Here is a 107,262-nt window from a genome sequence, read left to right on the forward strand (position 1 = left end):
AGGCACCGCACCTTCCGAACACCCGCCTGAGTCAGGTCAGATCCAGGCGGGTCAGTTCGTTGCGTGAGGCGACCCGCAGTTTCGGATACGCCTTGTAAAGGTGGTAGCCGACCGTCCGGGGGCTGAGGAACAGGCGCGCGCCGATCTCCCGGTTGCTCAGGCCGCCGGCCGCGAGCCGGACGACCTGGAGTTCCTGCGGGGTGAGGCTGCCGACCGCGTCGTCCCGTCGGGTGCCGCCTCCCGCCGGGCTCTCACCGGCGGCGCGCAGTTCGCCGCGGGCACGGTCGGCCCAGGGCGCGGCGCCGAGGCGCTCGAACCCGTCGAGGGCCGCGTGCAGCAGCGTCCGCGCGTCGTTGCGGCGGCGGACCCGGCGGAGCCATTCGCCGTACAGCAGCTCGGTGCGGGCCCGCTCGAACGGCGGCCCGCCCTCGCGGTGCAGGTCGAGGGCGCGGGTGAAGGTCTTGTCGGCGTCCTCGTCCGGCCCGAGGAGCGCGGCGCAGCGCAGCGCGACCGCCTCCACCCACGGTTCCCGCACCTGCGAGGACCACTCCCGGTACCAGTCGGCGGCGTCCCGGCCGCGCTCCGGACGCCCCAGCCGGACGGCCGCCTCGACGAGGTCGGGCAGGCTCGCGATGGCGCCGTGCCGGTGCGGCCCGGACACCGCGTCCGACAGCCGTTCGAGCGCCGCCTCGTGCCGCCCGAGCCCGAGGTCGAGCAGGCCGCGCGCCGCCGCCCCGTGCACGCTGCTCGGCGGGACGCCCCGCTCGATGCCCTCCGCCGTCAGCTCCAGGCAGCGCCGCTCGTCGCCCTCGATCGCGGCGAGCAGCCCGAGGACGGTCGAGAGGTACACGCGGACGCGGTGCTGCCCGGTGTCCTCGGCGATCCGCAGCCCCTCGGTCGCGTCGGTGAGCGCGTCGCGGTGCCGTCCGAGGAGGAGCCGCGTCCGGGAGCGGAGCATGAGAGCGGAGGCGAGCAGGCCGATCGCGCCCCCCTCGCGGAACCGCGCCTCCAACTCGTCCGCCGCCGCGTCGGCGCCGGCCAGGTCCCCGAGCATGAGGTGCCACATCGCGACGCGGATCCGCTCGCGCGGGCCGTAGCACAGCCGCATCGCCTCCAGCAGCTCGCGCAGCGCCGCCACCCCGTCGGCGGCGCGGTGCCGCAGGGCGCGCGGGTCCTGCCCGGCGAACAGCCTGGCCAGGGCCCGCAGGTGGGGCGCGTTGGGCAGGCCGAGGTCCTCGACGCGCGCGGCCATCTGGTCCACGGCGGCGAAGTCGCCCGCGTTGACGGCCGCGGACGCCGCCTGGAAGAACAGGTAGCCGGCCGTCCGCGCGTCCTGGTCGGCCACCGACGCCGCGGTCTCGGCGAACATCCGGTACGCCTCGCCGGTACGGTCCTGCTCGTCGGCGAGCGAGGCCCGGATCAGCGTCAGCTCAGCGCGCGCCAGCGGGTCGTCCAGGTCGGACTGCGCGCGCATGGCCAGATCGACCGCGCGCTCGGGCAGCCCGGCGTCGGCCGAGATCCGCGCGGCGACCGCCAGCCGCCGTCCGCGGTGCGCGCGGTCGGGGCTCAACGCGGCGGCGGCCTCGTACAGGGCGGCCACCGCCTCGCTCCCACCGAAGCCGCGCCCGTTGACGGCGCGCGCGTCGGGGACGCCGACGGCGCCGACGACGCCGCCGCCGTGCCCCGCCTCCGCCGTCTCCTCCAGGACGGCCGCGACGCCCTCGTCCGGCCCCGTCACCGACCGGGCGAGATGCCAGGCGCGGTGGCAGATGTCGCCGCGCTCCAGGTAGACGTCGGCGAGCGCCCGGTGCGCGTCCAGCCGCAGACCCAGCGGCGCGGACTCGTACGCGGCGGACCGGATCAGCGGATGCCGCACCGCCAGCCGCCCCTCCCCGGTGGTCCGCAGCAGCCCCTGCCGCTCGGCGGGCTCCAGGTCCCGCACGGACGCGCCGAACCGCCCCGCCGCGTCCATCACCACGCCCACGTCGCCGAGGTCATCGGACGCGACCATCAGCACCAGCAGCCGCGAGGGCTCGGGCAGCGCGGCGATCCTCCCGGCGTAGGACCGCTGGATCCGCTCGTAGGCCGTCGACCGCTCCCCCTTCGCGCCCGCCTGCATCCCGGGCAGCTCCAGCAGCGCCAGCGGGTTCCCCATCGCCTCGGTGAGGATCTCGCGCCGGAGATGGCCGGGCGGGGCGTCGGCCCGCGCGTCCAGCACCCGCGCCGCCGCGTCCGCGTCCAGCCCGCGCAACCGCAGCTCGGGCAGCCCCGGTGCGGCCACCATGGGACGTCCCGGGGCGTCCGGCGCGTCGGGGTCGCGGGCGGCCAGCAGCAGCGCGATCGGCTCGGCCTCCAAGCGGCGGGCCGCGAACAGCAGCGCCTGCGCGGACGGCTCGTCCAGCCAGTGGGCGTCGTCCACCAGGCAGAGCAGCGGGCGCTCCTCCGCCAGGTCGGACAGCAGCGTCAGCACCGCGAGCCCCACGAGGAACCGGTCGCCCTTCCCCGGCTCGGAGCCGGAGCCGGAGCCGGAGACGCCGAGGTTGAAGGCGTCGCGCAGGGCATCCGCCTGCGCGTCCGGAAGGTCGCCGATCCGGTCGAGGTACCGGCCGAGGAGCAGGTGGAGGCCCGCGTAGGGCATGCCGCTCTCGTACTCGACGCCGGTGCCGCACACCACCCGCATGTCCCCGGCGGACGCCGCCGCGCGGTCCAGCAGCGCGGACTTGCCGATCCCGGCCTCGCCCCGCAGGACGAGCACGCCGCTGCGTCCGGAGCGGGCCCGGTCGAGCAACCGGTCGATCTCGGCCGCCTCTGCGTCCCGCCCGTACAGCATGCTCGCCAGCCTACTCAGCGCCCCTCCCCTTCCTCGCCGCCGAATCCGGCCGCCGATCACCCTCCGATGGTTGAAGCGCGCCAGTCGGGTACCGCCACTCACCGAACGCAGTCGAGCCGAGAGAGAGTGTGAACCGTGGCCGAGAACTCCGAGAACGTCGTCGACCTGCTGCTCGCCCAGCACGACGAGATCCGCCGCCTGGCCTCGATCGTGGACGGCAACAGCGGCCAGGTCCGCAAGGACGCCTTCGACCGGCTGCGGCGCCTGCTCGCGGTGCACGAGACCGCCGAGGAGGAGATCGTCCACCCGTTCGCCCGGCGGGCCCTCGACGACGGCGGCGCGGTGATCGACGCGCGGCTGGAGGAGGAGAACGAGGCCAAGGGCGTGCTGTCGGAACTGGAGAGGCTCGACCCCGACTCGGACGAGTTCACCGCGAAGTTCAGCGCGTTCCACAAGGACCTGGAAGCGCACGCCGCCCGCGAGGAGCGCGAGGAGTTCCCGCGCATGGCACGGGACGCCTCCCCCGAGCAGCTGCGCGGCATGGCCGCCACGGTCCGGGCCGCCGAGGCGATCGCGCCGACGCACCCGCACCAGGGGGTCGAGTCGCCCGCGGCGAACCTCGTGGTCGGTCCGTTCGCCGCCGTGGCCGACCGCGCCCGCGACGCCATCGCCAAGGCCCGCCACTGAACCCGGAGCACGCCGGAAGGGGGAGGACATGCCCGACGAACGCAAAAACGACGAGGACAAACCGCTCGCCGACCGCCGCGCCGAAGCCGGTGCCGCGCCCGAGGACCCGAACGCCGAAGGGGACTTCGCCGAGGAGCACACTCCCGGCCCGACCGACCCGGCGAACGCCGAGGCCGACGCCCCGGGCGGCGAGGACGACGGCTACTCCCCGCAGACCGAGGTCCCTTAGCCCACCGCGCGCGGCGGCTACTCGCCGTCGTCGTCGCGATCGGCGCCGACCGTCACCCCGGCGATGTCGGGAAGCTCGCCCAGCACCGCCGTGAGCTCCGGCACCGATCCCGCGCCTTCCAGGACGAGCGTCACCACCGCGTTTCCGGGCCGCCGCGCGGACGGCTCGCGCCGATCCCGCCGCTCGTCGCGGCCGCGGTCCGAATCGTCCGGGAGGTACTCGCGTTCGACGTTGAGCGCGGACACCACGAACCCCCGCCGGGTGCATTCCATGAGCGCCCGCCGCAGCGCGCCGCGCCCGTCCCGGTAGACGAGGCGGAGCCGCGCCGTCTCGGCGGGACGGAACCGGTCGAGCGGCAGCATCCTGCTCAGCCGGCTCAACCCGTACACGACCAGGAAGTGCCCGGCGGTGACCGCGACCGCGAGCACGGGCAGCCCGCCGCCCGCCGCCATCCCGACCGCCGCCGTCACCCACACCACGGCCGCCGTCGTCAGCCCCCGCACCGCGTCCCGCCGGACGAAGATCAACCCACCGCCGATGAACCCGATCCCGGACACGATCTGCGCCGCCACCCGGGACGGGTCGAACGACACGTGCTCGCCCGGCACGTCATCGAAGCCGTACTTGCTGACCAGCATGAACAGCGCGGCGCCGACCCCGACGAGCGTATGCGTCCGCAGGCCCGCGCTCTTGTTGCGCAGCCCGCGCTCCAACCCGATCGCGGCCGACAGCACGAGGGCCAGCAGCAACTCCCCGATCTGCGCGAACCCCTGCCCCGGCGCCAACTCCAACACCCGGCCCCCTTCCTCCCCACCTGCCCGAGCGCAGGCCGCCGCCGGTGCCCGGAACGGCCACGACCCCTCACCGCCGACCACACCACGTCCAGCGGACGGCTCTCCGACCGCCGCACACCGCTCCGTCCCGGTTCGCACCGTTCCGACCGGCCTACCCGATCACCACCGCCCCATTCGCCCACCGCGCCACACTCCACTGCCCTCTCCGCCACCACACGCGGGCGTTACATCGCCCGGCGTCGGGGAAGGCGTCGCCCATGGACCACTCGGAAGCCCCCGTTCTGGACGCGATCGCCGCCTACCACCGGGAAGGGCAGGTGCCGTTCACCCCGCCCGGCCACAAGCAGGCCCGGGGCGCGGACCCGCGCGTCCGGGAGGTGCTGGGCGACGGGGTGTTCCTGTCCGACGTCCTCGCCATCTCCGGTCTGGACGACCGGATGTCCACCCACAAGGTCCTGGAGCGGGCCCAGGAACTGATGGCCGACGCGGTCCACGCCGACCACACCTTCTTCTCCACGTGCGGGAGCTCGCTCTCGGTGAAGAGCGCCATGCTGTCGGTCGCGGGTCCGGGCGAGAAACTGCTGGTCGGACGGGACGCGCACAAGTCCGTGGTGTCCGGCCTGATCCTGTCCGGCGTCCGCCCGGTGTGGGTGGAGCCGCTGTGGGACGCCGACCGCCACCTCGCGCACCCGCCGTCCGCCGCCGCCTTCGCGGCCGCCCTCGACGAGCATCCCGACGCGCGCGGCGCCCTGGTCACCAGCCCGACCCCCTACGGGACGTGCGCCGATCTCGTCGCCATCGCCGAGGAGTGCCACCGGCGCGGCAGACCGCTGATCGTGGACGAGGCGTGGGGCGCCCACCTGCCCTTCCACCCCGGCCTCCCGTCCTGGGCCATGGACGCGGGCGCCGACGTGTGCGTGACGAGCGTCCACAAGATGGGCGCCGGGCTGGAACAGGGCTCGGTGTTCCACCAGCAGGGCTCGCTCGTCGACCCGGCGGTCCTGAAGTCGCGCGAGGACCTGCTCGGGACGACCAGCCCGTCCGTCCTGATCTACGCGGGCCTGGACGGATGGCGCCGCCAGATGGTCGAGCACGGCCGCGACCTGCTCCAGAACACGCTGGACCTCGCCGCGTCCGTCCGCGCCGCGCTGGGCGCGATCCCCGGTTTCGACGTCCAGGGCCCCGCCGAGTTCACCGGGCTCGGCCTCGCCCACGACCTCGACCCGCTCCCCGTCGTGATCGACATCGCCTCGCTCGGCACCACCGGCTACCGCGCCGCCGACTGGCTCCGCGAGCACCACCGCGTCAACCTGCACCTCGCCGACCACCGCCGGATCAGCGCCCAGCTCACGTTCGCCGACGACGAGAGCACCACGGAACCGCTGCTCGCCGCCCTGCGCGACCTCCACGACAAGATCGACGCACTCCAGGACGTCCCGCAGGTCGAGGTGCCCTCGCCCGACGAACTGCGCCTGGACCTGGACGTCCTCCCCCGCGACGCGTTCTTCGGCGAGGCCGAGCAGGTCCCCGCCGAGGAGGCCGTGGGCCGCGTCGCCGCCGAGATGATCACGCCGTATCCGCCGGGGATCCCCGCCGTGCTGCCCGGGGAGCGGATCACCAAGCCCGTCCTCCGGTACCTGCGCAGCGGGGTCGCCGCCGGAATGATGCTGCCGGACGCCGTGGACCCCGAACTCGACAGCGTCCGCGTGCTCATCGAAAGCTGATGTAGTCCTCAAGCCGCGCGACCGCGAAGCCCTGCCGCCGGATCCGCTTCAGCATCTCGGCGAACATCTTCGTCATCGACTCGCCCCTGAGCTGCTTCGGCCCCCGGAAATGCGCAAGTAGCACATCACCGTTATGCAGTTTCTTGTTCGGGTCGTCGTACTGCATGTCATGGATCTGCATGGACGCCGTCCAGAGCACGATCCCCTGGATCCCGCACTCGCGCGCGGCCTCCTGCGTCGCCGAACCCCACATGCCGAATGGCGGACGGAACAGCTTCGGCGCCGTCCCGTACTCCCTGGTCAGGGACTTCTGGGCGCCGCAGATCTCCCGCCGCTGCCCCTCCGGCCCGAGGTGGGGCATCACCGGATGGGTCAGCGTGTGGTTCTGGACATGGTTCCCGAGCGCCTGGAGCGGCTTGAAGTACCCGTAGTCGTCCCGCACGTTGCCGTCGGTGAGGAACATCGAGACGGGCACCCGCAGATCCCTCAGCATCTCGACGAACCTCGGATCCTTCTCCTGCCCGTCATCGATCGTGACGAACACGACCCGGTCCTTCGTCGGCACAGTGGAGAAGACCTTCACGGGCCCTTTTCCGCCGAGCTTGAGCGGCTTGTCCTCCGGCGGGACGGGCGCCGGACGCAACGCGTCGAGCCCCCATTTCCCCCAGTCGGGCCGCGCGGCCTCACCCCCACCGCCCGCCCTGCCCCCCGAAGGCTCCTCAGCGACCGGCTTCCTACACCCGCCCAGCAACAGAACAAGCGCGACCACGCCCGCCACCACCCGGACCCACACCCCGATGGCCTCCCCACAGACCCGCCCGAATGCCCCAGAACCTACCCGGCACCCAGCAGCCCCCGACCCCCGCCCCACCCAACCCGCCGATTCTCGACAAAGGGCACGGTCGCTAGTAGATGGGCGGCCTTCGCTGATTGATCCGGTCCCTGAGCAGCCGGTCGATCTGCATGCCCGCCTGGGCCGCGTTTCCGCAGGGGAACAGGTAGCCGTGCCTGCCCCGTTGCGCCTCGTAGTAGCCCCACGTCCCGCCGGGCGTCGCGAGGACGGTGACGACGAGCCCGATGTCCTCGGCGCCCGAGATCCACAGCAGCGGCATGGGCATCGGATGCACGTCCGAGCGGTAGAACTTCACGAACCGCCACTCGCCCGGCAGCAGAGCGGCGACGAGCAGATCCAAGTGCTGCGTCGTCGTCTCCTTGCCGAGCCTCGTCCGCCATTTCAGGACGTACCGCTCCGCTCGGTCGCCGAGACCGCGCATTTCACCCACGTGATCTTCCCTCTCTCCAGCAATGGTCGAATTCCCCAGGCGATCGCGAGTCGCGACACCAGCAGCAGGCCCCGCCCGTTCGTGTCGTCGCAGTCGGCGTGCCGGACGAAGGGGCGCCCTTCTCCTCCGTCCCACACCTCGATCACGACCGCGCCGGCCTGCTCGTCCTGGATCACCCGCACGACGATCGGCCCGTCCCCATGCATCCAGGCGTTCGCCACCAGTTCGGTCACCACCAGCCGCGCCGTGTAGTCGTCCGAAATTCCCCACTCACGAAGCCGCGCCGACACGAACGCCCGCGCGAACCCGGGCGCACGATCGGTCGATTCCAGTACAAGCGTCGGAATCTCCGGCATAAGCACCACTGGACCCATGAGGCACACCTCCCGGACCTGTTCGGGTGTTGCACCTCCATATAAGCGACGATCTAGTTACCCTGTGTAGCAAGCAGGGTCTCTCATGAGGATCTGAGAACGCTGGACGAGATCACGCTTCCGGGCCGCTTTCGAGCACTTGAGAGGATCGGTTCAATGCCCCCCATGCAGAAGCGCGCAGCCATATCCCCGACGCTCGTCGCATTCGGCAGGCGATTTCGCAGATACCGCGAGGCCGCCGGGCTGTCCCAGGAGCGCGCTGGTCGCCGCGCCAACGAGGGTCAGGGAGTCACCGGTCAGTACGTCTGCCAGGTCGAGCAGGGCAAGACCCGCTGCACACGCGAGTTCGCCGAGACCATGGACCGCGAACTCGGCGCGAACGGCGACCTTGTGGAACTGTGGGACGACCTCGTCATGGACGCCGCCTTCCCCACCTGGTTCGACTGGCCTCCCGTCGAGTCGGCCGCCAACGAACTCGTCTCCTTCCACGCGACGGTCGTCGATGGCTTGTTGCAGACACCGGCGTACGCATCGGCACTGCTTTATGGAGACAAGGAGGCAGTCGATGCGCGCATGCGGAGGCAGAACATCTTGACAAGGGACGATCCCTCTCCCCCGCTCCTCTCCTTCCTCATGGACGAAGCCGTGCTATACCGGGACGTAGGCGGCCCACAGGTCATGCAAGATCAGTTTGAGTATCTGGTCAGCAGAATTTCGGATCGCCTGCATGTCCAGGTGGTCCCAGCAACCGCTCATCTCGGGGCGAGCGGGGCATTCACCATCGCTACACTGGAAGACCGAACTGAGGTGGCATATGTTGAATCAGCCGCCCGTGGGCTGACAATGAGCGATCCCGATGATCTTGCGGCCATGTCAAGGACCCTCCTGGAGCTTCGATCGCTGGCACTCCCCCAGAACCAGTCGATCGATTTGATACGCAGAACGGTGGAGAAGAGATGGACCTGACCAGCCTCAAGTGGCGCAAGGCAAGTAGCAGCACTGGCAACGGCGGGGCCTGCGTTGAAGTGGCCCGGCCTCCCGGCCACATCGCCGTCCGAGACAGCAAAGACCCCAGTGGGCCTTACCTCCTACTGACCCGCGACGACTTCCACCACCTCACCAGAACAATCAAGAACCTCTAGTCGCCTCCACCAAGGAGGAGCACAGATGAACCCCAGAACCGCCACCTGGCGCAAGTCCACTCACAGCACGGGCAACGGTGGCGACTGCGTTGAGGTGGCGAGGGCGCCCGGCGGTGTCGCCGTTCGGGACAGTAAGGATCCTGGCGGGCCTCGGCTTCTTCTGAGTCGTGACGGGTTTCGGCGGTTGGCCGAGGTCGTCAGAGGGGCGTCAGGCGTCTAGGACGGCGCGGATGTGCGCCAGGATCGGGGCGCACAGGCCGGGGAGGGCGGCGTGTTCGCCCATGGCCACCTTTCCGGTGACCAGGGACGCCACGCCGCCTACCAGCATTCGTCCGGCCAGGTGCGGGTCGGGGTGGGTGCGGAAGCGCTCGTCCTCCAGGAGCAGGCCCGCGATGGTCTCGGCGAAACGGTGCTGGGCGCCGTAGCGTAGCGCCGCGACGCTCGGGCCCGCCGCGTAGACCTCCAGGAGGAAGGTGCGGGCGGTCGCGGCGTCCAGGGAGAGTTCTCCGAGGTAGGCGACCAGGGCGCGCTCGAAGCGCTGCATCAGCGGCGCGTCGCCGGTGACCAGGGCCTCGTGGACGAGGACGCCGATGCGGTCGGCGGCCATCTGGTAGGCCGAGATGAAGCACGCGTGCTTGTCGGCGAAGTGCTCGTAGAACGTCTCGCGGGACACGTGCGCGCGTTTCAGGACGTCGGCGACGGATGTCCGCGCGTAGCCCTTCTCGCCGACGGCGTCGGTCATGCCGTGGAGCAGGCGCGTCCGCTGGGACGCGCAGACCTGTTCGCGGGTGAGGTGGTGACGCCCGCGCGGCAGGGAGCCGCGGCCCTGGGAGTCCATGTGCCAAAGCTACCAACCGGGACGTCCCACGAGAACAATTCCAACATCACGAACATTTTTGTTCGCAGGTGTTACGGTTCTGTCTGCATGATCGGGGGCGGACGCCTCCTGCCCGGAAACGGGGAGGGGCGGCCGAGCGATCATGGCCCGGCGCAGCCGGCTCGTGGTGACCGTTCCGACCAGGCAGTGCGCCACGGGGGCCGATCTGTTCTGGATGGCGCGCCCGCCGCGCGAGTGCTGACCCCGTCGCCGGGCCGATTACCGGAGCACCCGCCGTCCGCCGCAACCTCGCGGCGGCGGTCGGGGTTGTTCCCCGCATGACCGCTCCCCCCACGCCGCCCGTCCGCCGGGCGGGGATGCTGGCCGTGCTGCTGACCGGGCAGTTCATGGTCAACGTCGATGTGTCCATCGTGAACGTCGCCGCGCCCTCGATCCAGGAGGGGCTGCGGCCGTCCGCCGGGGCGCTCGAACTGGTGATCTCCGGCTACACGCTCGCCTACGCCATGCTGCTGATCACCGGGGCGCGGCTCGGTGAGGCGCGGGGGCATCGGCGGATGTTCCTGCTCGGGCTCGCGGCGTTCGTCGTCGCGTCGCTCGCCTGCGGGCTCGCCCCGGTCACCGGTGCGCTGGTGGCCGCGCGGCTCGCGCAGGGGGTGGCGGGCGCGTTGATGATCCCGCAGGTGCTGTCGGGGATCCAGCTCCACTTCACCGGACGCGCCAGGGCTCGGGCGCAGGGGCTGCTGGCCGTCGCGCTGTCGGGCGGAGCGGTCGCGGGGCAGGTGCTCGGCGGCGTGCTGGTGTCCGCCGACCTGTTCGGGCTCGGCTGGCGGCCGATCTTCCTGGTGAACGTGCCGGTGGGGATCGTCCTGCTGGCGGCGGGTGTGCGGCTGCTGCCCCGGGATCCGGGTGGCGGACGCACCCGGCTCGACCTCGGCGGGGTCGCGCTGCTGTCGGGGGCGGTGCTGTTCGCGGTCGTTCCCCTGCTGTTCGGACGCGAGGCCGGGTGGCCGCCGTGGACGTGGGTCTCGCTCGCCGCGTCCGGGCCGGTGCTGGTGGCGTTCGTCCGGCGGCAGCGGCGGGTCGCGGCGCGGGGCGGGGCCCCGCTGCTCAACCTGTCCGTGCTGGCCAGGCCCGTCGTCGCGTGGACGCTCGGGGCGCTCGGCGCGGCGACCGGCACCTACTACGCGATGCTGTTCGTGCTCGCCCTCTACGTCCAGGACGGGCTGGGCCGCAGCGCCCTGTTCTCGGGGCTCGTGCTGGTGTCGTGGGTCGCGGCGTTCGGGGTCGCGGGGCCGTTGCTGCCGCGCATGCCCGTCCGGGTCGTCGCGCTGGGGCCGATCGCCGGGTATCTGATCCTCGCCGCCGCGTACCTCACCATCGGGCTCACGCACGCGGACGGTGCCGCGCTGGTCGTGCTGCTCGGGTTCGGCGGGTTCGGGCTCGGCCTCGGTTTCGCGCCGCAGCTCGGACGGCTGACCTCCGGCGTCCCGGCCCGGCTCGCGCCCGATCTCAGCGGCCTGATCAACACGAACTTCCAGCTCGCGGGGTCGGCGGGGCTCGCGGTCTTCGGGACGCTCTACCTCGGTGTGTCCGGTCCCCGGCACGCGTTCACCGTGGTGATGACCGCCTTCGGTATCACCGCGCTCGCCGCGTGCGGGGCCGCGTTCCTCGGCGGACGCGCCGCCCGCGCGGACGATCAGGGCAGCAGCCCGGCCCGCCGCGCCGCCGTCACCGCCTCCAGCCTGGAGTGACTGTCGAGCTTGCGCATCGCCGAGCGCAGGTAGCTCTTCACGGTCTCGGGGAGCAGGCCGAGGCGTTCGGCGGCCTCGGCGTTGGTGCAGCCGACCGCCACATAGGACAGGACGTCCAGTTCGCGGGGGGAGAGCGTCGCCCGCACCGCGGTGTCCTGGCCGTCCAGCCCGGCGGCGGCCAGGCGCAGCGTCGCCGCGCGCAGCCGGTCGCGGGTCGGCCCGTCCTGTACCTGTTCGGCGAGGGCGCGCAGCTCGGCGTGGACGGCCCTCACCTCCTCCCAGCGGGCGGTCCCCCGGTCGATGCCGGGTGCGCGGCGGGCGCGGGCCAGCGTCTCGCCCGCCCGGTCCCGGACGGCGAGGTCCTGCTCCAGGTCGCGGGCCACCTCCATCGCCGCGCCCACGACACGGTCGGCGAGCGACAGCGGTTCGCGCAGCGCCCCGTACAGCACGCCCCGGACCCTGCGGCGCACCACCACCGGGACCGCGACGATCGACAGCAGCCCCTCGCGTCCGACCGGCGCGTCGTAGTCGTGGCTGATGGACGCGGCGCACGGGTAGTTGCTCACCCACGCGGGGCGGCCCAGCGCCATCGCCTTGCCGCCGAGCCCGCTGCCCTCCCGCACCACCAGCCCGTCGAGGGAGTCGGTCGTGTTGCCGACGAGCTCGGAGATGCGCAGGCTGCCGCGTCCGCTGAGCGCGCCGCCGAACACGACGGGCAGCCCGGTGGTCCGGTGCAGGGTCAGCACCGCCGACCTGACCGCACCGGCGTCGTCGCTCTTCGCGGCGCCCCTCGGCATCGGCGTGTCCATGCACCGAAGCATGCCCCGGACGAGGCCGGTCACGGAAGGTCATCCGCGGAGAAAACCTCGGGGCGACCTTTGTGCCCGGCCGGGACCCCGGGACGCCGGGCCGCCCTGGTCAGGCGGCCCGGCGCACGCCCGCCGTTTACCGGAAGGCGCTCCAGCCGATGTGCTTGCCGTCGCCGCCGTACTGGATGAGCTGGTACGGAGCCGCACCCGCGACCCAGGTCTGGTTCGAGCGGACGCCGCGGCAGCCCTTGTGCTGCCACAGCCCGACACCGCCCATCTTGGAGCCGACGACCATCGACTTGGCCTTGTCGTTGACGCTTCCGGGCAGGTTGGTGCACTTGGCGCCGCTCTTGGGGGCCACGGTCGCCTTGGTCCCCTGGTGGCCGTACTTGGTCCAGAAGCACACGGCCTTGGCCTTGCAGGACGGCTTGCGGGCCTCGGCGCTGCCCGCGGCCGACACCGTCACCGCGACCCCGTCGACCACGCGGGTCCCGGCCGGACCGAACCCGGAGTCCGGGGAGTCCGCGAGGGCGGGGGCGGTCGCCGTGAGAGGGGCGGCCAGGGCCAGGGAGCCGATCGCGACCGCGATCCTACGCTTGTTCAACTTTCTCCTCCGATGTCGATGGCCCCGGTGCCGAGGCCGCGGATCGGACCCGAGCACCCCGAAGGATGATCTTGGTCCTCGGACAATGGGACGACCGAAAGACCAATAACGTGACATCGAATGGGAGAAGGCGCGGTATTAACCGCCTACCTGCGCGAATGCTGCTTAATTTGAAATATAAACCTTGCTCGATGGGAACGGGGAGCGTCGGCGGTGCGGCTCAGGTGCCGTCCAGGCCGAGGATGTCGACGGCCTCCGCGCGCATCTGCACCTTGCGGATCTTGCCGGTGACCGTCATCGGGAACGCGTCCACGACGTGGACGTAGCGGGGGATCTTGAAGTGCGCCAGCCAGCCGCGGCAGAACTCGCGCAGCGCGTCGGCGGTCAGCTCGGGCGCGCCCTCGCGCAGCCGCACCCAGGCCATCAGCTCCTCCCCGTACTTCTCGTCCGGGACGCCGATGACCTGCGCGTCCAGGATGTCGGGGTGGGTGTAGAGGAACTCCTCGACCTCGCGCGGGTACACGTTCTCGCCGCCGCGGATCACCATGTCCTTGATCCGGCCGGTGATGCCCAGGTAGCCGTCCTCGTCCATCACCGCGAGGTCGCCGGTGCGCATCCAGCGGGCCGCGTCGATGACCTCGGCGGTGCGGTCCGGTTCGTCCCAGTAGCCGAGCATCACCGAGTAGCCGCGCGTGCAGAACTCGCCGGGCGTGCCGCGCGGCACGGTCACTCCGGTCACCGGGTCGACGACCTTGACCTCCAGGTGCGGGTGGACGGTCCCGACCGTGGAGACGCGGCGGTCGAGCGAGTCGCCCGCGCGGGTCTGGGTGGACACCGGCGAGGTCTCGGTCATCCCGTAGCAGATCGTGACCTCGGCCATCCCGAGCCGGTCGATGACCTGCTTCATCACCTCGACCGGGCACGGCGACCCGGCCATGATCCCGGTGCGCAGGCAGGACAGGTCCAGCGTGCCCGCGGACGGCTCGTCCAGCATCGCGATGAACATCGTCGGCACGCCGTACAGCGACGTGCAGCGCTCCGCCGCGGCCGCCTCCAGCGTCGCCTTCGCCTCGAACGCGGGCGCGGGGATGACCACGCACGCGCCGTGGCTGGTCGCCGCGAGGTTGCACATCACCATGCCGAAGCAGTGGTAGAAGGGGACCGGGACGCAGATCCGGTCCTCCTCGTCGTAGCCGCACAGCTCGCCGACGAAGAAGCCGTTGTTCAGGATGTTGTGGTGCGAGAGCGTCGCACCCTTGGGGAAGCCCGTCGTCCCGGACGTGTACTGGATGTTGATCGGGTCGTCGGGGCTCAGCTCCGCGCCGATCGCCGTGAGGACGGTCCGGTCGGCCGCGCGGCCCGTCTCCAGCAGCGCCTCCCACGCGTCCGAGCCGAGCAGCAGCACGTCGGTGAGCGCCGCGCAGCGCGGCCCGACCTCCTCGATCATCGCCGCGTAGTCGGAGGTCTTGAACGCGGGCGCCGCGACGAGCGTCCGGACGCCCGACTGGTTGAGGACGAACTCCAGCTCGTGGACGCGGTAGGCCGGGTTGATGTTCACCAGGATCGCGCCGAGCCGCGCCGTCGCGTACTGCACGAGCATCCACTCGGCGCAGTTCGGCGCCCAGATCCCGACCCGGTCGCCCTTGCCGACGCCGAGGCCGCGCAGGCCGAGCGCGACCGCGTCCACGTCGGCGGAGAACTGGTCGTAGGTCCAGCGCCGGCCCGTCGCGCGCTCGACGACGGCGTCGCGGTCGGCGTGGGAGGCGACCGTCCGGGCCAGGTTCTCGCCGATGGTGTCGCCGAGCAGCGGCACGGCGGAGGTGCCCGAGGCGTAGGAGGGGCGCGGGGGGTGCGGGGGTGTCATCGCAGGTCCTCCTCCCGGAACTCGCCCTCCGGACGGTCGTCCGCGCCCGGATGCTTGGCGATCTCGCTCGTCCGCAGCTCGACCCGGCGGATCTTCCCGGAGATCGTCTTCGGCAGGTCGCCGAACTCCAGCAGCCGCACCCGCTTGTACGGCGAGAGCTGCGCCCGGCTGTGCTCGAAGATCGACCTCGCGGTCTCGGCGGTCGGCTCCCAGCCCGCCGCGAGCGTCACGTACGCCTTCGGGACGGCGGCGCGCACCGGGTCGGGCGAGGGGACCACCGCCGCCTCCGCGACGGCGTCGTGCTCGATCAGCACGCTCTCCAGCTCGAACGGCGAGATCTTGTAGTCGGACGCCTTGAACACGTCGTCGGACCGCCCGACATAGGTGATGTATCCGTCCTCGTCCCGGGAGCCGATGTCGCCGGTGTGGTAGTAGCCGTCCGCCATCGCCTCGTCGGTGCGCGCCTCGTCACCGTGGTAGCCGACCATCAGCCCGAGCGGACGGTCCTCCAGGTCGAGGCAGATCTCGCCCTCGTCGCCCGCCACGCCGGTGACCGGGTCGACCAGCGCGATCCGGTACCCCGGGACGGGCCGTCCCATCGAGCCCGGCCGCACCGGCTGCCCCGGCGTGTTCGCGATCTGGACGGTCGTCTCGGTCTGCCCGTACCCGTCCCGGATCGTCCGGCCCCAGGCGTCCCGGACCCGCTCGATGACCTCCGGGTTGAGCGGCTCGCCCGCCGCGACGACCTCGCGGGGCGGGGCGGAGAGGCGGCCGAGATCCGCCTGGATCAGCATGCGCCACACGGTCGGCGGCGCGCAGAAACTGCTCACCCCGCAGCGGCTCATCGTGTCCAGCAGGCGGTCGGCGTCGAACCGCGTGTAGTTGAAGATGAACACGCACGCCTCGGCGTTCCACGGCGCGAACACATTGCTCCACGCGTGCTTCGCCCACCCCGGCGAGGAGATGTTCAGATGGACGTCACCGGGCCGCAGCCCGATCCAGTACATCGTCGACAGATGCCCGCCCGGATATGTGGCGTGGGTGTGCTCCACCAGTTTCGGCTTCGCCGTCGTCCCGGACGTGAAATAGAGCAGGAACGTGTCCCGCGACATCGTCAGCCCGTACGGCGAGAACTTCTCCGGCCCGTCGTAGGCGTCCGCGTACCGCAGCCAGCCCTCCACCGGATCCCCGACGGCGATCCGCGTGAAGTCGCCCTCCAGCCCGTCGAACTTCCCGGCGTCGGACGAACCCGCCACCACATGCCGGGCACGCCCCCGTGTCAGCCTGTCCTGGAGGTCGGCCGGGCCGAGCAGCGGCGTGCACGGGATCAGCACCGCGCCCAGCTTCATCGCCGCCAGGACCGTCTCCCACAGCTCCACCTGGTTGCCGAGCATGAGGATGATCCGGTCGCCCCGCCGCACGCCCGCCGCCCGCAGCCGGTTCGCCACCTGGTTCGACCGCCGCGCCATGTCCGCGAACGAGAACCGCGCCTCCGAACCGTCCTCCTCGACGATCCACAGCGCCGGGGCGTCATTGTCCTCCGCGATCGCGTCGAACCAGTCCAGCGCCCAGTTGAAACCGGTCAGCACCGGCCAGCGGAACTTCTCGTACGCCGTCGCGTAGTCATCGCGATGCGCGAGCAGGAAGTCGCGCGCCGCCCGGAACTCGACTGCAGGCATGGGTGTTTCCTTTCTTTGCCCTTGGCGTCAGGCGCGGAGCGCCTTCCTTCGACGGGCAAAGCGGCGATCGCTGGCATCGCTCCGAACTCGCCTGGCGGCTCGCTCCGCGATCAGGTTCTCGCAAGCTCGAACCTGCCTTCGGACGCGATCGCAGCGCTTCAGGTTGTTGATCGGCTGGGCATCGGCTGGGGTTGGTGCGTTCGGTGGCTTGTGTTCGCGTGCTCGTTACCTCCCCGATCGTGGTCCGGTGACGTGACCTACGCCACCCCCGAACGGGGGTGGCGGGGTAGGTCTTGGTCAAAATCTCAGCCCCTGTCCAGGACCGTGGGCAGCAGGCCCAGGGGCGGGGCCCCCAGGGCCAGCAGTGCCGTGTGGAAGCGGCGCAGGGTGAAGGCCGCCCCCCAGCGGTGTTCCGCCTGGTCGCGGAGCTGGCGGATGGCCAGTTTGCCGCCGGTGTAGCAGTAACCGGAGACCGGGTCGATGAGCGTGCGGTGCGCGGCGGTGCGGGCGGCCGGGCCGTCCAGGAAGGCGTCCTCGGTGAAGCGGTGCTCGGCCTCGGCGACGGTCATCGTGCCGGTGTGCAGGCCGATCGTCGTCGCCAGGCGGGTGACGCGCCAGAGCGCGTCGCGGTAGGCGCCCACGGCGTGGCGGGCGTCGTGGTCGCGGAACCCTTCCTCGACGGCGAGTTCCTCGCAGTAGTGCGCCCAGCCTTCGGTGAACGCCTGCGAGTGCAGCGTGCGGCGGACGTCGGTGGAGGCGTGCCGGAGGGCCCGCGCATGCGAGAAGTGCCCTGGCGCGACCTCGTGGACGGCGATGTTCGGCAGCGTCGTGTAGCTGAAGATCGACAGCCATGCGTCCTGTTCGCCTTCGGGCGCGTCGGGGGCCGGGAGGTTCACGCGGAACCAGCTCGGGCCGTCGGGCTCGTAGGGGGCGGCGGACGTCATCGTGGCCACCTCCCAGGGTTGGGACGGCGGCACCTCGCCCACCAGGCATTCGCCGTCGGTGTAGGGGACCAGCCCGCTCGCCGAGGTCCAGGCCACCGCCTCCTCCGTGACCGCGCGGGCCTCGTCGACGAGGGCGCTCGCGGGCGGGTGGTCGGAGAGGAGGTGCCGCATCGTCTCCGGCAGCGGGGCGTGGGGGTCTATCCGGTGGCAGGCGTCCCTCAGCAGGGCCCGCACGCGGGCGCGTTCCGCCTCGGCTTGGGACGCCAGGTCGTCCAGGTCGATCTCGCATGCTTCGGCCGAGGAGATCATGCGGGTCAGGGCGGTGCCGCCCAGGGCCGCCGACGGGTCGCCGTGTTCGGCCGCGCCTTCCAGGTGGGCGACGAACCGCGCGTGGGCTTTCCGGGCGGCGTCCGGTGCCTCGTGCAGGTAGTGGGCCAGGCCGCGTGCGGCGGGGAGGGTGGCCGCCGCTATGGGGGCGGGTACCCGGTCCAGGGCCCGCAGCGCCGCGTCCACCGCGTCCGGCCAGGCGGCCAGGTGGGTCAGGCGGGCTTCGCGGCGTTCCTCCTCGGGTGCGTAGGCGCGGTCGTAGCAGGCCAGGTCGAGGTTCTTGATGTGCCAGATCGGGTTCGCGCGGTGTTGTGCCAGTTCCCCGAATGTGACGCACAGTGCGTTCTCCGCCGCCGCTGCCTGGGCCTCGTCGTGCGGGTCTGTGTACACGGCCCCGCCGAGCCTCTTCAGGCCGTCCTCCACGCCCTCGGGTGACAGGTCCTGGACGGTGCCGTCGTATTCGTGCCGTCCGGCCTCCTCCCGGACGGTCGCCACGCTCAGGTCGCAGATCGCCCGTAGCCGTTCATCGCCGGTCTTCCGCATTTCGGCCCCCTTTTCGTCCGGTGCTTCCGGCGCTAGCGTTGCAGTCCACATCGCAGGCCACCCGAGCCATTGGGACGGGAATTGGACCGTTATCGCAGCGCCGACGAGCTGATCGAGATCCTCGGCGACTGGGCCACCGCCGCCGGGCCGCTCTACCGGCGCCTCGTCACCGCCGTGGCGGGCGCCATCACGTCCGGCGCGCTGGGCGCGGGCGAGCGGCTGCCGTCCGAACGCGACCTGGCCCGGACGCTCGTCATCAGCCGCGCCACCGTCACCGCCGCCTACGACGAGCTGCGCGCCCGGGGCCTGGTCACGAGCCTGCGCGGGTCGGGGACGCGGGTCGCCGCGGGGCCGCCCGGTCCGCCGCCCGGCACCGACGGGCGCGTCCCCGGCGGCCGCGCGACGTCGATCTTCCAGCGCTTCGTGGACGGCCCCGGCGAGGTCATCTCGCTGGCCCACGCCATCGAGGGGCCGGTGCCCGACCTGCGCCAGGCGCTGCTCGACCTCGTCCGCGACGATCTGCCGCACCTGACCGCCGACGCCGGGTACCACCCGCGCGGCCTCCCGGCGCTGCGCGAGGCGATCGCCGCGCACCTCACCGGGCTCGGCCTGCCCACGGCGCCCGACCAGGTGCTGGTGACGGCCGGGGCGTCCCAGGCCATCGGTCTCGTGACGCGCATGCACCTCCGGGAACGGTCCGACGTGGTCGTGGAGTCGCCGGGCTGGCCGGGGTGTTTCGATGTGTTCCGCGCGGCCGGTGCCCGGTTGCACGGCGTCCGGCTGGACGAGGAGGGCGCCCGCGCGGACGAGATCGAGCGCGCCTTCACCGAGCGGCGGCCGTCGCTGCTGTTCGTCATGCCGACCTACCACAACCCGACCGGCGTGCTGATGTCGGCGGCGCGCCGGTCGCGGATCGCCCGGCTCGCCGAGCGGCACGGCGTCCCCGTCCTGGAGGACAACGCCTACACCGGGCTCACCGGCGAGGTCCCGCCGCCGATCGCCGCCTACGGGCGGCCCGGCGCGGAGATCCTCACCGCCGGTTCGCTCGCCAAGGCGGTGTGGGGCGGGCTGCGCATCGGGTGGATCCGCGCGTCCGCCGAGACGACCGAGCGCCTGGCCCGGCACAAGGCCCTCGCCGACCTCGGCAGCCCCGTCCTGGACCAGGCCCTCGCCGCCCGGTTCCTGCCGCGCCTGCCCGAACTGGAGGCACGCCGCTCGGCGACCGCGCGCCGGCGCCTGGACCACCTGACCGGCCTGCTCAGGGAACGCTTCCCCACCTGGCGCTGGACGCCGCCCCAGGGCGGTGCCGCGCTGTGGATCGAACTCCCCGGGATCGACGCCCGCTCCTTCGCCCACGTCGCCCTGCGCCACGGCGTGGAGATCGTCCCCGGCGCCGCCATGGACCCCGGCGGGCACCACGACGACCACATCCGCCTGCCGTTCACCTTCCCCACCGAGACCCTGACCGAGCTGGTCACCCGCCTGAGCGGCGCCTGGACGGAACTCCAGCGCTCCGCCGCCCGCCCTTCTCTGATCCTCTGACCGATGAGTTCCGGCGGTGCCGGCGGTCTGTTCTGGTAACCACCCCGACGACGGAGGTCGAGATGAGCACCACGCTGGACAAGCGGTTCACCGCGAGCCTGCGCAAGAGCCCGAACAAGGGCGGCTGGACCTATGTGGTCTGGCCCGAGTCCGCCGAGTTCTTCGGGACGCGCGGGCTGGTCAAGGTCCGGGGGACGATCGACGGGCAGCCGTTCGAGGGGGCCTTCATGGCGCTCGGGGACGGCAACCACAAGCTCGCCGTGAAGGCGTCGCTGCGCGCGGCGATCGGCAAGGAGGCGGGCGACGACATCACCGTCCACCTGCGGGAGCGCGTCGGCTAGCGCTCAGAGCGCGGGGCCGGTCTCCAGGGTCGCCAGGGCCGCGTCCAGGGACTCGGGCAGGTTCAGCGCCGGGTCCTCGGCCCAGCGGATCATCAGGTCGAGCATGATGCCGAAGGCCGCGCCGGTGAGGGTGCGGACGGCGGCGTCGTCCGGCGGGCGCCCGGCGCGCTCGGCGAGGATCACGGCCACGTTGCGCATGGTGTCGGCGAAGTTGCCGAAGGCGGCGCCGCGCAGCGCGGGGACCGAGAGGATCAGGATCGCCCGCTCGCGCCCGGCGGCGAGGTCCTCGGGCGAGAACGCGCCGAGGACCTCGCGCATGGCCGCGCGCAGCGCCTCGACGGCGGTCATCCCGGCGGGCCGCGTGCGGAGCGACTCGTAGAACACCGGATCGGTGTCGTCGGTGATGACCAGGTCCTCTTTTGACGGGAAGTAGCGGAAGACGGTGGTGTGCGCGACCTCCGCCGCCTGCGCGACCTGCTCCACGGTCGTGGCCTCGTAGCCGCGCTCGCGGAACAGCCGCAGCGCGTGCCTCTGGATCGCGGCGCGCGTCCTGGCCTTCTTCAACTCCCGCAGGCCGGTGGACCTCTCCCCCATCACCCCGCCTTTCCTAGCCCGCCTCGGAGCCTACTGTCAGGCGCTCGCCCTCCACGTCCACGCTGGGCAGGACGCGGGCCAGGCGCGGCGGGAGCCACCAGCCCGCCCGTCCGAGCAGCGCCATCACGGCGGGCACGAGCGTCAGCCGCACGACGAACGCGTCGAAGAACACGGCGGCGGCGAGCGCGAAGCCGAACGACTGGACCATCGGGGTGTCCGACAGCAGGAACCCGGAGAACACGCTGATCATGATGATCGCGGCGGCGGTGACGACGCGCGCGCCGTGCGCGACGCCGGTGACGGCGGCCCGCGTGGGCTCGGCGCCGCCGACGTGCTCCTCGCGCATCCGGGTGACGAGGAAGACCTGGTAGTCCATCGCGAGCCCGAACACCATCCCGATCATCATGACCGGCAGCAGGTTGACGATGAGCCCGGACGCCTGCAAACCGAGCGGGGCGTCCAGCCAGCCCCACTGGAACACCGCGACGACCGCGCCGAACGTCGCCGCGACGCTGAGCAGGAACCCGGCGGTCGCGGTGAGCGGCACGAGCAGCGAGCGGAACACGACGAGCAGGAGCAGGAACGCGAGGCCGACGACGACCGCCAGGTAGGGCGGGAGCGCCCCGGCGAGCTTCGCGGAGGTGTCGATGTCGAGGGCGGTCTGGCCGGTGACCGCGATCGCGGTCCCGTCGCGGTCGCGGATCCGCTCGGCGCGGTCGCGGATCGCGGTGATGAGGTCGACGGTCGCCTCGTCCGCCGGGCCGGTCTTCGGCACGACGGCGACCAGGGCCGTGTCGCCGCCCTTGTCCACCCCGGCCGGTTCGGCCATGGCGACGCCGTCCAGCCGCGCGAACTCGGTCGCGACGCCCTTCGCCGCCGCCGCCGTGTCGCGCGGGGACTGCACCACCAGGGTCAGGGGGCCGTTGAAGCCGGGGCCGAAGCCGTCCGCGAGCAGGTCGTAGGCGGCGCGTTGCGTCGTCCCGGACGGGGCGGTGCCGTCGTCGGGGAACCCGAGCCGCAGGTCCAGCGCGGGGATCGCGGCGAGGAGGAGCCCCAGGACGCCGGTGAGCAGGATCGGCAGCGGGTGCGCGGTGACGAAGCGCCCCCAGCGCAGGCCCGCCGCCGCCTCCTTCGGGGTCCTGGCGCGGGTCGTCAGGGCCCGGCGGCCCGCGATGGCGAGCAGGGCGGGCAGCAGCGTGAGCGCCACGGCGACGGCCACGGCGACGGTGAAGGCGGCGGCGAGCCCGATCTGGGTGAGCACCGGGATGTCCACGACCGCGAGCCCGGCCAGCGCGATGATCACGGTGAGGCCCGCGAACACGACGGCGGACCCGGCGGTGCCGACGGCGTGCGCCGCCGCGTCCCGCGGGGAGCGCCCGCCGCCGGACGGCGCGGCCTCGTGCCGGTAGCGGGAGATGATGAACAGCGCGTAGTCGATCGCGACCGCGAGGCCGAGCATCAGCGCGAGCGCCTGGGTGTCGGAGGTCATCTCGACGAAGGCGGTCGCGGTGCCGATCGACGACAGCCCGATGCCGATCCCGGCGACGGCCGTGAGCAGCGGCAGCCCGGCGGCCACCAGCGACCCGAGCGTGACGATCAGCACCAGCGCGGCGACGGCGACGCCGATCAGCTCCCCGGCGCCCTGCCCGGGACGCGCGACCGCGTCGCCGCCCATCTCCACGCGCAGCCCCGCGGCTTCGGCGGGCGCGGCGGCGGCGCGCAGGGCTTCGCGGTCGGCGGCCTTCATCTCGGCGGACGGGACGCGGTAGCCGACCTCCGCCAGCGCGATCCGGCCGTCCTTGGACACGGTCCGGCCGGAGTAGGGGTCGGTGGCGGAGGCGACCTGCGGGGCGGCCCTGAGCTTCGCGACGGCCTGCTCGACGGCGGCTCGCGCGCGGGGCTCGGTGACCGTGCGGCCGCCCGGCGCGGCGAACACGACGCGCGCGGTCGCGCCGCCGGTCGCGGCCTCCGGGAAGCGGCCCTTGATCAGGTCGTTCGCGCGCTGCGCCTCGGTGCCCGGGACGGTGAAGGTGTCGGGCGCGGGCTCCGACAGCGTCGCCGCGCCGAGCCCCGCCGCCACGAGGAGGGCCAGCCAGACCGTCAGCACCGTCCAGCGCCGCCGGAAGCAGAACCGGCCGAGCCGGGAGAGGGCCACCGCCATGACGGATGCTCCTTTTCGCTAGTGAGATAGCAAATAGTATTCCACTAGCGTTTTATGTCAACGGCGGCTCCCTCTGCGGTAGCGGGTGCGGACTACCCGGGGCGGGCGATGCGCGTCCGGCCGCCCGGCGGTGACCATCGGGGGATGAGGAAGATCTTGAGGAGGATCGGCGTGCCGGCGGCCGTGTGCGCGGTCGTCGCGGGCGGCGTCGCGGCCGTGCCGGGGGCCGCCGACGCGGGCGTCCGCGACGACTGCGTCGCGGTGCCGGGCGCCGAGTGCGGAACGCTGCGGGTGCCGCTGGTGCGGTCGCGTCCCGAGCTGGGACGGACGACCGTCGCCTACGCGGTGATCCGGCATCGCGACACGTCCCGTCCGGCGAAGGGGACCTTCACCGTCAACCCGGGCGGGCCCGGCGACTCCGCCCTCGCCTACGCCCCGATGTACGCCCAGGCGTTCGCGGGCCTGCTGCGCGACCACGACCTGCTGCTGGTCGAGCCGCGCGGGGTCGGCCGCTCCGACTCGCTCGACTGCGGCTTCGGCGGGATGCCCGCGACCCGCGACGGGTTCGTCCGCGCGATCGGCGCCTGCGGGACGGCCCTCGGAGCGCGCGCCGACGGCTACACCTCCGCCGAGACCGCCGACGACATCGACGCCGTCCGGGCGAGGCTGGGCGTCGACCGGCTGGACCTGCTCGGCGAGTCCTACGGCACCTACCTGATGACGGTCTACGCCCAGCGGCACTCGAAGCGGGTGCGGTCGATCGTGCTGTCCAGCGCGTATCCGATCGGCTTCGACATGTGGGCGCGTCCCAACGCCCGCGCCGCGCGCCGCACGATCGGCCTGCTGTGCGAGCGGAGCGGCGGCGCCTGCGACGGGCGCGCCGTCCTGCGCGACATCGACCGGCTCTCGGACCGGCTGGCCGAGCGGCCCGTCCCCTACACGACGCCGGACGGCGCACGGCGCGTCGTCGATGACACCGCGCTGGCCGCGATCGTCTACAGCGGCGGGACGGAGGGCTCCGCCGAGACGATCGGGAACCTCCCGTACGCGGTCGGAGCGGCGCTGCGCGGCGACAACGCCCCGCTGGTCGAGGCCGCCCGCGAGGCCGAGCCGATGAGCGGATCGTCCGCGCGCCGCGCCCCGGGCGCGGAGGAGGAGAGGTTCAACACGGCGCACGCCGCGGCCGTGATGTGCAACGACTACCCGACGCTGTGGGACCGCGCCGCGCCGGTCGGGACCCGCCTGCGGCAGTACGCGGCCGGACGCGCCGCCCTGCCGGACGAGGAGTTCTGGCCGTTCGGCAAGACGGCCTGGACGAGCGCGATCGAGGACCGGGGGAACACCTGCGTCCGCTGGCCCGGCCGGACGCCCGCCACCCGGCCCGTGCGCGGCCGGCTGCCCGACGTCCCGGTCCTGGTCGTGTCGGGCGACCTGGACCCCAACACCCCGACCGAGGAGGGACGGCTCGCCGCGCGCCAGTTCCGCCGCGCGTCCGTCCTGGAGGTGCCGAACACCGGTCACGTCGCCGAGGGGGAGCCGACCGGCTGTGTCGCCGGTATCGAATCCGCCTTCCTGCGCGACCTGGAGGTCGGCGACACGGCGTGCCTGGCGAAGATCCCGCCCGTCGAGGTGCGGACCGCCGCCTGACCCCGGTGCCGGGCCGGCGGGACCTGTTCCCGCCGGCCCGGCGGCGTCAGCTCTTGAGGAACTCCAGCAGGTCGGAGTTGAACCGCTCCTTGTCGCCGGGCACCATCCCGATGCCGTGCGAGCCGCCCTCGTACACCTTCAGGGTCGCGTCGGAGATCAGCTCCGCCGCCTTGCGGCCGGTGGCCTCCAGCGGGACGATCCGATCGTCGTCGCCGTGCACCACCAGCGTCGGGACGTCGAACCTGCGCAGATCGTCATGGAAGTCGGTCCGCGCGAAGGCGTCCACGCACTTCAGGCCCGCCTGGAGGTTCTCGTGCATGGCCATGAACCAGAAGGCGTCACGGTTGCCCTGCGTCGCCTTGCCGCCGGGATCGGCGCTGAAGAACGCCTCCGAGGCGTCTCGCCAGTATTGCGAGCGCTCGCTGAGGAGACCCTTCTTGATCTCCTCGAACGCCTGCGCGGGGACGCCCTCGGGGTTGTCGGGCCCCTGGAGCATCAGCGGCGTGATCGCCGACAGCAGCACCGCCTGGCGGACGCGGCCGGTGCCGTGCCGCCCGACGTACCGGGCGAGTTCGCCACCGCCCATCGAGTGCCCGACGAGCGTGACGTCGCGCAGGTCGAGGGTTTCGAGCAGGGCGGAGAGGTCGTTGGCGAACGTGTCGAAGTCGTAGCCGTCGAACGGCTGACTCGACCGGCCGTGCCCCCTCCGGTCGTGGGCGACGCCGCGGAACCCGTTCTCGGCCACGTGCCGCATCTGGTCGTCCCAGGCGTCGGAGTTCAGCGGCCACCCGTGGATGAACACCACGGGGCGCCCCGTCCCCCAGTCCTTGTAGTAGATCTGTTCGTCATCGTGCGTTCTCACATAGCCCATGGCGGTGCGGTACCCACGCTGAACAGCGAAAACATAGGAGGGCCCCGGCGCGGGCCGCGCCGGGGCCGGGCGGTCAGGTGGTGTACCGGACGGTCTCGGCGTCGCCGTCCACGTCGCCGTCCACGTCGCCTTCCACACGGCGCAGTCCCGCGTTCTCCAGCACGCGGACCGACGCCGGGTTGGACGTCTCGGCCGACGCCGTGACCCTGTCCACGCCGGGCGCGGTCAGGGCGAACGCGACGAGGGCGCGGGCCGCCTCGGTGGCGTAGCCGCGGCCCCGCCGGGACGGGACGACGCCGTAGCCGAACTCGACGGCGCCTCCGGCGGGCGGCCAGAAGAGCCCGGCGGAGCCGACGACGAGGCCGGTCGCGCGTTCGACGATCTGGCGCTGGCCGTACTCGCCGAACGCGGACGGCGTCTCGGCGACGAGGCCCGCTATGACGCGGTCGCCGTCGGCGGGGAAGTCGCCGGCCCAGTGGGCGAGCCGGGCGCCGCCGGTGACGGCGGACACCTCTTCGGACGTCCACGCGCGCAGCGCGAGCCGGGCGGTGCACAGTTCGATGGTGGTCAGGCCCGGAAAGGGCTGGTCTGGAAAGGGCTGGTCTGGAACGGACAAGCGAAGCTCCTGGTCGTATCGGACGACCGGGCCGCGCTCAGTCCCGCGCGGCCCGGGTGAGGGCATGCCGACGAAGCCCGGCGCGGGCCATATTCATCAACCCCCTCGTCCCAGGAGCGGACAGCGACCAGGAGACTGTGTCACGGCTTGGGGATGTACGGCGGAGCCACGCCCCAGTCCCAGTGCGGCATCGGGGCCTGGAGCGGCGGCCTGGCGTCGGGTTGGGAGTTCTCGACGGCGATCCGCGTGCCCCACTCGATGTAGCCGGTGAACGCGGCGCGGAACTCGGGGTCGGAGGGCAGGCCGACCTCGTCCGCGGCGTCCATGAGCAGGCTCACCCAGCGGCGCCGCTGCGGCTCGGTGATGGCCCGGCCGAGGTGCTGCCGCACCATGTGGGCGTAGCCGCCGCGCTCACCGCTGTAGCGCTCGGGACCGCGGAAGACCTCGGCCAGCCACAGCGCGACGTAGTGCGGATGCCCGGCGTCCATGTGGGCGAACAGCGGGCCGATCACGTCGTCCTCGACGACCCGCGCGTAGAAGACCTCGGTGAGCCGCTCGAACGCCTCGGCGCCGCCCGCCCACTCGTACAGGGTCGGGACGGACGAGCCGGTGCCGCGCACACCCGTCCGCTCGTAGTGCCGCATCTCCTCGATCCGCTTCACGTAGGGCTTGATCGCGGAGAAGAACGCGGGGAAGTGCTCGCCGCCGCGGAAGCCCTCCATGTGGTCCTCGGCGGACGTCCAGCGGATGCGCAGGACGTAGGACGCGGGCTCGTCGACGCACCGCGACAGCTCGTAGTCCACGCACTGCGGCGCGGCCGACAGCTCGACGGCGGCCTCGGCGTAGGCGGCCTCGAACGCCTCCGCCTCCCCGGGGTCGATCCGGTAGCGGACATATTCGACGATCATCGCGGCTCCCCCTGGCGTCCGGTCGGGTGACCAACGTAGCGTAATGGACGTAACGGTGTAATCACCCGACCGGAGGCCCGGGTAGGTCACCCCCGGGCGCGCCTGGCCCAGACGACGCCGCCGCCCGCGAGCGCGACCAGCAGCGCGCCGAGCCCGATCCACAGCCAGCCGAACGAGCCGCCCGAGCCGTCCTCGGGCTCCGGCGTCGCCACCCCGGCGGCCGAGACGCCGCCGCCCGCGCCCTGCACCGTGAACCTGAACGTGCCCGTGACGGGGTGGCCGTCCGACGCGACGACGCGCCACCCGACCGTGTACCGCCCGCCCGGCAGGCTCTCGGTGACCGGCACGGTGACCGTGTTGTCGACCGCCTCCGCCTTGCCCGCCGCGTGCCGCGTGCCCGCGCCGTCGGTCAGCACGATCTGCGGCACCATCACCGGGTCGGCGTAGGTCAGGACGATCTTGGACGGCGCGGCCCCGGTCGAGTTCGGCGCCGGGGTCGCCGACCTCAGCGTCGTGTGCGCCGACGCCGGGGCGGCGCCGAGCGCCGTCACCAGCCCGGCGGCGGCCGCCGCCGCCGCGACCCGCGCGATCATGCCCGGCTCCGCGCGCGGGACAGGCCGTACCCGCCGACGCCGAGCCCGATCACGCCGACCGCGACGCCGATGCCGCCGAGCACCCGCGCGGTGCCGTCGCTCGCGTCCTCCTCGGCGGGCGCCGCGGCGGCGGGCTTCACCTGGGCGGTCGGCCCGGTCGCGGCGGCCTGCGCGGCGCCCTTCGGCGTCAGCTTCAACTCCGGCGCCGGGTGCTCGGGCTCGTTCTGCCCGTCGCCCGGGTCCTGGTCCCACTTGACGACCTCGCCGCCCGTGTAGGTCTGCTCGGCCTTGAAGAGCATCCGGGTGGCGTTCGAGGGCAGCGGGCCCATCGACACGTCGAACTCCTGGAACTGCCCGGCGTCGATCTTGCCGCCGCTCCAGGTGATCCGCGAGACGGCCTCGGTGAGCTTGGACCCCTCCATCTCCACGGGGGTCTTGAGCTTGGACTTCTCCACCTTCACCGTCCAGCCGGGGACGGGTCGGACCGACACGAACGCGACCGGCGTGTCGGTCGGCAGGTCCACCTGGACCTTGGTGGTCGAGGCGTCGTCGCGCTCGTTCGGCACCCGGAAGGAGACCTTGGTGAACCCGCCCTGCTCGGCGGTCCCGGGGTTCACGGTGACATGGGCGGACGCGGCGGTGGCGAGCCCGAAGACCGACAGCGCGGCCAGGGCGCCGACCGTCGACAGGCGGCGGGCTGAGACGGTGGGCAGAGCGAAGACAGCAGGCATGGTCGTTTTCCGTTCGAGACGCAGGTGAAAGAGCCGGACGCGCGCCGCGTCCGGTGGCGTGTGGCGCTCAGCCCCAGGCGAGCGCCCTCGAACGGTCCGGCGGCCCGCGCCGGAAGACCTGGTGCCGCAGCACCTCGCCGATCGACGCGACGGCGTCCGCCGCCACGACCCTGATACGGACGACCGGCGCGACCGGTTCGACCACGAGCAGCCTCGGCAGCGGGACCGGCCGCTCGGCCAGCCGCCGCGCCAGCGACCACGCCGCCCGCTCGCCCCGCCGCAGCCACAGCGCCGCGAGGACGGCGGCGGCGACGTGCGCGAGCGTCATCGACACACCCGACCCGCGCGCCGCCGGATGCGCATCCGAGGCGTGGTGGATCATGGGCTGGGTCGCGGCGCCGAACAGCGTGTGCAGCGCGAACTGCCCGCCGAGGAGCCCGCCCAGGAGCGTCGCGAGCGACCGCTCATGCCCGGCGAGGGTCAGCGATACACCCAATACAGCGGCGAACCCGGTCAGCACCGCCCACGCGGGCACCACGTCCCGGGACGAGAGGGAGTGCCCCACCGCCGCCAGCGTCACGCAGACGGTGGCGAACACCGTCGAGCGCGCCGTGCGGAGCAGTGGTTGCGGGAGCACCGACCCATCGTCCCACCCGCGGCGCCGGATGTGGAGGCGCCCTTTGGAAGAAGCCGGGACACGCCCAACATCTGGGGCCCACCAAAGTCCGCTCGCCTACATGTAGGGTTTGAGGCCCGTGCTGGACCGCCCCCGCCGCATTCGGCGGGGGCGATGTGTTCAGAACTTTCCAGGCAGGGCATCCGTTGAACGGACAAGGCCAGGCCGAGGAGGCTGAACGTGGCATCTGCCATCGACCGCATCAGACGATTCATCAACAGCCCCCAGGGACGCAAGGCGCGCGCACGAGCCGAACGCGCCGCGAGGGACCCGCGCACGCAGGCGAAGGTGCGCGGCCTCCTCGCACGGGTGCGCGGCGGCCGCCGCCACTGACCACTCCGGAGCCCGGCCCCGACGGGGCCGGGCTCCGCCGCGTCCGGGGGTGCGAGTTAGACGTACCTGCAAGTCATTTGCAATAGTGGCGGTATGGCTGACTACACGCTTCCCGACCTTCCCTACGACTACGCGGCCCTGGAACCGGCGATCACCGGCGAGATCCTGGAGCTGCACCACTCCAAGCACCACGCCGCCTACGTCAAGGGCGCCAACGACACGCTGGAGAAGCTCGCCGAGGCACGCGACAAGGAGCAGTACGGCGGCCTGGTCGGCCTGGAGAAGACGTTCGCGTTCAACCTGTCCGGGCACGTCCTGCACTCGATCTTCTGGGACAACCTCTCCCCGGACGGCGGCGACCGCCCCGACGGCGAGCTGGCCGCCGCGATCGACGAGCACTTCGGCTCGTTCGAGGCGTTCCAGAAGCAGCTGTCGAGCGCCACGTCCCTGGTGCAGGGCTCGGGCTGGGGCATCCTCGCCTGGGAGCCCCTCAGCCGCCGCCTGGTCGTCGAGCAGGTCTACGACCACCACGGCAACGTCGGCCTGAACACCACCCCGCTGCTGGTCTTCGACGCCTGGGAGCACGCCTACTACCTCCAGTACCGCAACGTGCGCCCCGACTACGTCCAGAAGCTCTGGTCCCTCGTCAACTGGACCGACGTCAAGACCCGATTCGACAACGCCCGCGCCTGACCCCCGAAGACCACGGCGCCCTCTAGGCCGGGATCGTGCTCAGAACCTTTCCCTCGCGTCCTAGAGGGCGCCGTGCCCTTTTCTCCACGCCCACTGTCGGCGTTGTGCCTTTCCCCGCGCCCCTTGTAGGCGTCGCGCCTTTCCCCCGGTCGCCGGGTCACATGCGGGGGTTGACGACCCTGCTGATCGCCCTCGCCGCCTCCCGCGCGTCGCCGCCGCCCGCGATGTCCTCGCCCCAGGACCAGACGCCCCGGACCCCTCCGCCGCCGTCGAGGCGGCGGGTGCGGACGGTCTCGGCGAACCGGCCGCCGCTCTCGCCCACGACGTGGAGGAAGGGCGCCCCGGTTCCGAACGGCTGCCTGATCGAGGTCTTGAACCCGCCGGCCGCGTCGAGCACCTCGACCACGGCCCGGAGCCAGCTCACCTCGACGTCGTACGGCTGCGCCTCGGCCGACTGCGGAGTTTGTTGGGACGTGGGGGAATAGTTGTGATTGGTGATTCGTGGGGGGATTTCTCCGCTTTTGGACTGGTCTAACGTCATCGGAAACTCCGGGTCCGGGGGGATTCTGGTGGGGATCTTCGTTGGTGTGCTTCACTGCTTAAACGTTCGTTGTCTCGCTCAGAGTGCTGGACCCCGGACGGACTGGTCAACCAACCATGTCGGAAGCGGCATGAGCTTCAATCAGTTCGGCCACTGAGTGATTGTTCGGCGCAACTGATCGGGGAAGTTGCCGAAGAGTGGAGGAAGCACGCGCATGGCGGGTCTGAGTGCCAACGACATCGCGGCAGTCCTGCGAGATCGGATTCTCAGAGAGAACTCGCCGTACCCCCGGGGCTCGGATTTCCCCAGCCAGCGCGCGCTCGCGGCCGAGTTCGGCGTGAGCGACAGTACGATCAACCGCGCGCTTCAAGGACTGCGCAGGCAGGGCTTGCTCAGCTTGGGCCAAGGACGAAAGACGAAGGTGACCCACATGCCCCAGATCACCAGGGACGCACGCGATCGATACAACGAGGCGAAACGCGTCGAGGATCGCGGCGGGTTCGCCGCCGAGGTGCGCCGTCAGGGAATGACGCCGCGCTCGGAGACCAGCGTGCGCCGGGAGGTGCCGCCGGCCAGGATCGCCGAGTTCCTCGGCATCGACCAGGACGCCCAGGTCCTGGTCCGCGACCGCGACATGTACGCCGACGACACCCTCGTGCAGAAGGCGCCGTCCTACATTCCCGGCGAGATCGCGTTCGGCACGCGGCTGGAGGACCTCACCCAGCCGACCGGCGGCATGCTCACCACGATGAAGGACCTCGGGCACGAGGAGGTCTACGCCGACGAGTACCTGACGCTGTCCCGGCCTCCGACGGGCGGTGAGCAGGAATTCTTCGACATCCAGGACGACCAGCCGGTCTTCGAGCTCTACCACGTCGCCATCGACGTGAACGGTCGCGCGGTCGAGGTCTCCTGGCATCGCGGGCCGGTGCATCTGTGGGGCGAGTTCGTCTACCGCGTCCAGATCAAGAGGTCGTAGCCGGTCGCCGCGGCCCCAGCGGGAAACGTATCCCTGGGGCCGCCGCCACCGATGCGCCGTGCTCGGTCCGAAGCCGTTCCCGACCGCTTCGAATCATGCGGTCATTTGCGTCGGTGTTCGATTCCTTCGATGCCGACTTCCTCCGTCAACGGGACGCGTCCTCGGCGTTCAGGTGCGACCTGAAGCGGCTGTAGGCGAAGTAGACGAGGCAGCCGAGGGCGAACCACACCGCGAAGCGCACCCAGGTTTCCCACTGGAGGAAGGTGATCAGCCAGATCGAGAAGACGACGCCGATGACGGGCACGACCGGCATGCCGGGGGTGCGGAACTCGCGGGGCAGGTCGGGGCGCTTGTAACGCAGGACGATCACGGCGATGCAGACGACGATGAAGGCCAGCAGAATGCCGATGTTGGTGAGCTCGGCCGCTTCCGCGATGGGCAGGAATCCGGCGATGACCGCCGATCCGGCGCCGAGGATCCAGGTGATGCGGGTCGGGACGTGGCGGGTCGCGTGGGTCTTGGCGAACCAGGCGGGGAGCAGGCCGTCGCGGCTCATCGAGAACCAGACGCGGGTGGCGCCCATCATGAACGTGAACAGGACCGTCAGCACGCCGAGGATCGCGCCGACCGCGATGACGGCGCCGAGCGCGTCCATGCCGACGGAGTCGAAGGCGGAGGAGAACGCCGCGTTCGGGTCGATGTCGCGGTAGTCGACCATGCCGGTGAGGACCAGGCAGGCCAGGACGTACAGGACCATCGAGATCGCGAGCGAGTAGATGATCGCCTTCGGCATGTGCTTGCGGGCCTCCTGCGACTCCTCGGCGGCGGTCGACATCGCGTCGTAGCCGAAGACGGCGAAGAAGACGGTCGCGGCCCCGGTGAAGGCCCCCGACCAGCCGAAGGGCAGGAACGGCGAGTAGTTCCCGCTGTGGATCTTGAAGACGCCGACGACGATGACCAGCAGGACGATGCCGACCTTGAGGTAGACCAGCGCGGTCTCGAACCGGGCGGCGTTCTTCATGCCGAGGTTGAGGATCCAGGCGATCAGCAGGCAGAGCAGGGCGGCGAACAGGTTGACCTTGTAGCTGCCGTCCGCGACGCCCTTGGGTTCGGTGCCGGGCGCGCCGACCATCCACAGCGGCAGGTCGATGTCCAGGAAGCCGAGCAGGTCGTTGAAGTAGCCGGAGATGCCGATCGCGACCACCGCCACGATCGCGGTGTACTCCAGCAGCAGGTCCCAGCCGATCGCCCAGCCGGTGAACTCGCCGAGCACCGCGTACCCGTAGGTGTAGGCGGACCCGGCGCGCGGGATGAGCCCGGCGAACTCCGCGTAGGAGAACGCCGCCGCCGCACTCGCGATGCCGGCGACGAGGAACGAGATCAGGACGCCGGGTCCGGCCTTCTCGTTCGCGACCGCGCCGGCCAGCGAGAAGATCCCGGCGCCGATGATCCCGCCGACGCCGATCGCGGTGAGCTGCCACAGCCCCAGCGTCCGGGTGAGGCCGGAGGGGGCGTGTTCGTCGTCGATCTGCTCGATGGGTTTGCGGCGGAGCATCCCGTCCAACACCGAGGCCATCCGTCTACCTCCCGACGTCTCCCGCGCCAGTGCGGGCCACCGTGACTCTGCCGAGGAATCCCTGACCGGACAAGGCCATCTAGATCACGATTCAGGCAAGTCGGCCCGTCCGCCCCCATCCTGTGTGTATCGACACCCAGGAGGAACCCGTGCCGCACATCGCCCTCGGAAACGACGCCCCGGGCATCCTGTCGCTGTTCGCCTACCGTCCCGAGACCGCGCGACCGATGAACGAGCTGGCCGAGATCCTGCTGCGGGGGCCGAGCACGCTGACGCGCGGCGCGCGCGAGCTGATCGCGGCCTATGTGTCCTCCCTCAACGACTGCGACTTCTGCGCGTCGTCGCATTCGGCGTTCGCGGCGGCGCAGCTTCCCGAGGGCATGGAGCTGGTCGACCGTGTCCGCGCCGATCTGGAGGGCGCGCCGATCCCCGAGAAGCTGCGGGCGCTGCTGCGGGTGGCCGGAGCGGTCCAGGCGAGCGGGCAGGACGTCCGTCCGGAGGACATCGCGGCGGCGCGGGCCGCCGGGGCGACCGATCTGGAACTGCACGACACCGTCCTGATAGCGGCGGCGTTCTGCATGTTCAACCGGTATGTGGACGGGCTCGCGACCACCGTCCCCGACAATCCGGCCGACTACGAGGCCGTCGCCAAGGTGATCGTCGAAGGGGGCTACCAGGCCCTGTGAGCCGGGACGCTCAGGAGAGCACCCTGTGCGTCAGCAGCTGCTCGAAGTCGGCCTCGAAGCGCTCGTAGAGGGAGCGCAGGTCGGGGCCCGGCCACTCACGGGGAAGCAGTTCCGGCGGCAGGATCGGGTCCCGCAGGAGGTGGCGGAGCGCGGCGGCCGCGAGCGTGAACTTCTCGGGCGTCGTGGCGGCGCGGTGGAGGGCGTCGAGCAGGGCGCGGGCGGAGGCCGCCCAGCCGCCCAGGTCCCACAGCGACGCGGCGAGCGCGACGGGGTCGGCCTCGGGGCGCGCGGTGAGGAACGTGCACTGCCGCACCACGGTCCCCGGACGCGGGCGGATCAGGTTCGCCGGACGCAGCCAGGTGCCCTCGCGGAGTTCGGCGAACCGCAGCCCGGACATCGCCTGGCGGAGCGCGGCGCGCTCGGTGGCGGGACGGCGCTCGGCGGTGATGACGGCGATCTCCCAGGTGCCGTCCCAGTCGCGGGTGTGCGGCAGGCGGCTCTCGTCCTGGCGGGCCTGCCGGGCGAGGAGGCGCTCGGTCAGCGCGTACATGCCCTCGTCCTGGACGAGGTCGCCCGAGGCGACCATCCGCGACAGCGCCACCCGGATCGTGCCCTCCGCGATGCCGAACAGGTCACCGGCGCGCACGAGGTAGCGGGCGGGGAGCCGGGGCGGGTGGACGCCCAGCAGCGTGCTCAGCACCACCGATCGGGCGGTGAGCGGCCGGATCTCCAGGGGGTGAGAGGTCATGTCTGACCAAAACCCTACCCGCCGGTCGTGCGCCGCGAAGGGGCCTCCGCTCTCTTCCGCACGCCGTCTTCCCCTGTGGCACGTGCCGACCGACCTCGGAGAACCGCCTTACCCGGCGGCGACGCGCGGAACGCGAGGTATGGCCATCCGCGCCGCACCCTGGAAAATGCGGTGAGGGCGCGCAGCGGTTCGCCCGGGGGTACGGCACGGTGGGTGCGCCGGGCCGGGAAGCGGCTCCCAGGTCCCGTTGCGTGCGGGCAACGACGGAGGAGCCGACCACATGATCTTGACCGTGGACGAGGCGGGCCGCGCGCTCGCGGACCCCGCCTGCTACGCCGACGAACGGCGGCTGCACGACGCGCTCGCGCTGCTGCGCCGCGAGTCGCCGGTGCACCGCGTCGAGGCGCCCGGGTACAACCCGTTCTGGGCCGTCACGCGGCACGCCGACATCATGGAGGTCGAGCGCGAGCACGAGGTGTTCCTCAACGCGCCGCGTCCGCTGCTCGCCACCGCCGAGTTCGACGAGATCAACCGGCAGCGGCAGGAGCAGGGCATCGCGCTGCGCACGCTCATCCACATGGACGACCCCGACCACCGGGTCATCCGAGCGATCGGCGCCGACTGGTTCCGGCCGCGCGCGATGCGGGCGCTGGAGCCGCGCGTCCGGGAGCTGGCCCGCCGCTACGTCGACCGCATGGTGGAGTTCGGCGGCGAGTGCGACTTCGCGCGGCAGGTCGCGGTGCATTTCCCGCTCTATGTGATCCTGTCGCTGCTCGGTCTACCTGAGAGCGACTTCGACCGGATGCTGAAGCTCACCCAGGAGCTGTTCGGCGGTGACGACGACGAGTTGCAGCGCGGCACCACCAGCGAGGAGAAGGTGGAGGTGCTGCTGGACTTCTTCGCCTACTTCCAGGGGCTCACCGAGGCGCGGCGCGCGCGGCCGACCGACGACCTGGCCTCGGCCATCGCCAACGCCCGGGTCGACGGCGAGCCGCTGAACGACTTCGACACCGCGTCCTACTACGTCATCGTCGCGACCGCCGGGCACGACACGACGAGCGCGGTGATCGCGGGCGGGCTGCACGCGCTCGTCGAGCATCCGGACCAGCTCGAACGGCTCCGCGCCGAACCCGGGCTGATGCCCCTCGCCGTGGACGAGATGATCCGCTGGGTCACGCCCGTGAAGGAGTTCATGCGGACGGCCGCGCGCGACTACGAGCTGCACGGCGTCACGATCCCCGAGGGCGATTCGCTGCTGCTGTCCTACCCTTCGGCGAACCGGGACGAGGACGTCTTCAAGGACCCGTTCGCCTTCGACGTCGGCCGCGACCCGAACAAGCACCTGGCGTTCGGGTTCGGCGTGCACTACTGCCTGGGCGCGGCGCTCGCGCGGATCGAGGTCCGCGCGTTCTTCGAGGAGCTGGTGCCGAGGCTCGGGTCGATCGAGCTCGCCGGGACGCCGGAGAGCATCGCGACGACGTTCGTCGGCGGACTGAAGCGGCTGCCCGTCCGCTACTCGCTGGTCTGAGGAGCGCGGTGTGCTGATCGACGCCGCGGTGCTGCGCGCGGCCGACGCGCCGTACGCGATCGAGCCGGTCGAGCTGGCCGACCCGGGGCCCGGGGAGGTGCTCGTCGCGATCGCGGGCACCGGCATGTGCCACACCGACCGGCTCGGACGCGTCCCCGGCGATCTCGTCGCCAAGCCGGTGATCCTGGGGCACGAGGGCGCGGGCGTCGTGGCGGCGGTCGGGCCGGGGGTGGCCGGGGTGGCGGCGGGCGACCCGGTCGTGCTGTCGATCGACTCGTGCGGGACGTGCGCGAACTGCCGTTCCGCCCGTCCGGGCAACTGCCGCGACATGGCCGCGCTCAACCTGACGGGCGTTCCGGTGGACGGGACGCCGCGCGCCACCGGCCCCGACGGCGCGGCCGTCCACAACCGCTGGTTCGGGCAGTCGTCGTTCGCGACGCACGCGCTGGCCTCGGCGCGGTGCGTCGTGCCCGTGCCCGTGCCCGGCGACCTTCCGCTGGAGATCCTCGGGCCGCTCGGCTGCGGTGTGCAGACCGGCGCCGCGTCGGTGCTGGTGTCGCTCGGCGTCCGGGCGGGCGACAGCATCGCGATCTTCGGGGCGGGCGCGGTCGGGCTCGCGGCGGTGCTGGCCGCGCGGGTCGCGGGCGCCACCGTGATCGTCGCCGTCGACCGGCACGCCGGGCGCCGCGAGCTGGCCCGCGAGCTCGGCGCCACCCACGCCCTGGACGGCGCGGACGGCGACCTCGCCGCGCGGGTGCGGGCGATCGCCGGGGGCGAGGGCGTCCAGTTCTCGCTGGACACGACCGCCGTCCCCGAGGTCGTCTCGGCCGCGGTCGCGTCGCTGCGCACGACCGGCGTCTGCGGGCTCGCCGGCCTCGGCGCGCCCGAGTACCGCCTGGACGCGACGCTGCTGCTGATGGGACGCACGGTCAAGGGGATCATCGAGGGCGACGCCGTCCCGCAGACGTTCGTCCCGAGGATGATCGAGCTGTGGCGGCAGGGGCGCTTCCCGTTCGACCGCCTGGTCAGGACCTATCCGCTCGCCGAGATCAACCGCGCCGAGGCCGACGCGCTCTCCGGGGAGGTGGTCAAACCGGTTCTGCTGCCGTCCTAGACGAGCCCGTTCCTAGACGAGCCCGTTCCTAGACGAGCCCGTTCCTAGACGAGGTGGAGAAGCTGCTCGCCGCTCGCCAGGCGGCGGCAGTTCTCGGCGGCGACCGCGAAGTAGCGGGCCCAGGTCTCGCGGGTCAGCCACGCCACGTGCGGCATCACGACGACGTTGTCGAGCGTGAGCAGCGGGTTGGCCGGGTCGACCGGCTCCTGCTCGAACACGTCGAGCCCGGCGCCGCCGAGATGCCCGGACGTCAGCGCGTCCACCAGCGCGGACTCCTCGACCACCGCGCCGCGCGCCGTGTTGACCACGATCGCGCCCGGCGGCAGCAGCGCCAGCCGCCGGGCGTCGAGCAGGTGGCGGGTCTCCTCGGTCAGCGGGATGTGCACGGAGACGACGTCGCTGATCCGGAGCAGGTCGTCCAGCTCCATCCAGGACGGGTCGTCGGGGCGCGGGCGGCGGGAGGTGAACACCACGCGCGCGCCGACCGCCTCCAGCATCCCGCGCAGCAGCCCGGCGATCTCGCCGCCGCCGAGCAGCCCGACCGTCCGCCCGCGCAGTTCGCCGCCGACCAGCGCGCGGCTCGCGGGCCAGCCCTCGCCGCGCCGCGTCCGGGCGTCGAAGGCGACGACGCGGCGCAGCACCGACAGCGCCAGCAGCAGGCTCGTCTCCGCGACGGCCTGGGCGTTGCGCCCCGGCATGTTCGCGACCAGGACGCCGCGCTCGCGGGCCGCGTCGAGGTCGATCGTGTTGACGCCGGTGCCGAGCTTCTGGATCAGGCGCAGCTTCGGCGCCCGGTCCATGTCGGCCGCCCTCAGAGGGCGCAGCACATGCCAGATGACCTCGGTGTCGGGGAGCAGCCGGGCGAGGCGGGCGTCGTCCTGCTCCGAGCAGCTCACGATGTCCAGTCCGGATTCGGAATGGTCCATGTCGTAGTGCAGCAACACCCGCATCCTGCGCCCCTTCGTTCGGCTCCGGTCAGCTATCTTGCCCTCGTGCCCGACTTCGTGAGGTTGGAGAGGCCGATCGTCCAGGCGCCCATGGCCGGGGGGACCTCCACGCCCGCCCTGGCCGCCGCCGTCTCCGACGCGGGCGGCGCCGGTTTCCTCGCCGCCGGTTACAAGACCACCGCCGCGATGCGCGAGGAGATCGCGGCGACGCGGCGGCTGACGTCACGCCCGTTCGGGATGAACCTTTTCATGCCGTCGTCGGACGATATCGATCCCGGCGCGGTGGACGCCTATCGTCAGCGGTTGGAGCCCGAGGCGGAGCGGTTGGGAGTCGGGCTCGGCGTGCCGTCCAAGCGGGATGACGACTACGACGCCAAGGTCGTCGCGCTGCTCGCCGATCCCGTCGCCTATGCGAGCTTCACTTTCGGGTGTCCGACGCCGGATGTCATTCGCGCCTTCCAGGATCGCGGGATGACCGTCATCGTCACGGTGACCAGCGCTGATGAGGCACGCGCGGCGTCCGCGGCCGACGCGCTGTGCGTCCAGGGATCGGAGGCGGGGGCGCATCGCGGGTCGTTCACCAATACGTTGGACGATCTGCTCGGCGTTCGGGAACTGCTCCGGCTCGTGCGCGCTGCCGTGCCGCTGCCGTTGATCGCCGCTGGAGGATTGGCCACCTCCGAGGACGTCGCCGAGGTCCTGTCGCTCGGCGCGATCGCGGCGCAGGTGGGGACGGGCTTTCTGCGGTGCCCGGAGAGCGGTGCCGGTGAGGTGCACAAGGCGGCACTCACCGATCCGCGTTTCACGTCCACCGCGATGACGCGGGCTTTCAGCGGACGCCCCGCCCGCGGTCTGGTGAACCGGTTTCTTGCGGAGCATTCGGAGTTCGCACCCGCCGCTTATCCGGACGTGCATTACCTCACCTCGCCTCTGCGCAAGGCGGCGGCCGCACAAGGCGATCCGGACACCGTCAACCTGTGGGCGGGCGAGGGGTTCCGGCAGGCCACGGACGCGCCCGCCGCCGAGATCGTCGCCGCCCTGACGCCCTGACATGCGGTTCGGGATCCTCGGCGACACCCGGGCGTGGCGCGGCGGCGGAGACGGTGGCGAGGACGGCGGCGAGGACGAGGTCCCGCTGGGCGGGCCCGCGCGCCGTGCCGTGCTCGCGCTGCTGCTCACCCGGCCCGGGGAGGTCGTCTCGGCGGGGCGGCTGGCCGAGGGCGCCGCGAGTCCGGGCGGCCACGCGTTGCAGGCGCAGGTGTCGCGGCTCCGCGCGGCGCTGGGCGCGGACGCGCCGATCGAGCGGGTCGGGGACGGCTACCGGATCATCGTCTCCCCCGACGCCGTGGACGCGTGCCGGTTCGAGCGCCTCGCCGCCGACGGGCGCGCCGCCCTGCGCGACGGCGCCACCGGACGCGCCGCCGACCTGCTCCGCGACGCGCTCGCGCTGTGGCGGGGCCCGGCGCTCGCCGACCTGCCGACCGCCGTGACCGCCGACGCCGTCCGGCTGGAGGAGCGGCGGGTGGCCGCGATCGAGGACCGGTTCGAAGCTGACCTGCGGCTCGGGCGGCACCGCGCCGCCGTCCCCGAGCTGCGGGAGCTGACCGTCGCGCACCCGCTCCGGGAGCGGCTCGCGGCGCTGCTCGTGCGGGCCCTGCGGGACGGCGGCGACCGCGCCGAGGCGCTCGCGGTGTTCGAGCGGACCCGGCGGCGGCTCGCGGACGAGCTGGGCGCCGACCCCTCGCCCGAGCTCACCGCGCTGCACGCCGCGCTGCTGCGCGCCGACCCGGTCCCCGCCGCGCCGCCCGCGCAGCTCACCTCGTTCGTCGGACGCGGCGCCGAGATGACCGGCGTCGGCCGGCTCCTCTCCGCGAACCGGCTGGTCACCCTGCACGGGCCGGGCGGGGTCGGCAAGACCCGGCTCGCCGTCGAGGTCGCCGCCCAGACCTCCTCGGCGGTGGGCGAGGTGTGCTTCGTGGAGCTGGCCCCGCTGCGCGACCCGGCCGGGCTGCCGCGGGCCCTGCTCGGCGCGCTCGGACTCCGCGAGGGCGGCCTCCGCCGGGACGGCCCTCGCGAAGGCGGTGGAGACGCGGCCGAGCGGCTGGCGGCGGCGCTGTCCGGCCGGGCGCTGCTGCTCGTCCTCGACAACTGCGAGCACCTGGTCGCGGGCGTCGCCGCGCTCGCCGCACGGCTGCTCGCCGCCTCCCCCGACCTGCGCGTCCTCGCGACGAGCCGGGAGCCGCTCGGGATCACCGGCGAGCACCTGTGGCCGGTCCGGCCGCTGGACGGCGACGCGGCGGTGCGGCTGTTCACCGAGCGCGCCGAGGCCGTCCGGCCCGGGGTCGCGGGCGACCCCGGCACGATCCGGCGGATCTGCGCGGCGCTCGACGACCTGCCGCTCGCCATCGAGCTGGCCGCCGCCCGGACGCGCACGCTGGACCTGGCCGACCTCGCGTCCCGGCTGGACGACCGGCTGGCCGGTCGGCTGGGCGTCCCCACCCGCGGCGCCCGCACCGCCGACGAGCGGCACCGCACGCTCCGCTCCGTCGTGGCGTGGAGCTGGGACCTGCTCACGGCGGACGAGCGGCGCGCCGCGTCCCGGTTCACGGTGTTCGCGGGCGGCGCGTCCGCCGCGTCCGCGCGGCGCCTGTGCGGGGACGCGGCGCTGGAGTCGCTCACCGACAGGTCGCTGCTGGAGTTCGCCGGCGGCCGCTACCGCATGCTGGAGACGATCCGCGCCTACGGGGCGGAGCGGCTCGACCCCGCCGACGGCATCGGGCGCGAGCACGCGTGCCACTACCTCGCGCTGGCCGAGGACGCCGACCCGCATCTGCGGCGGGCCGAGCAACTGGAGTGGCTGCCCGTCCTCGCCGCCGACCACGACAACCTCCTCGCCGCGCTGCACTGGGCGGCCGGGACAGGCGAAACACGGCTCGCGCTGCGGCTGTGCGCGGCGCTGTCGCACTACCTGTGGATCCGGGGGCTGTCGGCGTCGGCGGCGTCCGACGCCGCCACCGTTCTCGCCGAGCTCGGCCCCCACCCCCCGGACGGGCTCGACGAGGAGTACGTGACCTGCGTACTCCTCGCCGCGTACGGCGATGGGGCGTGGGTCCGGCACCGCCCGGCGGCCGAGGCGGCGCTGGCCCGGACGACGCCGCGCACCAGGTATCCGTCCGTCCCCTTCCTGTGGCTGATGCGCAACGCCGACGGCCCGGCCGCGACCGCCGCCTACGCGATCGCCACCGGGGCCCGCGACGAAGGCGACCCGTGGGCCCTCGCCGCCGCCCGGTTCGTCGCGGGCTTCCCCCGGCTCGCCTCCGGTGACACCGGCGGCGCCGGACGGGAGTTCACGGCGTCCGCCGACGGGTTCCGCGCGCTCGGCGACCGCTGGGGCACCGCGCTCGCCCTGGACGCGCTGGCCGGGCTGGCGGCGCTGCGCGGCGACCGCGCGCGGGCGATCGCGCTGACCGACGAGGCGCTCGCCCTCACCGAGCGGGTCGGCGCCCTGGACGAGAGCGCCGACCTGCTGGTCAACCGGGGCGACCACCGCGTCCACGGCGACGTGGCCGGGGCCCGCGCCGACTACCGGCGCGCCGCCGCCCTCGCCCGCCGCGCGGGCAGCCCCACCACGCTCGCGGCGGCGCTGCGCGGGCTCGGCGACCTCGCGCTCCGCGACGGCGACCTCGCCGAGGCGCGCCGCCTCTACGAGGACGCCCTCGGACGGTTCGCGCCGAACTGGGTCAAGAGCGTCGGCCACCGCGTCGGCGCGCTCGTCGGCCTCGGCCGGGTCGCCGCCGCGCACGGCGACCACGACACCGCCCGCGCCCGCTTCCGCGAGGCGGTCGCGTCGGCGGAGCGGTTCGGCGCGTCCGGCGACGGCGCCCGGGGTGTCGAGGCCCTCGCCGCGCTCGCCGCCGCCGAGGGCGACCCCGAGTCGCACGCGCGGCTGCTCGGCGCCGCCGCCGCGCTGCGCGGCGTCCCCGGCCCGGACGCGCCCGGGATCGACCCCGCCTACGCCGCCGCCCACGCCGGGGCCGCCCGGCTGGGCCGCGCGGACGCCCTCCGCCTCGCCGGGCTGCCCGAACCCCTCATCGCGGAGCTGACCGCACGGCAGGCGAACCCCCGGTGAGGCGACGGTGAGAGGACGGTGAGCGCCGCCCGGCAGGCGCGGATCCTGTACGAGGCCACCGAGCACGGCACCGAGTACGTCTTCGGCGACTCCATCACCTCGATCACCGAGGACCCCGGCGGCGTCGAGGTCACCTTCGAGCATGCCGCGCCGCGCCGGTTCGACCTGGTCGTCGGCGCGGACGGGCTGCACTCCAACGTGCGGCGGCTCGTGTTCGGGCCGGAGGAGCGGTTCGTCCGGCACCTCGGCCTGTACCTCGCGGTCTTCACCATGCCCAACCACCTCGGCCTCGACCACGCCGCGCTCGGCTACCGCACCGCCGACAAGCTCGTCACGGTGTACAGCGCGCGGCACAACACCGAGGCCAAGTCGGTCTTCTACTTCGGCTCCCCGCCGCTGGAGGTCGACCGCCACGACACCGGCGCGCAGCGGCGGATCCTCACCGAGCGCTTCGCCGGGAGCGGCTGGGAGACCGACCGGCTCCTCGACCGGATGCGCGACGCCCCCGACCTCTACTTCGACTCCGTCGGCCAGGTGCGCATGGACGCCTGGACGCGCGGCCGCGTCGCCCTCCTCGGCGACGCCGCCTGGAGCCCGTCCGCGCTGACGGGAATGGGGACGGGCCTCGCGATCGTCGGCGCCTACGTGCTCGCCGGAGAACTCGCCGCCGCCCGCGGCGACCACCAGGCCGCGTTCGCCTGCTACGACACGATCATGCGCGAGTACGTGGCGCGCTGCCAGAAGATCGGCGACGGCGTGGCGAAGATGTTGGTGCCCGGCAACCGCGTGGCGGTGGCACTGCTGAACCGTTACTACGCGCTCATCCCGTACCTGCCCGGGAAGAAACTGATGGCGAAGATGGCCCGCAGGACCGCCGAATCCGTCAATCTTCACAACTATCCCCGGGGCATTTCGGATTCTGGGGTCTTCCCGGCCTAGACCCGGCACGGTTACCCTGCTGGTGGCGTCCACGCCGGCCGTATGCGCCTTTCGCCTGGGAGGGTCCCGTCCGCGGGAACTGTTTGGCTCTACGCCGGCTCCTCTGTGTCCCCGCCAGTTGAGGAGTCGACCCGTGAACCACAAGTACAGGCGCTGGTCGGGCGCCGCGGCGGCGCTGGCCGCCGCGACGGCCGCCCTGGTGCTCTCGCTGGGCGCCGTGTTCGTGCTGTCCACCCCCTCGTCCGCCCGAGCAGTGATCACCTGCGACTTCGCGATGTGGGCGGAGGGAACCCAGTACACGGCGGGGACCAAGGTCCACTACCAGAACAACGGCTACGAGGCCCGCGTCACGCACACGGCCTACAACGGCGCCAACTGGACCCCCGCGTCCACCCCGACGCTGTGGCGCGACCTCGGTGCCTGCGAGAACAAGCCGCCGACCGACCCCACGACGCCGCCGACCGACCCGCCGACCGACCCCACCACCCCGCCGACCGACCCGCCCGGTGGCGGCGGTGACACCTGCGCGGTGAAGTCCCGCCCGGCCGGCAAGGTCATCCAGGGCTACTGGGAGAACTGGGACGGCGCGAGCAACGGCGTCCACCCGCCGTTCGGCTGGGTGCCGATCAACGACGCGCGGCTGAAGCAGCACGGCTACAACGTGATCAACGCCGCGTTCCCCGTCATCCTCTCCGACGGCACCGTGCTGTGGGAGGACGGGATGGACTCGACCGTGAAGGTCTCCACCCCCGCCGAGATGTGCGCGGCCAAGGAGGCCGGGGCCACCATCCTCATGTCGATCGGCGGCGCCGCCGCGGGCATCGACCTGAGCTCCAGCTCCGTCGCCGACAGGTTCGTCCAGACGATCGTCCCGATCCTGAAGAAGTACAACTTCGACGGCATCGACATCGACATCGAGACCGGCCTGTCCAGCAGCGGGAACATCAACCAGCTCTCGGCCTCGCAGTCGAACCTGATCCGCATCATCGACGGCGTGCTCGCCCAGATGCCGTCCAACTTCGGCCTGACGATGGCGCCCGAGACCGCCTACGTCACCGGCGGCAGCGTCACCTACGGCTCCATCTGGGGCGCCTACCTGCCGATCGTCAAGAAGTACGCCGACAACGGCCGCCTGTGGTGGCTGAACATGCAGTACTACAACGGCAGCATGTACGGGTGCTCCGGTGACTCCTACAGCGCCGGGACGGTCCAGGGCTTCACGGTCCAGACCGAGTGCCTGAACAAGGGCCTCGTCATCCAGGGCACCACGATCAAGGTGCCCTACGACAAGCAGGTCCCCGGCCTGCCCGCCCAGCCGGGCGCCGGCGGCGGCTACATGTCGCCCGGCCTCGTCAGCCAGGCGTGGAGGGCCTTCAACGGGCAGCTGAAGGGCCTCATGACCTGGTCCTTCAACTGGGACGGCTCGAAGGGCTTCTCCTTCGCCGACAACGTCCGCTCCCTCCAGGGCCGCTGACGCGGTGACCGGGTGCGGGCGCGTCCCGCCCGCACCCGGTCCCTGAGAGCGCCCCGGTCCGCCTCGTGCGGGCCGGGGCATTCTCGCGTCCCGCGCGGGGTTGACATTGACGTCGGTGTCAGGGGTTAGCGTCGTCACGGTCACCGAGAGCCGGGAGGGCCGATGCGGATCGGGGAACTGGCCGCACGGGCCGGGGTCAGCACGCGGACGCTGCGCTACTACGAGCAGCAGGGGCTGCTCTCGGCGCGGCGCGCCACCAACGGGTACCGCCAGTACGAGGAGTCCGACCTGCGGCTCGTCGCCGAGATCCGGACGCTGCTCGCGTCGGGTTTCACGCTGGAGGACGCGCGGCCGTTCGTGGACTGCCTGCGCGCCGGCCACGCGGAGGGCGCGTCCTGCCCGGAGTCGGTCGCGGTCTACCGGCGCAAGCTCGCGGAGATCGACGCCGACATCCGCTCGCTGATCCGGCTGCGGGCCGAGGTGACCGACCAACTGACGCGGGCCTGTCCGGGCTGCATGTTCTCTCAGGAGGCGACGGATGATCACACTGACGACGGAGAACTTCGACGAGCGGGTGCTCCGCTCCGACAGGCCCGTACTGGTCGAATTCTGGGCGGACTGGTGTCCCCCCTGCAAGATGATCGCGCCGATCCTTGACGAGATCGAGGCGGAGTACGGCGACCGGCTCGCGGTCGCCAAGCTCAACGGCGACGACCATCCCGAGGTCGCGGCCCGGTACAACGTGCTGGGCTTCCCGACGCTGAACCTCTACCGGGACGGCGAGGTCGTCCGGCAGATCGTGGGCGCCCGGCCGAAGCGCCGCCTGCTCGCCGACCTGGAAGGCCATTTCTGATTCTTCGGTCGCGCGCCGTCACATGGGCGCGGCGGGCTCCGTCAGTTCGATGCCACCACCGGTGCACGAGGACCGGTGCGACGACATCGATCTCATGGAGCGAGCATGCAAGCGCGAATGAAGAACCCGGCCTTCGTCCTTCCCGACGTGACGAAGGGGGTCGGCACGCTGAGCAAGGCCATCGCCGCCGGCGGCGTGCCCGAGGGGCTGATGGAGATCATCGCCCTGCGGGCCAGCCAGATCAACGGGTGCAGCGTGTGCGTCCACGGCCACGTGCTGAACGCCAGGAAGGCGGGAGAGTCCGAGGAGCGGATCGCCGCGGTGGGGGCCTGGCGGGAGGCGCCGTTCTTCACCGACGCCGAGCGCGCGGCGCTGTCGCTGGCCGAGCACGCCACCCGGCTGGCCGACCGGTCCGACGACGCCGTCCCGGACGCGCTGTGGAACGAGCTCACCGCCCATTTCGAGGAGAAGGAGCTGGCGGCGATCATCCTCCTGCTCGGCATGATCAACATGTTCAACCGGCTGAACGCCATCGTGCGGGAGCCCGCCGGCACGACCTGGTGACACGCCACTGAAAAGGCCCGGCGAACTCCGGCCCGCCGTCGCGGAGCGGAGTTCGCCGGGCGCGGGCACCGTTCGATGCCGCTTTCCGTTCGGCTTTCCAGCGTTGCCGTTTCTCAGGACCAGCCGCCGTACGGAACGGTGAGAACTTCCATGGCATGACCACCGGGGTCGGTGAAGTAGACCCCGCGCCCGCCGTCACGCGTGTTGATTTCACCCTCTCCGCTGCCGTCGGGATTGGCGTAGTAACGGGCACCCGTTTCCTTGATGCGCGAGAATATCCCGTCGAACTCCTCGTCCGGCACCAGGAACGCGCAGTGGTGCCAGCGGAAGTCGTCGGAATCCATGAAGTCGAGCGTCACCCCGTTCCCCGTCCGGACGGGAAGGAACGGGCCGACCTGCGCACCCACGTCCAGCCCCAGAATCCGGGCGAGGAACTCGGCGGACTCCCGCTTGTCCCTGGCCGGGACGATGATGTGATCAAGTTGGATGGGCATGCGGCCCCCTACCGCCAGGGCCCGGCCGCTCCGGGCCTCCACTTCGACCTTGCCTCCTCAACCGTACTTGAGGTCAACCACCTACTCCGAAAGATCACAAGCGGTGAAGGCGAGTTGACAACAGTCGGTCACCCCTGTTGCTGCGCCTAGTTCGACTGGTCACACTGAGCGCATGACGGGGTCGGAGACACGGTTGTTGGGCGAGTTGAGCATGATCGCCAGAGAGGGCGCGGGAACGGACGAGCTCGCGTGCGCACTGTCAAAGGCGATCGACGCCGTCGTGCCCCATGACGCGGCAAGGCTCGTCGGAACCAGCCCGGCCGCCCGCTCCATTCCGTCCGCCTTCAGCTTTTGGCATGGCTACGAGGCCGACTTCGGCCGGGCATTGCTGCGCGACTACTACGCCGGACACGATCCCGGCCCGCCGGACGAGCTGGCGCTGCGTCCCCTTCCCGTCGCGCTGCTGGGGATCGGGGACGAGCGGCGGCACCTCCGGTTCCGCTCGCTGATGTCCCGCTTCGGCGCGGGCAGCGTGCTCCGGGTGCTGCTGAAGGACGTCCGCGGCATCTGGGGGATGATGGACCTCCTGCGCGGCCAGGACGCCATGCCCTTCTGCGAGCGCGACGCCGAACGGGCGGCGCGGCTGGTCCCCGAGCTCATCGAGTTCCTGCGCTCCTACGTGACGGGCGGCAGGCTGGCGAGGGTCGCCCCGCCGCCGCCCCCGCCCCCGGGCGTGATCATCGTCGGCGCCGACGACGTGATCCGGTCGGCCACCCCGCAGGCGCACCTCTGGCGGGAGCGGCTGGAGTTCTGCTCCCGCTCCCCGCGCTGGACGGGCGAGGTGTTCATGATCGGGCTGGCGATGCAGACGCGCGTGCACGCCCTCGCCCCGCACACCGCCGAACCGCTGATCATCGGCCCCGCCGCCGCCTACGGCCGCTGGCTCGCCTGCCACGGCCAGCCGCTGGGCGACTCCGGGGACGTCGCGATCGTCATCCAGGCGGCGACGTCCAGCCAGATGCTGCCCTCGTTCTGCGACTGGTACGGCATCACGGCCCGCGAACGCCAGATCATCGGCCACCTGCGCGACGCGATGCCGCCCAAGCAGATCGCCCGGACGCTGGAGCTGTCCGTCCACACCGTCAACGACCACCTCAAGGCCGTCTTCCGCAAGACCGGCGCCTGCGGCCGCGACGAACTCCTCGCCGCCCTCGCCGGTTAGGAACGCCGAAGCCGCCGAACAGGGCGGTGACCAGCTTGACAACAATGATGACGCAGGTCAGAAAGCCGCGATAAATGCATTGTTGCGAGCCGGACCACTAGGTAGATTCCAGCCATGTAAATTTCCACCGCACCAGCGAGGAGAGGTGTCATGGTTCAACGCAGTGTGCTCGTCTCGGGCGCGAGCGTCGCCGGGCCGGCCCTGGCTTCGTGGCTGGCGAGATCGGGCTGGGACGTGACCGTGGTGGAACATTTCGATCACCTTCCCGACCAGGGGCAGAACGTCGACGTCCGGGGCGTCGGACGCCAGGTCCTCCGCCGGATGCGGATCGAGGAGGCCGTCCGCGCGGCGCACACCAGCGAGGTCGGCGTGCGGTTCGTCGACGAGCGCGGCCGCCCGGTGGCCTCGTTCCCGGCCGGCACCGACGACAGCGGCGGCGGCACCGCCGAGATCGAGATCCTGCGCGGCCGACTCGCCGAACTGCTCTACGAGCAGTCCGCCGACGAGGTGGAATACCGATTCGGCGACAGGATCAGCGCCCTGCACGACGACGAGGCGGGCGTGGACGTGGAATTCCGCCACGGCCCCGACCGCCGTTTCGACACGGTGGTCATCGCCGAGGGCCTCCGCTCCCGCACCCGCTCAATGATCATGCCGGACGCGCGCCCGCGCGAACTCGGCCTCTACATCGCCCACCTCGCCATTCCCCGCACCGACTCCGACTCCCGCTGGTGGCGGACGATGCTCTGCGGCCGCGGCCGAGCCATCTTCCTGCGCCCCGACAACGTCGGCACCACGCGCGCGGGCATGTTCTTCACCTCCAACGTGCGCGGCCTCGACCGCCTCGGCCGCGACGACATCGTCGCGATCCTCCGTGAGACCTTCGCCGACGTCGGCTGGGAGGCACCGCGCGTCCTGGAGGCCCTCGACAACGGCTCCCTCTACCTTGAGGACATCGCCCAGACCAGGCTGCCCACCTGGAGCCGGGGCCGGACGGCACTGGTCGGCGACGCGGCGTACTGCGCGACCCCGATCAGCGGCATGGGCACGACCCTCGCCCTCACCGGGGCGTACGTCCTGGCCGGAGAACTCACCGCCCGCGACGATCCCCGCGCCGCCTTCGCCCGGTACGAGCAGTTGCTGCGCCCCCTCGTCACCCAGGCCCAGCATCTGCTCCCCGGCGTCCCGAACGCCGTCGTGCCGCAATCCCGGGCGCAGCGCACCCTGATCCACACCGCCCTGCGCCTGGCCGGCACACCGCTCGCCCGCCGACTCCAGGCCACGGCGGGCAGGTTCACCACCCCGCGAGCCGAAGCGATCACCCTCCCCGACTACCCGATGCCCCCACCCCGCCCCATGGCCGCCTGACCCCGGGCGACGGAACGGCGGTCAGTCCCGGACGAGGATCAGCTGCTTTTCCCTGGTCGATGTGGCGCTGTCCGGGGTCAGCGCCATCAGGGTGGCGAGGGCGGCGCGCAGGGGGTGCGCCAGCTCTCGTGGCGCTCCTTCGCCGCTGACCAGTGCCGCGAGTACACAGGTGACCGCCGGCACCATGTCACTCTGCCGGACGGGTCGGCTCCGGTCCCACAACGGGGCGGCCAGGCGCAGCGCGTTCTCGATCAGGAAACCCAGAACCGGCACGTTGTGCGTCCCCACGAAGTGCAGTGCGCGTTCGAGTGCCACCGCCGGATCGTCCGCCGGTGGCCACGAGTTGACCGCTCCCAGTTCCTGGTGGAGGAGGTCGGACATCGACGGCCTCAACTCCTGTCCTCTTCCTCTGCGCGGCGTGGTGCTCGTCAGGAGGTGGCGCATCAGCTGGTCGCATGCCCGGCCCAGTCCCATCAAGGAGCTGACGCCCAGGGAAGCGAGGTCGCTTCTGGCCAGCGCGCGGGCGAAGGCCAGGTCGAAGTCGAGAGAGAAGTCATGGGTTCCGGCGGAATCAAGGCAGCGGATGAGGTTGAGGGTGTCGTCGACGTCGGCGGTGAGGTCGGGGTCGCGGGCGCGCTCGGAGCTGAGCCCGAAGGTGAAAGCGGACTCCAGGTCGAGCCTGAAGCCGCTGCTGTCCCTCGCGTGATAAGGCGATTCGGTGTTGAGGAAGGAGAGGCTGCGGCTGAGCGTGCGGGCGAGGATGTAGACGCGGTTGGGGTCTGTGTCGTCGATGGTGAGCGTCGGGTGGAGCTCGTGCGTCTGAGCGCGGGCGAAGTCGAGGACCTGGGCGCGGACACGGTCGAGGTCGCGCTCGAATGTGGCGACCCGGGCGCCACCGATATCGCCTCCGAGGAGGTAGCCCAGATCGTGGGCGAGGTCGAGGGCACGGCCGAGGGTGATCGCGCGCCCGCGTCCGAGACCGCGGTCGGCGACGGGGCTCCAGGCGTGCCGGGCGGCGCGGGCGTGGTCGAACAGACTGAGGCGGTCGAGGGTGTGCAGGAGATCGAGCGCGTGCAGGAGTTGGTGGTCGGGATTGGTCAGATCCCGGGCTTGGGCATAGGTGAGAAGCTGCGGGAATTCGAGGGCCGACTGCGGATAAAGCAGGCGGAAGAGAAGGTAGGTGTGATCGAGGATCCGGTCGGGGTAGTCGCGAATCTGCTCCGGAGTGGGACGGTGCGGATGAAGGTGCGGAGCGGCGGGAACGAGTTCGACCGAGCTGGCCCAGCCATAGGCCCCTCTCAACGGGCCGACCTCGGCGTAGAGGGTCGCCCCCGCGCAGAGGTCGCTGTTCAGGGCGAGGCGGGCCTCCGCCGAGGTCGGCAGGCGGTAGCTGATGCCGTCGCCGAACAGGCCGTTGAGCCAGATCAGAAAGTCTTTGAGGTCGGCGGTCCACAGGTCGGCGGGGCCGGACGGCCAGGCGCCGGTGCCGGTGTGGTTGAGGTAGCGGTTCCACAGGTCGGCGGAGATGGGGCGGGAGCAGATGCGGGTTCCCTCGTCGTCCAGGGCTTGGGTGTCCTGCAACTCGCGGGCGGCGGCCACGCCGTCCAGGAGCCGCACCTCTTCTGGATTCGCGGGGTCGGTGGTGAGCAGCGCGTCCAGCCGGGCTCGCAGGGCCGGGTCCAGTTCGCCGGCTTCGGCCACGCAGGCGTAGGCGAGGTTGAGGGCGGTCACGGTGCGGACCCTCAGGCATGCCTCGACGACGGGGCCGGGGTCGGCACGGGCCGCCCACAGGAGGGTGGTCTCGCGCCACCAGGGGTCGCCGACGTGGTCGATCAGCAGTTGGCGGCGGGAGGGGTGCCCGGGGATGAGGGCGGCGGCCAGGTATTCCTGGAGGGTGAGGTGTGCGAATCCGTAGCGTCCGTACTGGCGTTCCATGAGCAGGCCGCTGCGCCGGGCCTGGGCCAGGAACGCCTCGGGGGTGAGGTCGGGGGCCGTGCGCTCCAGGATGGGGCGGATCGCGCGCTGGGCGTCCTGCACGGGGATGTCGCGCAGATGGTGCCGCATCATGAAGAGGGCCAGCTCTTGGACGATGCGCTCCTTCTTGTCGCCGTTCAGGCCGTCGGCGAGGTTCTTGGCCTCCTGGCGGCGGTGGAGGAGGACCTGGCAGACCTCCTCGTAGAGCGCGGCGCGGCTGCCGGGGAGGCTGCCCCGGTACCGGTGCACATTGGCGATCATGGTGAGCAGCAGCGGGTTCGCGGCGAGGTCGTAGAGGGCGGGTCGGCCGCTGATCCGCTGGAACAGGTCGTCGGCGGCCTGGGCGGCGAGCCGGTCGATCTCCTGCGGGTCGTCCTGGCGGGCGCGGCGCTCGATGGCGCGGTACCAGGCGTGCAGGAACGTGTGGATCTGGCGGTTGGTGAACCGCTGCACCTGGAGGACGTCGGCGCGGGTCAGCCGGTTGGCGTCGTATCCCTGGGGCCGCGAGGTGATCACGAAGGAGTTGCCGGGGTAGCGGCTGATCTGGGCCTCGACCCAGCGCACGACGCGGGTGCGGTGCCGGGCGTCGGCGACCTCGTCGAGGCCGTCCAGCAGGATCACGCACTGGCCGCGTTCCAGGCGCCGCTCCAGCCAGTCGGCGGAGATCACACCGTTCAGCCACCGGGCGGTGACGGCGACCTGCGGCAACCCCTCGGGCTGGTCGGCCTGGAGCGCTTCGGCGTGGTCGCGCAGGTACAACAGGACCGGCAGGCGGCGGCGAGGCCCGGAGGGCCAGCGGCGCTCGGCCATCTCCAGCGCGGTGTGGCGGGCGAGGGTGGTCTTGCCCGATCCGGCGGCGCCGAGGACGGCCAGGACGCATCCGCTGGTCAGGAAGTCCGCGAGCGGTGCGCGCCGGCCGACCGCCGGGGGTGCGGCCTGCGGGGTTGGGCCGATGCCGCTGTCGGTCTCGGCGGCGGACACGGTCTTGGGCTGGAGCGTCACGTCCACGTAGACCTGCTGGGTGCGCAGGACGAACTCCGCCTGGGTGACGAGGCCGATCGTCTCCATCTGCCCGACGGACGAGCGCACCCGCCGCAGGTAGTCGCGCTGCGATCCTCGTCGTCGGCTGGCGCCTTCCGGCGGTTCCGGCGCGGGCGGGGACGCTTGGGCGAGGGCGCCCAGGACGGTGAACACGAGCGCCAGGTAGCCCCAGCTCCAGCTCAGTTTCCCGCCGTCGAGGATCTGGTTGACCGCCACCCCGGCCACGACCATCAGCGACGCCGCGATGAGGGCGCGTCCCATGAATTTCAGCCGTCGCACAGCACCCGACTCCGGGCAGAGAGGTCAGTTCCCACGAACCCCACCCAATCGCGCGGAAGGCCCGCGTGTCCGGAGCGTCGCCGATCCGATACCGGCCACCGAGAACGGCACCGGGAAAGGGTGCGCGCCGAAACGGCACGCACCCTGGCCCGAAACGCGATTCGGCTAGATGAAGGTGCTGAGGAGGGCGGCCATGGCGAAGCCGACGACGGAGAGGATCGTTTCGAGAACGGTCCATGTTCTGAGGGTGTCGCGGACGGACATGTTGAAGTAGCGGGAGATGATCCAGAAACCGCCGTCGTTGACGTGCGAGGCGATGATGGAGCCCGCGGAGATCGCGATGGCGATGAGCGCGACGTGCTGCTGGGAGTAGTCCTTGTCCTGGACGAGCGGCGCGACGATCCCGCCCGTGGTGACGATCGCGACGGTCGCCGAGCCCTGGGCGACGCGGAGGCCGCAGGCGATCAGGTAGGCGAGGACGATCACCGGGAGCCCCGCGTCCGAGAGCGTGTCGGCGAGGGCCTTGCCGACGCCGGTCGCCGACACGACCGCGCCGAAGAACGCGCCGCCGCCGATGACCAGCAGGATCATGCCGACGGGACGCAGCGAGCGGGCGGCGAGGTCGGACAGTTCGGCGGAGGTGATGCCGCGCCGGATGCCGAGCAGGTACATCGCGAGCAGCACGGCGATCGTGAGCGCGACGACGGGGTTGCCGAGGAAGGTCAGCGTCGGCAGCGCGGGGCTGTCCTCCCACCAGACGGTGCCGAAGGTGGCGAGCAGGATCAGCACCAGCGGCACGGCGATGATCAGCCCGACCAGGGTGAGCGAGGGCTCGGGCTCCGGCTCCTTCGCGGGGACGTCGTCCTTGGAGGGCTCGCCCTTGGTGAGCCCGACCTTCTCCTCCTCGCCCACGACGTACTCCTCGGGCACGTCGACGATGACGCGCTTGCCGATCCACGCGCCCCAGGCGACACCGGAGACGAGGAACGCCGGGATGCCGCAGATCAGGCCGAACACGATGAGCCAGCCGAGCGGGACGCCGAGGAGTCCGGCGGCGGCGACCGGGCCGGGGTGGGGCGGCAGGAACGCGTGCGTCATCGACAGGCCGGACAGCAGCGGGAGCGCGTAGAGGACGAGCGAGCGTCCGCCCTGCTTGGCGGTGATGTAGACGAGCGGCGCGAGGACGAAGATGCCGACGTCGAAGAAGACCGGGATACCGAAGATCAGTCCGGCGAGGCCCATGGCGAGCGGCGCGCCGCGTTCGCCCGCGACGCCGAGCAGGCGCCGGGTGAGGACGTCCGCGCCCCCCGAGCGTTCCAGGATCGCGCCGAGGATCGTGCCGAGGCCGACGATCGGCGCGATGTGCCCGAGAAGCCCGCCGAAGCCCGTCTCCAGCAGGGACTTCTTGGAGCTCAGCGCCGTTCCGACGATCTCGTCGACGCTGAGCCCGGCGACGAGCGCGAGCGCGAGGCTGGAGACGATCAGCGCGATGAACGGTTCCAGTTTGACCTTGATGATGAGGAACAGGAGCACCGCGATCGACACGGCGCACAGCAGCAGCAGGCCGCCCGTCTCGTGTTGCAGCCAATGGACCATGAACGTGACCTCTCGGGGGTGGAAGGGTGGATCAGCGGGTCGCCCCGTCGGGGCTCCGGCGGAGGGAGCGGCCCGGCAGGGCGCCGGTGCGGCGCCCCGCGTCGATGACGGCCGTCCCGGCGACGAACACGTGCGGCATGCCGTCGGCGGGCCGGCGCGGGTCGTCGAAGGTGGCCGTGTCACGGACGGTCGAGGGGTCGAACAGGACGAGGTCGGCGTGGTATCCGGGCCGGATCAGCCCGCGGTCGGCGAGCCGCAGCCGCCGGGCGGCGCGTCCGGTGAGGTGGGCGACGCACTCTTCGAGGGACAGCACGCCGAGGTCGCGGACGTAGTGCCCGAGGTAGCGGGGGAAGGTCCCCCACGCGCGCGGGTGCGGTTTCGCGGCGGCGAGCAGGCCGTCGCTCCCGCCGGTGTGGCAGGGGTGACGCATGATCGCCTGGACGTTCTCCTCGTGCCCGACGTGCTGGAGGATCGTGGTGGACAGGTCGTCGGCCGCCAGCAGCTCGCGGAAGACCTCGAACTCCGGGCGGCCGGACGCGGCGGCGAGGTCGGCGACCGTCCGGCCGATGACGGCGGGGTCGCGGGACCCGGAGATCTCGATGGTCTCCCACTCGGCGGGGACGCCGTGGCAGCCGTCCGACCCCTCGACCTCCATCGCGTGCCGGATCCGCGCGCGTTCGGCGGGGTCGGCGAGGCGGGCCGCGAGCGCCCGCGGGCCGCCCGCCGCCGCCCAGCTCGGCAACAGCGCGGCGAGCGTCGTGGAGCCCGGCAGGTAGGGGTAGGTGTCGAGGGTGATGTCGCAGCCGTCGCCGATCGCCTCGTCCAGCAGGGCGAGCAGTTCGGGCGCGCGGCCCCGGTTGACGCCGAAGTTCATCGTGGCGTGCGCGAGGTGGAGCGGGCAGCCGGAGCGGCGCGACAGCTCGACCATCTCGGCGTAGGCCCCCAGCGCGCCCGCGCCGTACGAGCGGTGGTGCGGCGCGTAGAAGCCGCCGAGGGAGGCGACGACGCGGCACAGCTCGGTCAGCTCGTCGTCGCCCGCGTACATGCCGGGCACGTAGGTGAGCCCGCTGGACATGCCGACCGCGCCCTCGCGCATGCCCGCCGCGACGAGCTCGCGCTGCCGGTCGAGTTCCGCCGGGGTGGGCGGACGGTCGTCCCAGCCCATCGCGAGCATCCGCACCGCGCCCTGCGGGACGAGGTAGCAGGCGTTGACCGGGATGCCCTGGTCGAGCCGGTCGAGGTACTCGCCGACGGTCCGCCAGTTCCAGTCGAAGCCGGGCGGGTCGCCGTTCCAGCCCGCGATGGTGCGGCGGATCTCGGGCAGCGTGCCGCCGTCGACGGGGGCGTAGGACAGCCCGTCCTGCCCGATGACCTCGGTGGTCACGCCCTGGCCGACCTTCGCGAGATGCTCGGGGTCGGTGAGCAGCGCGAGGTCGGAGTGGGCGTGCATGTCGATGAACCCGGGCGCGAGGACGAGCCCGCCGCCGTCGACGGTCGCCGCGCCGGAGAGCCGGGGGCCGATCCCGGTGATCCGCCCGGACTCGAACGCGACGTCGGCGACCCGGCCGGGCGCGCCGGTGCCGTCGACCACGGTCGCGCCGCGGATGACGGTCGAGGGCATCAGAACCACGTCCTGATGTAGTCGACGACCACGGGGTGTTCGGCGCGCACGTCGTCCACGACGGGGATGAGCAGCCATTTGTCCAGCGCCGTGCACGGGTGCGACAGCCCGAGCCGGACGACGTCGCCGACCTCGGCGGTCGCGTCCACGACGAACGTGTGCTGGTCGTTGAGCGCGGTGACGCGCGCGTGCTCGACCGGCCCGGTGCCCCGGCCCCGGACGAGCTGCGGCTCGGGCAGCCCCTCGTCGTAGGACAGGTCGCGCTTGCCCGCGTCGACCAGCGCGAGCGCGGGTTCGGGGCGGGACACGACCCGTGCCCAGCCGTGCATCGCCGAGCGCAGCCGCGTCCCGGCCGTGCCGCCGGTGCCGCGCGAGAACGGGGAGCGCTCGCGGTAGAAGCCGTCGTCGTGCACGATGTAGGCGCCCGACCTCACGACGACCGTCCCGCCCCGCTCACCGGCCAGACCGCCGAGCACGTCCGCGACGACGTCGAAGAACGCGCTGCCGCCCGCCGTCACGATCGGCTCGTCGGTCTCGTACTCCAGGTCGCCGAACAGGGACGCCATGCGGCGCAGGTAGGTCTCGACGGTCGCGAGCCCCTCGGTGTCGGCGTCGTGCGCGAGCGCGCCCTCGTAGCCCGCGACACCGGCGAGCCGGAGCGTCGGCGCCTTGCGCACCGCGTCGGCGATCGCCCGCGCGTCGGCCTCGTCGCGCACGCCGGTGCGGCCGTGCGGGCCGCCGAGCTCCACGCACACCTCGATCGGGCGCTCCGCCCCGGCGGCGCGGAGCGCGTCGTCCATCAGCTCGACCGAGCGCGCGGAGTCGACCCACGACACGAACGCGAACTCCGGGTCCTCGGCCATCCGCGCGGCGAGCCAGCCGAGCCCGACCGGGTCGAGCAGCGTGTTGGCGAGCTGGATCCGGCGGACGCCGAACGCCCGCGCGACGCGGATCTGCGGCAGGTTCGCGAGCGTGATGCCCCAGGCCCCGGCGTCGAGCTGGCGGCGCCAGAGCTGCGGCGCCATCGTGGTCTTGCCGTGCGGCGCGAGCGCCAGGCCGGCCGCGTCCGCCCAGCCCGCCATCGCGTGCAGGTTGTGGTCGAGCGCGCCCGCGTCGAGCGTCAGCAGCGGCGTGCCGAAGTCGGCGAGGGGCAGCCGCGCGTCGCGGGCCTGCGCGACCGCCAGCCCGTGCGCGGACGCCGGAATCGCCTTGTGGCGCCAGTCGAGCCGCTCCTCGCCGAGCGCCTCCACCGCGCTGACGTCGATGTTCGCGACCATGATGACCTCCCAGATTGCACTATACGCAACCTCAATTGCGCTATGTGCTGTTGTGGTTGTAGCATCGCCCTCGGGTACGGGTCAACGGTCGGCCGACGATCGTGACCCACTCGGGAGGGCAGGAAGATGGAACGCTTGCCGGCCGCCGTCTGCGTGGGCGAATCGATGGCCGTGCTCCTTCCCGACCAACCCGGTCCCCTTGAGGACGTTTCCTCATTTCACCCTGCTTCCGGGGGCGCCGAGGCGAACGTCGCGCGCGGCCTCGTCGCGCTCGGCGTCCCCACGGCCTGGGTCGGACGTGTCGGCGACGACGGGTTCGGACGCCGTGTGACACGCGACCTCGCGGCGGGCGGAGTCGACATCCGCGGTGTGTCCGTCGACTCGCGCCGCCCGACCGGCCTCTATGTGAAGGAGGTCGGGCTCGGCGGCAGTGTCCTGCATTACTACCGGGACGGGTCCGCCGGGTCCGCGATCGGCCCGTCCGTGCTGGACGACCCGTCCGCCGGGCCGCTGCTGGGCGGCGCGCGGCTCGTGCACCTGTCGGGCATCACCGCCGCGCTGTCGGACTCCGCGCTCGAACTCACCCGCGAGCTGCTGCTGCGCCCGCGCGACGGGCAGCTCGTGAGCTTCGACCTGAACTGGCGTCCCGCGCTGTGGCGGCGGCGCGGGCCCGGCCGCCCGGAGGCGGTGCTGGCGCCGCTGCTGAACGCGGCCGACATCGTGCTGCTCGGCGCGGACGAGGCCACCGCCGTGCTCGGCACCGGCGACCCCGCCGAGCTGCGCGCGCTGCTGCCCGGCCCGGCGACGCTCGTCGTCAAGGACGACGCCCACCACGCGACCGCGCTCACCCGCCGCTCCACCGGTGCCGGCGACGCGGTCTCCGGAGACTCCTCCGTCACCGAGCCCGCGCTGAACGTGGAGGTCGTCGAGCCGGTAGGGGCGGGGGACGCGTTCGCCGCCGGATACCTCACCGGTACGCTGCGCGGGTACGGTCCACGGCGCTGCCTGCGGCTCGGTCACCTCGCGGCGGCCGCGACGCTGGTCGTACCCGGCGACCACGGGCCGCCGCCCCCGCCCGACCTGGTGGACGGACTGCTCCGCGCGTCCGCCGCCGAGTGGGCGGCGACGACGGTCCGGGCCTCGGGCATCGGCCGCCCGCTGGTGACAGGCCACGCGGTGCCGATGGCGCGGGCCGAGGAAACGGATCGTTCCGGAGCGGCGGACCGCTCGGTGGAGGAGGGGAGCCGGTGAGCCAGAGCCTCGCCCGCGCGCTCGCCATCCTCGGCGACCTGGGCGAGGGCCCGCGCACCCTCGACGAGCTGGCGGCGAAGGTCGGCGTGCACAAGACGACCGTGCTGCGGCTGCTGCGCACGATGGAGGAGGAGCGGTTCGTCCACCGCGACGCCGACCACCGCTTCCACCTCGGCGCCGGGCTGTTCGCGCTGGCGGGCGCGGCGCTGGAGCAGCGCGGCATCCGCGACATCGCGGCGCCGCATCTGGCGCGGCTGAACGACGCGACGGGCCAGACCGTCCACCTCGGCGTGTACGAGGGCGGCGACGTCGTCTACCTCGACAAGTACGACTCGCGGCACGCGATCCGCATGTACTCGCGGGTGGGGCTGCGGATGCCGCTGCACGCGACCGCGATCGCCAAGGTGCTGCTCGCCGACCTGCCCGAGCCGCGCCGCCGCCGCGCCGCCGCCGAGATCGACTACGTCCCGTTCACCGAGCACACGATCACCGGTCCGGACGCGCTGCTGGAGGAGCTGGCGCGCGTCGCGGGCCAGGGCTACGCGATGGACGACGCCGAGCACGAGACGTTCATCCGCTGCGTCGCGGCACCCGTCCGGGACGCCTCCGGACGCGTCGTCGCCGCCGTCTCCATCTCGGTGCCCGAGGTCGTGCTGAGCCGTGACGACGTCGTCGCGCTGCTGCCCGACCTCCTCGCGACCACCCGCGCCATCTCCGCCGACTGCGGCCACACCGAAAGGGATTCCCCATGACCGACAAGACGACCGTGCGCACCGACGGCGCCCCCACCCCCGCCTACGCGTTCTCGCAGGGCGTGCGGAAGGGCCCGCTCCTCCAGGTGTCCGGGCAGGGCCCGCAGGACCCGGCGACCGGCGAGTTCCTCTACCCCGGCGACGTGAAGGCGCAGACGCGGCGCGTCCTGCAGAACATCAAGGCGGTGCTGGAGGCGGGCGGCGCGAGCGTCGAGGACGTGCTGATGCTCCGTGTCTACCTGAAGACGCGCGACGACTTCCCCGCGATGAACGAGGAGTACGAGGCGTTCATCAAGGAGAACTGCCCGAGCGGCGTCCTGCCGTCCCGCACGACGGTCGCGGTCGAGCTTCCGCACCCGGCGATGCTGGTCGAGATCGACGCGCTCGCCGTCGTCGGCTAACGCCCGCCGTCAGGCGCGCGTCCGGGACAGCCGGCCGGTCGCGACCAGCTCCAGCGTGATGAGCACCGCGATCGCCTCGATGGCCAGCAGGCCGATGAGGACGAGGAGCTGCGTCGCGCCGGCCTCGACCGGGTCGGCGCCGCCGAGCAGCACGCCGACGAACGCTCCCGGCAGCGTGACGAGCCCGACCGTCCGCGTCTGGTCGAGGACGGGGAACAGCGCGAGCGCCGCCGCCGGGCGGCACACCTCCAGCGCCGCGTCCCGCGCGAGGAGGCCGAGTGCGAGGCCGCCCTCGTACTCGCCGCGGCGCGTGCTCAGCTCGTCCAGGGCACGGCGCCCGGTGAGGCCGGTCGCCGACATCGCGCCGCCGATGAAGATCCCGGCGATCGGCAGCACCGCCACCGGCCGCGCCGGGACGAGCGTCGAGGCCGTCAGCAGCGCGAGCACGGGGGCGACGCCCGCGACGATCGGCAGCGCCGCCCACCAGGCCGCCGTGAGGAAGGCGCGGCCGCGGGCCGAGCCGGTGACGCGGTGGCCCGCCGTCGCGGCGGCGACCACGACCATGCCCGCGATGAACGCCGACGTCCAGCCCGCACTGCCCAGCACCGCCGCGATGACCAGCGACACCGCCGCGAGCTGCGCGGCGGCGCGCACCGCCGCGACGAGCATGTCGCGGCCGAGGCCGAGGCCGCCGAAGCGCGCGAGGACCGCGGCGGCCGACGCGAGCGCGACGAGGACGAGCGCGAGCACCGGCCCGACCTCCGGCGCCGCGTCCACCGCCCCCGCCATGCCGGTCATTATTCCAATTGGGTTGCTTGTGATCTCATAGCGCCCTCCTACCCGCTTAAAACCCCGATAGCGTGGGACTTGTGGAGGATGAGGACGCGGGCGGGACGTCCCGCCGCAAAGCGCTCTGGTTGATGGGCGCGGCCGCCGCCGGGCTCGCGGCGCTCGGAGCCGACGAGGCCCATCCGTCCCAGGGGTCGCGGGCGACGGCGCAGGCGGTGCCGACACCGCGCGCGCGGCCGGTCATCCATCCGACCCCGACGCCGACCCCCACCCCGACGCCGCGTCCCGCCGTGTGGACCCCGGCGAAGCTCACCGCGACGGAGACGCCGGTGCGTGAGCTGACGCAGCTCGTCCCGGCGCCGCCGCCGAACACGATCGCGCTGACCATCGACGACGGGCCGAGCCCGCTGTGGACGCCGCGCGTGCTGGACCTGCTCGCCGAGCAGCGGATCCACGCGACGTTCTTCATCATCGGCGAGCAGGTGCAGGAGTTCCCCAAGCTCACCCGCCGCATCGCCGACGCCGGTCACCAGATCTGCAACCACACGATGACGCACCCCATCACGATCGGGGGCCTGTCGCGCAAGCGCGTCAACAAGGAGGTCGTGGACGCGCACAAGCGGATCGCCGACGTCACCGGCGTCGTGCCGCAGTTCTTCCGCTCGCCGGGCGGCGCGTGGTCCAAGACCGTCCTTGAGGTGGTCGCCGAGCACTCGATGCTGCCGATCGACTGGGCCGTCGACCCGCGCGACTGGTCGCGGCCGGGCGTCGGGCACATCCGCAGGACGCTGCTGCACGCGAAGGCGGGCAGCATCATGCTCTGCCACGACGGCGGCGGCGACCGCTCGCAGACGCTCGCGGCGCTGAAGACCGTCATCCCGAAGATGAAGAAGCGCGGCCTGACGTTCGTCGCGCTCTAGTCCGCGATCCCGGCCAGCCCGGCGAACAGGTCGGTCTCGGGGGTGGGCGACGCGACGTGCGAGCGGGCCAGGTGGTAGTCCTCGGTCGGCCAGACGTCGCGTTCGACGTCGCGCGGATGCGTCATGAAGCCCGCGCCCGGGTCGATCTGCGTCGCGTGGGCGAGCAGGGCCCGGTCGCGGACGGCGAAGTACTCCGCGCAGCGCACGCGCGTGGTGATGCCGAGTTCCGGGGCGTCGGACGGCCAGCCCTCAAGGATCGGGCCGATCTCCGACGCGAGACCCCGCCCGGTCATGCCGTCGTGCAGCGCCTGGAACCACCGCCGGGAGAAGGCGCCCTGGTAGTAGAGCTTGAGCGGACGCCACGGACGTCCCGTCCCGGGATAGCGGGCGGGGTCGCCGGACGCGTCGAACGCCTCCACCGTCACCTCGTGGGTCCTGACGTGGTCGGGGTGCGGGTAGCCGCCCGTCTCGTCATAGGTCACGACCACGTGCGGACGGAACCCGCGCATCAGCTCCACCAGCGGGCGCGCCGCGTCGGCGAGCGGCGTCACCGCGAAGCAGCCGTCCGGGAGCGGCTCGCCCTCGCCCGGCAGCCCGGAGTCGGTGAACCCGAGGAAGCGGTGCCGGACACCGAGGATCGCGCGCGCCGCCTCCATCTCCGCGCGGCGGATCGCGGGGAGGTCGGCGCGGACGTCCGGCCGGTCCATCGCCGGGTTGAGGACGTCGCCGCGCTCCCCTCCGGTGCAGGTCGCGACCATGACGTCCACGCCCTCGGCCGCGTACCTGGCCAGCGTCGCCGCGCCCTTGCTCGACTCGTCGTCGGGATGGGCGTGCACGCTCAGCAGGCGGAACGTCATCGGGAGACCTTTCGGGCCGGGTAGAAGAAGGCGGGGACGAGCGTCACGGCGGAGAGCCCGACCGCCCACCAGAACGTCGCGCCGTAGGCGGCGGCGCCGGTGTGGTGGTCCAGCGAGTGCTGGAGGACGACCGCGAGCACGGCCGTGCCCAGCGACCCGCCGACCCGGTTGACGGTGTTGACGGCTCCGGCGGCGCGGGCCGCCTCGTCCGGCCGGACCGAGGCGTAGATCGTCGCCATGCCGGGCGCCATCACGACGCCGAGCCCCGCGCCGCGCAGCACCAGCGAGGCGACCAGCAGCCACCCGGGCGGGCCCGCGCCGAGCCGCGTGAACGCGAGCGTCCCGGCGAGCGTCAGCACGATCCCGGTGAGGATGAGCGGACGCGGCGCCACGCGGTCGGTGAGCCGCGAGGCGAAGTACGTCGCGACGGCGGTGCCGAGCGCCTGCGGCGCGAGGAGCAGCCCGGCCCCCAGCGCGGACGCGTGCTCGACCTGCTGGTAGTAGAGCGGCAGCAGCAGCATGGAGCTGTAGAGCGCCGCGCCTTGCAGGAACGAGTTGGCCGTCGCGACCGCGAAGCCGCGCCGCGCGAACAGCCGCAGGTCGATGAGCGCGTTCCCGCGGCGGCGCAGCGCGTGCGCCACGTAGGCGGTGAGCAGGCACGTCCCGGCGGCGAGGGGGACGGCGACGCGCGCCGGGGCCGCGCCGCCCGCGTCCCCCAGCTCGGAGAACCCGTAGACGATCGCGGCGAGGCCGGGCGAGAGCAGCGCCAGCCCGAGCGCGTCGAGCCGTCCGCCCTTCCCGCGCTCCCCCGCCGGGTCGGCCGGGACGTGCCGCTTCGCCAGCAGCAGCGTCAGCAGCCCGACGGGGACGTTCACCAGGAACATCCACCGCCAGTCGAGCCGTCCGACGACCAGCCCGCCGATCACCGGCCCGAGGACGGGCGCGAACGTCAGCGGCAGGACCGTGATGCCGAAGACCCGCCCGAGCCGCGCCGGACCGGCCGCGCGGACCACGATCGACTGCCCGATCGGCTGGATCAGCCCGCCGCCGACGCCCTGGAGCACCCGGAACGCGATCAGGCTCCCGGCCGACCAGGCGAGCCCGCACAGCGCGGACCCGGCGGTGAACAGCGCGACCGACGTCATCCACATCGTCTTCGCGCCGAACCGGTCGCTCGCCCAGCCCGCGAGCGGCATCACCATCGAGATCGCGAGCAGGTACCCGGCCGACACCCACTGGAGCGTGCCGACGGGGCTGCGGAACTCGCGGGCGACCGAGTCGAGGCCGACGGTGACGATCGTCGTGTCGAGCATCGCGAGGATCGGGCCGAGGACGAGGACGAACGACGTCTTCAGCAGCGCCGCGTCGAGCCGGTCCTGCGGCGCGGCCGCCTCGGGGGCGCGGCCGGCTGCGGTCTTCACGCGGGACCTCCAAGTAGTTGTGATGAACCTAAAAGTAGGCTCATCACAACTACTTGGTCAAGCAGATATTTATGCTCGTCCTAGATTTCTTGGACGACCGGCGCCGGGCGGCGCTCCCACGGCGCCTCCTCCTGGACGGCCTCGCCGTGCGAGACGCGGGGCAGCCACTCCAGCCAGCGCGGCAGGTACCAGTTCGCGCGCCCCAGCAGGGACATGAGGGCGGGCAGCAGCACCACCCGCACCACGGTCGCGTCGATCAGCACCGCGACCGCGAGGCCCACGCCGAGCTGCTTGAAGTCCTGCATCGACAGCGTCCCGAAGATCGCGAATGTGGCGATCATGATGACGGCGGCGCTGGTCACCACGCCCGCCGTCGACCGGACGCCGTCCGCGACCGCCTGCGTGGTGGGCAGCCCCCGGTCGTATGCCTCCCGGATCCGCGAGACGACGAACACGTGGTAATCCATCGACAGCCCGAACAGCACGACGAACACGAACAGCGGGATCCACGACTCCAGCGCCCCCGCGCCCTCCGTCCCGACCAGCGCGTCGCCCCAGCCGTGCTGGAACACCGCGACCATCACCCCGTACGCGGCGCCGACCGACAGCAGGTTCAGCGCGATCGCGCTGACCGCGATCACCACCGAGCGGAAGAACACCAGCATCAGCAGGAACGTGATCCCCATGACGAACAGGAACACGGGCACGATCGCCGACTTGAGCTGGGCGTTGTAGTCGGTCGAGGAGGCGAGCTGCCCGGAGACCGCCGCCTGCGCGACCCCTCCGACCGTCTCCGGGACGATCTTCGTCCGCAACGTCTCCAGCGCGTGCTTGGACGCGGCGTCCGCGCCGGATCCCGCAAGCGGCACGTCGATCCGCGCGATGTTCTCCCGCTCGTGGACGGTGACGTCGATCGGCTCGTTCATCTCCCCGGACGCGACCGCCCGCCGCTTCAGCTCCTCGATCGCCGCCCGCACCTCCGGCGCGTCGATGTCGCGCGCCTTCACCACGACGGCGGCGGGCTCCGGGTTGCCGGGGAAGGCCGCGTTCAACTTGGTGTAGGTGGCCACGATGGGCTCGCCGGAGGGGATCTGCTGGTCGATCGAGAGCCGCTCGGTCCGCATGCCGAGCGCGGGCGCGGCCAGCACCAGCAGCACCCCCGCCGAGACCACCGCCGCGATCCCCGGACGCGCCAGGACGGGCCGCAGCAGAGCCCCCACCACACCGCCGCCCCCGCGGTGACGGTGTGACAGGTGGCCCGGCAGGTGGCCCGACGAGCCGTGCATCCGGTGCCGCCGGTGCAGCCGGTGCATCCGGCCCAGCCGGACGCGGCCGAAGTCGACCTTGTCGCCGAGCAGCGACAGCAGCGCGGGCAGGACGGTCACCGAGCCGAGCATGGCGATCAGCACGACGAGGATCGTCGCGACCGCGAAGCCCTTGAACAGCAGCAGTCCGGACAGGAACATCCCCGACATCGCCACCATCACGGTCAGCCCGGACACCAGCACCGACCGTCCCGAGGTGGCCGCCGCGATCGCCAGCGCGGCCTCCCGGTCGCGCCCGCGCGCCCGCTCCTCCCGTTCGCGCTGGAGGTAGAACAGGCAGTAGTCGACGCCGACCGCGAGCCCCATCAGCAGCATCACCGAGTTCGTCGTCTGGTCGACGTGCAGGGCGTGGCTGGTCACCGCGAGCAGCCCGCCCGCCGCGAGGAACGCCGTGAACGCCAGCACCACCGGCAGCACGGCCGCGAGCAGCGCCCCGAACGCCACCAGCAGGATGCCGATCGCGAGCGGCACCGCGGTCAACTCCGCGCGCTCGAAGTCGCTGCCGAGCGCGTGCTCGAACCAGGCGTCGGCGGTCGCGCCGCCGAACTCCCCCATCTCCACCGAGGGGTTGGCGCGCTGGGCCTTCGCGACCGCGGCCTGGACGGCGGGCAGCGGGTCGGGCGCCCCGTCCGGCGCCTCCTTCAGCGTGAACTGGACGATGACGTGCCGGCGGTCCTTGGACACCACGTCCGGGCGGAAGCCGGTGACCACCCCGCTGGCCCGCACGTTCGCGCGGACGGCGGCGGCCGCGCGGGTCATCTCCGGCGACCCGGCGGCGTGGGCGCCACCGGAGATCAGCACGGTCTCCTGGTCGGGGTCCTCGATGCCCGCCTCGTCAAGGATCTTGGCGGCCCGCGCCGACTGGCCGGTGCCCTGCTCATGGTCGGCCATCGTGACCTGCCCGGTCATCCCGCCGAGCACCGCGGCGAGGACGACGAACAGCAGCCAGCCGGAGATGGCGAGGAGGCGGTGGCGCGCGCTCCAGCCGCCGAGCGCGGCGGCGAGGTTCCGTTTCATGGGTGTCCCCCCGAGGGTCAATGGGATGTGCTCGCAAAGGGGGATGCGGCACGCCTTGAACGCTAGGAAGCGGCCCGGGGGAGGCGACATGGCCCTAGATGCCGGACGGGGGTGCACCTGAGTACACCCCACGTCCGGGTTGCGGGCACACTGTGCAGGCAGGACGCCCGCCGGAGACTGGAACCCGGAACGAAAAGGGCGGACGACGGAGGATCTGGTGAACGGTCAACTGGCGCGGCAGAGCAGATATCGGCGGCATCTCCTGGCCCCGGCGCGGGGACTGCGGCTGTGGCTGCTCGCGATCCCCACGATCCTGGTCGCCAGCTGGTTCATCACGGTGGTCTCGATGATCACCGGGTTCCTGGGCGTGCTGCTGTTCCCGTCCGCGACGCTGCTGATGCGCAGGCAGGTCGACCGCTACCGCGACCTGATCAACCGCTGGACCGACGAGCACATCGAGCGGCCCTACCTGCCCGAGCCGCCCCGCGAGCACGGCGTCCAGGGCATCATCAAGCGGTTCGTCGCGCTGCTCACCGACCCGGCGACCTGGCGCGACTACCTGTGGGTGGCCGCCGACCCGGTCGTCGTCCTGTTCACCGCCGCGCTGCCTGGCCTGCTGATCCTGTACGGGGTCTGGGGGTTCCTGCTCGCCGCGTTCGCCGGCGGGATGATCGGCCACTACGGCGGCAGCGACTGGTACGCCTGGGTGCACGTCGACCCCGGCTACGACCGGGACGCCGAGCGCCTCGTCTCCACCCTCGTGATCGCCACCGCCTGCGTCGTCGCCGGCTTCCTCGCCGGCCCGCGGATGATGGCCGTGTACGGGCGCTGGGGCCGGCTGGTGCTCGGCCCGACCGAGAAGTCCCGGCTCGCGCTGCGCGTCCGGCACCTGTCGGAGACCCGCTCGGAGGCCGTGGACGCCTCCGCCGCCGAGCTGCGCCGCATCGAGCGCGACCTGCACGACGGCGCGCAGGCCCGGCTCGTCGCGATGGGCATGACGCTCGGCGCCATTGAGCACCTCCTCGACAAGGACCCCGCCAAGGCGCGGCTGCTGCTGGCCCAGACCCGCGAGTCCTCCGCGACGGCGCTGCACGAGCTGCGCGACCTCGTCCGGGGCATCCACCCGCCGGTCCTCGCCGACCGCGGCGTCGGCGACGCCGTCAAGGCCCTCGCGCTCGACCACCCGCTGAACGTCGAGGTCAACGTCGAGGTCCCCGGACGGCCCGAGCCGCCCGTCGAGTCCGCCGCCTACTTCGCGGTGTCGGAGATCCTCACCAACGCCGCCAAGCACTCGGGCGCGCGGCGGGTCTGGATCGACATGCGGCACGAGGCGGGCATGCTCCGCGTCACGGTCACCGACGACGGGCGCGGCGGCGCCAGCCTCGACGCGGGCACCGGGCTGCGCGGGATCGAGCGCCGGATCGGTACATTCGACGGCGTCCTCGCCCTCAACTCGCCCGTGGGCGGCCCGACCATCGTGACGCTGGAGCTGCCGTGCGCGTTGTCCTCGCCGAAGACCTCGCCCTCCTGAGGGAGGGGCTCGTCAGCCTCCTCGAAACGCACGACTTCGAGATCGCCGCGGCCGTCGACAACGGCCCCTCGCTCCTGAAGGCCCTGCTCGACCACCGCCCGGACGTGGCGGTGGTCGACGTGCGGCTGCCCCCGTCCTTCACCGACGAGGGGCTCCAGGCGGCGCTGGAGGCGCGCCGCCGGGTGCCCGGCCTGCCCGTCCTCGTGCTGTCGCAGTACGTCGAGCAGCTCTACGCCCGCGAGCTGCTCGCCGACGGCAGCGGCGGCATCGGCTACCTGCTGAAGGACCGCGTGTTCGACGCCGCCCAGTTCGTGGACGCGGTCCGCCGGGTCGCCGGGGGCGGCACCGCGATGGACCCCGAGGTGATCTCCCGGCTGCTCGCGAGCAGCACCCGCGACTCCCCGCTCGGCCGCCTCACCCCCCGCGAGGGCGAGGTGCTGGAGCTGATGGCGCAGGGCCGCTCCAATGCCGCGATCGCCGAGAAGCTCGTGGTCACCGAGCGCGCCGTCACCAAGCACACCGCCAACATCTTCGCCAAGCTCGACCTCCCGGTGACCGGCGACGACAACCGCCGTGTCCTGGCGGTGCTCGCCTACCTCAACCGGTGAGGCGTTCCGGGGGCCGGAGGGGCATGATGTAGCTCCGCGAGATGGCCCCTTTGGAGGGTGCGATGACCGTGGTCATGATCCTGCTCTGCCTGGCGATCGCCGGACGGGAGCTGTATCTGGCGTTCGAGCGCAGGCGCGGCGCGGGCGCACCCGAGATCGCCGACATCCGCACCCAGCTCGCCGCGCTGAAGGGCACCCGGGACGAGTTCGGCCGGTTCCGCTCGAAGGCCACTGGGTCCCTGGAGGAGACCGACGCCCGGATCCGCTCGCTGATCGCCCAGATCAACGACCGGATGGTGCCCGACGTCAACGAGCGCCTCGGCCGCCAGCGCGAGGCGGTGGAGCGGCTCGGCGGCGACGTCGCCGCCCTCCGCGCGCATCTCGTCAGGCGGCTCGACCAGGCGGTCGCCGCGTCCCTGGGCGCCGACCCGGTCGACTTCGTCGCGGGGGCGCTGGCGGCGGAGCCGTCCGTACGTCCCGCGCTCGCCGAGCCGTACGAGCGCTTCGCCGCCCATTACGGGCTGCGCGTCGAGCTGGCCGACCATGACCGCTACTACCTGTCGGGCCGCAGCCCCCGCGCGCTGGAGAGCGACTTCCTCGACCTGCTGACCGCCCTGCGCACCCGGTGCGAGCGAACAGGGGGCGAGCGAACAGGGGGCGAGCGGACGGCGAGCCCGCGGGCGGAGGGCACGGGCTCTCAAGGCACGGGCTCGATCGGCACGGGCTCGGATGGCTGGGCCGAGCCGCTGGTGTCGGCGCTGCGCGGCCTCGACCGCGGCGGCGCCGGGATCGGGCCGCTGCTGCTCGCCCGGACGCCCGGATCGCTGGTCTGCGGCGTCCTGCCGCTCGCCGAACTGCTCCGCCCCGAGACCGCCCGGCTGCTGGACGACCCGGACGGCGCCGTCCTCCGCCTGCGCGACCTCCCCGACACCCGCGCCTGCGACCTCTCCTCCTGGCCCGCCCTCCACTGACCTCCCAGACCGGGAATTCGCGGGCTGACCTGCGGATTCTAGATAGTGGGCGAACCCCCGAGGGAACGGAGTCCGTGGTGCCGGAGAGCACGCGCGTCCTCTGGACGATCGACCTGGACGACCCCCTGTCCACCGCGCCCGACCGGGCCGGAGCCGAGGCGGCGGGTCTGGCCCGCGCCGCACAGCACAGGCTGCCGGTCCTGCCCGGGTTCGTGATCCCCGCCCAGTGCGTCGCGCTCGACGGCCGGGCCCCCTGCGAGGACGCGGCGCCCCGCACCCGCCCGTACGTGAACACCCACGATCTTCGCGAGGCGTGGGCGCGGCTGAGCCATGACGGCGCCCGCCCGCTGGTCCTCCGGCCGTCGCCCGCACGGGAGGACGGCGCGGACCCCTCCTCCGCCATGGAGGCGCGGGACTGGTCCGCGTTCATCAAGGCGGCGATGGCGGTCGCGGCCTCGGCGGAGCCCGGGACGGCGGTGCTCGTCCAGCCGCGGCTCGACGCGGAGGTGGCCGGGCTCGTGCTCGGCGCCGACCCGGTGAGCGGACGCACCGACCGTACGGTCGTGTCGGCCGTCCCCGGTGACTCCCGGTACACCCTCACCCGGCGGGGCCATGTGATCAACGTCGACCGCGGCGGCGACACACCCGCCGCCGGCGCACCGCTGACGCCGTCGCGGCTGCGGACGCTGGCCCGGATGGCGGCGCGGGCCGCGTCGGTCCTGGGCGGGCCCCAGGAGATCGAGTTCGCGTTCGATCGCGACGGCCGCCCCTGGCTGCTCCACAGCCGCCGACTCCCCGCCGACCTCGGGGAATGCGCGACGGGCCCCGAGTGCTGTACATTGCAGGCAACGTCCTCGGCTTTCCGCCGTATGCGGCGAGGACGTCTTCACCTTCCCCGCCCGGGCCATCTGAGCGCCCGGTGATCACCGACCTGAGGCGCGCGTCCTTTCTCGCGCCAGGGTCGCGGCAGTAGGGAGCCGACGTCAGCTCTGAGAGCCGAGCTGCATTTCTTCCATTCCCCTCGCGTACGCGCCGCGGGTTCCGCCGCCGTACGCGGGGATCGACACCGGGCCACGCGGACCGTTCCGCGCGGGCCTGAGAAGGGACCCCCATGTCCACTTCCACCATCACCGAACCTTCCACCGCCACCGAGCACAAGCCGCGCCGCGCCGCCCCGCAGGGCTCCCGGCAGCAGGGCAGGCGCTCGGCGGCGGCACGGCAGGCCGCCGAGGAGCAGCCCGCCGTCCCGTTCCACGGCCTGCTCGCCGTCCAGGACAAGCACGCGTTCGTCCGCACCTCCGGCTACCTGCCGGGCCCCGAGGACGTGCACGTGTCGCTCACCCAGGTGAAGATGTACGGGCTGCGCCCCGGGGACGCCGTCTCCGGCACCGCCAGGGCGAGCAAGAGCGGCCGCGACAAGTTCTCCGCGCTCGCGTCCGTCGAGCTGGTCAACGGCCTCCCGCCCGGCGAGGCGGCGAACCGTCCCGAGTTCGCCAAGCTCACCCCGCTGTTCCCGGACGAGCGGCTCCGCCTGGACACCGGCCCGCTCGCGACCCGCGTCATCGACATCATCGCGCCGATCGGCAAGGGCCAGCGCGGGCTGATCGTGTCCCCGCCCAAGGTCGGCAAGACGATGATCCTCCAGGCCGTCGCGAACGCGATCGGCCAGAACAACCCCGACGTGCACCTCATGGTCGTGCTCATCGACGAGCGCCCCGAGGAGGTCACCGACCTCCAGCGGACCGTGCGCGGAGAGGTGATCCACTCGACGTTCGACCGCCCCGCGCAGGACCACACGATGCTCGCCGAACTCGCGGTGGAGCGCGCCAAACGCCTGGTCGAGCAGGGCCGCGACGTCGTCATGCTGCTCGACTCGATCACCCGGCTCGGCCGGGCCTACAACCTGGCGGCCCCCTCCAGCAGCCGGATCCTCGCCGGCGGCGTCGCGACCACCGCCATCTACCCGCCCAAGAAGTTCTTCGGCGCCGCCCGCAACATCGAGAACGGCGGCTCGCTGACCATCCTCGCCACCGCGCTCGTCGAGACCGGCTCCCGCATGGACGACGTGTTCTTCGAGGAGTACAAGGGCACCGGCAACATGGAACTGAAGCTCGACCGCGGCCTGGCCGACCGGCGTGTCTTCCCCGCCGTCGACATCGAGGCCTCCAGCACGCGCCGCGAGGAGCTGCTGATGAGCCCCGAGGAACTCGCCCTCAACCAGCGCCTGCGCCGTGCCCTTTCCGGCATGGAGCGCCAACAGGCGCTCGAACAGCTCCTGGAGAAGATGAAGGGCACCTCGTCGAACGCGGAATTCCTCCTCCGCGTCCAGCAGACGACCTGATCAGCCCCTCCGCTCCGGCCTGAACGACTTCAGGACGCGGTCGTAGAGGCGCTGTCCGGGCGTCCACTGCGAATCGGGCGAGAAGAAGCAGAACTCATATCCCGCGGCGCGGCCGCACAGCACATGCCTTTCCGCCGCCGAGCCCTTCTCCTCGTCGTCTTCATCGGAAACGCCGTCTCCCGCGGCGTCCCGTTCCGCGGTGGCGTCACGCCAGGTGAACTCCCATTCCGCCGCGCCCTCGGCGAGTTCGGGCACCGCCGCCAGCCGCAGCCGGCGGTAGCCGGGGTAGCGGTCGTCCGCCACCGCCGCGCGCTCGGCCGCGCGCAACCCCGTGAGGGGGTCGCCGGGAGCCGGGGCGATGCGCAGCACCTGCCCGGAGCCGGCGTCCCACCACTGCGTGATCGGCCCGTTCCGCACCGACCGCCAGCCCGCCGGGACCCGCACCGAGTAGCCGCCCGCCTCCCGGTACTTCGCCGTCTTCGCGGGGACCCCCACGGCCGGACGCAGCGCGACGGCGTCACTCTTGCCGATCGACGTCCAGCGCGCCGCCCACGTCCCCATCCCGGCCGCGATCGCCGCGAGCACGGCCACGCTGAGGACGGCCCCCGGCCGCCACCGCGCGCCGTACCGGCGCTCCCGCCCCCTGAACAGGGCGGGCAGGGACGGCACCGCCGGCAGCGCCGGGACCCGCGCTCCCGGCCGCGACGGGACGCGCACCCGGGACGGGACGCGGCGCGGCGCCGCCACCAGCGTGGCGCCCGGCGTCTCGGAGGGTCCGGCCGCCTCCCGCAGCAGCGCCGCCGTGGCCTCGCCGGACAGCCGGTCCTCCGGGCGCTGCCGCAGCAGGCCCTCGATGACCGGCGCCAGCGGGCCCGCCCGCGCGGGCAGCGGGTACTCGCCGAGCAGCACCGCGACCATCGAGGCGAGCGCGTGGCAGCGCAGGAACGGGGAGAAGCCCTCGACCGCCGTGTAGAGGGTCGCGCCGAGCGACCACAGGTCCGACGCGGGGACGCTCGGGTGCCCGTTGACGCGTTCGGGCGGCAGGTAGGCGGGCGACCCCTCGATGCCCGCGACCAGCGTCTCGGCGGTCTCGCGGCCCGGATCGGCGTGCACGGCGAGCCCGAAGTCGGTCAGCAGGACGCGGCCGTCCTGGCAGATCAGCACGTTGCTCGGCTTCACGTCGCGGTGCAGGATCCCGGCGGCGTGCGCGGCGCGCAGCACCGCCAGCACGTCCGCGCCGATCCGCGCGGCGCGCCGCACGCCGAGCGGGCCGCCGTCGGCGATGATCCGGTGCAGCGACCGCGACTCCACGAACTCCATGACGATCCAGGGGCGTCCGTCCTCGACGATCAGGTCGTGGACGGCGACCACGCCGGGGTGCTTCAGCGCGGCGGTGGCCCGCGCCTCGCCGAGCAGGCGCCGGCACAGCACCTTGCGCTCCGCCTCGGTGATGCGTTCGGGAAGGTGGACCTCCTTCACCGCGACGTCGCGGTCGAGCATCTCGTCGTAGGCCCGCCAGACGGTGCCCATTCCGCCCCTGCCGACCACGGACAGCAGGCGATACCGTCGCGCGAGCGGTATCAACCGATCCCCGCTCATGAGGCGGTTATGCGCCCGGAAGCGCTCAAGCCACGCCCCGTCGGCGACAATCATTTCTTGACCGCGCCGCGCTTGCGCCGGGCCCGCCCGGATGCATCCCCTTACCGCGGCGGGGACGGGACGGTAAAGGCGCGTTATGCCATCGCGTCCGCGAACACCTTCTTGGCCCATTTGTAATCGGACTTGCCGACGGCCGTGCGCGACACCTCGTCCACGATCTGGATCTGGCGCGGCAGCTTGTATCCGGCGAGCCGCCCCCGGCAGTGCCCGGTGAGGCCCTCCAGCGTGACGGTCGCGCCCGGCCGCGGCGCCACGACGGCCGCGACCCGCTGCCCGAACCGCTCGTCGGGCAGGCCGACCACGACGACGTCCGCGACGTCGGGGTGGCCCTTCAGGGCGACCTCGACCTCCTCCGGGTACACCTTCTCGCCGCCGGTGTTGATCACCAGGGAGCCGCGGCCGAGCAGCACGACCGTGCCGTCCTCCGCCGGGGTGGCGTAGTCGCCGGGGATCGACCAGCGGGTGCCCGCGGCGTCGGTGAAGAACGTCGCGGCGGTCTTGGCCGGGTCGTTGTAGTAGCCGACCGGGATGTGCCCGGACCGCGCGAGCCTGCCGATCTCCCCGGGCCGGACGGGCTTCAGGTCGTCGTCCAGGACGGCGATCCCCGGCTTCATCCTGAACCGGGCGGTCCCCTCCGTGCCGCCGTCCGCGGCGGGGGTCGCGCCGTCCACCGAGGGCCCGCACGCGCCGGTCTCGGACGCTCCGTAGTTGTCGCGGAACAGCAGGTCGGGCAGGTGGGCGCGCAGCTCGCGGCGTGCGCCCTCGGTCAGCGGCGCGCCGCCGGAGGCGACCGCGAGCAGCGAGGAGGTGTCGTGCCGGCCCTCCGCCATCGCCCGGGCCAGCGGGCGCGCCATGGCGTCCCCGATCACCATCAGCGCGTTCACGCCCTCCGCCTCGACCAGCCGGAGCACCTCGTCCGCGTCGAAGGCGTGCGGGGTGTAGAGGACGACCCGGCTGCCGCCGAACAGCGCCATCAGCACGACCCACTGCCCGGCGCCGTGCATGACGGGCGGGCAGATCAGGGTGGTCAAGCCGGGCTTGGCGGTGTTGGCGGCGAGGTCCTGCGGCGCGCCGACCGGCTCGCCGAGGGGGTTGCCGCCGCCGAGCGCGCCGTAGAAGGCGTCTTCGCAGCGCCACTCGACGCCCTTGGGGTAGCCGGTGGTGCCGCCGGTGTAGACGATGTAGCGGTCGTCGTCGGACCGCTCGGGGAAGGCGTGGCCCGGGTCGGCCGCGGCGAGGGCCTTCTCGTACTCGACCGCCCCCGGGACGTCGTCGTCGGCGCCGTCCTCCAGGACGACGACGTGCCGCAGGGCGGGCAGCTCGGCGCGCACCTCCTGCGCCGTCGCCAGCAGCGAGCGCTCACCGATCAGCGCCACCGAGCCGGAGTCGGCCAGGACGTGCCGCAGCTCGGCGGCGACGTACCGGTAGTTCACCGGGATCGGGACGGCGCGGATCTTGAAGGCGCCGAACATCGCCTCGATCCACTCGACCCGGTTGTAGGCGAGGATCGCGACGTGCTCGCCGGGCCGCACCCCCGCCTCCGCGAGGTGGTGGCCGACCCGGCTCGCCCGCTCGTCGAGCTCCCCGTAGGTGCGCCGCCGGCCCCCGCCCGCGAGCGCGGGACGTTCCGGCCCCGCAGCCGCCATGATCTCCAGCAGGTCGGCCAGATTGTAGGTTCGCGGCATGCCACGTCCTCGCGTCTCGGGGTCCGGTACGACTCCTGCGCATCATCTCCGATCGTACATAAGCGCTCAATTACCTCGGGGTTGTTTCGTGTCGACAGAACGGGTCACCCCGCGCTGGCGTTCCGGTGACCTCGACGAACAGCCGCGATCGGCCGCGATCGGCCGCTATTCAGCGCGGCAGCGGCACGTAGGTGATCGAGGTGCGGATCCCGCTGTCGATGAGGCGGCCGTCGGGGCCGAAGGTCCCGAGCCCGAAGTCGTTGTCGTTGATCACCGCGAGCGTGCGGCGGTCGGCGAGCGCGAGGCCCTCGATCTTGCCGGGGATGCCGGGCACGGCGGCGAGGTCGACGGTCTGCCGCTTGGGCAGCGCGGCGACGCCCTCGGGCACCCCGGCGGACTTCTCCAGCGACGGCGCGGTCGCCGCGTCGTCCCAGCGCGAGCCGAGGATGTCGGTGGCCCCGCGCAGGTCGACGGTGTAGACGCGGGCGACCTTGTCGGTGCGCTCGTCCACCAGGATCCGGTGGTCGTCGAGCGCGGTCAGCCCGGAGATCTTCATCTCGTTCTGGTCGCCGCAGGCGGACGGGTCGAAGGAGCACACGTCCTCGAACCGGTAGACGTACTCGCCCGAGACCTTGCCCTCGCGCAGGTCGAAGCGCAGGATCCGGCCGTTCCGCGACGCCTTGTACGTCTTCTTGTCCGGGTTGGACAGCGGGCTCTGCACCGCCACGTACAGGGACTTACCGTCCGGTGAGATTGTTAGCCCCTCGAAGCCACGGTTGTAGGTCCGCTTGTTAAGGATCGCGGGCAGCGTCGCCTTGACCGGATAGTTCGGCCTGCCCGTCCAGCCCTCGGGGACGTACCGCTCGACCACCCGTCCGCGCCGGTCGAGGTGCAGCAGCGACGGCCCGTACTCCTCGGCGACCCAGAACTCACCGTCCCTGGTGCGGACGAGCCCCTCGGAGTCGATGCCGTCGGCGTTGAACGGGAGCCGCGTCCTGCCGTCGAACCCCCAGGGCGCCTCCTCGCGCCCCTCCACGTTCGGCAGGCCCGTCACCGGGCGCCCCGCGCGGTTCGTGATCGGCAGCGCCCGCGTGACCTTGATCGCGCCCTTGCGGACCCGGAGCTTGACGATCACCGGGTCGAACCCCGGGACGGGGAACGTCACGTGCTCCTCGCCGCCCACGTCCACGCTGCCGTTCGGGCCCCGGTCGGTGATCGCCCAGAACTCGTCCGGCCGGTCGCCGTCCGTGTGGAAGAGGTCGCTGCCGACGCCGCCGAGGGCCACGCCCCGGTCGTCGGCGATCGTTCCGGGCAGCAGCCTGTTCTGGAACTGCGCGAGCGGGATCCGGGGCAGGACGGCGGTCCTGCTCTCCGGGCGGGACTCGGGACGGGCTTGCGGGCGCGCGGCCGCCTGGGCCACACCGGGGACGAGGCTGAGCGCGATCCCCGCGGCGATGGCGGGGCGGAGCAATGAGCGATGTGTCACACGCGGACGTTACGGGCATCGGATGTCCGTCGGGTGAGACGCAGGTGAAGGCCGGGTTCGCGGCCCTGGCCAGGGCCGGACGGCCGGCGCACGCGGCGCGATCGCCGTCGCGCCGGATCCGGCCACGCCGGTCGTTCTTACACGGCTCTTATCCGGGTACCGGCATGCTTGGCCGTAACGATTTCGTATCAGACCGGGGGTAGTGGTGAGCGCAGGCGCGATGGCGTGGACTCCTCCGACTTGGGAGGAGATCGTCAGCGAGCACTCCACGCGGGTGTTCCGGCTGGCGTACCGCCTTACCGGCAACCGGCACGACGCCGAGGACCTGACCCAGGACGTCTTCATCCGGGTCTTCCGGTCGCTGTCCTCCTACAGCCCCGGCACCTTCGAAGGCTGGCTGCACCGGATCACGACCAACCTCTTCCTGGACCGGGCCAGGCGCAAGCAGCGCATCCGCTTCGACGCGCTCGCCGACGACGCCGCCGAGCGGCTCCAGGGCCGCGAACCCAGCCCAGCCCAGGCCTACGACGAGCGGCACCTGGACGCCGACATCCAGCGGGCACTGGACGGCCTGGCGCCGGAGTACCGCGCCGCCGTCGTCCTGTGCGACATCGAGGGCCTCACCTACGAGGAGATCGCCGCGTCGCTGGGCGTCAAGCTCGGCACCGTCCGGTCCCGCATCCACCGGGGCCGCGCGCAGCTCCGCGCCGCGCTGGAGCACCGCCGGCCGATGGAGCCTGTGACGAGCGCCACCGGCGACCTCTGAGCCCCGCCGCCAGGGGCCTGCGGCTCCTGCGGGCCACCGACCGCGCGACGGATCCGCTCCCGTGGGAACACGCCGGGATTGACATGTGTTTGAACCCTCAACTAACCTCCGAGCAGGTTGTTGAAGTTTCAAGCACTACCGCTCACCACCCACCGTCGAGCACCACGGAGATTCCCATGAGCATCGCCACCGTCGCCCCGGGCCTGACCGCCGGCACCTGGAACATCGACCCCGCGCACTCCGAGGTCACCTTCACGATCCGGCACCTGATGTCCAAGGTGCGCGGCAGCTTCACCGAGTTCTCCGGCGCCGTCCAGATCGCCGAGGAGCCCGCGGACTCCACCGCCACCGCCGAGATCACCGTGGCCTCGCTGGACACCCGCAACGCCGACCGCGACGCGCACGTCCGCACCGCCGACGTGCTGGACGTCGAGAACCACCCCACGATGACGTTCGCGACCAAGCTGGTCCGCACCGAGGGCGGCGAGCACCGCCTGGACGGCGACCTGACCATCAAGGGCGTGACCCGTCCGGTCAGCCTGGAGGTCGAGTTCAACGGCGTCGGCGAGGACCCCTGGGGCGGCACCCGCGCCGGGTTCTCCGCGTCCACCACGATCAACCGCAAGGACTGGGGCATCGAGTTCAACGTCCCGCTGAAGGGCGACAAGGCCCTGCTCGGCGACAAGGTCGACATCCAGCTTGAGATCCAGGCCGTCCGCGCCTGACACCCGCCGCACCTCGCCCCGCCTCCCCGGAATGGGCCGTCCGCATGGACGGCCCATTCCGTTTCTCATGTGTGCAGGGGCAGCCGCAGGGCAAAACGGGTGCCGTGGTCGCGGTCCTCGATGCGCAGCGTGCCGCCGTGCGCGTGGGCGATCTCACGGGCGATGGCGAGGCCGAGTCCGGTGCCGCCGGCGCCCCGGCTGCGGGCGGTGTCGAGCCTGGTGAAGCGCTCGAAGACGCGCTCGCGGTCGGCCACCGGGATGCCCGCCCCGTCGTCGGTGACGGCCAGCAGCGCGTGCCCGTCGCGGCTCGTCACCTCGACCGAGACGATCCCGTCGGCGTACCGCTCGGCGTTGTCGAGCAGGTTCCCGAGCAGCCGGACGAGCTGCATCCGCACCCCGCGCACGACGACGTCCCCGGCGAGGTCCGTGCGGATCTTCAGCGCGAACGTCCGGCGCGCGATCTCGGCGGCGGCCATCTCGGCGAGGTCGATGGACTCCTCGGCGGAGGCGCCCGTCCCGATCCGGGCGAGCAGCAGCAGGTCGGTGACGATCGACTCCAGCCGGTCGGTGTCGCGCAGCGCCGAGTCGACGACGGCCCGCAGGTCGTTGTCCTCGGGGTGCATCGAGGCGTCCTCCAGGTTGGCGCGCAGCCCGGCGATCGGCGTGCGCAGCTCGTGGGAGGCGTCGGAGGCGAACTGCCGCTGCCGCCCGACCGCGCGCTCCAGCCGGTCGAGGGTGGCGTTGGCGGTACGGGCCAGCAGCGCGATCTCGTCCTGCCCGGACGGCTGCGGGACGCGGCGGCTCAGGTCGCTGGCGCTGATCTCGGCGAGCTGGGCGCGGATGGCCGCGACGGGGCCGAGCGTCCGCCCGACGACATGCCAGGTGATCCAGGCGGCGAGCGCCGCGAACAACAGCACGCCGGTGCCGAGCAGCACCTCAAGCAGCCCGCTCACCAGGTAGGACGGCAGCGGCTCCCACGCGTACACGACGACGGAGTCGGGCGCGGTCGTCGCCCGGATCGCCTCGATGACCACGCACTCGCGGCGCGGCCACTCCCCCCGGCACTCGACGTAGTCGCGGACGCGCACGGTCGAGGAGGGCCACAGCCGGCTCACGGGCGGCCTGCCGGTCGCGGCGGGCGTCGCGTCCAGGACGTGCCCGCCCGGCCCGACGACCTGCACGAGGATGCGCCCGCCGGTGTCGTCGGGGATCGGGGTGACGAGGCTGCCGTCGCGCACGCCGCCGCTGGAGCGGCGCGCCGCGACCTGGATCTCCTGGAGCAGGTCGGCCTTCACGGTGGCCCGGACGGCGAGGTCGACGCCCACGGCCGTGATCCCCAGCACCAGGACGGCGAGCACCGCGGCGATCAGCGTGTCCCGCGTCCTGATGGACCGTGGGAGTATCCGCATCGACCCTCCCGTTCCGCCGCGCCGGTACGTCCTGCGGCGCCGCCCGGGGGTGGGCCGCCAGGGGGAACGCCCGGCGGCGGCGGTGGGCCTCGCCGTCCATCACAGAGTGTCACGTTTCGCAGTACGCGCACCCAGAAGTCCACCAACGCTACCCAGCGGTCACAAAACGGGGGCCCAAAAAGAGGCGCCGTGTTTTTACCTGCCCGTACCGGGACATCCCGTTTCATGACGGTTCCTTCACAGCACCATCTCCCAAGCACCACCTCCGTAGGCACCATCTCCTAAGCACAGGGACGGACACATGGGCAGGGACGTGGCCTCGGCCACCATCAGCGGCGAGGACAGGCGGCGGTACCGGAACAAGGTCCGCGCCTGCCTCGACGTGCTGGCCCGCATGCTGGGCGAGTCTCAGTTCGACTTCGAGCGACCCCACATCGGGCTGGAGATCGAGCTCAACCTGATCGACGCCCTCGGCGACCCGCTGATGCGCAACGAGGACGTGCTCAAGGCCATCGCCGACCCCGCCTGGGCGACCGAGCTGGGCCAGTTCAACCTTGAGATCAACATCCCGCCCCGCGAGCTGGGCGGGGAGGGGACGGGCGAGCTGGAGGCCGAGGTCCGCGACCAGCTCGAACACGCCGAGGCGCGGGCCCGCGAGGTCGGCGGCCGGCTGGTCATGATCGGCATCCTGCCGACGCTGCGCCGCTCCGACATCGGCGAGGAGATCCTCTCCGCCAACGCCCGCTACAAGATGCTGAACGACCAGATCTTCGCGGCGCGCGGCGAGGAGCTGCACATCGCGATCGACGGTCCGGAACCGCTGCGCATGCACGCCGACAACATCACCCCCGAGGCCGCATGCACGAGCGTCCAGTTCCACCTCCAGGTCAGTCCCGAGCAGTTCGGCGCGTACTGGAACGCCGCCCAGGCCCTGGCGGGCGCGCAGGTCGCGATGGGCTGCAACTCCCCCTACCTGTTCGGCCACCAGCTCTGGCACGAGACCCGCATCACGCTGTTCGAGCAGGCCACCGACACGCGGCCGGACGAGCTGAAGACGCAGGGCGTCCGCCCCCGGGTCTGGTTCGGGGAGCGCTGGGTCACCTCCGTCTTCGACCTGTTCGAGGAGAACACCCGCTACTTCCCCGCGCTGCTGCCGCTGTGCGACGAGGAGGACCCGAACGCCGTCCTGGAGGAGGGCGGGATCCCCGAACTCGGTGAGCTGACCCTCCACAACGGCACCGTCTACCGCTGGAACCGTCCCATCTACGCGGTCGTCAAGGGCCGTCCCCACCTGCGCGTCGAGAACCGCGTGCTGCCCGCGGGCCCCACCGCCGCCGACGTCATCGCCAACGGCGCGTTCTACTACGGCGTCACGCGGATGCTGGCCGAGGAGGAGCGCCCCGTCTGGACGCGCATGTCCTTCAGCAGCGCCGAGGTGAACCTGCACCGCGCCGCCCGCGACGGCCTCGAATCCAGCCTCTACTGGCCCGGCATGGGCGAGGTGCCCGCCGCCGAGCTGATCCTGCGCAAGCTCCTGCCCCTCGCCCACGAGGGCCTGGACCGCTGGGGCGTGGACCCGGCCCGGCGCGACCGGCTCCTCGGCATCGTCGAACGCCGCTGCCTCACCGGCCAGACCGGGTCCGCATGGCAGATCGACACCGTCCACGCGCTGGAGAACTCCTACGGAGCCTCCCGCCACGACGCCCTGCGCACCATGACGCGCGCGTATGCGGAGCACATCCGCGACAACGACCCCGTCCACACGTGGGAGGTCGGCCCCTAGGGGCGGCCTTCACGATTCCTCCACAACTCGCACGCTGAGCACACATCTCGGGCTTCTAGAGTCTGGGCTTGTGACAGCGAGAGCGCCCCGCGTCCTCCTCGTCGAGGACGAGCCGACGATCGCGCGGGCCGTGGTGGACCGGCTCGCGGCCGAGGGCTTCGCGGTGGACGTCGCCGCCGACGGCCCGGCCGCGGTCGACATGGCCCGCGCATGCGAACCCGACCTCATCGTCCTGGACGTGATGCTCCCCGGGTTCGACGGCCTGGAGGTCTGCCGGCGCGTGCAGGCCGAGCGCCCGGTGCCGGTGCTGATGCTGACCGCGCGCGACGACGAGACCGACCTGCTCGTCGGCCTCGCCGTCGGCGCCGACGACTACGTGACCAAGCCGTTCAGCATGCGCGAGCTGGTCGCCCGGATCCGCGCGCTGCTGCGCCGCGTCCAGCGGCCCGCGCCGGACGCGGCGGCCGCGCCGCCGGTGCGGATCGGACCCCTGGAGCTGGACGCGCGGGCCCGCCGCGTCCGGCGGGACGGCCGCGAGGTGCACCTGACGCCGACCGAGTTCGACCTGCTCGCCTGCCTCGTCCGCAACCGCGGGGCGGTGCTGACCCGCGCCGTCCTGCTCGAACAGGTGTGGGACTGGGCGGACGCCTCCGGGACGCGCGTGGTCGACAGCCACGTCAAGGCGCTGCGCCGCAAGCTCGGCCCCGACCTCATCCGCACCGTGCACGGCGTCGGCTACAGCCTGGACTCCGCATGAGCGTCATCCACAGGCTGTGGGCGAGCCTGCCGCGCCCCCTGGACCCGCTGCGCTCGATCAAGGTCAAGTTCGGCGTCGTGGTCGTGGTCACGGCGTGCGTGGCGGTGCTGATCGTCCTGTGGGGCTACCCGCTGGGGTTCCGCGCGCGGCAGACGATGCCGGTCGGCGTGCTGATCTCGCTCGTCGTGATCCAGCTGCTCGCGCACGGCATGACGGCCCCGCTGCGCGAGATGACCGCCGCCGCGCGGGCGATGGCGCGCGGCGACTACAGCCGCCGCGTCCGCGCCACCTCCCGCGACGAGGTCGGCGAGCTGGCCCACGCCTTCAACCGGATGGCCGCCGACCTCGCCGAGGTCGACCGGCAGCGCCGCGAGTTCGTCGCGAACGTCTCGCACGAGCTGCGCACCCCGATCAGCGCGCTGCGGGCCGTCCTGGAGAACGTCGCCGACGGCGTCACCCCGGCGACGCCCGAGGTCCTCGACTCGGCGCTCGACCAGACCGAGCGGCTCGGCCGCCTGGTGACGCAGCTCCTCGACCTGTCCCGGGCCGACGCGGGCGCCGCGCCGCTCGACCTGTCCCGCCTGGACGTCGCCGCGTTCGTCGCCGACGTGACCGCCGAGGCCGCCGCGAGCCATCCCGGCGCCCGCTTCGTCTCCGACGTCGCACCCGGCCTGCACGCCGCCGCCGACCGCGACCGCCTCCACCAGGTCATCGCCAACCTCCTCGACAACGCCGCCCGGCACGGCCCGCCCGGCACCCCGGTCACCGTCACCGCCCGCCCCGGCGCCGCCCCGGGCGGCCTCGTCCTGGAGGTCGCCGACGAGGGCCCCGGCATCCCGCCCGCCGAACGCGCCCGCGTCTTCGAACGCTTCTCCCGAGGCGCCCCCGGCACCCGCGCCGCGGCCGCCGGAACGTCCCAGGGCACCCCCGGCGGCGGCACCGGCCTGGGCCTCGCCATCGCACGCTGGGCCACCGACCTGCACGGCGGCGACATCACCGTCCTGGACACCCCCAAGGGGTGCCGCATCCGCGTCCGGCTGCCCGCCGCACCGCTCCCCTGAACCCGGGCGGGTCAGGGGTTCTCGTGGAGGATCAGCAGGGCGTAGGCGGCGACGGAGGAGTCGTCGGTGATACGGCCGTCGCGGATCATGGCCCTGACCTCGGCGCGGCTGAACCAGCGCTGCCGCATGTCCTGCTCCTCCGGCTCGCGGTCGGTCTCGCCCGCCCGCAGGTCGGCGGCGACGAAGACGTTGAAGCCCTGGCCGCTCGTCCCGTGTGAGCAGTTCAGGTAGCCGAGGTGGGTCAGCGACGCGGCGCGCAGGCCCGTCTCCTGGCGGAGTTCGAGGCGGGCGAGCTCCTCCGGGTCGCCCTCCCGGCGGCCTGGGAACGTGCCCTGGGGAAAGTTCCAGGTGCGGCGCCGGATGGGGTAGCGGTACTCCTCGACGAGGTGGAAACCGCCGTTCTCCATCGGGATCACCAGGACGAAGTCGGGCTTGTCGACGACGCCGTAGATGCCGCGCGAGCCGTCCGGCCTTTCGACCTCGTCCTCGCGGACGACCATCCACGGGTTCTCGTACACCACCCGCGTGGCGACCCGCCGGACCGCGTGCTCATCCCCGCCGTTTTCAGCGCCGTCGTGCATTCAGGCTCCCGACCCGTATCGGTAGACGAGTTCGTGCCGGTCGCCCACCACCACGCGGTGGGTGACCTCGACCACCCGGTCGTCCTGGTCGCGGGCGCGGCGCCACACGGTCAGGACGGGCTGCTCGGCGCCGATCGCCAGCGTCCGCTGCTCGTCCACCAGCGGCATCCGGCAGGTGACCGCCTCCTCGAAGGTGATGCGGTGGCCGGCCTCCTCCAGCCGCGAGTAGATACCGCCCGGCCCCGTGTCGATCTCGCGCAGCACCGGGATCCGCGCGACGATCTCCATGATCACCCAGGTGGTCGCGGTCTGGACGGGCGGCTCCCCCTCGACGCCCTGGACGCGCGCCCGCTCCAGCACCCGCGTCCCGGCGGGCACCGCGAGCCGGCGGGCGACCTGCGCGTCGGCGCCGGTCTCGCGGACCTCGGTGCGGGTGAAGGGGCGCCGCCCGTCCGCCCGCACCGACACATGGAAGCCGCGCCACCCGCCGACCTGCCGGGTGACGTCGGACGCGGCGCGCCGCACCGGCCGCTCCGGCCGCACCTGCACGCCCGCGCCGCGCCTGGCCTGCACGAGTCCCTGTTCGGCGAGCATCCGCAGCGCCCGCCGGACGGTCGAGCGGTCGGCCCCGAACTCGCGCGCCAGCTCCCGCTCGGAGGGCAGCCAGGCGCCCGCCGCCATCTCGCCCTCGACGATCCGGGCGGCGAGCGCGCTCGTGATCGCCTGGGCCTTGGCGGGGGGACGCGGCATACCTGATCTGCTCCGAACTGCGTGCTTTGGTCGTCCAACCTACAGCGTGCCCCGGCGGCGCCGGGCCCCCGACCAGGGGTTGGACCGCCGGGGCGGGCCGGGGTCGGCCGTGGAGCACGGCCGCGCGGCGCCCGGCGATGACCGGTACCGGCCGCGCCGCGCGGGACGTCGCGGATGGGGTCTTCGTCCATAGCCCCCACCGCGTCGGGGCCGCCGACCTAGGGTAGACCTACCATGACACGACCAAGGAGTCCGCGGTGTCGTTAATGAGGTGCATGCCGGGTTGGCACGCCGAGCGTTCGGCGAGGGGGCTCCGGGCGACCCGGGTGACCTCGCTGACGAACTACCAGATCAGGAACGGCTGCCTGAGGGAGCTCGTCGCGGGCGACGAGGGCGAGCTGTGGCTGCTGTGCGACGCGCAGACCCGGCTCGCCGAACGCGTCGCCACCGCCGAGAGGCTGCGCGTCAACCGGAGCGACTCCTGACGCTCGCGTGGCCCGCGGGGGACGAAGCGCGGGCTGACGGCCCTCAGGACGCGAAGTCCAGGTCGAGAAACGCCTAATTCGGCACGAAACTGTGAATAAGTACTACAAGCGGGACACTCTGGTTCATCTCACTACTCGGTGCGACAGTGAAGACACAACCGACCGAAGGCGTGAGATGCCATGTCCGGCGACCGCGAACGTCCGAGCGCCTTAGGAGCGACCGGACGCGCGCTGGACGACCGCTTCGGCGGCGCCGCGTTCCTGCGCAAGGCGATCCGCAAGGCGTTCCCCGACCACTGGAGCTTCCTGCTCGGTGAGATCGCGATGTACTCGTTCGCGATCATCCTGCTGACCGGGGTCTTCCTGACCCTCTTCTTCAGGCCGAGCATGCACGAGGTCGTCTACAACGGCTCCTACCGGCCGCTGCGCGGCGTCCGGATGAGCGAGGCGTACGCCTCCACGCTGAACATCAGCTTCGAGGTGCGCGGCGGGCTGCTCGTGCGGCAACTGCACCACTGGGCGACGATCATCTTCATGGCGGCGATCGTCGTCCACCTCCTGCGGAACTTCTTCACCGGCGCGTTCCGCAGGCCGCGCGAGCTGAACTGGCTGATCGGCGTGACGCTGTTCCTGCTGGTGATGCTCAACGGCCTGTTCGGCTACTCGCTGCCCGACGACCTGCTCTCGGGCACCGGCATCCGCATCCTGGAAGGCGTCATCGCCTCGATCCCGCTCGTCGGCTCCTACCTGCTGATGTTCCTGTTCGACGGCGAGTTCCCCGGCGAGATGATCGTCCCGCGCCTGTACGTCGTGCACATCCTGCTGATCCCGGGCATCCTGCTCGCGCTCATCCCGCTGCACGCCGTCGTGCTGACCTGGCGGCAGACGCACACCCAGTTCCCGGGCAAGGGCGGCTCCAACCGGACCGTGCGGGGTTACCCGTTCTTCCCCGTGTTCGCCGCGAAGACGACCGCGTTCTTCCTCTGGGTGTTCGGCGTGACGGCCCTGCTCGCGACGTTCTTCCAGATCAACCCGATCTGGCTGTTCGGCCCCTACGACCCGGGCGCGATCAGCTCCGGCTCCCAGCCCGACTGGTACATGGGCTGGCTGGAGGGCGCCCTGCGCATGATGCCCGCCTGGGAGATCACCGCGTGGGGCCGTACGCTCCCGATGAGCGTGCTCGTCCCCGCGCTGGGCGTGCCCGGCCTCCTGTTCACCGGCCTCGCCGCCTACCCGTTCCTCGAACGCTGGGTGACCGGCGACCAGGGCGTGCACCACCTCCTCGACCGGCCCCGGGACGTCCCCGCCCGGACCGGCGTCGGCGCCGGCGGCGTCGTCTTCTACGGCGTCCTGTGGGCGGCGGGCGGCAACGACGTGATCGCGGACCGCTTCTCCATCCCGCTGTTCTGGACGACCTGGTTCTTCCGCGGCGCGGTCGTCCTCGGCCCCGTCCTGGCCTACGTGATCGCCTACCGCGTCTGCCTGGGCCTCCAGCGCCGCGCCCTCGCCCTCGCCGCGCACGGTTTGGAGACCGGCGTCATCCGCCGCTCACCGTCCGGCGGGTACTCCGAGGTCGAACGCCCGCTGGACGGGGAGCGCCTGGCCCCCATCGCGGACGACCGTCCGCCCGCCGCCCTGGCGATCGCCGAGGACGTCCGCCCAGGCCGCCTCCGCCGCACCCTGAACCGCCACTTCAGACGAGACCTGCGCGTCCCGCCATCGCGCGACTCCCTGCACTGACCGCCTTTCCAGGCATCGGTAACCACGGAAATCAATGTCCGATTCACCGGGACACGCCGCACACCAGGGATCTCCCCCGAATCCCCGGCACAAATACTTCGACCGCGATGCAATCAAGGCGGCACCGGTTGAAAAAGGCGTCTTGACCGACTTCTCTGACACGGCTTACCTTCGCGGTGAACTCGCCGGTGCGATATCGCCGCTCGAAAACACACTTCTCGGCCGTCCGGAAACGGGTGGCGGGTGCACCGACCCGTCAATTCGCCACGGAGATCCCGGCCATGAAGAAGACCAGAAAGGCGGCGCTCGCCGCGATCGGCGCCGCCGCCCTGCCCGCCCTGACCGCGCTCCCCGCGTCCGCCGACCCGGCGCCGCCCGCCACCATCCAGGTGGTGTCCACCCCGGCGTCCTGCCCGGTTGGCACGATGGTCGTCTCGTCCTCTCCAGGGGAGGGCAGGATCAGCCTCCACCCGTCGAACTTCAAGGTGTCCGCCGGGAAGGACGTGCCCGCCGAGGAGGCGCAGAAGTCCTGCGAACTCTCGCTGCGGCTCATCATGCCGGTGAGTTCCACCTGGGCGCTGGAGAGCATCGACTCACGCGGCACCGCGAATCTGGGCCCCGGCGTGGTCGGCGAGGTGTCGCAGTCCTACCACCTCCAGGGAAGCACGCGGCACCACAAGATCGTGCACACGCTCAAGGCCCCGAACGACACGTTGCGGTTCGAGGACGAGACCCCGCTGGAATTCGCCCCCTGCGGACAGCAGCGCGACCTCAACCTTGAGACACGGCTCCGGGTGAAGTCACCCGACGAGGCCGGTGCGGGCTCGGTCGCCATGGAGTTCCCCGGCGGCGGGACGACCTACAACTTCGTCTACAAGACCTGCGAACCCCCGGAACAGGCACGGTCATGAAAAAGACCAAGAAGGCAGCGCTCGTCGCTCTCAGCACCACCCTCCCACTGCTTACGGCCCTCCCCGCGTCCGCAGACCCGCCACCGCGGTTCACTTTCAGTGTGGCGCCCGGGTGGGGCTGCCCGAACCATGGGGTAAGCCTCGTCATCTCCCCTCCCTCTCAGGGGGAAATCAAGATGATTCTCAGTATTGCACCCTTCAAAGCATCCGTGGGGAAGGACGTGCCCGCGGAGGAGGCCCGGAAGAAATGCGCCATATACCTAATCATCAACCATGCCTCCGATTACACCTGGGGTCTCAAGAGCATCAGCACCCGCGGCGAAGCGGACCTGGAACCCGGGACGACCGGCGAGGTGACGCTCAGACACTGGTACCCAGGAGGCCCAGCGGGCGCCGAGATCTCACGCACGATCAACGCTCCGACGCGATCCTGGTGGCTTGAACACGACGGGCCGCCGGAATTCCTCCCCTGCGGGCAACATCGCGGCCTCAACCTTGAGACGCGGCTCCAGGTGACGACGACCGACCCCGCCAAGGCCGGCTGGATCTCCCTGGGGGACGAATTCGATTCAAAAACGGCCTACACCCTTGCCTACAAAACCTGTAAGCCGTAAAAGCCCGCTATCCGGCGGGTGCTCTGGCCCCGCCGCCTCTCCAAGGAGGCCATCGCCATGAAGAAGAGCAGGAAAGCGGCACTCGCCGCGATCGGCGCCACCGCCCTCCCCCTACTGGCGGCACCGCCCGCCTCCGCCACCTCAAAACCGGGGATAAGCTTCGAAATAGTGATCACTCCAATGGCCTGCACATCGATGGAATTCTCCATCACCTCCACTTCGGAGGAAGCAAGGCTGCACCTTTCCATAGGCGGTCTCACCGCGTCCGTCGGACCGGATGTGCCCGCCAAGGAAGCCAGGAAGTCCTGCAAAATCATGCTGAAACCCCACTTCTCGGTGCCGTCCGCCTGGGCGCTGAAGAGCATCGACTCTCGCGGCACCGCCGACCTGGAGCCCGAGGTCACCGGCGAGGTGACGAACGGCTACCAGGTTCAGGGCGGACCGGCCCACGAGATCTCACACAAGATCAACGCTCCGACACGGTCCTGGCACTTCGAAGACGAAACACCGCTGGAATTCGTCCCTTGCGGGCAGGCGCGCAATCTCAATCTTGAAACGCGACTCCAGGTGACGACGACCGACCCGGCCAAGTCAGGCTCCATATCGCTGGACTCCCCTGGCGGCGGAACAACGTACAGACTCGTCTACAAGGAGTGTCGTTCAGCATGAAGAACACCAAGAACGCAGCGCTCGTCGCAATCGGCGCCGCCGCCCTGCCCCTGCTGACAGCACCGCCGGTCTCCGCGATCTCGAAACCAGGGATAAGCATCACGATAGGGACCATTTCGTGCGCGGCCGGCTCGATGAATCTCCTGCCTGACTCCGACCCAGGGCGATTCAGACTTCGCTTCTCTACGTGGGACTTCGCGGCGTCCGTCGGGAAGGACGTCCCCGCAGAGAAAGCCCGAAAGTCTTGCACGTTCAATTTGATATTCCACTTCTCGGTACCGTCCACCTGGGCGCTTGAGAGCATCAGCTCTCGCGGTACCGCCGACCTGGAGCCCGAGGTCACCGGCAAGGTGACGAACGAATACCAAGTCTCGGGCACACCGGCCCACGAGATTTCACACGCGATCAACGCCCCGACCCGGACCTGGCAATTCGAAGACGTAACGCCGCTGGTATTCCTCCCTTGTGGGGCAGAACGCAGTCTCATCCTGAAGACGCAACTACAGGTGGAGACGACCGACCCGGCCAAGGCGGGCTCCATATCGCTGGATTCCCCGGACGAGGGAGCAACATACAGCATCGCCTACAAGAAATGTCCTGCACCATGAAGAAGACCAAGAACGCGGCGCTTGTCGCGGTCGGTGCAGCCGCCTTGCCCCTGCTGACGGCGTTCCCCGCGTCCGCCGTGCCGGAACCGTCCGCCAAGGCCCAGGTCGTCCGGTCCGCATGTCCGGGCGAAGTCTCCGTCTCGGAAGACGGGGGCAGGGTCAACGTCAAAATCAAGAACTTCAAGGCGTCCGTCGGGGGTGACGTGAACCCCAAAGAGGCTCAGAAATCGTGCAGTTTCAGCATAAGCATCCGCATACCGCAGGGTTTCACCGGGGCAGTCGCGAGTACCGACACCCGCCTCGCGGCGGACCTGGACCCGGGAGTCGTCGGCGAACTCACGCAGAGCTATCGGTGGCGGGGAAGCCCGGGAAGCGACGTCAGCATGCACGCGGTCGCCGGTCACAAGGGCAACCTTCAGTTCACCGATATGGTGCCTACAGCACAACTGAAATATGCTCGCTGCGACGCGCCGGAATTCCTTGATCTTGAGACGCGCATCCGGGTGAAGTCATCCGACCCGTCCGAGGAGGGCTGGCTCTCACTGGACTCCCCCGGGGGCGGGATGACGTACTCCTTCGCCTACAAGGTGTGTAACCGGTAGGAGTGGGACCCCTCCCGCGCAGGGCGGTCTACCGTCCGAGCCTGTCCCAAGGCAGGAGGCGGGCGTGGGAGCTACGACACTGGTCACCGTTGTACTGTTCGTGCTGGCGGCGGCGGGCGGCGCGTTCGCCGCTCAACGGCTCCGCGCCAAGTCGCGGCATCCTGGGGTCGCGGAGTTGGCGCGGGGCAAGGTCTGCCTGTTCTGCCTCAGTCCCGTGCCGGTCGACGGGCGCTTCGCCACCCTGACCGAGTCCAAGGCGCGGGACTCCCTCGGCGCGGCGCCGCCTGAGGGGGCCTCGTTCACCGGCCCCCAAGGGGAGAAGCAGTTCCTCACTCACATCGAGTGCCTGCGCGACGCGCAGGAAGAGGTCTGCATGTTCTGCCTGCGGGGGATCCTGCCGGGTGAGGAGATGGCGTTCATCGAGCGGCCGTACGCGCGGGACGTGCTCGGCGAGGAGCCGGTCGAGCGGGCGGCGGGCGTTGACCCCGACGGGAAGCCCTGCTTCTTCGGCCACGCGGACTGCACGCGCGAGGCGACGAAGGCGCTCTGCATGTTCTGCCTGACGGAGATGAAGGCCGGCGACATCAGCATCGGTTTCGAGAAGCCACGCGCGCGCGAACTGCTCGGCGCGGAGCCGTCCCCGCGATCCGAGACCACGGAGCCTGGCGGAAATGGATGTCACGTCGCCCACGCGGAATGCGCGCGCGCCGCCGGGGCGGATATCGGCTGAAAATGAATGTGGGGCTCCCGGCGGGGGTTCGGGAGCCCCACATCTGCGGGATGGCTACCGCTTCAGGGTGAGTCCCTGGGACTGGAGCGCCTCGTCCAGCGGCTGGAAGTAGGACTGGAAGCCGCTGCGGCAGCTCCCGGTCGTGCCGCCGGAGGTGATGCCGATGGCCGTGCTGCCCGACTGGAGCGAGCCGCCGCTGTCACCGGGCTGGACGCACGCGGTGGTCTCGATCAGACCGCTGACCGCGCCCTCCTGGTAGTTGACCGTGCGGTTGTAGCCGCGGATGGTGCCGGACGTCGTGCCCGTCGTGGAGCCCTTCTTCTGGATCTGGGTTCCGGCCTGCGGCTTCCCGACCTGGGTGAGCTGGGCGTTGGTGAGGGAGACCGAGCCCGTCTTGCGGATCGTGCCGTAGTCGTTGCCCGGGAAGCTGCTCGCCTGGCGCGTGCCAACGGTCTGGCCGCCGGACGTCGTCCACGTCGAGCCGATGTTGGTGCAGTGCCCGGCGGTGACGACGTACTCCGTCCCGCCGCTGGCGCCGATCGCCGACACCGAGCACCGCGAGCCGCCGGTGAGGATCGCCTCGCCGGGGCCGAGGGTCAGCCGCGGCGCGGCCGCGACCCGCTTGATCTGGACCGTGTCGCCGAGCGCCCGCGCCCGCTTCACGAACGCCTTGGTCGCGGCGTCGTTGTCGCCCTGCGGGACGCTGATGACGACGGCGTTGGAGATGACGTCGACGCCCCAGGCGAGGCCGACCGTCCCGTCGGTCCCGGCGAGCCGGTCGAGCTTGGTCATGGACGCGGTGAGGGGGGCGATACCGTGCTTGACGACGCGGGCCTTGGCGCCCGACGCCCTGACCTGCTGCGCTGCCGCCTCACTGGTCACGTTGACGACGAGGTTCCCGGCACCGTCGAGGTAGGTGCCCGCCTGCCGGCCGCCGAGACGGCCGGTGAGCTGGTCGGCCAGCGCGTTGTGGGGGAGTTGGGCGAGCCGAACCGTACCCGCCTCCTGCGGCTGCGCCGAGGCCGGGGCGATCGCCGACACCGACACCGCGATCAACGCGGCGGCGCCGAGCAGTGGGGGGACCACGCCTTTGAGGTGCTCTCCACGGTTCACTTCTGTCCGCCTTTCGCCACCGACCTCTGGGGAGCGTCGGCGGCAACTCGGGGGTTGCGGGGCACGTTCCCGACCGCCGAATCCGCTGGTGCGGGCCCGGACGGGAAAGGCAACGTGTGGTTGCAAAGTACTTCGCCATGCTGCCGCTGAACCAGCTTTCAAGGCACAACTGGAATTTCAACGGCCGGCGCGGGCGCCTGCGGCCGCCATCATCATCGACAGCGCGGCGAAATGCGCTTCGACCAGGTGGTTCGTCGCGACGCGACGTCTACTCGCAGCAATTTCTAGCCTGGAATGCCGAACTGCGTTGCCGCCGGTCACGGCGCGTTTTCACAGCACGACGCCCCGTGCGCCTCGGCATGGCGAGGAGGCGCGTCCCCCTGGGGGACCGCGCCTCCTCGGATCGTGTGCGGTTACTTGTCGGGCGGGCAGGTGAGGTCGCGGGCCGGGAGCCGGCCGGTCAGCAGGTAGTCGTTGACGCGCTCACGGACGCAGGTGTTCGGGTATCCGCGCTGGTAGGGAGCGTGGACATTGGCGTCCAGCGTGATCATCCGGCTGCCGCGCATCAGCCGGTGGACGGTCTCGTTGCGCTCGTAGGTGGTGCGGGTGTCGCCGGTCGCGGCGACCATCAGCGCGGGCAGGTCCGCGCCGACCTTGGTCGGCGCCTCCGCCGGACGCGTCGGCCAGAACGCGCACGGGCCGATGTTGTGGGCGAGCGCCCCGAAGACCGGCGCTCCGCCGCGGTGCGCCTGGACGTCGCGCCAGTAGAACGCGGGGTCGCGGGGCGCGGCGACGTCGCCGCAGATGATGGCGGCCTGACCGCTGCCCTCACGCGAATCGGCGCCGGTCAGCAGGTAGGCCAGTTCGTCGGCGAGGTCCGGCGTGGGCTTGGCGGGGCGTCCGGCCGCCGCGTCCCGCAGCACCCGCACGGACTCCGCGAGGCCGGCCCGGGCCGGTTCGTCGTCGGTGCCGAGGTTGTCGACCAGGACGACCGGCAGCATCGAGGCGTCCAGCTTGTACTGACCGATCGCGAGCGGCGCGCGGGCGGACGCCGCGAGGATGCGGTGCACGAGCCCGACGACCTCGTCCCGGGTCTTGCCGAGGCCGTACTCGTCATCGCGCTCGGCCGCCCATCCGGCCCAGTCCGCGAGCGCCTTCTCGTTGGCGTTCTCGGTGCCCGCCAGCAGGCGCGGCCCCCAGCTGTAGGGGTCCTGCGAGCTGTCCAGGAGGACGCGGTCGAGCCGTCCGGGGAACATCGTCGCGTATACGGAGCCGAGGTAGGTGCCGTAGGACGCGCCGTTGTAGGACATCTTCCTCTCGCCGAGCGCGCCCCGGATGACGTCCATGTCGCGGGCGATGTTGCGGGTGCTGATGTGCGGGAGCACGCTCGTGTCGGTCCTCGCGCACCGGTCCGCGAGGTCCTTGGCGTACCGCACCGAGGCGTCGAACGCTTCCCTGGTCGCGCCCGGCCCCTTGATCCAGGTGGCGCTGGGCCAGCCGCAGTCGACACCGGCGCTGCGTCCGAGCGCCCGGGGGTCCATGCCGACCAGGTCGTAGCGCGGCCCGGCCTTCCCCATCAGCTCCCGCATGTAGGGCGGCAGGTCGATGGCCGCGCCGGGCCCGCCGCCGTTGAGCAGCATCATGCCGAGCCGCGGCTCATCGCCGGACGCCTTCAGCCGCGAGATCCCGACCGTGATCGTCCGGCCGCCGGGGTCGGCGTAGTCCAGCGGGACGGTGACGTCCGCGCACCGGGCCCCGGCCTTGTCCAGCTCCTTGCCGACCTCGTCGTCCGGGCCCTGTGTGCACGCCTTCCAGTCGAGGCGCTGCTGGTAGAACCGGCCGAGGTCGTTCTTGGTGTGGGCGGTCGCGGACGGGGCCGACACCGCCGACATCGCCGCCGCTCCGGCGGCCGCGGCGCCGACCACCAGCACCGCCGCCCTTCGTGCGTTGATCATGCTCGCTTCCTTCCTCACTCGCACAGGGCGGTCTGGACGAGGTTCAGCTCGTCGTCGAACGCCTCCTGGGACGACGGGTTCTCGTTGAAGGCGAGGGCCACGCGGCGCCCGGACGGCGCGACGCCCGCCATCGAGGTGAAGCCGTCGATGTCACCGGCGTGGCCGAGCCAGGTCCCGCCGCAGCGCAGCGGCGTGCCGATCAGCCCGAGCCCGTACCGCGCGTCCGGCCAGACCTGGTCGGGGTTCAGCTCGACGGTCCGCTTCATCTCCGCCAGGAGCCCCGGGGGCAGCAGGCGCCCGCCGAGCAGCGCGCCGTAGAACGCGTTCACGTCCCGGGGGCTGGAGACCAGCGCGCCCCCGGTCCAGGCCACCGTGGTGTTCATCTCCGTGTAGTCGGCCCAGCGGAGCGTGCCGCCCTCCTCCTGCCGGACGTAGCCGCGCAGGCGGGAGCCCCTGAGCCGGACGTCGTCGCCCGGCCAGTACGTCTCGCGCAGCCCGAGCGGGGCGATGATACGGCGCTGGATCTCCTCCTCCGCGCGGTGCCCGGTCACCTTCTCGATGAGGAGTCCCGCGATGACGTAGTTGGTGGTGGAGTACGACCACTCCTCCTCCGGCGCGGGCATCGACAGGGACAGCCTGACCAGTTCCTCGGGCTCGAAGTGCCGGAACCGCCATTCCTCGGTGGAGGCGAAGGCGTCCATGTGGTCGGGCAGCCCGCTGGTGTGCCGCAGCAGGCTCCGCACCGTGATCTCGCGCCCGTCGTAGCCGTTCTTGTCGATCAGGCCGGGCAGGTAGCGGTCGACGGGCGCGTCCAGCGCGATCCGCCCCTCGCCCGCGAGCGCGAGCACCGTGGTGGCGGTGAACGACTTGGTGATGCTGCCGACCCGGGTCCGCGTGTCGGCGGTCATGGGGCGCCCGGTCCGCCGGTCGGCGACGCCGCTCGCGGCCGTCCACGTCCCGCAGCGCGGATCGTCCACGCGTACGGCCGCGCCGGTCAGCTTGTGGACGCCGGTGAGGCGGTCCAGCACCCGCCGGGTCGCGGCGTGGTCACCGCAGCCCCGCGTCCCCTGGGTGGGGGCCGCCGCCTGGGCGGGCGCCGCCGCCACTCCGCCGAGCGCGGCGCCCGCGGCGACCACCGCGACCGTCCGGCGGACGCCGCACCCCCGCTTCGATTCATTCGTTGAGGTCATTGCCGCGAGATTAGAAGTCGGCCCACCCGCGGCACACTGCGGCGATCTCCCCGAATTCGCCGGGGGATACCCGCATTGCGCACCCTGAGGACAGCCCTACTCCCGGGGCGGTCAGAACCAGAATTCGGCGGGGGCGAAGTTATGAATACCCCCATAACAGACTAATCCGGTCATGCTGGGCCCCGGCGCGACGACGCCGCCGCCCCGCTCGCATTGCGGGCGCGGCAGGGGTGTGGAGGGCCCGGCGGGTATCAGCGACGCGGCGACGATGAGGGCCACCACCGTGCCGACGACCACGAACCGCCTCATCGCCCGCCGCTTTCTGCCGTATGCCCCGGACCGCCCTCCTATAGCTACCCTTGGTAATAGCTGACGTACATATCGTCACCGATGCCTTTGTGTCGCCACCGCGAGCACTTAACTCACCGCGCAGGCGTGCTCGCCTCACCCGCGATCGCAGCGCGCGAGGGCAGGGCGACGACCAGCGCCGTCGCGACGAGGGCCCCGCTCGCCCAGAACGGCCCGGCGGTGCCGCCGCCGAGCGCGGCGGCGCCGATCAGCGGCCCGACCACGGCCCCGAGGTTGAGCGCCGCCGTCGCGTACGACCCGGCCATGCGGGGCGCCCCCGCCGCCTCGTACAGCACGCGCGCGATCAGCGTGCTGCCCAGCGCGAACGACAGCGCGCCCAGCACGAACACGAGGACGAGCAGGACGGCCCGCTGGTCGGCCAGCAGGGCCAGCGCGGGCCAGCCGATGAGCAGCGGCGGCCCGCCGACCGCGACGACGAGGCCGGGACGCCGATCGGACAGCCGTCCGGCGACGCCGACCCCCGCGAACGAACCGGCGCCGAACAGCACCAGCACGACGGGCACCCACCGCTCGTCGGCCACGATGAGCGCGAGGAAGGTGAAGCCGCAGAACGTCCCCGCGTTGACCAGCGCCCCGAGCAGCATCACCAGGACCAGCCGCGGACTCTTCAGCCGCGCCAACTCGGGCCGCAGCGCCCGCCCGTCGGCCCCCTCCCCCTGGACGGGACGCCCGGGAACCCCCGCGACGATGCCGGCGAGGGCGGGCAGGCAGAGCGCGGCGACGGCCCAGAACGCGGCCCGCCACCCGAACAGCGCGCCGAGCACGGTCCCGCCCGGGACACCGGCGATCGTGGCGACCGTCGTCCCGGCCAGCAGCACGGCGAGCGCCCGTCCCTTCCGCTCGGGCGCGACCAGCGCGGACGCGGTCGTCAGCGCCACCGCGAGGAACCCCGCGTTGGCGAGCGCCGCGACGATCCGGGTCGCGAACAGCAGCGCGAAGTCCGTGGTGAGAGCGCCCGCGACATGCGCCGCCGCGAACACCAGGACGAACCCGGGCAGGCTCGTCCGGCCGGGCCGGTCGCGGATGAGCCCGGCCATGAGCGGCGCGCCGGCGCACATCCCGATCGCGAAGGCGGAGGTGAGGGTGCCCGCCGTCCCGGCGGACACGCCGAGGGAGCCGGCGATGTCCGGGACGAGACCGGCGAGCATGAATTCCGAGGTGCCCATGGCGAAGACGGCCAGGGCGAGCAGGTAGAGCGGCAGAGGCATCGAGTGGGCTCCGAGGTGAGGAGAGGCGAGGACGTCTCGTCACCGCGGTCAGCACCCCGAAGGCGCGCCGAACCCGTCCGGCCGCGAACGCGGCGGAACGGTGGAACTCAGTGGTGCGGGGGGCTGACGGCGTGACCGAAAGCCCCCGCCCTGGATGCCTCGGGGCTCGACATGGCCCGCAACCTACCTGACGTCCACCCCCCGAAGCACGTCGATTTCGCTCGGGACGGCCGTCCGGGCCCTCAGCGGGCGCGGGAGAGGCCCCGGACGGCCGCGGCGGCGGCCAGGACGGCGATCAGCAGGCCGGCCAGGACCGCGTTCAGGACGCCGGGGCCCGTGGTGCCGGTCAGGCACAGGTCGCGGGCGGAGTCGATGCCGTGGGAGACCGGGTTGTAGCGGGCGATCCGGCGGAGCCAGCCGGGGAGGCCGCCGACCGGGACGAACGCGTTGGAGGCGTACATCAGCGGGAACATGACCAGGCCCGCGGTGGCGTGCAGCGCCTCGGTCTGGTCGATCCAGCAGGCCAAAGCGATGAACAGCCAGCCCAGGCTCCAGCTCAGCGCCAGCGACAGGCCGGCGGCGGCCAGCACGCCCCGGGCTCCCCCCGCCGGGTCGTAGCCGAACAGGACGCGGGCCAGCGCCAGCAGCACGGCCAGGCGGAGCGCGCCCCTGGCCAGCCCGGCGAGGCTGCGGGCGATGAGGATCGAGCCGGGCCAGACCGGCATCGAGCGGAGGCGGTCGAGGATGCCCGACTGGGCGTCGTCGGTGACCCCGATCCCGGCCTGGATGCCGCTCTGGAGCGTCGTGGTGAGCAGCAGGGCCGGTAGGAGGAAATCGACATAGCGGACGCCGGCGGGGAACCCGGGGGCGTAGGCGAGCCCGGAGAAGACCTGGCCGAAGGCGACCAGCATCACCAGCGATTCGAGCAGCCCGATGATCAGCAGCCGCCGGTTCAGGACCAGGGCGCGCATGGAGCGGGCGGTCAGTATCCCGATCTGGGTCGTCGTCGGCGCGCCGTGCCAGTCTCCGGAACCGGTGAGCGGCTCGTGCGGTCGGTCGGTGGTGAGAGGGGCCCGGACGGTCATGGCGCCTCCGTTCGGCGGTGGCCGGTCAGAGCCAGGTACACCTGGTCGAGCCCCGGTTCGGCCAGGGTGAGGCGGGTGGGTTCGATCGCCGCCGCGTCCAGGGCGCGGACGACGGCGGTCAGGTCGCGGTCGCGGTTCAGCGTGACGGTCAGCGCGCGGCGGGGGTGGTCGCACTCGGGGTGCAGTCCCGCGCCGGCCAGGGCGTGGTCGGCGGTGAGCGTGTCGGCCGCCGTGGCCAGGTGGACGGTCGCGCTGCGGCGGCCGATGCGGCGCTTGAGCTCCTCGGGCGATCCGGTGGCGACCACCCGGCCGTCGGCGAGGACGGTGACCGCGTCCGCGAGTCGGTCCGCCTCCTCCAGGTGCTGGGTGGTCAGCACGACCGTGGTGCCGGTGGCGGTGAGCCGCCGCACCATGTCCCAGGTGGCGAGGCGGCTGGCCGGGTCCAGGCCGGTGCCGGGCTCGTCCAGGAAGACGACCTCGCTGCGCCGGACGAGGGTCATGGCGAGGTCGAGGCGCCGCCGCATCCCGCCGGAGTAGGCGCGGGCGGGACGGTCGGCGGCGGCGGTCAGCTCGAACGCCTCCAGCAGCCGGCCGGTCCGGGCGCGGGCGGCGCGGCGCCCGGCGCCCAGCAGCCGCGCGGTCATGTACAGGTTGTCGCGGCCCGACATCGTGAGGTCCAGCGTCGTCTGCTGGCCGGTGACGGCGATGCGGCGGCGGACCTGGGCGGGACGTTCGAGCACGTCGAGGCCCGCGACGCGGACGCTGCCCCCGGTGGGGCGCAGCAGCGTCGCCAGGATGCCGACCAGGGTGCTCTTCCCCGCGCCGTTGTGGCCCAGCAGGCCATGGACGGCCCCCTTGGGAACGGTGAGGTCGACGTCGTCCAGCGCGGTCACGCGACCGAAGCGCTTGGTCACCCCGCGGACCTCGATCGACGGCGCGGCCGGGGCGGTCACGTCCGGGTCCTGGCGTGGACCCGTCCGAGGACGAGGGTGACGGCGCGGTCGAAGGAGCGCAGCAGCGCCGACGCGGCGGCCAGGCCGATCGCGAGCGCGAGGCCGCGGAGGGCGGGCCCCTCCCAGGCGGCACGGTCCCCGCTCGCGGCCAGACCCGCCAGCGCGAGCGTCAGGAGCAGGGCGTTGCGCCCCAGCAGGGGGTAGCTCATGACCGCGCTGCCGCCGAAGCACCCGCACTCGGCGAACACCCCGCCCCGGACGGCCCGGAAGACCACCCCGATGAACAGCGTGAGGAGCGCCGCCGCCGTCCACAGGCCCGCGGGGGCGGTGGCGGGCACGGCGATCAGCACGGCGGTCAGGGCCTCCACGGCCGCGAACGCCCCGGCGACCGCGGCGGTCTCCGGGCCCGAGCGCATCGTCAGCTTGCGGACGGTGGTGGCGAACCGGCCGAACTCCTCCCGGCCCCGCAGCTTGCTGAACGCGGCGAGCGCGAAGACCCCGGCCATCAGGCTCTGGGCCGCCAGCGAGAACACCTCGCGCATCGTCACCGCCCGCCCCGGCGCCGGGCGGGCACCGACATCGTCTTGTGGTAGAGGTGCATGTCGTCCAGCTCCCCGATCGCGGCGCCGTTCGCCTCGACCCACGCGTGCGCGCGGAAGGGCTCGACGCGGACGCCGGTGCACCAGTCCGGCCAGGCCCCGCCCATCCGGCACAGCAGGGCGACGGCGACCGACCGCCGCAGGCAGCCCTGCCCGGCGCACCGGATGCTGACCGCCACGACCGCCTCGCGCGCGGCCAGCGCCTGCGCGGCGGTGGCCGGACCGGCGCCCCGGCGCGCCGCTTCGAGGACGCGCCGCAGCCGCCGCGGCGGCAGCCGCTCCAGCAGCGTCGCGGCGGAGACGGCCGCGAGGGCGGCGGCCCGGCGCCGGCGGGAGACCCGCGGACGCGGTTCGAGGGCCACGGGCATCGTCATGGGAGCAGCACCTTCTCCTCCAGGAGCGATTCGATGAGGGCCTCCACGTCCGAGGCGACCCGGTCGGCGAAGTCGGGGTGCTGGAGCGTCAGGCTCTCCACCGCCTCTTCGGGCGTGGACCCGTCCGCGAGCATGAGCAGCACGGCGCGGGCCGTCCCGTTGAGCGACCAGTAGCGTCCGGTCCGCTCGTTGAGCAGCACCAGGCCGGCGCCGGTGTCGGTGACGGTCACCTCGCCGGACAGCCTCATCGGCCCGCCTCCGACGCGGCGCGCGAGCGCGGCCGGCTCGTGCCGACCGAGCGCAGCCACACCTCGCACGCGAAGGTGTTCAGCAGCGGCAGCAGTTCCAGCGAGATCGGCGGCGGGCTCAGCACGACGGCGCGCAGCGCGGCGGCGTCGACCAGGCCGAGCGAGGCCAGCCGCATCCCGTCGCACAGCTCCAGCAGTTCACGGCGGTTCGCGCGCAGGCCCGCGTAGATGTCGGCGCTGAACTCCGCCTTGGAGCGCCGCCCGAGGCTGCGGCGCGGGACGACGCCGCGCATCGCCTCGACCAGCGCGGGCTTGTACCGGTCGGCCCGCAGGCAGTCGGCGTAGTCCAGGGCCAGCGCCGCCTCGACCACCTGGTCGTCCAGGAAGGGCGCCTCGATCGTGACGCCGTGGCGGGCCGACAGCCGGTCGATCCGGCGCACCAGTTCGCCGCCCTGGCGGATCTGGTGCACGGTCAGGTGCCGCCCGCGCAGCGGCGAGAGCGGCGCCGGGCGTGCCCGCGCGACCTGCCGCAGCGTATGGCGGACCGAGTGCACCGCCTCCGAGGTGGCCCAGGCGGGCATCCGGTAGGCGGGCCCCCACCCCGACAGCGGGGCGGCGTTGACCCCCCGGATCGGGTTCCGCAGGTTCCAGCCGACCTCGTGCCCCAGCCAGTCGGCATAGGAGGTGCGGTCCAGCAGCGCGGCGACGGTGGGACCGGTCCTCCAGCGGTGCACCGCCCGCCCGGCGCGCACCTGCCCGAGCGCCCGCAGCGGCCGGCGGCGCAGCAGGTCGTGCAGGTAGGCGGGGGTGGGGAGGAACAGCTCGTCGCCGCCGTGGCCGGTCAGATGGCGGGTCGAGCCGGCCGCCGCCATCCGGCGCGCCTGGTCCAGCACCATCGCCCGCGTGTGGACGGACGGGAGCGGCGCCTCCAGATCGGGATCGGTGTCCAGCAGCCCGGTGAAGTAGCGCGGGCAGTCCTCCGCCCGGTAGGACGTGTGCTCGGCGCCGGGCAGGGACGTCGCGGCCAGGGCGGCCCAGCGGCCGTCGTCGCCGGCCGGATCGCCGGACTCGCAGACGACCGTCAGCAGCCGGTCGACCCGGCCGGCCGCCAGGAAGCACACGCTGGTCGAGTCCATCCCGCCAGACAGGTCGGCGCTCAGCGTCTTCTGGCCGTGCGTCCGGACCCGCACCGCCCCGGTCAGCGCCTCTCGCACCCGGGGGGCGCCCTCGGCGAGCGGGACCTCGGGCGCCGGCAGGGGTCGGCCGCAGGCCACGTGGCCGCGGCCGTCGGGCCCGATCCGCAGGTGGCCGCCGGGGGGAAGCGCCTGGATCCCCTCCCACAGGCAGTCCTCGCTCAGCGGCCACGGCACGGCGGGCGCCAGCAGCCTGACGGCCAGCGCCTCCTCGGCGATCCCCGCGTCCGTCAGCTCGGCGAGCCCGTCGGGGCGGTCGGCCGCGACCGTCACCCCCAGCGCCCGGCCGTGGAAGACCTCCCGCACCGTCGAGAGGTCCCCCTGGACGAACACGACCCGGTCCATCACGGCGGCCGTGTGGTAGCTGCCCGGCAGCTCGCGGCGCAGGTCCGCCAGGGCTCCGAGGTCGCGCTGCCCGGCGATGTACTCGGTCAGCCATGGCGCGCTCGCCTGGACCCGCCCCAGCAGCGCGATCCGCCGGGCGCCCGCCGCGGCCCAGCGGACCTCCTCGTCCTGCCACCGGCCCACGACCCACGGACGTCCCGAGTCGTGCGGCAGCACCCGCAGGTCGGGCCACCGGGTGTGCAGGGACGCCGCGAGCAGGGCACCCTCGGAATTGTCGGGAACCACGAAGAACCGCATGCCTTCTCCCAGCGAGCGGGACGGCTCACCGTGAACGCGTCCCGCGCGAAAGCCGGGCCCGGCGGTGTTCGATGCCGGGCATTTCGAAAGGTGGGCGCCGGCCGTGCCGGTCTTTGACGACCGGCACGGCCCTTCCCCAGGCGCGGGTGCCGGCCGGGGAATCGCGAGCGGGCTACTGCACGCAGTTGTAGAAGGCGCACTGGTTGATGCGGTCGAATCCCCAGGTTTTATCTCCGAGGGTGACCTCGCGCAGGTCGCCGATCACCACGAAGGCGGGCGGCTCGTAAGCCATGCTCATGTCGGGTTCACCTCCTCTCCTGAAGTGGGCGGTCAGCGGTGAGCAACATAGAACCCGACGATCGCTCAGGGTGTATATATCGCTACGGACAGTAGTGAATAGGAGTTCGGGTAGGGAGACCTCGCCACCGCCCCGCAAGCCCTTGCAGGTCAGCCGCTGCGCGCGTCACAGGATGTGGCCGGGAATGGCCGGGGTGTGGCGGCACCGCCAGCGCCACCCCACCGGCGGCAGGAGTACCGCCCTGCTCGGGGGTCAGTCGAGGAAGCGCGCCAGGAGTTCTTCGCGGGTGGAGACACCGGTTTTGCGGTAGATGGATTTCAGATGGTCATTGACCGTGTGCGGCGAGAGGCGCAAATGGCGGGCGATTTGTTTGCTCGATAGCCCTTTGAGCATGTGGTCGACGACCATGTGCTCTCTCGGGGTGAGGCCCCGCCAGAAGGCCACCGCCGGGAGCAGTTCCTTACCGGCGGCCGCCTGGATCGTCACGGCGACCGCGCCCGTGGGCATCGGTTGGGCCTGGATGGCGACCCAGCCGCGTCGCGTCGGCACGCGCGTCAGCGTGGCCCGCCCCGAGCCGTCGGAGCGGGCCGCCTGGGTGAGGTGCCAGATGGTGCTCTCCAACGGCAGGTCCGGCGCGGCCAGCGCGGCGGGAGGAAGCGTCTCCAGTTCGCGGATCCAGGCGCGCGCCGACGGGGTGGCGGCCGTGACCGTCTCGTCCGGGTCGATGACCAGCACTCCCGGTGGCGCGTCGAGCCTGTTCGGTTCCGGAGGCGCGCCCGTCGCGTAGCGCCGCAGCGCGGCGACGATGTCGCGGGCCAGACGCTGGGCGCGGGACGCCTCGTCCGGCGAGAAGGGGCGGGCGCCCCGGGGCCGGAGCAGCACCAGGCCGCCCCAGGTCGTCCCGCCGTCTACCAGCGCCAGGCGCAGCTCGCTGCCCACGCCGAGGTCGGTCATCACCGCGCGCATCGCGGCGTTGCGGCGGCGTCCCGGGGCGTCGGTGTTGAGCACGCCCACGTGGCACGGGCCCTCCACCAGGCGCTCGAAGGGGAACGGGTGGTCGCGTTCCCGGCGGTCGCCCAGGGTCAGCCGCCGCGCGGCCGCCGGCGAGTAGCCGTGCTCGCGCGCCAGGAAGCACCCCGCGCCGGTGACGGGGTCGACCGCGGCGAGCATGTAGCCCTCATGCGGCACCGCGCGTCCGACCCACCGGGAGACCACCGCCCCCAGCTCGGCGGCCGAGCCGATCTCCGTCGCCGCGCCGGCCAGGGCGGCGGGTGCGCTCCGTCCAGCGCTCACGCGGCCCAGTATCGGCCACGCATTGAAAGCGAACAAGTACGCGTTGCATATCCCAGGATCTGGGGATGGCCGCCCGACCGGCGGCGGCGCGACCGTTGGGGCGGCGGGGAACGCCGGTCGGGCGGGCCCCACGGTCGAAACGGAGAGCACGATGCGCGGATCCTCGATGTTCGCCCTGCTGCCGGTCGTCGTCATGGCCGGCGGGCTGTGGGCCGGCTCGTCGGCCTCGGCGGCGCCCTCACCCCGTCCGGAGACCCGGCGGGACCTCGCCGGCGTCCTGATCAAGCCTGTGGCGGCCCAGGACCTGTGCCTTGAGGTCGCGGACGACAACTCCGGCAACGGCGCCCTGGTCACCCTCTACACCTGCACCGGCCGCGACAACCAGCGGTGGACGCTCGACGGCGGCATGATCAGGACCGGCCTCCCCGGCCACCGGTGCCTGGACGTCCGGACCGGGAACGGGCGCAACGGGGCCGCCACCAACATCTACGACTGCAACAACACGCGGGGCCAGCAGTGGCACTTCGTCGGCGACAAGCTGGCGAGCGGGATCAACGGCACCTGCCTCACCGTCGTCGCCGGCAACTTCGCCTCTGGGGGCGGGGTCCTGAACTGGGAGTGCGTCGTCAGCCAGGACCAGGCGTGGGAGGTGTCCTGACCGCCACAGGTCACTTCTTGGCGGAGACGAACCACTGGCCCCGCGAGCCGGACGGCTTGGGGGGCCACTTCCTGCCGTAGATCATCACCTCCAGGGCGCCGCCGTTCGTGGCGACGACCTGGAGGGGGGTCTGCTCGTACTTGCGGGTGTCACCGGTGGACAGCAGGGCCTGGGTGAGGATCTCGCCCGTGGTGGCGACGCGGACGACGACGTTGGTCGCCGGGCCGGTCACCCGGATGACCAGGGGAAGCGCGCCCGACGCCGAGGAGGACGGGCTGCGGCTCGGGGCGGACCTGTTCTGGCCCCCGCCGTCCCCGGGGGACGGGGAGACGGTCGCGGGATCGTGGTTGTCGGAGTCGCCCGAGACCGCGTTCACCAGGGAGAGGCCGCCGGCCACGAGGAGACCCAAAGCGGCGACCACGGCTACTACCGCGATCAGTATGCGCGCGAGACCACGAGGGTCCGACCGATGACGTCCCACATGGGGAGGTTAGCGATAACTGTCACCGCTGAGCGACGGACGAGACTCTTCGGGGCCATTATTCTTCGGACGCGAGTGCTTGCCGCCCCCGCGTGAGGCCCGCCGCCCCTTCATGACCTCGCGGATGATCGGGATGACCGACAGCACGAGGATCACGGCGACGCCCGGCAGGATGTAGCGCTCGACGTCGGGCACCTCGGAGCCGAGGAAGTGCCCCAGCAGGAACAACGTGTCGGTCCAGATGACGCCGCCGACGACGTTCCAGATGAGGAACTTGCGGCTGTCCATGCCGAGCATCCCGGCGAGCGGGTTCAGGAACGTCCGGACGATGGGGATGAACCGGGCCAGCACGACCGCCTTCGCGGGGCCGAACCGGTTGAAGTAGTACTCGGCCTTCTCCACCCACTCCTGCCGGAAGATCTTGGAGTCGGGCCGTTCGAAGAGCTTGCGGCCGTAGCGGGCGCCGAGCCAGTGCCCGAGCTGGGCCCCGGCGATCGCCGCCAGCGGGCCGCCGATCAGCAGCCAGGGCAGCGACAGCGACTGGAACTCCTGGCCGTTGACGGTGGAGACCGCCGTGAGGATCCCGGCCGTGAACAGCAGCGAGTCGCCCGGCAGGATGCAGCCGATCAGCAGCCCTGTCTCCGCGAAGATGATGGCGAGGACGCCGATCGTCGCAAACGTGCCGAAGAGCTGCAACCAGGCGGTCGGATGCAGGTACTCGGTGATGTCCAGGGGAAGGGTCGTGAGATCCACATTGCGAGCGTACCCGTCCCGGCGCTCTTAGTACGCGCGAAACCGGCCTGTTCCGGGGGCATGGAGCCTCATCGGCGCCGGAGCGCCGGAGCGCCGGGCCGGACGCACCGCCCCAAAGCCCTCGACCGGACGCCGGAATCCGGGATACTTGTGCCACCTCGCGGGGCCCCTCTGGAGTGGGCGAGCGCCCCGACGAGATACTGACCGTGGACGGAACGCGCTGCCCGGAACCGCGTGACCAGGCGAATCGGCTGGGTAGGCGGGGGACGGGAGCTACCGCCCGGCCGGATGCCCGGCGGCACCCTGCGTAAGAAAGGACGCTGACAATGCCCATCGCAACGCCCGAGGTCTACGCGGAGATGCTCGACCGTGCGAAGCAGGACGGCTTCGCCTATCCCGCCATCAACGTGACGTCCAGCCAGACGCTGAACGCCGCGCTGCGCGGCTTCGCCGAGGCGGAGAGCGACGGGATCGTCCAGGTGTCCACGGGGGGAGCGGAGTACCTCTCGGGCGCCACGGTGAAGGACATGGTCACCGGCGCGAGCGCCCTCGCCGAGTACGCCCGCGTGGTCGCCGCCAAGTACCCGGTGAACATCGCGCTGCACACCGACCACTGCCCGAAGGACAAGCTGGACGGCTTCATGCGCCCGCTGGTCAAGATCTCGCAGGAGCGGGTGGCGCGCGGCGAGGAGCCGCTGTTCCAGTCGCACATGTGGGACGGGTCGGCCGTGCCGCTGGAGGAGAACCTCCAGATCGCCGCCGAGCTGCTCGACCAGTGCGCGAAGGCGCGGATCATCATGGAGATGGAGATCGGCGTCGTCGGCGGCGAGGAGGACGGCGTCGCCAACGAGATCAACGAGAAGCTCTACACGACGCCGGGCGACGCCCTCGCGACCGCCGAGGCCGTCGGCGTCGGCGAGCGCGGCCGCTACATCCTCGCCGCGACGTTCGGGAACGTGCACGGCGTCTACAAGCCGGGCTCGGTCAAGCTCCGTCCCGAGGTGCTCAAGGGCATCCAGGACGCGGTCGGCGAGAAGTACGGCAAGGAGAAGCCGTTCGACCTGGTCTTCCACGGCGGCTCCGGCTCCACGCTGGAGGAGATCCGGGAGGCCGTGTCCTACGGCGTCGTGAAGATGAACGTCGACACCGACACCCAGTACGCGTTCACGCGCCCGGTGGCCGACCACATGCTCCGCAACTACGACGGCGTCCTGAAGGTGGACGGCGAGGTCGGCAACAAGAAGCAGTACGACCCGCGCTCGTGGGGCAAGGCGGCCGAGGCGGCGATGGCGGCCCGGGTCGTCGAGGCGTCCGAGCACCTGCTGTCGGCGGGCAAGCGGCTGAAGTGACGTTCCGGCGGGGTCCGGGCCGATGGCGGCCGGGCCCCGCCGCCTTCTCCTCCAGCGGGTAGCCTCGCAGCGTGGCACTGCCCCGTACCTATGAGTCACAGAACTGCTCGATCGCCCGCTCGCTGGAGATCGTGGGCGACCGCTGGACGATGCTGGTGGTCCGCGCGGCGTTCGAGGGCGTCCGGCGGTTCGACGACTTCCAGGACGTGCTGGGCGTGGCCCGCAACGTCCTCACCGACCGCCTGTCGCGGCTCTGCGACGAGGGCATCCTGCGCCGCGTCCCCTACCAGGACCGCCCCGAGCGCTTCGAGTACCGCCTCACCCGCAAGGGCGTCGAGCTCTGGCCGACGATGATGTCGCTGATGGCGTGGGGGGACCGCCACTACGCCCCGGACGGCCCGCCGACGCTCATCGGCCATCGCGGCTGCCCGGGGACGCTCACGGCGAACTTCACCTGCGACGCCTGCGGCGCCTCACTGGGACCGGCCGACGTGGAACCCCGCCCGGGGCCGGGCCGCTGAAAATCGCCAGTTGCTTCACGCAACTCAATGCGGTCCAATGGGTTGCATGACGAAACTCGGTGTGCGGCCGACCGCCCACCTCGCCCCGCCCGCGCTGGAGGACGTACGGATCCGGCCGTACGGGATCACCGACGGGCCCCGGCTGCGCCGGATGTCGGAGCGGCTCTCCAAGACCAGCCTCTACACGCGGTTCTTCTCCGGCACGCCGCACATCCCCGAGCACTACGTCCGCCTGCTGGAGCGGCTCGACCACTGGGACCGGGAGGCCCTGGTCGCGCTCGACGGGGACGAGATCGCGGGCGTCGCCGAGTACAGCCGGGACCGGCGCCGGCCCTGGTCCGCCGACCTCGCCGTCCTCGTCACCGACCCCTGGCAGCGCCGGGGCGTCGGCAGCGCGCTGGTCCGCTGCCTCGCGCCGCTGGCCGCGCGGCGCGGCATCACCGAGTTCGAGGCCGACGTCATCCTCGGCAACCGGGACGCGCTCCGGTTCGTCCGGCACGGATGGCCCGCCGCACACGCGAGCAATGCGGACGGCGCCGCACATTTCCGGCTGCCGCTGCCCGTCCGGCCCTAGGTTCTGTCCGGTGGATCATGTGTTGATCCAGAGCAGGGCTGTGACCAGGACGATCGCTGCGCGGTAGTTGCGGGCGAGTTTGTCGTAGCGGGTGGCGATGCCGCGCCATTGCTTGAGGCGGCC

Annotated in this window: 103 protein-coding genes and 2 pseudogenes; 52 read left to right on the forward strand and 53 right to left on the reverse strand. The window is 72.3% G+C overall.

Translation table 11 applies throughout. From position 1 onward, the window contains the following. Nucleotides 1-31 precede the first annotated feature (31 nt). Entirely contained in the window at nt 32-2,830 is a 2,799-nt protein-coding gene (locus GNZ18_RS42990; protein ID WP_173390630.1) for a helix-turn-helix transcriptional regulator, read from the reverse strand. Nucleotides 2,831-2,965: 135 nt separating this feature from the next. Between GNZ18_RS42990 and GNZ18_RS03975 the strand changes: the two genes are divergently transcribed. Next, nucleotides 2,966-3,517, forward strand: a complete 552-nt coding sequence (locus GNZ18_RS03975) for a hemerythrin domain-containing protein (protein WP_312874286.1) — start codon at nt 2,966-2,968, stop codon at nt 3,515-3,517. Between the two features lie 28 nt (nt 3,518-3,545). Then, nucleotides 3,546-3,746 carry a hypothetical protein gene (locus tag GNZ18_RS03980; protein WP_156214642.1) on the forward strand — a complete coding sequence of 67 codons (201 nt, stop codon included), beginning with the start codon at nt 3,546-3,548 and terminating at the stop codon, nt 3,744-3,746. A 17-nt stretch (nt 3,747-3,763) separates the two neighbouring features. On the opposite strand, the gene GNZ18_RS03985 is transcribed toward GNZ18_RS03980, so the two are convergent. Next, on the reverse strand, nt 3,764-4,537 hold the full coding sequence (locus tag GNZ18_RS03985; RefSeq protein WP_156214846.1) for an MgtC/SapB family protein: 774 nt from the start codon (nt 4,535-4,537) through the stop codon (nt 3,764-3,766). 260 nt (nt 4,538-4,797) lie between these two features. On the opposite strand from GNZ18_RS03985, the gene GNZ18_RS42995 reads away from it, so the two are divergent. Further along, nucleotides 4,798-6,264: an aminotransferase class I/II-fold pyridoxal phosphate-dependent enzyme gene (locus GNZ18_RS42995; RefSeq protein WP_156214643.1), complete on the forward strand. Its 1,467-nt coding sequence runs from the start codon at nt 4,798-4,800 to the stop codon at nt 6,262-6,264. On the opposite strand, the gene GNZ18_RS03995 is transcribed toward GNZ18_RS42995, so the two are convergent. The 3 genes from GNZ18_RS03995 to GNZ18_RS04005 form a co-directional block, all read right to left on the reverse strand. Continuing rightward, complete coding sequence (locus GNZ18_RS03995) at nt 6,251-6,829, reverse strand: polysaccharide deacetylase family protein (protein ID WP_312874287.1); 579 nt, start codon at nt 6,827-6,829, stop codon at nt 6,251-6,253. The two genes, GNZ18_RS42995 and GNZ18_RS03995, sit on opposite strands and share 14 nt — an antisense overlap. Nucleotides 6,830-7,169: 340 nt before the next feature. Next, a complete protein-coding gene (locus tag GNZ18_RS04000; protein WP_173390631.1) occupies nt 7,170-7,538 on the reverse strand; it encodes a hypothetical protein in 369 nt (122 codons plus the stop codon). Then, nucleotides 7,499-7,903: an ATP-binding protein gene (locus GNZ18_RS04005; RefSeq protein ID WP_173390632.1), complete on the reverse strand. Its 405-nt coding sequence runs from the start codon at nt 7,901-7,903 to the stop codon at nt 7,499-7,501. The genes GNZ18_RS04000 and GNZ18_RS04005 overlap by 40 nt, the downstream gene beginning before the upstream one ends. Nucleotides 7,904-8,086: 183 nt before the next feature. Between GNZ18_RS04005 and GNZ18_RS04010 the strand changes: the two genes are divergently transcribed. Genes GNZ18_RS04010 through GNZ18_RS04020 form a run of 3 tightly spaced genes read left to right on the forward strand, consistent with a single transcriptional unit; the run spans nt 8,087 to nt 9,283 of the window. Further along, a complete protein-coding gene (locus GNZ18_RS04010) occupies nt 8,087-8,887 on the forward strand; it encodes a helix-turn-helix domain-containing protein (RefSeq protein ID WP_246249346.1) in 801 nt (266 codons plus the stop codon). Then, nucleotides 8,878-9,063, forward strand: coding sequence for a DUF397 domain-containing protein (locus GNZ18_RS04015; protein WP_156214647.1), 186 nt, complete (start codon nt 8,878-8,880; stop codon nt 9,061-9,063). The genes GNZ18_RS04010 and GNZ18_RS04015 overlap by 10 nt, the downstream gene beginning before the upstream one ends. Before the next feature lie 25 nt (nt 9,064-9,088). Continuing rightward, on the forward strand, nt 9,089-9,283 hold the full coding sequence (locus tag GNZ18_RS04020) for a DUF397 domain-containing protein (RefSeq protein WP_156214648.1): 195 nt from the start codon (nt 9,089-9,091) through the stop codon (nt 9,281-9,283). Here the strand turns inward: GNZ18_RS04020 and GNZ18_RS04025 are convergent. After that, the gene (locus tag GNZ18_RS04025) at nt 9,272-9,901 is read right to left on the reverse strand and encodes a TetR/AcrR family transcriptional regulator (RefSeq protein WP_156214649.1); all 630 of its coding nucleotides are present in this window, start codon (nt 9,899-9,901) and stop codon (nt 9,272-9,274) included. The genes GNZ18_RS04020 and GNZ18_RS04025 overlap by 12 nt on opposite strands. Nucleotides 9,902-10,218: 317 nt before the next feature. On the opposite strand from GNZ18_RS04025, the gene GNZ18_RS04030 reads away from it, so the two are divergent. Further along, the gene (locus tag GNZ18_RS04030) at nt 10,219-11,652 is read left to right on the forward strand and encodes an MFS transporter (RefSeq protein ID WP_216651148.1); all 1,434 of its coding nucleotides are present in this window, start codon (nt 10,219-10,221) and stop codon (nt 11,650-11,652) included. Here the strand turns inward: GNZ18_RS04030 and GNZ18_RS04035 are convergent. The 5 genes from GNZ18_RS04035 to GNZ18_RS04055 all read right to left on the reverse strand — a co-directional run bounded on the left by GNZ18_RS04035 (nt 11,598) and on the right by GNZ18_RS04055 (nt 18,422). Continuing rightward, entirely contained in the window at nt 11,598-12,461 is an 864-nt protein-coding gene (locus tag GNZ18_RS04035) for a helix-turn-helix transcriptional regulator (RefSeq protein ID WP_246249347.1), read from the reverse strand. The genes GNZ18_RS04030 and GNZ18_RS04035 overlap by 55 nt on opposite strands. Before the next feature lie 136 nt (nt 12,462-12,597). Further along, entirely contained in the window at nt 12,598-13,065 is a 468-nt protein-coding gene (locus GNZ18_RS04040) for a peptidase inhibitor family I36 protein (protein WP_173390633.1), read from the reverse strand. Nucleotides 13,066-13,285: 220 nt separating this feature from the next. Further along, nucleotides 13,286-14,929 carry an AMP-binding protein gene (locus GNZ18_RS04045; RefSeq protein ID WP_156214651.1) on the reverse strand — a complete coding sequence of 548 codons (1,644 nt, stop codon included), beginning with the start codon at nt 14,927-14,929 and terminating at the stop codon, nt 13,286-13,288. Next, complete coding sequence (locus tag GNZ18_RS04050; protein ID WP_156214652.1) at nt 14,926-16,608, reverse strand: AMP-binding protein; 1,683 nt, start codon at nt 16,606-16,608, stop codon at nt 14,926-14,928. Before GNZ18_RS04050 ends, GNZ18_RS04045 begins: the two co-directional genes overlap by 4 nt. 305 nt (nt 16,609-16,913) lie before the next feature. After that, complete coding sequence (locus GNZ18_RS04055) at nt 16,914-18,422, reverse strand: DUF885 family protein (RefSeq protein WP_156214653.1); 1,509 nt, start codon at nt 18,420-18,422, stop codon at nt 16,914-16,916. 81 nt (nt 18,423-18,503) lie between these two features. On the opposite strand from GNZ18_RS04055, the gene GNZ18_RS04060 reads away from it, so the two are divergent. Then, a complete protein-coding gene (locus tag GNZ18_RS04060; protein ID WP_246249348.1) occupies nt 18,504-19,964 on the forward strand; it encodes an aminotransferase-like domain-containing protein in 1,461 nt (486 codons plus the stop codon). Between the two features lie 62 nt (nt 19,965-20,026). After that, the gene (locus GNZ18_RS04065) at nt 20,027-20,305 is read left to right on the forward strand and encodes a DUF1905 domain-containing protein (RefSeq protein ID WP_156214655.1); all 279 of its coding nucleotides are present in this window, start codon (nt 20,027-20,029) and stop codon (nt 20,303-20,305) included. Nucleotides 20,306-20,308: 3 nt separating this feature from the next. On the opposite strand, the gene GNZ18_RS04070 is transcribed toward GNZ18_RS04065, so the two are convergent. After that, entirely contained in the window at nt 20,309-20,899 is a 591-nt protein-coding gene (locus GNZ18_RS04070; RefSeq protein ID WP_156214656.1) for an acyl-CoA-like ligand-binding transcription factor, read from the reverse strand. Between the two features lie 13 nt (nt 20,900-20,912). Then, nucleotides 20,913-23,060: an MMPL family transporter gene (locus GNZ18_RS04075; protein ID WP_156214657.1), complete on the reverse strand. Its 2,148-nt coding sequence runs from the start codon at nt 23,058-23,060 to the stop codon at nt 20,913-20,915. A 144-nt stretch (nt 23,061-23,204) separates the two neighbouring features. Here GNZ18_RS04075 and GNZ18_RS04080 point away from each other — a divergent pair, with 144 nt between their 5' ends. Then, the gene (locus tag GNZ18_RS04080; protein WP_173390634.1) at nt 23,205-24,707 is read left to right on the forward strand and encodes an alpha/beta fold hydrolase; all 1,503 of its coding nucleotides are present in this window, start codon (nt 23,205-23,207) and stop codon (nt 24,705-24,707) included. A 46-nt stretch (nt 24,708-24,753) separates the two neighbouring features. Here GNZ18_RS04080 and GNZ18_RS04085 read toward each other — a convergent pair whose 3' ends face one another. From GNZ18_RS04085 to GNZ18_RS04110, 6 genes are all read right to left on the reverse strand, one after another. After that, on the reverse strand, nt 24,754-25,578 hold the full coding sequence (locus GNZ18_RS04085) for an alpha/beta fold hydrolase (protein WP_156214659.1): 825 nt from the start codon (nt 25,576-25,578) through the stop codon (nt 24,754-24,756). Nucleotides 25,579-25,651: 73 nt separating this feature from the next. Continuing rightward, a complete protein-coding gene (locus GNZ18_RS04090; protein WP_246249349.1) occupies nt 25,652-26,194 on the reverse strand; it encodes a GNAT family N-acetyltransferase in 543 nt (180 codons plus the stop codon). Nucleotides 26,195-26,334: 140 nt separating this feature from the next. Beyond that, nucleotides 26,335-27,102: a group II truncated hemoglobin gene (locus GNZ18_RS04095; protein WP_156214661.1), complete on the reverse strand. Its 768-nt coding sequence runs from the start codon at nt 27,100-27,102 to the stop codon at nt 26,335-26,337. A gap of 86 nt (nt 27,103-27,188) precedes the next feature. Continuing rightward, nucleotides 27,189-27,695, reverse strand: coding sequence for a copper resistance CopC family protein (locus GNZ18_RS04100; protein ID WP_156214662.1), 507 nt, complete (start codon nt 27,693-27,695; stop codon nt 27,189-27,191). Further along, complete coding sequence (locus GNZ18_RS04105) at nt 27,692-28,426, reverse strand: YcnI family copper-binding membrane protein (protein ID WP_156214663.1); 735 nt, start codon at nt 28,424-28,426, stop codon at nt 27,692-27,694. The genes GNZ18_RS04100 and GNZ18_RS04105 overlap by 4 nt, the downstream gene beginning before the upstream one ends. 67 nt (nt 28,427-28,493) lie before the next feature. Next, on the reverse strand, nt 28,494-29,063 hold the full coding sequence (locus GNZ18_RS04110) for an MFS transporter (protein ID WP_156214664.1): 570 nt from the start codon (nt 29,061-29,063) through the stop codon (nt 28,494-28,496). A 219-nt stretch (nt 29,064-29,282) separates the two neighbouring features. On the opposite strand from GNZ18_RS04110, the gene GNZ18_RS40710 reads away from it, so the two are divergent. After that, on the forward strand, nt 29,283-29,435 hold the full coding sequence (locus GNZ18_RS40710; protein ID WP_173390635.1) for a hypothetical protein: 153 nt from the start codon (nt 29,283-29,285) through the stop codon (nt 29,433-29,435). A gap of 93 nt (nt 29,436-29,528) precedes the next feature. Further along, a complete protein-coding gene (locus tag GNZ18_RS04115) occupies nt 29,529-30,128 on the forward strand; it encodes a superoxide dismutase (RefSeq protein ID WP_156214665.1) in 600 nt (199 codons plus the stop codon). 157 nt (nt 30,129-30,285) lie between these two features. On the opposite strand, the gene GNZ18_RS04120 is transcribed toward GNZ18_RS04115, so the two are convergent. Then, nucleotides 30,286-30,552 (reverse strand): hypothetical protein, encoded by a 267-nt coding sequence (locus tag GNZ18_RS04120; protein ID WP_156214666.1) that lies wholly within the window; start codon nt 30,550-30,552, stop codon nt 30,286-30,288. A 331-nt stretch (nt 30,553-30,883) separates the two neighbouring features. Here GNZ18_RS04120 and GNZ18_RS44000 point away from each other — a divergent pair. Beyond that, nucleotides 30,884-31,081: pseudogene (locus tag GNZ18_RS44000) on the forward strand (GntR family transcriptional regulator); the annotation flags it as partial. Between the two features lie 18 nt (nt 31,082-31,099). Beyond that, on the forward strand, nt 31,100-31,648 hold the full coding sequence (locus tag GNZ18_RS04125; RefSeq protein ID WP_242882412.1) for a UTRA domain-containing protein: 549 nt from the start codon (nt 31,100-31,102) through the stop codon (nt 31,646-31,648). A gap of 145 nt (nt 31,649-31,793) precedes the next feature. Here GNZ18_RS04125 and GNZ18_RS04130 read toward each other — a convergent pair whose 3' ends face one another. Further along, the gene (locus GNZ18_RS04130; protein ID WP_156214668.1) at nt 31,794-33,224 is read right to left on the reverse strand and encodes an amino acid permease; all 1,431 of its coding nucleotides are present in this window, start codon (nt 33,222-33,224) and stop codon (nt 31,794-31,796) included. A gap of 149 nt (nt 33,225-33,373) precedes the next feature. Between GNZ18_RS04130 and GNZ18_RS04135 the strand changes: the two genes are divergently transcribed. After that, nucleotides 33,374-33,910, forward strand: a complete 537-nt coding sequence (locus GNZ18_RS04135; protein ID WP_214615955.1) for a carboxymuconolactone decarboxylase family protein — start codon at nt 33,374-33,376, stop codon at nt 33,908-33,910. A gap of 10 nt (nt 33,911-33,920) precedes the next feature. On the opposite strand, the gene GNZ18_RS04140 is transcribed toward GNZ18_RS04135, so the two are convergent. Beyond that, a complete protein-coding gene (locus tag GNZ18_RS04140) occupies nt 33,921-34,658 on the reverse strand; it encodes a PaaX family transcriptional regulator C-terminal domain-containing protein (protein WP_156214669.1) in 738 nt (245 codons plus the stop codon). A gap of 280 nt (nt 34,659-34,938) precedes the next feature. Here GNZ18_RS04140 and GNZ18_RS04145 point away from each other — a divergent pair, with 280 nt between their 5' ends. Both GNZ18_RS04145 and GNZ18_RS04150 read left to right on the forward strand, forming a co-directional pair. Further along, on the forward strand, nt 34,939-36,186 hold the full coding sequence (locus GNZ18_RS04145; protein WP_156214670.1) for a cytochrome P450: 1,248 nt from the start codon (nt 34,939-34,941) through the stop codon (nt 36,184-36,186). Nucleotides 36,187-36,196: 10 nt separating this feature from the next. Next, nucleotides 36,197-37,300: an NAD(P)-dependent alcohol dehydrogenase gene (locus tag GNZ18_RS04150; protein ID WP_312874288.1), complete on the forward strand. Its 1,104-nt coding sequence runs from the start codon at nt 36,197-36,199 to the stop codon at nt 37,298-37,300. A 44-nt stretch (nt 37,301-37,344) separates the two neighbouring features. On the opposite strand, the gene GNZ18_RS04155 is transcribed toward GNZ18_RS04150, so the two are convergent. Further along, nucleotides 37,345-38,250 carry an NAD(P)-dependent oxidoreductase gene (locus tag GNZ18_RS04155; protein WP_156214671.1) on the reverse strand — a complete coding sequence of 302 codons (906 nt, stop codon included), beginning with the start codon at nt 38,248-38,250 and terminating at the stop codon, nt 37,345-37,347. 42 nt (nt 38,251-38,292) lie between these two features. Between GNZ18_RS04155 and GNZ18_RS04160 the strand changes: the two genes are divergently transcribed. The 7 genes from GNZ18_RS04160 to GNZ18_RS04190 all read left to right on the forward strand — a co-directional run bounded on the left by GNZ18_RS04160 (nt 38,293) and on the right by GNZ18_RS04190 (nt 46,206). Then, nucleotides 38,293-39,297, forward strand: coding sequence for a nitronate monooxygenase (locus tag GNZ18_RS04160; protein WP_312874289.1), 1,005 nt, complete (start codon nt 38,293-38,295; stop codon nt 39,295-39,297). 1 nt (nt 39,298) lies between these two features. Then, entirely contained in the window at nt 39,299-42,376 is a 3,078-nt protein-coding gene (locus GNZ18_RS04165) for an ATP-binding protein (protein ID WP_156214673.1), read from the forward strand. 18 nt (nt 42,377-42,394) lie between these two features. Continuing rightward, a complete protein-coding gene (locus GNZ18_RS04170; protein WP_156214674.1) occupies nt 42,395-43,315 on the forward strand; it encodes an FAD-dependent monooxygenase in 921 nt (306 codons plus the stop codon). 133 nt (nt 43,316-43,448) lie between these two features. Continuing rightward, nucleotides 43,449-44,789 carry a glycosyl hydrolase family 18 protein gene (locus GNZ18_RS04175; protein WP_312874290.1) on the forward strand — a complete coding sequence of 447 codons (1,341 nt, stop codon included), beginning with the start codon at nt 43,449-43,451 and terminating at the stop codon, nt 44,787-44,789. A gap of 162 nt (nt 44,790-44,951) precedes the next feature. Then, on the forward strand, nt 44,952-45,446 hold the full coding sequence (locus GNZ18_RS04180; RefSeq protein WP_156214676.1) for a MerR family transcriptional regulator: 495 nt from the start codon (nt 44,952-44,954) through the stop codon (nt 45,444-45,446). Further along, the gene (gene trxA, locus GNZ18_RS04185) at nt 45,328-45,642 is read left to right on the forward strand and encodes a thioredoxin (RefSeq protein WP_156214677.1); all 315 of its coding nucleotides are present in this window, start codon (nt 45,328-45,330) and stop codon (nt 45,640-45,642) included. The genes GNZ18_RS04180 and trxA overlap by 119 nt, the downstream gene beginning before the upstream one ends. Nucleotides 45,643-45,747: 105 nt before the next feature. After that, nucleotides 45,748-46,206 (forward strand): carboxymuconolactone decarboxylase family protein, encoded by a 459-nt coding sequence (locus tag GNZ18_RS04190; RefSeq protein WP_156214678.1) that lies wholly within the window; start codon nt 45,748-45,750, stop codon nt 46,204-46,206. Between the two features lie 113 nt (nt 46,207-46,319). Here the strand turns inward: GNZ18_RS04190 and GNZ18_RS04195 are convergent, their stop codons facing one another. Continuing rightward, nucleotides 46,320-46,742, reverse strand: coding sequence for a VOC family protein (locus GNZ18_RS04195; protein WP_312874291.1), 423 nt, complete (start codon nt 46,740-46,742; stop codon nt 46,320-46,322). 169 nt (nt 46,743-46,911) lie between these two features. Here GNZ18_RS04195 and GNZ18_RS04200 point away from each other — a divergent pair, with 169 nt between their 5' ends. After that, nucleotides 46,912-47,922 (forward strand): helix-turn-helix transcriptional regulator, encoded by a 1,011-nt coding sequence (locus GNZ18_RS04200; RefSeq protein ID WP_216651149.1) that lies wholly within the window; start codon nt 46,912-46,914, stop codon nt 47,920-47,922. 150 nt (nt 47,923-48,072) lie between these two features. Further along, nucleotides 48,073-49,290 (forward strand): FAD-dependent monooxygenase, encoded by a 1,218-nt coding sequence (locus GNZ18_RS04205; RefSeq protein WP_156214680.1) that lies wholly within the window; start codon nt 48,073-48,075, stop codon nt 49,288-49,290. A gap of 21 nt (nt 49,291-49,311) precedes the next feature. Here GNZ18_RS04205 and GNZ18_RS04210 read toward each other — a convergent pair whose 3' ends face one another. The 4 genes from GNZ18_RS04210 to GNZ18_RS04225 all read right to left on the reverse strand — a co-directional run bounded on the left by GNZ18_RS04210 (nt 49,312) and on the right by GNZ18_RS04225 (nt 57,078). Continuing rightward, nucleotides 49,312-52,566 carry an NACHT domain-containing protein gene (locus tag GNZ18_RS04210; protein WP_156214681.1) on the reverse strand — a complete coding sequence of 1,085 codons (3,255 nt, stop codon included), beginning with the start codon at nt 52,564-52,566 and terminating at the stop codon, nt 49,312-49,314. Between the two features lie 183 nt (nt 52,567-52,749). Continuing rightward, complete coding sequence (locus GNZ18_RS04215) at nt 52,750-54,180, reverse strand: GntP family permease (protein ID WP_156214682.1); 1,431 nt, start codon at nt 54,178-54,180, stop codon at nt 52,750-52,752. A 31-nt stretch (nt 54,181-54,211) separates the two neighbouring features. Beyond that, the gene (locus tag GNZ18_RS04220; RefSeq protein WP_156214683.1) at nt 54,212-55,801 is read right to left on the reverse strand and encodes an N-acyl-D-amino-acid deacylase family protein; all 1,590 of its coding nucleotides are present in this window, start codon (nt 55,799-55,801) and stop codon (nt 54,212-54,214) included. Then, the gene (locus tag GNZ18_RS04225; protein ID WP_156214684.1) at nt 55,801-57,078 is read right to left on the reverse strand and encodes a type III PLP-dependent enzyme domain-containing protein; all 1,278 of its coding nucleotides are present in this window, start codon (nt 57,076-57,078) and stop codon (nt 55,801-55,803) included. Before GNZ18_RS04225 ends, GNZ18_RS04220 begins: the two co-directional genes overlap by 1 nt. A 126-nt stretch (nt 57,079-57,204) precedes the next feature. Here GNZ18_RS04225 and GNZ18_RS04230 point away from each other — a divergent pair, with 126 nt between their 5' ends. The 3 genes from GNZ18_RS04230 to GNZ18_RS04240 are packed head-to-tail and all read left to right on the forward strand — an operon-like array spanning nt 57,205 to nt 59,482. Further along, complete coding sequence (locus GNZ18_RS04230; RefSeq protein ID WP_156214685.1) at nt 57,205-58,329, forward strand: sugar kinase; 1,125 nt, start codon at nt 57,205-57,207, stop codon at nt 58,327-58,329. Then, nucleotides 58,326-59,081 (forward strand): IclR family transcriptional regulator, encoded by a 756-nt coding sequence (locus GNZ18_RS04235; protein ID WP_216651167.1) that lies wholly within the window; start codon nt 58,326-58,328, stop codon nt 59,079-59,081. The genes GNZ18_RS04230 and GNZ18_RS04235 overlap by 4 nt, the downstream gene beginning before the upstream one ends. Continuing rightward, a complete protein-coding gene (locus GNZ18_RS04240; RefSeq protein WP_156214686.1) occupies nt 59,078-59,482 on the forward strand; it encodes a RidA family protein in 405 nt (134 codons plus the stop codon). Before GNZ18_RS04235 ends, GNZ18_RS04240 begins: the two co-directional genes overlap by 4 nt. 9 nt (nt 59,483-59,491) lie before the next feature. Here the strand turns inward: GNZ18_RS04240 and GNZ18_RS04245 are convergent, their stop codons facing one another. After that, entirely contained in the window at nt 59,492-60,271 is a 780-nt protein-coding gene (locus GNZ18_RS04245; protein WP_156214687.1) for an ABC transporter permease, read from the reverse strand. Nucleotides 60,272-60,351: 80 nt separating this feature from the next. Between GNZ18_RS04245 and GNZ18_RS04250 the strand changes: the two genes are divergently transcribed. Then, nucleotides 60,352-61,191 (forward strand): polysaccharide deacetylase family protein, encoded by an 840-nt coding sequence (locus GNZ18_RS04250; RefSeq protein ID WP_312874292.1) that lies wholly within the window; start codon nt 60,352-60,354, stop codon nt 61,189-61,191. Here GNZ18_RS04250 and mca read toward each other — a convergent pair. The 3 genes from mca to GNZ18_RS04265 all read right to left on the reverse strand — a co-directional run bounded on the left by mca (nt 61,188) and on the right by GNZ18_RS04265 (nt 65,811). After that, the gene (gene mca / locus GNZ18_RS04255) at nt 61,188-62,048 is read right to left on the reverse strand and encodes a mycothiol conjugate amidase Mca (RefSeq protein WP_156214688.1); all 861 of its coding nucleotides are present in this window, start codon (nt 62,046-62,048) and stop codon (nt 61,188-61,190) included. The two genes, GNZ18_RS04250 and mca, sit on opposite strands and share 4 nt — an antisense overlap. Beyond that, nucleotides 62,045-63,469: an MDR family MFS transporter gene (locus GNZ18_RS04260; protein ID WP_216651150.1), complete on the reverse strand. Its 1,425-nt coding sequence runs from the start codon at nt 63,467-63,469 to the stop codon at nt 62,045-62,047. The genes mca and GNZ18_RS04260 overlap by 4 nt, the downstream gene beginning before the upstream one ends. An 80-nt stretch (nt 63,470-63,549) precedes the next feature. Beyond that, nucleotides 63,550-65,811, reverse strand: a complete 2,262-nt coding sequence (locus tag GNZ18_RS04265; protein ID WP_156214689.1) for an MMPL family transporter — start codon at nt 65,809-65,811, stop codon at nt 63,550-63,552. Between the two features lie 217 nt (nt 65,812-66,028). Between GNZ18_RS04265 and GNZ18_RS04270 the strand changes: the two genes are divergently transcribed. The 5 genes and pseudogenes from GNZ18_RS04270 to rho all read left to right on the forward strand — a co-directional run. Next, nucleotides 66,029-67,342, forward strand: coding sequence for a sensor histidine kinase (locus GNZ18_RS04270; protein WP_308165843.1), 1,314 nt, complete (start codon nt 66,029-66,031; stop codon nt 67,340-67,342). Continuing rightward, on the forward strand, nt 67,306-67,950 hold the full coding sequence (locus tag GNZ18_RS04275; RefSeq protein WP_214615941.1) for a LuxR C-terminal-related transcriptional regulator: 645 nt from the start codon (nt 67,306-67,308) through the stop codon (nt 67,948-67,950). Before GNZ18_RS04270 ends, GNZ18_RS04275 begins: the two co-directional genes overlap by 37 nt. Nucleotides 67,951-68,012: 62 nt before the next feature. Further along, nucleotides 68,013-68,921 carry a hypothetical protein gene (locus GNZ18_RS04280; RefSeq protein WP_156214690.1) on the forward strand — a complete coding sequence of 303 codons (909 nt, stop codon included), beginning with the start codon at nt 68,013-68,015 and terminating at the stop codon, nt 68,919-68,921. A 77-nt stretch (nt 68,922-68,998) separates the two neighbouring features. After that, nucleotides 68,999-69,844: a hypothetical protein gene (locus tag GNZ18_RS04285; protein WP_156214691.1), complete on the forward strand. Its 846-nt coding sequence runs from the start codon at nt 68,999-69,001 to the stop codon at nt 69,842-69,844. Between the two features lie 257 nt (nt 69,845-70,101). Then, a pseudogene (gene rho, locus GNZ18_RS04290) lies at nt 70,102-71,262 on the forward strand (transcription termination factor Rho); the annotation flags it as partial. Here the strand turns inward: rho and GNZ18_RS04295 are convergent. From GNZ18_RS04295 to GNZ18_RS04305, 3 genes are all read right to left on the reverse strand, one after another. Continuing rightward, nucleotides 71,263-72,915: a serine/threonine-protein kinase gene (locus GNZ18_RS04295; RefSeq protein WP_446678405.1), complete on the reverse strand. Its 1,653-nt coding sequence runs from the start codon at nt 72,913-72,915 to the stop codon at nt 71,263-71,265. It lies immediately after the preceding pseudogene. A gap of 80 nt (nt 72,916-72,995) precedes the next feature. Beyond that, entirely contained in the window at nt 72,996-74,606 is a 1,611-nt protein-coding gene (locus GNZ18_RS04300; RefSeq protein ID WP_156214694.1) for an acyl-CoA synthetase, read from the reverse strand. Nucleotides 74,607-74,775: 169 nt separating this feature from the next. Further along, nucleotides 74,776-76,092, reverse strand: a complete 1,317-nt coding sequence (locus tag GNZ18_RS04305; RefSeq protein ID WP_214615936.1) for an esterase-like activity of phytase family protein — start codon at nt 76,090-76,092, stop codon at nt 74,776-74,778. A 220-nt stretch (nt 76,093-76,312) separates the two neighbouring features. On the opposite strand from GNZ18_RS04305, the gene sigE reads away from it, so the two are divergent. Further along, nucleotides 76,313-76,858 carry an RNA polymerase sigma factor SigE gene (sigE, locus tag GNZ18_RS04310; RefSeq protein ID WP_156214859.1) on the forward strand — a complete coding sequence of 182 codons (546 nt, stop codon included), beginning with the start codon at nt 76,313-76,315 and terminating at the stop codon, nt 76,856-76,858. A 176-nt stretch (nt 76,859-77,034) separates the two neighbouring features. Next, entirely contained in the window at nt 77,035-77,583 is a 549-nt protein-coding gene (locus tag GNZ18_RS04315) for a YceI family protein (protein WP_156214695.1), read from the forward strand. A 65-nt stretch (nt 77,584-77,648) separates the two neighbouring features. Here GNZ18_RS04315 and GNZ18_RS04320 read toward each other — a convergent pair whose 3' ends face one another. Continuing rightward, the gene (locus GNZ18_RS04320) at nt 77,649-78,992 is read right to left on the reverse strand and encodes an ATP-binding protein (protein ID WP_156214696.1); all 1,344 of its coding nucleotides are present in this window, start codon (nt 78,990-78,992) and stop codon (nt 77,649-77,651) included. Nucleotides 78,993-79,293: 301 nt separating this feature from the next. On the opposite strand from GNZ18_RS04320, the gene GNZ18_RS04325 reads away from it, so the two are divergent. The 3 genes from GNZ18_RS04325 to GNZ18_RS04335 all read left to right on the forward strand — a co-directional run bounded on the left by GNZ18_RS04325 (nt 79,294) and on the right by GNZ18_RS04335 (nt 82,593). After that, nucleotides 79,294-80,775, forward strand: coding sequence for a glutamate-cysteine ligase family protein (locus GNZ18_RS04325; protein ID WP_156214697.1), 1,482 nt, complete (start codon nt 79,294-79,296; stop codon nt 80,773-80,775). A 70-nt stretch (nt 80,776-80,845) separates the two neighbouring features. Continuing rightward, complete coding sequence (locus tag GNZ18_RS04330) at nt 80,846-81,532, forward strand: response regulator transcription factor (RefSeq protein ID WP_242882445.1); 687 nt, start codon at nt 80,846-80,848, stop codon at nt 81,530-81,532. Further along, nucleotides 81,529-82,593 carry a HAMP domain-containing sensor histidine kinase gene (locus GNZ18_RS04335; protein WP_156214699.1) on the forward strand — a complete coding sequence of 355 codons (1,065 nt, stop codon included), beginning with the start codon at nt 81,529-81,531 and terminating at the stop codon, nt 82,591-82,593. Before GNZ18_RS04330 ends, GNZ18_RS04335 begins: the two co-directional genes overlap by 4 nt. Nucleotides 82,594-82,604: 11 nt before the next feature. Here the strand turns inward: GNZ18_RS04335 and GNZ18_RS04340 are convergent, their stop codons facing one another. Beyond that, on the reverse strand, nt 82,605-83,174 hold the full coding sequence (locus GNZ18_RS04340) for an NUDIX domain-containing protein (RefSeq protein WP_156214700.1): 570 nt from the start codon (nt 83,172-83,174) through the stop codon (nt 82,605-82,607). Beyond that, nucleotides 83,175-83,924, reverse strand: coding sequence for a GntR family transcriptional regulator (locus GNZ18_RS04345; protein WP_156214701.1), 750 nt, complete (start codon nt 83,922-83,924; stop codon nt 83,175-83,177). A 275-nt stretch (nt 83,925-84,199) separates the two neighbouring features. Here GNZ18_RS04345 and GNZ18_RS04350 point away from each other — a divergent pair, with 275 nt between their 5' ends. From GNZ18_RS04350 to GNZ18_RS04385, 8 genes are all read left to right on the forward strand, one after another. After that, entirely contained in the window at nt 84,200-84,409 is a 210-nt protein-coding gene (locus tag GNZ18_RS04350; RefSeq protein ID WP_156214702.1) for a hypothetical protein, read from the forward strand. A gap of 180 nt (nt 84,410-84,589) precedes the next feature. Beyond that, nucleotides 84,590-86,149: a cytochrome bc1 complex cytochrome b subunit gene (gene qcrB / locus GNZ18_RS04355; RefSeq protein WP_156214703.1), complete on the forward strand. Its 1,560-nt coding sequence runs from the start codon at nt 84,590-84,592 to the stop codon at nt 86,147-86,149. 281 nt (nt 86,150-86,430) lie between these two features. Continuing rightward, nucleotides 86,431-87,060: a DUF4360 domain-containing protein gene (locus tag GNZ18_RS04360; protein ID WP_156214704.1), complete on the forward strand. Its 630-nt coding sequence runs from the start codon at nt 86,431-86,433 to the stop codon at nt 87,058-87,060. Then, entirely contained in the window at nt 87,057-87,674 is a 618-nt protein-coding gene (locus GNZ18_RS04365) for a DUF4360 domain-containing protein (RefSeq protein ID WP_156214705.1), read from the forward strand. Before GNZ18_RS04360 ends, GNZ18_RS04365 begins: the two co-directional genes overlap by 4 nt. A gap of 57 nt (nt 87,675-87,731) precedes the next feature. Further along, entirely contained in the window at nt 87,732-88,343 is a 612-nt protein-coding gene (locus GNZ18_RS04370) for a DUF4360 domain-containing protein (RefSeq protein ID WP_156214706.1), read from the forward strand. Further along, nucleotides 88,340-88,951, forward strand: coding sequence for a DUF4360 domain-containing protein (locus GNZ18_RS04375; RefSeq protein ID WP_156214707.1), 612 nt, complete (start codon nt 88,340-88,342; stop codon nt 88,949-88,951). The genes GNZ18_RS04370 and GNZ18_RS04375 overlap by 4 nt, the downstream gene beginning before the upstream one ends. Then, nucleotides 88,948-89,553 carry a DUF4360 domain-containing protein gene (locus GNZ18_RS04380; RefSeq protein WP_173390637.1) on the forward strand — a complete coding sequence of 202 codons (606 nt, stop codon included), beginning with the start codon at nt 88,948-88,950 and terminating at the stop codon, nt 89,551-89,553. The genes GNZ18_RS04375 and GNZ18_RS04380 overlap by 4 nt, the downstream gene beginning before the upstream one ends. A gap of 64 nt (nt 89,554-89,617) precedes the next feature. Then, nucleotides 89,618-90,283: a hypothetical protein gene (locus GNZ18_RS04385; protein WP_156214709.1), complete on the forward strand. Its 666-nt coding sequence runs from the start codon at nt 89,618-89,620 to the stop codon at nt 90,281-90,283. A gap of 54 nt (nt 90,284-90,337) precedes the next feature. Here GNZ18_RS04385 and GNZ18_RS04390 read toward each other — a convergent pair whose 3' ends face one another. The 13 genes from GNZ18_RS04390 to GNZ18_RS43540 all read right to left on the reverse strand — a co-directional run bounded on the left by GNZ18_RS04390 (nt 90,338) and on the right by GNZ18_RS43540 (nt 102,803). Beyond that, entirely contained in the window at nt 90,338-91,396 is a 1,059-nt protein-coding gene (locus GNZ18_RS04390; protein ID WP_156214710.1) for a S1 family peptidase, read from the reverse strand. Between the two features lie 413 nt (nt 91,397-91,809). Then, nucleotides 91,810-93,351: an alpha/beta hydrolase gene (locus GNZ18_RS04395; protein ID WP_156214711.1), complete on the reverse strand. Its 1,542-nt coding sequence runs from the start codon at nt 93,349-93,351 to the stop codon at nt 91,810-91,812. Between the two features lie 14 nt (nt 93,352-93,365). Next, nucleotides 93,366-94,541 carry a serine hydrolase domain-containing protein gene (locus GNZ18_RS04400; protein WP_156214712.1) on the reverse strand — a complete coding sequence of 392 codons (1,176 nt, stop codon included), beginning with the start codon at nt 94,539-94,541 and terminating at the stop codon, nt 93,366-93,368. 111 nt (nt 94,542-94,652) lie between these two features. Then, the gene (locus GNZ18_RS04405) at nt 94,653-94,838 is read right to left on the reverse strand and encodes a hypothetical protein (RefSeq protein ID WP_156214713.1); all 186 of its coding nucleotides are present in this window, start codon (nt 94,836-94,838) and stop codon (nt 94,653-94,655) included. Nucleotides 94,839-94,963: 125 nt separating this feature from the next. Next, nucleotides 94,964-96,118 carry a Cmx/CmrA family chloramphenicol efflux MFS transporter gene (locus GNZ18_RS04410; RefSeq protein ID WP_156214714.1) on the reverse strand — a complete coding sequence of 385 codons (1,155 nt, stop codon included), beginning with the start codon at nt 96,116-96,118 and terminating at the stop codon, nt 94,964-94,966. Between the two features lie 242 nt (nt 96,119-96,360). Next, the gene (locus GNZ18_RS04415; RefSeq protein WP_156214715.1) at nt 96,361-97,203 is read right to left on the reverse strand and encodes an ABC transporter permease; all 843 of its coding nucleotides are present in this window, start codon (nt 97,201-97,203) and stop codon (nt 96,361-96,363) included. Next, nucleotides 97,200-98,156, reverse strand: coding sequence for an ABC transporter ATP-binding protein (locus GNZ18_RS04420; RefSeq protein ID WP_312874293.1), 957 nt, complete (start codon nt 98,154-98,156; stop codon nt 97,200-97,202). The genes GNZ18_RS04415 and GNZ18_RS04420 overlap by 4 nt, the downstream gene beginning before the upstream one ends. Next, complete coding sequence (locus tag GNZ18_RS41800) at nt 98,153-98,698, reverse strand: MauE/DoxX family redox-associated membrane protein (RefSeq protein ID WP_156214716.1); 546 nt, start codon at nt 98,696-98,698, stop codon at nt 98,153-98,155. Before GNZ18_RS41800 ends, GNZ18_RS04420 begins: the two co-directional genes overlap by 4 nt. A gap of 2 nt (nt 98,699-98,700) precedes the next feature. Next, nucleotides 98,701-99,129 (reverse strand): lasso peptide biosynthesis B2 protein, encoded by a 429-nt coding sequence (locus GNZ18_RS04430; RefSeq protein WP_156214717.1) that lies wholly within the window; start codon nt 99,127-99,129, stop codon nt 98,701-98,703. Then, nucleotides 99,126-99,377: a lasso peptide biosynthesis PqqD family chaperone gene (locus GNZ18_RS04435; protein ID WP_156214718.1), complete on the reverse strand. Its 252-nt coding sequence runs from the start codon at nt 99,375-99,377 to the stop codon at nt 99,126-99,128. Before GNZ18_RS04435 ends, GNZ18_RS04430 begins: the two co-directional genes overlap by 4 nt. Further along, a complete protein-coding gene (locus GNZ18_RS04440; protein ID WP_156214719.1) occupies nt 99,374-101,212 on the reverse strand; it encodes an asparagine synthase-related protein in 1,839 nt (612 codons plus the stop codon). The genes GNZ18_RS04435 and GNZ18_RS04440 overlap by 4 nt, the downstream gene beginning before the upstream one ends. Before the next feature lie 172 nt (nt 101,213-101,384). Beyond that, entirely contained in the window at nt 101,385-101,510 is a 126-nt protein-coding gene (locus tag GNZ18_RS04445; RefSeq protein ID WP_156214720.1) for a lasso RiPP family leader peptide-containing protein, read from the reverse strand. A 252-nt stretch (nt 101,511-101,762) separates the two neighbouring features. Further along, nucleotides 101,763-102,803 carry a helix-turn-helix transcriptional regulator gene (locus GNZ18_RS43540; protein WP_156214721.1) on the reverse strand — a complete coding sequence of 347 codons (1,041 nt, stop codon included), beginning with the start codon at nt 102,801-102,803 and terminating at the stop codon, nt 101,763-101,765. A 151-nt stretch (nt 102,804-102,954) separates the two neighbouring features. On the opposite strand from GNZ18_RS43540, the gene GNZ18_RS04455 reads away from it, so the two are divergent. Beyond that, the gene (locus GNZ18_RS04455) at nt 102,955-103,461 is read left to right on the forward strand and encodes an RICIN domain-containing protein (RefSeq protein WP_156214722.1); all 507 of its coding nucleotides are present in this window, start codon (nt 102,955-102,957) and stop codon (nt 103,459-103,461) included. Nucleotides 103,462-103,471: 10 nt separating this feature from the next. On the opposite strand, the gene GNZ18_RS04460 is transcribed toward GNZ18_RS04455, so the two are convergent. Together GNZ18_RS04460 and GNZ18_RS04465 are read right to left on the reverse strand one after the other, a co-directional pair. Further along, nucleotides 103,472-103,870: a hypothetical protein gene (locus GNZ18_RS04460; RefSeq protein ID WP_156214723.1), complete on the reverse strand. Its 399-nt coding sequence runs from the start codon at nt 103,868-103,870 to the stop codon at nt 103,472-103,474. An 81-nt stretch (nt 103,871-103,951) separates the two neighbouring features. Then, a complete protein-coding gene (locus tag GNZ18_RS04465; RefSeq protein WP_214615918.1) occupies nt 103,952-104,695 on the reverse strand; it encodes a DedA family protein in 744 nt (247 codons plus the stop codon). A gap of 326 nt (nt 104,696-105,021) precedes the next feature. On the opposite strand from GNZ18_RS04465, the gene fbaA reads away from it, so the two are divergent. The 3 genes from fbaA (at nt 105,022) to GNZ18_RS04480 (ending at nt 107,139) form a co-directional block, all read left to right on the forward strand. After that, nucleotides 105,022-106,044: a class II fructose-bisphosphate aldolase gene (gene fbaA / locus GNZ18_RS04470; protein ID WP_156214724.1), complete on the forward strand. Its 1,023-nt coding sequence runs from the start codon at nt 105,022-105,024 to the stop codon at nt 106,042-106,044. Between the two features lie 71 nt (nt 106,045-106,115). Beyond that, the gene (locus GNZ18_RS04475) at nt 106,116-106,565 is read left to right on the forward strand and encodes a winged helix-turn-helix transcriptional regulator (protein WP_214615917.1); all 450 of its coding nucleotides are present in this window, start codon (nt 106,116-106,118) and stop codon (nt 106,563-106,565) included. A gap of 46 nt (nt 106,566-106,611) precedes the next feature. After that, nucleotides 106,612-107,139, forward strand: a complete 528-nt coding sequence (locus GNZ18_RS04480; protein ID WP_156214725.1) for a GNAT family N-acetyltransferase — start codon at nt 106,612-106,614, stop codon at nt 107,137-107,139. Nucleotides 107,140-107,262: the final 123 nt, after the last annotated feature.

Source organism: Actinomadura litoris (assembly GCF_009733595.1).
GTDB lineage: Bacteria > Actinomycetota > Actinomycetes > Streptosporangiales > Streptosporangiaceae > Spirillospora > Spirillospora litoris.

Excerpts from the sequence above, each read along its gene's own strand:
- GNZ18_RS04375 (WP_156214707.1), top strand. The coding sequence starts at position 88,340 with ATGAAGAACACCAAGAACGCAGCGCTCGTCGCAATCGGCGCCGCCGCC.
- GNZ18_RS04245 (WP_156214687.1), bottom strand. The coding sequence starts at position 60,271 with ATGGCGGGGGCGGTGGACGCGGCGCCGGAGGTCGGGCCGGTGCTCGCG.
- GNZ18_RS04165 (WP_156214673.1), top strand. The coding sequence starts at position 39,299 with ATGCGGTTCGGGATCCTCGGCGACACCCGGGCGTGGCGCGGCGGCGGA.
- GNZ18_RS04050 (WP_156214652.1), bottom strand. The coding sequence starts at position 16,608 with ATGCCTGCAGTCGAGTTCCGGGCGGCGCGCGACTTCCTGCTCGCGCAT.
- mca (WP_156214688.1), bottom strand. The coding sequence starts at position 62,048 with ATGACGTTCCGCCTGCTGAGCGTGCACGCCCATCCCGACGACGAGTCG.
- GNZ18_RS04445 (WP_156214720.1), bottom strand. The coding sequence starts at position 101,510 with ATGAGCATGGCTTACGAGCCGCCCGCCTTCGTGGTGATCGGCGACCTG.
- GNZ18_RS04115 (WP_156214665.1), top strand. The coding sequence starts at position 29,529 with ATGGCTGACTACACGCTTCCCGACCTTCCCTACGACTACGCGGCCCTG.
- GNZ18_RS04105 (WP_156214663.1), bottom strand. The coding sequence starts at position 28,426 with ATGCCTGCTGTCTTCGCTCTGCCCACCGTCTCAGCCCGCCGCCTGTCG.
- GNZ18_RS04130 (WP_156214668.1), bottom strand. The coding sequence starts at position 33,224 with ATGGCCTCGGTGTTGGACGGGATGCTCCGCCGCAAACCCATCGAGCAG.
- GNZ18_RS04340 (WP_156214700.1), bottom strand. The coding sequence starts at position 83,174 with ATGCACGACGGCGCTGAAAACGGCGGGGATGAGCACGCGGTCCGGCGG.
- GNZ18_RS04020 (WP_156214648.1), top strand. The coding sequence starts at position 9,089 with ATGAACCCCAGAACCGCCACCTGGCGCAAGTCCACTCACAGCACGGGC.
- GNZ18_RS04180 (WP_156214676.1), top strand. The coding sequence starts at position 44,952 with ATGCGGATCGGGGAACTGGCCGCACGGGCCGGGGTCAGCACGCGGACG.
- GNZ18_RS04345 (WP_156214701.1), bottom strand. The coding sequence starts at position 83,924 with ATGCCGCGTCCCCCCGCCAAGGCCCAGGCGATCACGAGCGCGCTCGCC.
- GNZ18_RS04370 (WP_156214706.1), top strand. The coding sequence starts at position 87,732 with ATGAAGAAGAGCAGGAAAGCGGCACTCGCCGCGATCGGCGCCACCGCC.
- GNZ18_RS04440 (WP_156214719.1), bottom strand. The coding sequence starts at position 101,212 with ATGCGGTTCTTCGTGGTTCCCGACAATTCCGAGGGTGCCCTGCTCGCG.
- GNZ18_RS04005 (WP_173390632.1), bottom strand. The coding sequence starts at position 7,903 with ATGCCGGAGATTCCGACGCTTGTACTGGAATCGACCGATCGTGCGCCC.
- GNZ18_RS41800 (WP_156214716.1), bottom strand. The coding sequence starts at position 98,698 with ATGCGCGAGGTGTTCTCGCTGGCGGCCCAGAGCCTGATGGCCGGGGTC.
- GNZ18_RS04045 (WP_156214651.1), bottom strand. The coding sequence starts at position 14,929 with ATGACACCCCCGCACCCCCCGCGCCCCTCCTACGCCTCGGGCACCTCC.
- GNZ18_RS04190 (WP_156214678.1), top strand. The coding sequence starts at position 45,748 with ATGCAAGCGCGAATGAAGAACCCGGCCTTCGTCCTTCCCGACGTGACG.
- GNZ18_RS04380 (WP_173390637.1), top strand. The coding sequence starts at position 88,948 with ATGAAGAAGACCAAGAACGCGGCGCTTGTCGCGGTCGGTGCAGCCGCC.
- GNZ18_RS04350 (WP_156214702.1), top strand. The coding sequence starts at position 84,200 with ATGCCGGGTTGGCACGCCGAGCGTTCGGCGAGGGGGCTCCGGGCGACC.
- GNZ18_RS04295 (WP_446678405.1), bottom strand. The coding sequence starts at position 72,915 with ATGATTGTCGCCGACGGGGCGTGGCTTGAGCGCTTCCGGGCGCATAAC.
- GNZ18_RS03980 (WP_156214642.1), top strand. The coding sequence starts at position 3,546 with ATGCCCGACGAACGCAAAAACGACGAGGACAAACCGCTCGCCGACCGC.
- GNZ18_RS04225 (WP_156214684.1), bottom strand. The coding sequence starts at position 57,078 with ATGGTCGCGAACATCGACGTCAGCGCGGTGGAGGCGCTCGGCGAGGAG.
- GNZ18_RS04030 (WP_216651148.1), top strand. The coding sequence starts at position 10,219 with ATGACCGCTCCCCCCACGCCGCCCGTCCGCCGGGCGGGGATGCTGGCC.
- GNZ18_RS04215 (WP_156214682.1), bottom strand. The coding sequence starts at position 54,180 with ATGGTCCATTGGCTGCAACACGAGACGGGCGGCCTGCTGCTGCTGTGC.
- GNZ18_RS04315 (WP_156214695.1), top strand. The coding sequence starts at position 77,035 with ATGAGCATCGCCACCGTCGCCCCGGGCCTGACCGCCGGCACCTGGAAC.
- fbaA (WP_156214724.1), top strand. The coding sequence starts at position 105,022 with ATGCCCATCGCAACGCCCGAGGTCTACGCGGAGATGCTCGACCGTGCG.
- GNZ18_RS42990 (WP_173390630.1), bottom strand. The coding sequence starts at position 2,830 with ATGCTGTACGGGCGGGACGCAGAGGCGGCCGAGATCGACCGGTTGCTC.
- GNZ18_RS04095 (WP_156214661.1), bottom strand. The coding sequence starts at position 27,102 with ATGATCGTCGAATATGTCCGCTACCGGATCGACCCCGGGGAGGCGGAG.
- GNZ18_RS04395 (WP_156214711.1), bottom strand. The coding sequence starts at position 93,351 with ATGATCAACGCACGAAGGGCGGCGGTGCTGGTGGTCGGCGCCGCGGCC.
- GNZ18_RS04455 (WP_156214722.1), top strand. The coding sequence starts at position 102,955 with ATGCGCGGATCCTCGATGTTCGCCCTGCTGCCGGTCGTCGTCATGGCC.
- GNZ18_RS04085 (WP_156214659.1), bottom strand. The coding sequence starts at position 25,578 with ATGGGCTATGTGAGAACGCACGATGACGAACAGATCTACTACAAGGAC.
- GNZ18_RS04265 (WP_156214689.1), bottom strand. The coding sequence starts at position 65,811 with ATGAAACGGAACCTCGCCGCCGCGCTCGGCGGCTGGAGCGCGCGCCAC.
- GNZ18_RS04100 (WP_156214662.1), bottom strand. The coding sequence starts at position 27,695 with ATGATCGCGCGGGTCGCGGCGGCGGCGGCCGCCGCCGGGCTGGTGACG.
- GNZ18_RS04140 (WP_156214669.1), bottom strand. The coding sequence starts at position 34,658 with ATGACCTCTCACCCCCTGGAGATCCGGCCGCTCACCGCCCGATCGGTG.
- GNZ18_RS42995 (WP_156214643.1), top strand. The coding sequence starts at position 4,798 with ATGGACCACTCGGAAGCCCCCGTTCTGGACGCGATCGCCGCCTACCAC.
- GNZ18_RS04230 (WP_156214685.1), top strand. The coding sequence starts at position 57,205 with ATGGAACGCTTGCCGGCCGCCGTCTGCGTGGGCGAATCGATGGCCGTG.
- GNZ18_RS04065 (WP_156214655.1), top strand. The coding sequence starts at position 20,027 with ATGAGCACCACGCTGGACAAGCGGTTCACCGCGAGCCTGCGCAAGAGC.
- GNZ18_RS04025 (WP_156214649.1), bottom strand. The coding sequence starts at position 9,901 with ATGGACTCCCAGGGCCGCGGCTCCCTGCCGCGCGGGCGTCACCACCTC.
- GNZ18_RS04365 (WP_156214705.1), top strand. The coding sequence starts at position 87,057 with ATGAAAAAGACCAAGAAGGCAGCGCTCGTCGCTCTCAGCACCACCCTC.
- trxA (WP_156214677.1), top strand. The coding sequence starts at position 45,328 with ATGATCACACTGACGACGGAGAACTTCGACGAGCGGGTGCTCCGCTCC.
- GNZ18_RS04125 (WP_242882412.1), top strand. The coding sequence starts at position 31,100 with ATGCCCCAGATCACCAGGGACGCACGCGATCGATACAACGAGGCGAAA.
- GNZ18_RS04415 (WP_156214715.1), bottom strand. The coding sequence starts at position 97,203 with ATGACCGTCCGGGCCCCTCTCACCACCGACCGACCGCACGAGCCGCTC.
- GNZ18_RS04410 (WP_156214714.1), bottom strand. The coding sequence starts at position 96,118 with ATGCCTCTGCCGCTCTACCTGCTCGCCCTGGCCGTCTTCGCCATGGGC.
- GNZ18_RS04035 (WP_246249347.1), bottom strand. The coding sequence starts at position 12,461 with ATGGACACGCCGATGCCGAGGGGCGCCGCGAAGAGCGACGACGCCGGT.
- GNZ18_RS04480 (WP_156214725.1), top strand. The coding sequence starts at position 106,612 with ATGACGAAACTCGGTGTGCGGCCGACCGCCCACCTCGCCCCGCCCGCG.
- GNZ18_RS04205 (WP_156214680.1), top strand. The coding sequence starts at position 48,073 with ATGGTTCAACGCAGTGTGCTCGTCTCGGGCGCGAGCGTCGCCGGGCCG.
- GNZ18_RS04145 (WP_156214670.1), top strand. The coding sequence starts at position 34,939 with ATGATCTTGACCGTGGACGAGGCGGGCCGCGCGCTCGCGGACCCCGCC.
- GNZ18_RS04055 (WP_156214653.1), bottom strand. The coding sequence starts at position 18,422 with ATGCGGAAGACCGGCGATGAACGGCTACGGGCGATCTGCGACCTGAGC.
- GNZ18_RS04155 (WP_156214671.1), bottom strand. The coding sequence starts at position 38,250 with ATGCGGGTGTTGCTGCACTACGACATGGACCATTCCGAATCCGGACTG.
- GNZ18_RS04325 (WP_156214697.1), top strand. The coding sequence starts at position 79,294 with ATGGGCAGGGACGTGGCCTCGGCCACCATCAGCGGCGAGGACAGGCGG.
- GNZ18_RS04360 (WP_156214704.1), top strand. The coding sequence starts at position 86,431 with ATGAAGAAGACCAGAAAGGCGGCGCTCGCCGCGATCGGCGCCGCCGCC.
- GNZ18_RS04200 (WP_216651149.1), top strand. The coding sequence starts at position 46,912 with ATGATCGCCAGAGAGGGCGCGGGAACGGACGAGCTCGCGTGCGCACTG.
- GNZ18_RS04400 (WP_156214712.1), bottom strand. The coding sequence starts at position 94,541 with ATGACCTCAACGAATGAATCGAAGCGGGGGTGCGGCGTCCGCCGGACG.
- GNZ18_RS04080 (WP_173390634.1), top strand. The coding sequence starts at position 23,205 with ATGAGGAAGATCTTGAGGAGGATCGGCGTGCCGGCGGCCGTGTGCGCG.
- GNZ18_RS04010 (WP_246249346.1), top strand. The coding sequence starts at position 8,087 with ATGCAGAAGCGCGCAGCCATATCCCCGACGCTCGTCGCATTCGGCAGG.
- GNZ18_RS04000 (WP_173390631.1), bottom strand. The coding sequence starts at position 7,538 with ATGCGCGGTCTCGGCGACCGAGCGGAGCGGTACGTCCTGAAATGGCGG.
- GNZ18_RS04335 (WP_156214699.1), top strand. The coding sequence starts at position 81,529 with ATGAGCGTCATCCACAGGCTGTGGGCGAGCCTGCCGCGCCCCCTGGAC.
- qcrB (WP_156214703.1), top strand. The coding sequence starts at position 84,590 with ATGTCCGGCGACCGCGAACGTCCGAGCGCCTTAGGAGCGACCGGACGC.
- GNZ18_RS04430 (WP_156214717.1), bottom strand. The coding sequence starts at position 99,129 with ATGACGATGCCCGTGGCCCTCGAACCGCGTCCGCGGGTCTCCCGCCGG.
- GNZ18_RS04220 (WP_156214683.1), bottom strand. The coding sequence starts at position 55,801 with ATGCCCTCGACCGTCATCCGCGGCGCGACCGTGGTCGACGGCACCGGC.
- GNZ18_RS04300 (WP_156214694.1), bottom strand. The coding sequence starts at position 74,606 with ATGCCGCGAACCTACAATCTGGCCGACCTGCTGGAGATCATGGCGGCT.
- GNZ18_RS04015 (WP_156214647.1), top strand. The coding sequence starts at position 8,878 with ATGGACCTGACCAGCCTCAAGTGGCGCAAGGCAAGTAGCAGCACTGGC.
- sigE (WP_156214859.1), top strand. The coding sequence starts at position 76,313 with ATGGCGTGGACTCCTCCGACTTGGGAGGAGATCGTCAGCGAGCACTCC.
- GNZ18_RS04075 (WP_156214657.1), bottom strand. The coding sequence starts at position 23,060 with ATGGCGGTGGCCCTCTCCCGGCTCGGCCGGTTCTGCTTCCGGCGGCGC.
- GNZ18_RS04210 (WP_156214681.1), bottom strand. The coding sequence starts at position 52,566 with ATGGGACGCGCCCTCATCGCGGCGTCGCTGATGGTCGTGGCCGGGGTG.
- GNZ18_RS04435 (WP_156214718.1), bottom strand. The coding sequence starts at position 99,377 with ATGAGGCTGTCCGGCGAGGTGACCGTCACCGACACCGGCGCCGGCCTG.
- GNZ18_RS04070 (WP_156214656.1), bottom strand. The coding sequence starts at position 20,899 with ATGGGGGAGAGGTCCACCGGCCTGCGGGAGTTGAAGAAGGCCAGGACG.
- GNZ18_RS04280 (WP_156214690.1), top strand. The coding sequence starts at position 68,013 with ATGACCGTGGTCATGATCCTGCTCTGCCTGGCGATCGCCGGACGGGAG.
- GNZ18_RS04320 (WP_156214696.1), bottom strand. The coding sequence starts at position 78,992 with ATGCGGATACTCCCACGGTCCATCAGGACGCGGGACACGCTGATCGCC.
- GNZ18_RS04240 (WP_156214686.1), top strand. The coding sequence starts at position 59,078 with ATGACCGACAAGACGACCGTGCGCACCGACGGCGCCCCCACCCCCGCC.